Below are 112327 nucleotides of genomic sequence, written 5' to 3' on the forward strand. Positions count from 1 at the left end.
TCCCGTTTTGTACCGGTGGGCTGTTGCCCCCACCTCGCCCCGCTTTTGCCCCCCCCCCCCCCCCCGGGGGGGGCCCCCCCCCGGGGGGGGGGGCCCCCCCCCCCCCCCCGCCGCTCTGTGTCCGGGTCGGGTCCCGGGCGGGTCAGGGCTTCCGCGCCACCACGGCGTAGATCCCGCTGGCCTCGGGCTCGGGCGCGGCCTCGTCACGGAACCACTCGGGTGCCGTGACCAGACCGGGCTCCACCGGCTCCAGGCCCTCCAGGAAGCGAGCTACACCCTCGCGCGTGCGGAAGCCGAGCTTGATGCCGCCCTTCGCGTACTCGGCGGTGACCTGGTCCGACAGCTCGGGGAAGATGTCGGACGAAGCGTGCGAGAGGACCAGGTGACTGCCCGAGGGCAGCGCGGAGACAAGCGTCGAGACGATGTCGTACGGGTCCTGCTCGTCCGCGATGAAGTGCATGAGCGCGATCAGCGACAGCGCGATCGGGCGGTCGAAGTCGAGGATGGTGCGGGCGTGTTCGAGGATCGCCTTCGGGTCGCGGACGTCGGCCTGGATGTAGTCCGTGGCGCCCTCGGGAGTGCTGACGAGGAGGGCCTCCGCGTGCCGCAGCACGATGGGGTCGTTGTCGGTGTAGACGACCTTCGCGGCGGGGACGGTGCGCTGCACGATCTGGTGCAGGTTCGGCGCCGTCGGGATGCCGGTGCCGACGTCCAGGAACTGGTCCATGCCCTGCGTCGCGAGCCAGGCCGCCGCCCGGTGCATGAACTCCCGGTTCTGCCGCGCCGCGTCACGCGCCTCCGGTGGCAGCTTGATACCGACGGCCTCGTCGACGGGGTAGTTGTCCTTGCCGCCGAGCAGCCAGTCGTAGACCCGCGCGGGGTGCGCCTGGCTGGTGTCGATCCGGGGCCGGGGGGCGGATGCCGTCATGGGCGGGCTCCATCGTCGCGAGGGCGGGGCAAGGCGGATGACCTTGGCCTTAGTGTGCCATGTTCAACTACCTGGTTTGATCAGGGCGTTGAGGGCTAACGGCGGGTACGGCTTTGACAGCGGACGGTGGTGTCTGATCCCATGTCCGCGGTGCCGCGTGGCGCCGGCCACAGAGCAGTGGGCCGGCCGGACGCCGGGCGAGCGCCCTTCACTCAGGGATCACGCCATGAGTCTTCACTCCGCGACCTGATGCGCATGCGCCTTCGGCGCACCTCCCCTGTTCTCCGCTGACGTCCGGCGTGCCGCCGCCGCTCAGCGTTCCGTCACGCTCCTGCGCATCGCTCCTGAGGAGACCGCTTCCCCATGCCCTCATCCACTCCCGCTCTTCTTCAGCTCACCACCACCGGCGCCCGCTCGGGCCGCCCGCACACCGTGCCGCTCGGGTACGTCCAGCACGCGGGAGAGCTGCTGGTCGTCGCGTCGAACCTCGGCGCCGACCGGCACCCAGGCTGGTACCACAACCTGCTGGCCAGGCCCGTCGTGACCGTCACGCTCGGCACCGACACGTTCCAGGCCGTGGCGGTGCCCGCACAGGGTGTACGCCGCGACGAACTGTTCGCGGCCGTCGTCCGGGCCGCACCCGGTTACGCCGATCACCAGGCGCGGACCGCCCGCACGCTGCCCGTCATGGTCCTCGACCGGCCCGAGACGGATGCCCCGCAGACCGTGACCACGCTCGCCGGAAAACTGCTGCAGGTACACATCTGGCTGCGTGACCAGCTGCGCCACGTACGGGACGAGACCGAGGCCCACTTCGCCGCGTCGGCCACGGCATCGTCCACGGCGGGGCCGGGCCTCGGCCTGCAGATCCGGCAGCACTGCCTCGCCTTCTGCCAGTCGCTCGCGTTCCATCACGAGAGCGAGGACGGACACCTGTTCCCCGGGATCGCCCGGTGGCATCCGGAGCTCGGCGACGTGTTCGAGCGGCTGCGGGCCGAGCACGCCGAGGTGGGCCGGGTCCAGAACGCCCTGGTGGCGCTGCTCGACGACGTGGCCACGGCCGACCCTGCGGTGTTCCGGGCCGAACTCGAGGACATGACGAAGCAGCTCACGGCGCATCTCGACTACGAGGAGGAACATCTGCTGCCCGTGCTCGCGGATGTGCCGTGGCCGCCGGTGCGCCCGTAGGGTTTCCTGAAGGCCGAGAGGCCACCGACCCACCGACCCACCGACCCATCAATGTGCAGATCCGCAGATCCGCCATGCGCGACTGGCAGGGCGAGCTGGGCCTCGAACGGCACGGCGAGGGCGGCTACTTCCGCCGGATCTACACGAGCCCGCAGGAGATGACGACCGCGCACGGCCCGCGCCCTTCGGCCTCGTCGATCTACTACCCGCTCGACGAGACGCAGCCGAGCGGTCTGCTGCACCGCAACCGCAGCGACATCCCGCACTTCCTTATCGACGGCGGCCCGCTGGAGTACGTCACGGTCGATCCCGCGGGCACGCTGGAGCGCACCGTCCTGGGCGCGGACGCCGAGCGGTTCCTGCTGGCGCCCGGGGCATGGTGGAAGGCGTCGCGGCTCGTCGGCGGCGCCGGCCACGGTCTGGTGGCGGAGGTCGTCACGCCCGGGTTCGACTACGTGGACCACGAGTTCGCCCCGCTGGCCGTACTGGACGAACTCCCGCACCTCACCGAGGAGTTGCGGGCGTTCGTGCGCACGTAGCCGGTCCGGCGGATCAGCCCAGGGTGCGGATCGGGCTGCCCGACAGGTAGGCCTCGATGTCCTCGACGGCGCCCTGGAAGTAACCGTCGTAGTTGCGCCGGGTGACATAGCCGAGGTGAGGCAGGCCGAGAAAGTTCGGTGCCGTGCGCAGCGGGTCGTCCAGGGGCAGGGGCTCGGTCTCGAAGACGTCGCTGCCGGCGCCGGCGATCCACCCCTCCCCCAGGGCCCGCAGCAGCGCGTCCTGGTCGACGATCGCGGCGCGGGACGTGTTGACGAGATAGGCGGTGCGGCGCATCCGTCGCAGTTCCCCGGCGCCGACGAGGCCGCGGGTGCGCTCGCTCAGCACGAGGTGCACGGAGACGAAGTCGCTGCTTTCGAGGAGTTCTTCTTTGGATGCGGCGAGTGTGGCCCCGGCCTCCTCGGCGCGCTCCGCGGTCAGGTTCTGGCTCCAGGCGGCGACGTCCATGCCGAACGCGGCGCCGACACGGGCGACCCGGGCACCGATCTTGCCGAGCCCGAGCAGGCCGAGGCGGCGGCCGTGCAGATCGGCGCCGAGGGTGGACTGCCAGGGACCGCCGGAGCGCAGGTTGTCGTTCTCGGTGACGACGCCGCGGGCGAGCCCGAGGATGAGCGCCCAGGTCAGCTCGGCCGGGGGCTCGGAGCTGCTCGGGGTCCCGCAGACGGTGACGCCGTGCGCGGCCGCGGCGCCCAGGTCGATCGAGGCGTTGCGCAGGCCCGAGGTGATCAGCAGCCGCAGCTTGGGCAGCCGCGCGAACAGCTCTGCCGGGAACGGGGTGCGTTCCCGCATCACGACGACGATCTCGCTGTCGCCGATCTCCTCGACGAGTTCGTCGTGCGCGGTGATGTGGCGGCTGAGGAAGCGGACGTCGACCCGGTTCGCGAGTCGCGCCCAGTCACCCCGCTCACGGGCGACGTCCTGAAAATCGTCGAGTACGGCACAACGCAGCGTGGTCACCAACACTCCCCGGGTCGATCATGTACGAACACCCTAGTACGGGCCCGTTTCGCGGCCGCGGGGCGCCGTGGGACGGGGTCGCTCGCGGGAACTTCCTCTACCGCTCGACGACTTGGTACGGACGAATACCTTGACGCGACTTCCACCCGTCTCTTAAATCAACTCTTGAAGTTAACGCACCACGCACCACCCCCCATGTCTTCACTTTCTGGCGCGCCCGAGACAGGCGCGATCCCCCTACCCGAAGTGACGTGATGCTCCATGCGTATACCCCTCCGCCGCAGGCTGCCCCTGGCCACGGCCGCCCTCCTGTGTCTCGGCGCCGGCCTGATGCCCGCGGCGCAGGCCGCGGACGCCGGTGCCGACGGCACCGCCAAGGCCGCCGCGGTCACCTTCTCCGACGACTTCGACGGGGCCGCGGGCTCGTCGGTCGACGGGTCGAAGTGGCAGACCGAGACCGGCGACAACGTCAACAACCACGAGCGGCAGTACTACACGTCGGGCACCAACAACGCGGCGCTCGACGGCCAGGGCCACCTGGTGATCACCGCTCGCAAGGAGAACCCGGGCAACTACAACTGCTGGTACGGAAGTTGCCAGTACACCTCGGCGCGTCTGAACACCTCGGGCAAGTTCACGACGACGCACGGGCACGTCGAGGCACGGATGAAGATCCCGCGCGGCCAGGGCATCTGGCCGGCGTTCTGGATGCTCGGCTCCGACATCGGGTCGGTCGGCTGGCCCAACTCGGGCGAGATCGACATCATGGAGAACGTCGGCTTCGAGCCCTCGACCGTGCACGGCACGATCCACGGGCCCGGCTACTCCGGCTCGGCCGGTATCGGCGCGGGCTACTCGCTGCCGGGCGGCCAGGCGTTCGCCGACGACTTCCACACGTTCGCGATCGACTGGTCGCAGAACTCCATCAAGTGGTCGGTGGACGGCACGGTCTACCAGACGCGCACGCCCGCCGACGTCGGCGGCAACCAGTGGGTCTTCGAGAAGCCGTTCTTCGTCATCCTGAATCTGGCGGTCGGCGGTTACTGGCCGGGCGACCCGGACGGCAGCACGCAGTTCCCGCAGCAGCTGGTCGTGGACTACGTGAAGGTGTCCAACTAGCCGGTGCACGACGCGAGGCCTTGCCCGGCCGGCCATGGATCACGGCGGTCGGGCAAGGCCTCGCCTCGCTGAAGGACAGACACTCAGGCCGACGCGCGGCACTCCGGGTGGCCCCAGCCGTCGGGGTTCTTGGCGATGTCCTCGCCCGCGGCGTACGAGCGGCCGCAGCGGCAGCGGCCCGGGAACTTCGCCTTGAGCGTGCGCGACGAGGCTCCCGAGGACGCAGTGGACCCCGCCGATCCCGACGTGCGCTTCTTGGCGGTCCCGGCCCGGGTCGAGCCGCCCGACGACTTCGACGATTTCGATGATGGCGGCGAAGGCGGCGGCACGGGCGAGCCGAGGGCGCTGCCCGCGTCCTCCTGCTGGATCGCGGCCTGACTGGCGGCGCGGTCCGCGAAGTCGTTGAGCGGGTCGCCGTCGACCTGGTGCGCGGGCACGTACTTGAACTCGACCTTGCGGCCATCGAGCAGCGAGTCGATGCGGGCGACCAGCTCCTGGTTGGCGACGGGCTTGCCGGAAGCGGTCTTCCAGCCCTTGCGCTTCCAGCCGGGCAGCCAGGTCGTGACCGCCTTCATCGCGTACTGGGAGTCCATCCGGACCTCCAGCGGCACTTCGGGGCCGATGGTGCTCAACAGCCTTTCCAGGGCGGTGAGTTCAGCGACATTGTTCGTCGCCGTGCCCAGCGCGCCGGCCTCCCACTGGACGGGGACCTCGTCGCTGTCGGCGACGACCCACGCCCATCCCGCGGGTCCGGGGTTTCCTTTCGACGCGCCGTCACACGCGGCGATCACACGTTCAGCCATGCCCCGATCATGCCAGGGTCCGCGCCCGATCGAGGATTGCTGACGTGTCTATGCCAAGCGGGAGGGTGCCGAAGGCGACGCCCCAGTCGCGATCGAGCCGGGAAGCGCAGAAGGCGTCGGCTACGGCCGGGTCCCCGTGCCGTACGAGGAGGGAGCCCTGGAGGACGAGCGCCATGGTCTCGACGAGACGGCGGGCACGGAACTGGAGGGCCTCGGGATCGCTGCCGAGACCGCCGAGGTCCTTGCGCAGCCGGCCCGCGGCCTCGTCGAGCCGCCGGTCGGCGCCGGCGGCCCGGTCGACCTCCTCGAAGTACGCGTCCACCGTGGCGGTCTGGCGGCTCATGGCGCGCAGCACGTCGAGCGCGGCTACGTTGCCGGAGCCCTCCCAGATCGACGGCAGGGGTGCCTCGCGGTACAGGCGCGGCATGCCGGACTCCTCGACGTAGCCGTTGCCGCCGAGGCATTCGAGGGCTTCGGCGGCGTGCGCGGGGGCCCGCTTGCACACCCAGTACTTGGTGACGGCGAGCCCGATGCGGCGCAGCAGGTCCTCGGAGTCGTCGCCGCGCGCGGACCGGTCGACGGCGCCCGCGAGGCGCAGGGCCGCGACGGTGGCGGCCTCCGCCTCGACGGCCAGATCGGCGAGGACGTTGGTCATCAGCGGCTGGTCGATGAGGCGGGCGCCGAAGGCGCTGCGGTGGGTGGCGTGGTGGACGGCCTGGACGAGGCCCTGGCGCATGCCGGACGCGGAGCTGACGGCGCAGTCGAGACGCGTCATGTTGACCATCTTGATGATGGTGGCGACGCCCCGCCCCTCCTCGCCCACGAGGGTGGCGAGCGCTCCCTCGTACTCGATCTCGGAGGAGGCGTTGGAGCGGTTGCCCAGTTTGTCCTTGAGGCGCTGGAGGCGGATCGCGTTGCGGGTCCCGTCCGGGAGGACGCGCGGCACCAGGAAGCAGGAGAGGCCGCCGGGGGCTTGGGCGAGGGTGAGGAAGACGTCGGACATGGGCGCGGACGTGAACCACTTGTGCCCGGTCAGCGCGTACTGCCCGGCCTCCCCCGTCGGCACCGCGCGTGTGGTGCCCGCGCGGACGTCGGAGCCGCCCTGCTTCTCCGTCATCGACATGCCGGCGATGAGCCCGCGCTTGCCTGTGGGCTCGCGCAGCCCGAAGTCGTAGACGCCGGAGGTGAGCAACGGCTCGTAGACGGCGGCCAGTTGAGGGGAGGTGCGCAGGGCGGGCACGGCCGCGTAGGTCATGGAGACCGGGCAGAGGTGCCCCGGGTCGGCCTGCCCCCAGACGTATAGCTTGGCGGCGCGGGCGACGTGCGCGCCGGGCCGGTCGTCGGCCCAGGGCGCGGCGTGCAGGCCGCGCTCCACGGCGACGGTCATCAGCTCGTGCCAGTACGGGTGGAACTCGACCTCGTCGACGCGGTGGCCGTAGCGGTCATGGGTGTGCAGGACGGGGTGGTTCTGCTCCGCCACCCTCCCCCACTCCTGGACCTTCTCGGACCCGGCAAGGGTGCCGAGGTCGTGCAGCTCGGGTTCGGCCCAGGCGGCGCCCTCGCGGCGCAGGCCCTCCAGGAGGGCGGGGTCGGCGGCGACGTCGTGCCCGGTCAACGGCGGTACCTGGTTGGTGACTTCATGCGTGGCGTTGTGCGTGACGTCAGGTGTGGGGTTATGCGTGACGTCAGGTGTGGGGTTATGCGTGGTCGGCATCGACGGCTCCCAAGGTTCCGAGGGCTCGCAGGGTGAAGGTGAGGAGGGCGGGGACGGCGTCGGGTCCCCGGTCCGGGTCGGACAGGGGGCCGATGAGCGCCTCGGCGCCCGCGCCGACCAGCGCGGCGGCTGTCAACTGCGCGTCCTGCGGCGGAAGTTGCCCCTTGCTTACGCCATCGGCGATGTGCTCGGCGAATACGTCACGGAACGCGCGCCGGAAGACGAGCCGCTCGGCGTCCACCGCCGGGTCGACCGGTTCGGCGAGCAGCGCGTACGCCAGGCGCGGCGACTTCAGGGCGCGGCGCGCGAACGTCTCGACGACGGCGACGACCCGCTCGGCCGACGCCTCGGCGGGCCGGGCCGCCGCTTCCCGCACGGCGGCCACCTCGCGGGTGACGACGCGCCGGAAGAGCTCGACGGACAGCTCGGCCTTGCTGGGGAAGTGCCGGTACACGCTGCCGGTGGCGATGCCGGCGCGCGCGGCGACGGCGGACATGGAGCAGCCCGCGTAACCGTGCTCGGCGAGCAGTACCACGGCCGCGTCCAGGACAGCGGTGCGCTGAGCGTCGAGGCGGGCCTGCACGGCTGGTGTTCGTCGGTAGGGCACGCAAGAAGTGAAGCACTGATTCAGTGCTTCAACAAGAGGCAGGCGGCGTGGTCGTCCCCGCCGCCGCCGGCACAGAACCGGCCGGTTCAGTCGGTCAGGTCGACCCGGATGGTGAGCAGTTGCGTACCGAAGGCACGGACGGCCGCGCTGTTGTACCGGGGCAGGACCCTGAGGCGGGCACGGGCGTCGTCATCGGGGAGAAGGTGCGCCGTGCCGGTGTGCCAGCGGCCGCGAAGGCGGACGCGGACCTTCGGGTCGGCCTGGATGTTGCGCACGTAGTGCGACGTGAGCCCGAACTCGGAGACGAGCCAGAACGAGTCGTCGACGCGTCGCCCACCGACCGGGGTGCGGCGGGCCAGGCCCGAAGTGCGGCCCGTGGTCTCGATGAGCACCTGGCCGGGCAGCCGCGCCGAAATCGGGTTGGCGACCCGGCGCTGGAACGTCGTGACGATGCGGTGCTTGATCTCCTGGGCGCGCGACATGCCGGAACTGTAACGGGGGATATCCCCCCTGCCGATGGACCGGGTCACCGGATAGTGCGGGGCGGCCCGGCCGACGATCGTTGATCTCCTCGAACGGCCCGCGGCGGAACGCATGCGGGGAACAGCGGGAATTCGGCACATACGGGGAGAAGATGACGGTGCGACAGAGAAATCCCAGGGCAGCGACGGCGCTCGTGGCACTGGCACTCGCGGGTGGGGTCGTGGCGCCCGCGGCGGCGGCCGGACGGCCGGGCGTCGAGGGTGTCTGGCGGGTGACCGGCTACGGCACGGTCCTGTCCGTCACGGACGGGCGGCTGCAGGAGTACCAGACGACGGAGGCCGGTTGTGTGCGGGGCGACTCCGCGCGCCGGACCGCGCCGGGCACGTACACGGACAGCGAGGGAACGGTCTTCACCCTCCGGCCGCGGGGGACCCTGGAACTGGCCGGTTCGCCGGGCCACCGGGAGCTGCGCCGCATCGCGGAGCTTCCGGCGAGCTGCGGGCGCCCCATGCCCACGGGCCCGGTGGCGGCGTTCGACGTCTTCTGGCAGTCCTTCGAGGAGAACTACCCCTTCTTCGCCGCCAAGGACATCGACTGGCACGCCGTACGGGACACCTACCGGCCCAGGGTGCACGCCGGCACGACGCGGGACGAACTCTTCGCGATCTTCAGCGACATGGTGACGCCGCTGTACGACGCCCATGTGGCGGTGCTCGACGGCGACCGCCACTTCGCCCAGGTCCGACCGGGCACCACGATGCCCGGAGAGGAGCTGGACACCAAGGTCAAGGAGTTCGTCGTACGCCGCGACCTCGGCGGCACAGCGCTGCGGGAGTTCGCGGGCGGCCGGATCGGTTACGCGGACCTGCCCGGTGGACAGGGTTATCTGCGCATCTCCGGATTCGCGGGCTACGCCGGGCAGCAGCGCTCGTACGCCGTCCATCAGGCGGAGCTCGACAAGGCGCTGGACGCCGTCCTCGACCCCGAGCGCACCGCCTCCCTCAAGGGGCTGATCATCGATCTGCGGATCAACGGCGGCGGCTACGACTCCCTCGGTCTGCACATCGCCGAGCGCCTCACGGACACCCCGTACGTCGCCTACCGCAAACGCACGCAGGTCACCCGCCCGCAGCCGATCACCGTACGGCCCGCTCCCGGCGTCCCCCGCTACACGGGCCCGGTCGCCCTGCTGACGGGCGGCTCGACGGTCAGTGCGGGCGAGACGTTCACCCAGGCCCTCCTCGACCGGCCCGGCGGGACGGTCCGCGTAGGGGAGGCCACCCAAGGCGTCTTCTCGGACACGATGGACCGCAAGCTCCCCAACGGCATGGAGGTCTGGCTCCCCAACGAGACGTTCCTGACCCGCTCGGGGACGACCTTCGACGGCGCCGGCATCCCGCCGCACCTGCGCACGCCGGTCTTCACCGACCAGGAGTTCGCCGGGAACCGCGACTCGGCCTTCGACACCGCGGTAGCGGTGCTCGCGCGAGAAGGCGGGCGGGAGGGCAAGAGGAAGCCCCGACCGTGACGGGGGATCACGGCCGGGGCGGCTCGGAGGTGGACACGGATGGCGGTCGCCTCTCGGCGGGGGGGCTCCGCAGGGCTTCAGCCGAACGATCTTCCCTGCGGGCAATAGGTGAGGCCCGGGGACACTGTTCCATCCGCGTCCACAGTGGGTTCAACGGGCGAAAGGGCAGGGTTGTTCCCGGCCACGCCGGAGCGGAGCGTGAGGTACGTCACGGTCCGTGAGACCTCGTACACAGCTGTCATGAAAGGACCGTTATTGCCGTGCCCTGTAGTGGTACGTGGGGCCGTAGGGTGCCGTAGTGATCTTCGTCCCGGTTTCCCGTCGGCTGTCCGCCCTGGGCCTCGTCCTGGCCGCCGCCCTGCTGTCCGCCTGCTCGTCGGCCCCGCCCCCCGAGTCGACCCCGTCCTCCGAGGACCGTTCGCCGCACGTCGTGCGGCCCACGGCCGACATGGACTTCGACTACCAGATCGGGGGCGCCTACAAGCCACCCTCCGGAGTACGAGCCGTCTCCCGCGACCGGAGCGCGGCACCGGCCGACGGGCTCTACAACGTCTGTTACGTCAACGCCTTCCAGGCACAGCCCGAGGCGCTGGGCTGGTGGAAGAGGAACCATCCCGACCTGCTGCTGCGTGACGGGGACGGCGACCTGGTGATCGACGAGGACTGGGACGAGGCGCTCCTCGACCTCTCGACGGCGGGCAAGCGGGCGCGGCTCGCGAAGATCGTCGGGCCGTGGATCGACGGCTGCGCGGACGACGGCTACCAGGCCGTGGAACCCGACAATCTCGACTCCTACGAACGCTCCGACGACCTGCTGAAGCCCGCGGACGCGGTCGCCTTCGCCAAGCTGCTCGCCGACCGCGCGCACGACGCGGGGCTCGCCGTCGGCCAGAAGAACACCGCCGAACTGCTGCCGAAGCACGCGGCCATGGGCTTCGACTTCGCGGTGGCGGAGGAGTGCGCCCGCTACGACGAGTGCGGGGACTACGCGTCCGCGTACGGCGACCGGGTCTTCGTCATCGAGTACCGCGCCGCCGACTTCACCCGCGCCTGCCGCGCCTGGGGCAAGCGGCTGTCGATCGTGCTGCGCGACCTGGACGTCCTGCCCGTGAAGGAGAAGGGGTACGTGCGCAAGGCCTGTTGAGCCCTGTCGAGTGGGGACGCCGTCACGGGGTGCGGGAGGCCGTGCCGAGCGCGTCCAGGCGGCGCTGGATCGCCTCCAGCGCCCCGGGGCGCCTGCCAGGGACCCGATGGCGCAGCGCCGTGAGAGCGGTGGCCTGCGCCCGGGCGCGGGCCGGGTCCGCGACCTGCTCCCACTGGTGGTGGGCGCGGTCGACGGCCGCCTCGACATCCTCGTCGGTGCGGGCCTCTTTGCGGGCGAGCCTGGCCTGCGCGACCGCCATCCACAGTTCGCAGCTGCGGGGCGGGTCCTGGGCGAGCCGCGCCAGATCCGCCCGCACCTCCAGCCAGTGGATCGCCTGCGGTGACCCGGCGCCGTGCGTGCGCAGCGCCTCGCTCTCCCACAGCGCCGCGATGGCGGAGGCCTCGCCGTGCCGCCCGGCCTGGGCCGCCGCGAGCAGCGCGGGGTGCGGGTCACCGCCGTCCGCGGGGCGGGCCGCCGGGACCGGCGCGGCCGGAGCGGGCACGGCCTGGGCGGGCACGACGGGGACGGGAGGCACCACCACCCGCGCCGGTGGCACGTCCGGGCGCCGGGTGTCCTGCGCCAGGAACAGCGCGTCCGCGGGACCCGAGCGGGCGGCCGCCGCCTCGTGCAGGTGGGCCCGCGCGGGCCGCTCGCCGCCGCGCCAGATGTCGGCGTACGCCTTGAGGTAGGCGGGGGTCAGGACGGTGCGGCGCGGCGGCGGCGGGCAGACGCGCCCGTACAGGCGCACTCCGTGGCCGAGCCCGAGACCGCCGGCCCGCACGTGCTGCCAGGCGGCCGCGTCGGCGACCAGGTCGACGACGACGGTGGTGGTGTGCGGGCGGCGCAGGGCGAGTTCACCGGTGAGCCAGTGCCAGGGCAGGGCCGTGTAGCGCAGCGTCGACGCGGTGGTGCGGGCCAGCGCGAGGTGGAGCAGGCGCTGGCGCTGGTCGAGGTGCAGCTGACCGGTGACGTACAGATGGAGCGGGCCCGGCAGGGCGGCGGCCGTGCGGATACGGGTGAGGACGACCTGCGGGTCGAGCGGGTCGGCGAGTTCGACGACCGTGGCCGCCGCGGTGCCGGTGAGCGCGCTCGGCGGGACCGCCGCGAGCGACGGCAGCACGGCGGCCGCGTCGATGAGGCACCCCTTGCCCGCGGGGGCGGCCGCGAGCAGCAGCGCCGTCCCCGGCTCGGTGGAGTGTGCCTCGTAGGTGCCTTGCGCGTTGATCACCCCAGCACCGTAACCGCAATACGTCGGGACGCGCGCCCCGGACCAGCACCCCAACTCCTCCGACTACGGCCGGATTTCACCCTATTTTCTGTGTGCCGCCCGGCGCGCCGGGCGGCCGGTTGAGGGTGCGGACTCTTCCCCGTGCCACGAAGCTGAGGGGCATGGACGGACTCGACGGATACCCCTCAGTAGTCGTGCACGCGGCGCAGCCCGGCGGGCGGCGGGTCGCCATCCGCGGGGAGGACGCGGGTCTGGCGACCTCGCTGGCGGACGTGGTGGAGTTCCTGCGCCGCGCCGGCCTCGACGACGCGCCGCTCGACGACCCGGACTTCATCGAGTGGCGCGGCGGCGGCAGTGCGATGTGGCCCGCCGGGATCAACGATCCGGACGACGGGATCTAGGAACCGTACGCGCCGGCCCCTACCGGTAACCGGTGACGTCGGCGGGCTTGCCCGCGTCCTGGACCTCCACGAGGTAGCGCCAGGCGTCGGGCCTGCTGCCGTCGAGGTCGGTGAAGCCGTAGACCTGGGCGAGGCCGCCGCTGGACAGCGAGGTTGCGTTGAAGCGGGAGACGTCCGGGTCTGCGGCGAGGGCGGCCACGGCGCGGCCGACGTAGCGGGGGGTCTCGGAGATGGCGAAGTGCGCCTGGTCCTCGAGGGCGTCGCGCCAGGTCTCCTCGGTGACGCCGAAGGCGTCGAGCATGATCTCCGAACGCATCCAGCCGGGGGTGAGCGCCACGGCGGTCGCGCCGCGCGAGCCGAGTTCGTGGCCGAGGGAGAACGCCATCCGCAGCACGGAGCTCTTGGCCAGGTCGTAGAAGAAGGAGTTGCGGTAGTTCGCGGCGTTGTACTCGGCCGTACCGTCCGTCATCTCGACGACCAGGCCTCCGGGGTTGCGCAGCAGGAGCGGCAGCGCGAAGTGGCTGGTGACGGCGTGCGTCTCGACGGCGAGGCGGAGCAGCCTGAGGCCCTTGTCGAGGTCGTGCTCCCAGACGGGGGCTTCCCAGGCGAAGAGCTGTTCGCCGCCCCAGATGTCGTTGACGAGGATGTCGAGGCGGCCCTGTTCAGTGTCGATGCGCTCGACGAGTGCGCGGACCGCGTCCTTTTCCAGGTGGTCGGTGGGGACGGCGATGCCCTGGCCGCCCGCCGCCGTGACCAGGTCGGCCGTGTCCTCGATGGTCTCGGGACGGTCGTATTCGGAGCGCTGCGTGCGCGTGGTGCGACCGGTGACGTAGACCGTGGCGCCCGCCGCGCCGAGCTCCACGGCGATGCCGCGGCCCGCGCCGCGGGTCGCTCCCGCGACGAGTGCGACCCTGCCGCGGAGCGGCGCCCGGCGCTCCGCGGGGGTGTCCCGGTTGTCCTGGCCGCGCTGCCCCTGTGGGTGTGTCATGTCCTTCTCCTGTGGTGGTTGCCGCGTCGCCCGCCGACGTTTTCGTCTCCTCCGTCGAGCTTCCCCGCCAATCCCGACATCTTCTGTCCGGCTTTCGGGCCGGGATGTGTGCGACCGCTCCCCTGCCATACCCCCAGGGGTATTTTGCTACCTTTGAGGCGTAAGAGTCACCTGTGACATCAGCTGGGAGAACCATGAGCACCACCCTCGCCCCCGCGGAACTGCACGCCCGGCCCGCCGACCGCACCCTCGTCGTGGACGTGCGCGCTCCCGGCGAGTACGCCTCCGGGCATGTGCCCGGCGCGGTCAATGTGCCCGCGGATCTCCTCGACGCGCTCCTGCCCGACCTGCGGGCCGCGGCCGAGCGGCAGGACCTCGTCATGGTGTGCGCGGCCGGTCGGCGCTCGGCCGCCGCCTGCGCGAAGCTCGCCGAAGCGGGCGTCGAGTCCACCGGCCTCGCGGGCGGCACGCAGGCCTGGGCCGCCGACGGGCTGCCGGTCGACACCGGCGCCCGCCCGGACCGCGAGGTGTGGGCCATGGACCGGCAGGTGCGCTTCACCGCCGGATCGCTCGTCCTGCTCGGTCTCGCCCTCGGCCGGCGCGCGCCGAAGGGTCGGCTGCTGGCCGCCGGGATCGCGTCGGGTCTGGTGTACTCCGGGCTGAGCAACACCTGCGGCATGGCGGCGATGCTGGGCAGGCTTCCGTTCAACCGGCCCGCGGCGGGAGCGCTGGACGAGGCTCGCGCGGCGTTGCGCGGATGAGCGGAAATCCCGCGGCGACGGACGCCGTCCTCAAACGGCTGCGCCGCGCCCAGGGGCAGCTGGCCGGGGTGATAGCGATGATCGAGGCGGGCCGCGACTGCAAGGACGTGGTCACGCAACTCGCCGCCGTGTCACGGGCGTTGGACCGGGCCGGCTTCAAGATCATCGCTTCCGGCATGCGGGAGTGCCTGAACGCCGCGGACGGCGAGCAGCCCCCGTTCAGCGAGGAAGAGCTGGAGAAGCTGTTCCTGTCGCTGGCGTGATCAGAGCTTTTCGTCACACCCGGACGTCGTGGCGGGGCCGTTCCCGGACCGCCCCGCCGCGACGCGGATTCGAAGACGGGCTGTCAGGCGGCGCGCCGGGACCGGGAGCCGTGGCGGCGCACGATGTCCGCGTACCGGTGGCCGCTGCCCTTGATGGTGCGCGCTTGCGTCGCGTAGTCGACGTGCACGAGGCCGAACCGCTTGTCGTAGCCGTACGCCCACTCGAAGTTGTCGAGCAGCGACCACGCGAAGTAGCCGGCGAGCGGGGCGCCCTTGCGGGCCGCGCGGGCGCAGGCCGCGATGTGGTTGACGAGGTACTCCTCGCGCTCCGGGTCGTCCACGGTGCCGTCGGGGCGCACGACGTCCGGGAAGGCCGAGCCGTTCTCGGTGACGTACAGCTTGCGGGCGCCGTACTCGTGGGTCAGGCGGAGCAGCAGCGTCTCGATGCCGTTCGCGTCGACCTCCCAGTCCATGCCGGTGCGCGGGACGCCGAGGCGGCGCACGGAGTCCGCGTACGGCGCCGGGCCCGCCGGGTGGTCGGCGATCGCGGACGGGAAGTAGTAGTTGAGGCCCAGCCAGTCGAGCGGCTCGGCGATGGTCGCCAAGTCACCTGCCTTTTCCGGGAGTTCGACGCCGTAGACCTCGACCATGTCGGCGGGGAAGCCGCGGCCGTGCACCGGGTCGAGCCACCAGCGGTTGGCGTGACCGTCCATCCGGCGGGCCGCGGCGATGTCCTCCGGGCGGTCGGTGGCGGGCTCGACCTGGGCGAGGTTGTTGACGATGCCGATCTCGGCGCCGGGCACGGCCGCGCGGATCGCCTGCGTGGCCAGGCCGTGGCCGAGCAGCAGATGGTAGGAGGCCTGGACGGCGGCGGTCAGGTCGGTCCAGCCTGGCGCCATCCGGCCTTCGAGGTGGCCGATCCACGCCGAGCACAGCGGTTCGTTGAGCGGCGTCCAGTGCTTCACGCGGTCACCGAGCCGCTCCGCGACGACGGCGGCGTAGGCGGCGAAGTGTTCGGCGGTCTCGCGGGCCGGCCAGCCGCCCCGGTCCTGGAGCACCTGCGGCAGGTCCCAGTGGTAGAGGGTGACCGACGGGGTGATGCCCTGGGCGAGCAGCGAGTCGATCACCTCGTCGTAGAAGTCGAGGCCCTTGGCGTTGACCACGCCGTCGCCGCCGGGCACGACACGCGGCCAGGCGACGGACAACCGGTAGGCGTTGGTGCCCAGTTGACGCATGAGAGCGATGTCCTCGCGCCACCGGTGGTAGTGGTCGCAGGCGATGTCGCCGTGGTCGTCGTTGTCGATCTTGCCGGGGGTGTGCGAGAAGGTGTCCCAGATCGAGGGCGAGCGGCCGTCCTCGGAGACGGCTCCTTCGATCTGATACGCGGATGTGGCGGTGCCCCACAGGAAGTCGTGCGGGAAGGCGGAAACATCCACGGGAGCGTGGGGGTCGGACACGGTTTTCCTTTCACAAGTACTCACGAGAACGCACGGGAACTCACGAGCACACGGTCACTTGACGGCGCCGGCGGTCAGGCCGGTGACGAGGTAGCGCTGCAGCAGCAGGAAGCCGGCGACGACGGGCACGCTGACCACCAGTGAGGCGGCCATGATCTGGTTCCAGTACACGTCGTTGAGGTTGGCGTAGGCGCCGAGGCCGACCGAGAGCGTGCGGGTCGTCTCGTTCGTCATGACGGAGGCGAACAGCACTTCTCCCCAGGCCGTCATGAACGAGTAGACGGCGACCGCGACGATGCCGGGAATGGCGGCCGGCACGATGATCCGGAACAGGGCGCCGAGCGGGCCGCAGCCGTCGACGAGGGCCGCCTCGTCGAGGTCGCGCGGCACCGATTCGAAGTACCCGATGAGCATCCAGATCGAGAACGGCAGCGTGAAGGTCATGTAGGTGAGGATCAGTCCGCCGCGCGAGCCGAACAGGGCGATCCCGGTGGCGTTGCCGATGTTGACGTAGATGAGGAACAGCGGCAGCAGGAAGAGGATGCCGGGCAGCATCTGCGTCGACAGGACGGTCACCGTGAAGACGCGTTTGCCGCGGAAGCGGTAGCGGCTGACCGCATAGGCGGCGAAGACGGCGATGACGACCGAGCAGACGGTCGCCGTGCCCGCCACGATCACCGAGTTCGTGAAGTACTTGGCCAGCGGAACGGTCGACCAGATGTCGATGTACGGGCGGATCGTCAGCCCGCTCGGGATCCAGCGGAACTCGCCCTGGACGTCCTCGAGGGGTTTGAGCGAGCTGGACACCATGACGAACACGGGCAGCAGGACGAACCCGGCGAGCAGCGTCAGGAAGATCCGCCTGCTCCACAGGAACGACCGGGGCGCGGCCATCGGCGACCTGTGCCGCGAGGTGGCGGCTACCTGGGTGTCAGACATCGGCGGACTTCCTTCCCCGTGAGGTGAGCGCCAGGTACACGCCGGTCACGACGAGCAGGAACAGCAGGAGCAGCACGGACATGGCGGAGCCGGAGCCGAAGTTCCAGGTGACGAACGACGATTGGTAGATGTGGACCGAGACCAGGTCCGCCGCCTTGGGTGCCGCCTTGCCGAACATCACGTACGGCGTGTTGAAGTCGTTGAACGTCCACAGGAACAGGACGAGTACGAGGACCTGGTTGACGGGGCGCAGCGACGGCAGCGTGATGCGGCGCAGCTGCTGCCACAGGCCGGCGCCGTCGAGGTTGGCGGCCTCGTACATCTCCTTGGGGATGTTCTGGAGTCCTGCCATCACGATGAGGAAGGCGAACGGCCAGCCCTTCCACACGGACACGGTGAGCAGCGCGTAGAAGCTGTTGTCGCCGATGAGCCAGAAGGACGGCTTGTCGGTGACGCCGAGCTGGTCGTGCAGGACGTGGTTCACCAGGCCGTTGTCGTGCTGGAACATGAACACCCAGGTGATCACTGCGGCGTAGACGGGCAGCGCGTACGGGATCAGGAACAGGGCGCGCAGGATGCCGCGTCCTTTGAACGTCTCCTGCATGTAGATCGCGGCCGCCGTGCCGATGGCCCAGCACAGGCCGACGGACAGGATCGTGAAGAGGCAGGTGACGAAGAAGGAGTGGAGCAGGGCCTGGCCGACGGGGGCGTCGAAGTCGACGGCCACCTTGAAGTTGTCGAAGCCGGACCACGGGGCGGTGCCCCAGTCGCGGATGTAGAACTGGGTGAGCTCGCGGAAGCTCATCACGATGCCGATGACCATCGGGATCAGATGAACGAGGAGTTCGAGGATCAGGGCGGGCAGGAGCAGCAGATAGGGCAGGCTGATGCGGCGGATCCGCCCGGGGCGGCGGCTCTTGCCGCTCGCCGCCCCGGGGGAGTTCTTGCCGACGGCCCGCCCCTCCCCCGCCTCGGCGGGGGTGGTGGCGGTCGTGGTCATGTGGGTCTCCGCACTCACTTCGTCGGCATCGACTGCTGGGCCTTGGTCAGTGCGGCCTTCACGGATTCCGTGGTGACCGGCTTGCCGGCGGCGGCGTCCGCGAAAAGCTCCTTCACGGCCGTGCCGACGGCGGTCTCGAACTGCGACTCGTCCGCGACCTGGGGCAGCGGGGCCGCGCTCTTGCCGAGGGTCTCCTTGAGGACGCCCGTGGACTGCGCGTTGAACGCCGGGTCCTCCTGCGCGGCCTTGACCGGCGGGATCGAGCCGTAGGTCTTGTTGAGGAGCTTCGACTCCTCGTCGCTGGTCATGAACTTCACGAACTTCGCGGCGCCGTCGAGGTTCTTGGTGTTCTTGAAGACGGCGATGTTGATGCCGGCGACCATGGAGTTGGTGGACTCGCCCTGGCCGGGGGCGCCGGACTGGACGGGCGCGGGCACGACGCCCCACTCGTCGTCCTTCATGCCCTGCGACTTGAAGGTGGACGCGGCAGCCTGCCAGAGCACCATCGCGGTCTTGTTCTTGGAGAAGTCGCTCAGGGACTGGTTCTGCGCGTACTCGGCGTTGCCGGGCGCGATGATCTTGTCCTTGGCCATCAGGTCGACGTACTGCTTCACGCCCGCGACCGCGCCGTCGGAGGTGAAGTCCGGCTTGCCGTCGGCGGTGAACCAGTCGGCGCCGTGCTGCTTGGCGAGGACGAAGACCTGGTGGATGTTGTTGGACAGGTTCGAACCCTCGGCCGCAAGTCCCCACTTGCCGTCCTTGGAGATCTTCTTGCCGTCGGCGACGATCTCGTCCCAGGTCGTCGGGGGCTTGGCTATCCCCGCGTCCTCGAACATCTTCTTGTTGTAGTAGAGCGCGTACGACATCGAGTACAGCGGGACGGCGGCGGGATCCTTGCCGGCGGCGCCGGCCGAGCCGATCGCGGACTCGACGAAGCGGTCCTTGCCTCCGATCTTGTCGAAGTTCTTCGCGTCCCACGGCAGCAGCGCGCCGCTGGCCTGGAGCGAGGCGCTCCAGGTGTTGCCGATGTTCAGGACGTCCGGGCCCTGGCCCGACGTGGTCGCGGTGAGGATCCGGTTGAGGAGGTCGGACCACGGGACGACCTCGAGCTTGACCTTGATCCCGGTCTGCTTCTCGAACTTGTCGAGTTCGGGCTGGAGGACCTTCTTGTCGACCGAGATGCTGGCGCCCTGGTTCGACGCCCAGTAGGTCAGGGTCTTCGGGGAGTCGTTGGACCCGCCCCCCGAGGACGAGCCACCGCCGCAGGCGGTCGCGGCGAGGGCGAGCGAAAGGGTGGCAGCGCCGACGGCTGCGGCTCGGATTCTGCTCATGGCTCCAGGTGTCCCTTATCCGGAGGAACCCCGGCGCGTCCACACGAGCTCAATTTCTGCGAGTTCAAGTAGTGAACGCCCTCAGGGCTTAATTTAGGCTGTGAGTTAAGCCGCACAAGAAGAGGGCGTCAAGGGATCGGACACGGGTATCTTGCGCGGAGCGGGGGTTGTTGGCGTCTTGTCGGCGCAGGGAGAGGGAGATCATGGCCGGGCGGAACGGGCGTACGGTGCACGACCTGCGGCGCGAGAATCGCGCCGCCCTATTGCAACAGTTGTATTTCGATGGTCCGTTGAGCCGGTACGAGCTGGGTCCGGCGACCGGGTTGAGTTCAGGTTCCGTCAGCAATGTGGTGGCGGAGCTGGCCGCCGAGGGGCTGGTGGAGGAGGCGGGCAGTGTCGAGTCGGACGGCGGCCGGCCGCGCACGCTGCTGCGGATCGCGCCGGACTGCGGTCTGCTGATCGGCGTGGACGTCGGCGAGAACCTGGTCCGCGTCGAGCTCTTCGACCTCGTGCTGACCGAACTGGCGCGCGTGGAACGCCGGTTGGCGGTACGTGACCGGTACGACGTCGATCTGGTGGTGGGCCACATCCGCGACGGCATCGCCGACGTCCTCGCGGCGGCGGACGCGGATCCGGGACAGCTGCTCGGAGTGGGCGTCGGAGTGCCCGGCATCGTGGCACGGGACCCGGAGCGCGGGGCGGTGGTGCACGGCCAGACGATCGGCTGGCGAGCGGTGCCGCTGGAGCAGTTGCTGCGCAAAGGCACCCAACTCCCCGACGAGATCCCGTACTTCATCGACAACGGGGCCAAGACGCTCGGGCAGGCGGAGATGTGGTTCGGAGCCGGGCGAGGGGCCGGCAGCGCGGTGGTGGTGCTGTTCGGCTCGGGCGTCGGGGCCTGCGTGGTCGCCGAGGACGGGGTGGAGGGGCGGGCCGTCGAGTGGGGGCATCTGACGGTACGGGTGCGGGGGCGGCGCTGCCGGTGCGGGGCGCTCGGCTGCCTCGAGGCGTACGCGGGGGCGCAGGCCCTCGTCGAACGGTGGCGGGAGGCCGGCGGTGCGCCGAGCGGCGACGGCGGTGAAGAGGCGTCGCTGACCGAGCTGTTGGGGACGGCGTACGGCGAAGGCCCCCAGCCCGAACGGGCGCTGGCGCTCTCGGTCCTGGAGGAGACCGCCGAGTACCTGGGGGCGGGCCTGTCCGACCTGATCAATCTCTTCCAGCCGGAGCGGATCCTGATCGGCGGCTGGGCCGGGCTGCGGCTCGGGCCGCGCTTCCTGGAGTCGGTGCGGCGGCACATCGGGACGTACGCGCTCGACTATCCGGTGGGCCGGGTCGGCGTGGAGCTGGGCCGCCTCGGCCCCGACGCGGTCACGGTCGGCGCGGCCACGCTGCCGCTGGCGGGGTTCTTCGCGCGGGGCGGCCGCCGGGCCGAACCGGCGCCGGCCCAGGAACTCGCGGGGTGGCGGCGGGCGTTGGTGGCACGGCGGGGTGTGCGAGGCGGGCGGGTTCCGGCGGGCGGCCAGAGTGCGGGAGGTCAGTGACCCGGCGGGCGGCCAGAGTTCGCGAGGTCAGTGACCCCGCGGGCGGCCAGAGTGCGCGAGGTCAGTGACCCCGCGGGCGGCCAGAGTGCGCGAGGTCAGTGACCCGGCCGGAGGGGGCATGTCTTTGCCGGGACGTGTTCTTATGGGGCGTGCGAGAGACCAACAGTGCCTCCGAACCGCAGGTCGGGCCGCGCGGGGACGACGACATCGGGGCGTGCGTCGCCGCCCTGGCCGCCGTGCACGCGAAGGACGGCTACCCCATCAACTGGCCGTCCGACCCCGGCCGTTGGCTGGCCGGTGGCCCGGACGCGGCGGCGTGGGTCGCCCAGTGGGGCGGGCGGGTCGTCGGGCACGTGATGCTGGTGCGGCCGGGCGCGGACGATGTGGCACCGACCCTGGTCGGCGCGGGCGCCGAGGTCGCGGTCGTCAGCCGGCTGTTCGTCGACCCCGCGGCCCGCGGGCACCGGATCGGCGCGGCGCTGCTCGACCGGGCCGCGCGTGAGGCCGAGCGGATGGGCGCACGCGCCGTGCTGGACGTCGTCGCCACCGACACGGCCGCCGTCGCCCTGTACGAAAGGCTCGGGTGGGAGTTCCTCGCCTCTGCGCAACAGGAGTGGGGGCCGGGCGAGTTGGTGGACGTACGGTGTTACGCGGCGCCACCGGAGTGATGGCGCCCGCACCGTACTGCTCTGTCCCGCCTTGAAGGAGCCTCCATGACGCAGGTCGCGCCCGCCCGTTCGGCGAAGCAGCGCAAGCAGGACACGCTCGCCCGGCTGGAGCGGGACGCCGACGCGTGGGTGGCGACGGCCGGGGCGGAGGGCGGGCAGCCTCATCTGATGCCGCTGTCGTTCCTGTGGCAGGACGGCCTGCTGTACGTGTCGACCCGCGCGACGAATCCGCTCGCCCGCAACCTCGTGGCGACCGGGAAGGTACAGCTCACCATCGGGGGCACCCGGGACGTCGTACGGATCGAGGGCGAGGCGGAGGTGCTGCCCGACGCCGAGGTCACGGCCGCGTTCGGCGACACGTTCGCGGAGAAGGCCGGGTTCGATCCGCGCGCCGCCGGCGCCCCGTACCCGCACTTCCGGATCCGGCCGCTGCTGATCCAGGCCTGGCGCGAGGTGAACGAGATCGCGGACCGGGACCTGCTGCGCGACGGCGAGTGGCTCGTCACGGACTGACACACGTGTGCCCTCGCCGGGCGAAGCGGCGAGGGCACACGTATGACGGGGTACGACCGGGGCGCCTCAGGCGACCGGGGCCGGCTCCTTCTCCGCGTGCCAGTCGGCGCTGTCGGCGAGCGGCTTCTCCTTCAGGACGAAGGCGAGGACCAGGCCGACCGCGAACACGGGCAGCAGATACAGGAAGATCGGCACGAGCGCTTCCTGGTAGGAGTTGACGACGGTCTCACGCAGGTCCGCCGGGAGTGAGCGGACCAGCGCGGGCGTGAGCGAGTCGCTGTCGCCGATCTTGGCCGCGGCCTCCGCGGGGATGCCGGCGGCGAGCTTGTCGGTGAGGCGGCTGGCGAACACGGCGCCGACGACGGCGACGCCGAGCGTCGCGCCGATCTCCCGGAAGAAGTTGTTCGCGGAGGTGGCGGTGCCGACCTCCGCGGCCGGGAAGTCGTTCTGCACGGCGAGCACCAGAGTCTGCATCATGAGGCCGACACCGGCGCCCGCGAGACCGACGTACACGCACACGAGCCAGACCGGGTCGGACACGTCCAGCGTCGACATCAGGTAGGCGACGAGCATGATGACGGCCGTTCCGGCGATCGGATAGATCTTGTAACGGCCGGTCTTGGACATGATCGCGCCGGACGGCAGGGCGGTGCCCATGATGCCGACGACCATGGGGATCAGCAGCAGCCCGGACTCGGTGGCGGACTTGCCGTAGACCATCTGCAGGTACGTGGGCATGTAGCCGACGATCGCGAACATGCCGAGGCCGATGACGATCATGCCGAGCAGCGTGGCCACGTTGAAGATCGGGCTGCGGAACAGGTGCGGCGGGATCACCGGCTCCGCGACGCGCTTCTCCACGACGAAGAACAGGATCCAGGCGGCCACCGCGCCGACTCCGAGGCCGATGACCAGCGGGTCGGACCAGGCGTACTGGGTGCCGCCCCAGCTCGCGAACAGGACGGTGCAGGTGACGGCCGCGGCCATCAGCGCGGTGCCGAGGTAGTCGAGCGTGACCTTGACCGCCTTGCGCGGCAGCTTGATCGCGACCGCGGCGACGAAGAAGGCGAGGATGCCGAGGGGCAGGTTGACCCAGAACGCCCAGCGCCAGGAGTGCGCGTCGGTGAACCAGCCGCCGAGCAGCGGCCCGACGACGGAGGACAACCCGAAGACGGCGCCCATGGGAGCCATGTACTTGGCGCGCTCACGCGGCGGCACCAGGTCGGCGATGATCGCCTGCGAGGTGATCATGAGACCGCCGCCACCGAGGCCCTGGAGGGCGCGTCCGGCGATCAACGTGCCCATGTTCTGGGCGAGTCCGCAGACCACCGAGCCCACCAGGAACAGGGCTATGCCGGCCAGGAAGATGTTCTTGCGGCCCATGAGGTCGCCGAGCTTGCCGTAGACGGGCATGCCGATGGTGGCGGCGAGGATGTACGCGGTGGTGATCCACGCCATGTGCTCGATGCCGTTGAGCTCGCCGACGATGGTCGGCAGGGCCGTGGACACGATGGTCTGATCGAGGGCGCCGAGCAGCATGGTCAGCATCAGCGCGGCGAAGATCAGTCCGAAGTTGGCCGGCTTGGCCGTGCTCTCGGCGTTCTCGTCGGCACCGCCGTTCTCCGGGCCGGGTCCGGTGTCGATGCCCTCGGCTGCGGGGGCGTGCGTCATTGCGTGGTTCTCCGATGTACGAGTGTGCGGATGGGTCGGCGGACCGTGCGGCGCGGGGGAAGCGGTCACCGCGTACGGGTACTGCGGGGTCTGGGTCTGCGGGGTTTACGGGATCTGCGGGGTTTTCGGGGTTCGGGGAGAGGTGCGTCGGGTGACCGGTCGGGGGTTCCGGTCACGCGGGGGGTGCGGGCCTACTGCACCGCGGCCTGCCCGAGCAGGGCGCGCAGCGCGGCGAAGGAGTCGCGCACGCAGCAGGCGAGGCCGTCGGCGCTGTCCGCCCCGGCCGCGTGTTCGCTCGTCTGCGCCCACCTCTTCAGCGCGCTGCGTACGGTCGCCATGGCGATGCCCGCGAGCAGTTCGGCGCTCTCCCCCTCCGCGGGGGTGCCCGTGCGCCGGGCGATGGTGCCGGCGAGATCCCGCTCCACCGCTTCGCACTGGGCGAGGAACGTGGCAAGGACGGACGGCACACCTTCGGCGATACGCAGCATGTCCTCCAGCTCCTGGGGGCCGGGGGTGGCCTCCTGGAGGTGGTCGGCGAGCACGTCGCCGAGGTCGCGCAGCACGGCGTCCGTGCCCTGTCCGACCCCCCCGGCGAACCGGTCCGCGAGCGCGGTCGGCAGGTTGCCGGGGAGTGCGAACAGCGCGGCTTCCTTGCTGGGGAAGTAGTTGAAGAAGGTACGGGGTGAGACTCCGACCTCATTGCTGATCATCTCGACCGTGACGTGCGCGAAGCCCAGTTCGCGGACGAGCCGCAGGGTGGCGGCGTGCAGCTCGGCCCGTGTGCGGCGGCGCCTGCGGGCACGCAGCCCCTCGGCGGGGGCGCTCTGCGGCGGGTCGGATGTGATCACGGCGAAGATTCTTGCACACCGTGCAAACTTGCGGTCACTGCACCCCCACCCCGTGCCATATACAGAGCCGGCCATCCGGGATAGCCTCTTATGTCTGCATTCATCCTTATTGCGGCAACGAACTGGGGAAACCGATGCGCGCACGAACCGTCACGGCGGCCACCGTCGCCGCACTCGCCCTGACCGCCCTCGCCGTCCCGGCCACGATGCCGGGCGCCCCGTCGGGCGCCTCCGCCGCCGAACTTCCTCGCTGCGCGGAGAAGAATCTGACCGTGCGCGCGGAGCCCTCCGACGACAGTGCCGGCGTGCTCAAGCTGAGCGTGCGCAACGACTCGGCGCGGGCCTGCCTCGTCGACCGCGTCCCGACGGTCACCTACGGGGATCTGGACGGCGCCGCCCTCCCGCTGCCGACCGTGCCGCACGCGGGGCGGACCCTGGCCGCGCACACCACCGTGTACGCGGCCGTCCTCTCCGTGTCGACGGAGCCGAAGGGCGGCGACGAGGAGGCCCGCACCGTGCTGTCCGTGAACGTGGCCGCCGTGCCCGATCACGACGGGCGGACGTTCCAGGCGCTGAAGCTGGGCGCCCCCGCCGGGGTGCGCGTCTGGGAGCCGGTGACGACCCTGTGGCAGACGTCCGCGGACCGGGCCGCACAGGTGCTCCAGGAGCAGACGACCGGCAAGGGCGCCATCGCGGCCTAGGACCTGCCGGGCGTCACCCCTTCTGCTCCACGCGCACCCAGTCCACTTCCGCCTGGACGCCGCCGCGCGCGATCGCGTCCACGCTCGATTGCGGCAGTCCCCAGTAGGGCTGGGTGACCTTGTTCCAGCCGGCCGGGTAGGCGCCGCCGAGCGCGAGGTTGAGGATCAGGTACTGGTTGTGGCCGAACACCCACTGGCCGCGCGTGGATTCCAGCTTGGTGCGGGTGGTGCGCTGAACGACCTGGTCGTCGACGGTGAAGCGCAGTTCGGTCGGCGTCCACTCCACGCCGTAGGTGTGCCACTGATCGGCGCGGCCGCCGCCCGGGTAGTGCTGGAGAGCGCCGATGTTGCCGTCGGCGGAGTACCCGGCGCCGTGCAGCGCGGAGCTGGTCCAGTCCCCGTAGCCGATGTTCTCCATGATGTCGGTCTCGCCGGACGCGGGCCAGGACACCGACGGGTCGTCCACATCGCTGCCGAGCAGCCAGAAAGCGGGCCAGAACCCGTCCCCGACCGGCAGCTTCATGCGCGCGCTGACCTTGCCGTACGTGAAGTCGAGCTTGGTGTGGGTGTCGATGCGGCCGGACGTGAAGTCGTAGGTGCCGCCGCCCGCCTGGGTGCAGCCCTTGCAGTACTTGGCGGCGAGGACCAGATTGCCGGCTTGCGTGCGGATGGTGTCGGTGGAGTCGACGTACGCCTGGGACTCGCCGTTGACCGGGCCCATCTCCTGCCCGGTCCTGACCACGCGCCACTTGGAGCGGTCGAGGGCGGCGCCGGTGAAGTCGTCGAAGAACGTCGTGCGGTAGCTGCCCGACTGCTCGCCGGGCAGCCCGGGGTACGCGGCGGCCGCGCTGCCGCCGGTCCCGTAGACCTCGAACTCGTAGAGCGAGTAGCCGAATTGGGCGGTGGCAGGGGCCGGGTTGTAGAACGACCGGCGTTCCTTGCCGAGCATGCGGACGTAGCGGCCGGTGGCGGGGGTGGGAAGTTGGACCGTGTCGTGGCGGCCGGTCGCGTCCCCGGGTGACTTGATGTCCGCGCGGCGGGCCGCGACGTCGGCCGCGCTCGGGCGGTACACCGTGCGCCAGGTCCTGTTGTCGTCGGAGACCTGGACTTCGTAGTCGACGGCGTAGGCGGCCTCCCAGTACAGGTCGACGCTGTTGATGGTGGAGGTGGCGCCCAGGTCGACCGAGACCCAGCGGTCCGCGTTCCAATCGCTCGACCAGCGGCTCTGGTCGGCCTTGAGGTCGGCGGGTCTGCCGCCGTCGGTGACGAACGCCGGGGAGTTTCCGGCGTGTTGGTAGTAGTTGCTGTAGGCGGGGTGGTGCAGGGCGAGGTTGGTGCGCGTGGTGGAGGCGGCGGCCGGTGCGCCGCCGTACACCTTGAACGCGTAGAGGGAGTATCCGTAGGGCGTGGCGCGCTCGATGCCGCGCATGCGGACGTAGCGGCCCGTCACCTCCTGCGGGTACGTGTGCGCGGTGACACTGCCGCCGGTACCGGCGTCCTCCGTGTAGAAGGGCTGCCAGTCGGTGCCGTTCTTCGAGACTTCCAGGACGTACTGCTTGCCGTAGGCGGCCTCCCAGTCGAGGGTCACGCGGTCGATGCGCAGGGTCGCGCCGAGGTCGACGCGTAACCACGCGGAGTCCGAGAAGTCGCTGGACCAGCGGGAGTTGGCGTCGCCGTCGACGGCGGCGCCGGGGCCTGTCGCGCCGTTCTCGCTGCCGGACGCGGTGACGGACGCGGGGTTCGCGGTGTGCGCCGCGGCAGCCAGGTCGGTGTTCCAGTCGGCTGCCGCGGCGGCGGCAGCGCGGGGTGCGGCGGTGGTCGGAGGCGCGGTGTAGGCGGACCAGGACGTCAGAGCGGCCAGGACCGCGGTGGTGCTGAGCAGCAGGAGGGGGCGTCGCATGTCTCTCCTTCACGGGAACCGTCACAGGCTCGGAAGGGAGAGCGCTCCCGGCGGAAGGTATGAGGCCGTTACCCGAGTGTCAAGCGGGGTGACGGAGACGGATGCCCACGAGCCGAGGCGGGAAGTGCAAGGAGTGAGCCGAAGCGCTTTCCGTCACTTCCTGAAGGTCCAACTCCCGTTTCTGGGCGTTTTGTTGAGACTGCTCCCCCGTAATCCCCGCGAATTTCGGTCACAACTCTTGACGCCCGATTCACACGCCTGAAGCATGCGTCGCCAGGAGAGCGCTCCCACCACCCCCACTCGTTCACTTCATGAACCAGGAGAGCCGCTGTGCCCCACCCCCACCCCCACCTGTCCCTGTCCCGCCGCTCGGTCCTCGGTGCGGCCGCCGCTTCGGCGGCGCTGCCCGTGCTCGGCTCGGCCGTCGCCTCGGCGGCCGAGGCCAAGCCCCGTGAGGCACTCGCCGGCGGCGGCGACCTCGGTCCCAACGTGATCGTGTTCGACCCCTCCACAGCCGGCATCCAGGCCAAGCTCGACGAGATCTTCAAGCAGCAGGAGTCGGCGCAGTTCGACTCCGGCCGCTACGCGCTGCTGTTCAAGCCTGGCACGTACAGCGGGCTCAACGCCCAACTCGGCTTCTACACCTCGATAGCGGGCCTCGGTCTGTCCCCCGACGACACGACCATCAACGGGGACGTCACCGTCGACGCGGGCTGGTTCAACGGCAACGCCACGCAGAACTTCTGGCGCAGCGCGGAGAACCTCGCGCTGGTGCCGGTGAACGGCACGAACCGGTGGGCGGTCGCGCAGGCCGCGCCGTTCCGCCGGATGCACGTGCGCGGCGGCCTCAACCTGGCGCCCGACGGCTACGGCTGGGCCAGCGGCGGCTACATCGCCGACAGCCGGATCGACGGCAGCGTGGCACCGTACTCGCAGCAGCAGTGGTACACCCGGGACTCGTCCGTAGGCGGCTGGGCCAACGCGGTCTGGAACATGGTGTTCTCCGGTGTCGAGGGCGCGCCCCCGCAGGGGTTCCCCGACCCGCCGTACACCACGCTCGACACGACACCCGTCTCCCGCGAGAAGCCGTTCCTGTACCTCGACGGCGCCGACTACAAGGTGTTCCTGCCGGAGAAGCGGACGAACGCGCGCGGCACGAGCTGGGGCAACGGCACACCACGCGGCACCTCGGTCCCGCTGACCCAGTTCTACGTCGCGAAGCCCGGGGACAGCGCGAGCACGCTCAACGCCGCCCTGACCCAGGGCCTGCACCTCCTGCTGACGCCCGGCGTCTACCACGTGGACGCCCCGATCCAGGTGAACCGGGCGGGCACGGTCGTCCTCGGCCTCGGTTACGCCACGCTCGTCCCGGACGGCGGGGCCACCGCGGTCGAGGTGGCCGACGTGAGCGGGGTGCGGCTCGCCGGATTCCTCATCGACGCGGGCACCGTCAACTCCGCGACCCTGCTGGAGGTCGGGCCGACGGGCGCGTCCGCGGACCACTCGGCCGACCCGATCACCGTGCAGGACGTGTTCGTCCGGATCGGCGGCGCGGGCGCCGGCAAGGCCACCACCAGCATGGTGATCAACGCACGGCACACCATCGTCGACCACACCTGGGTGTGGCGCGCCGACCATGGCGCCGGTGTCGGCTGGGAGACCAACCGCGCCGACTACGGCATCGTTGTCAATGGCGACGACGTGCTGGCCACCGGCCTGTTCGTCGAGCACTTCAACAAGTACGACGTGCAGTGGAACGGCGAGCGCGGGCGCACCATCTTCTTCCAGAACGAGAAGGCCTACGACGCCCCGAACCAGGCGTCGATCCAGAACGGCTCGGTGAAGGGCTTCGCCGCGTACAAGGTCGCCGACTCGGTGACCAGTCACGAGGGGTGGGGACTCGGCTCGTACTGCTTCTACAACGTGGACCCGACGATCCAGCAGGGCCACGGTTTCGAGGCACCGAACAACGCGGGTGTGAAGTTCCACGGCCTGCTGGTGGTGTCGCTGGGCGGCAAGGGCCAGTACGACCACGTGATCAACGACATCGGGGCCGCCACCTCGGGCGACACCACCGTGCCGTCGACGGTGGTGTCATACCCCTGACAGCCGCGCGGTCCTGGGCCGGGCCGCACCGATGAGGGAGTCGTCGTGGACGCGGGCGCCGGGCAGCCGGTGCCTGGCCGCGACGAGGGCGGTGTCGATGTCGCGGGTCCCGGTGGCGACGCAGAGCGTGTACGTCACGTCGTCCAGGCGGCGCCGCCCTTCGGCGCCGCCCTCGTCGGCGTCGAGCGCGCTGAGCGTCTCGTACTCACGGACGAGATCGGCCAGCAGAGCGGGGTGGGCCAGCAGCATCGTCGGGGCTCCTTGTCGTCGCGGGGTCCTCGCCCTTGTGCCCTGCCGTCCCACCCGCAAACGGCTCACCGTACGCCGCGTGTTCGGCCGCGGGGCCGCTGGTCAGTGGGGGCGGCGGAGGTGTTCGGTCGCCCAGACGGTGAAGGACCCCGCGGCCAGGACCGCGCCGAGGACGCAGACGCCGGTCCAGCCCGCGGCCGACCGGACGACGGAGGCGAGGGCCGAGCCGACGGCGCCGCCGAGGAAGAAGCACGTCATGAACGCCGAGTTGATACGGCTGCGGGCTTCGGGGCGCAGCGCGTACAGGACGGTCTGGCCGCCGTTGAGGACGGCTTGCTGGCCGATGTTGAGGGCGACGACGCCGAGCGCGAGCCAGGCCGGGGAGCGCTCCCCGGCGAGCAGGACCAGCCAGCCGGCGAGCAGCAGGGCGGTCGCGCCGCCGGTGACCTGCCGCAGGGTGGGGGTACAGCCGTCGTTCCGTACGGACGATCCGGGGGTCGAGAGCCGCACCCTCGTGGTGGACCCGCATGTCGCCGTCGCCCCGCCGGATCACCCGCTGGCGGACACCGGAGGCAGTGCGCCCGTGCCACTGGCGCGGCTGGTGGACGAGGCGTTCGTGGACTTCCCCGCGGGGCTCGCGGCCCGGGCGCAGACCGACGAGGCGTTCGCGGCGGCCGGGTTGCGGCGCGAGGTGGCGTTCGAGGCCAAGGACCTCGATTTCCTTGCCGATCTGGTGCGCGGCGGCCTGGGCATCGCGCTGCTCCCCTCGCGGCTCGTACCGCGCCTGCCCGGGCTTGCCGTGGTACCGGTGCGGGACGGGCCGGTGCGGGAGGAGCGCATGGTGTGGAGTCGGACGCGACGCTCACCGGCGGCCACGGCTTTCCTGGAGATCGTGCCCCTACGTATCGGGGGTGACCGGAGCCGCCTCCACGGCGAGGAGTGAGGCGTCGTCCTGCAAGGTGCCCTGCGCGTAGTGGAGCAGGTCGGCGGCGAGTGCGGCGGTGAAGCCCGCGAGCGGGGCGGCGCTCAGCTCGGCGGCGCGCTCGGCGAGGGGATAGAAAGTGCCGGTGGCATCGCGCGCTTCGGAGGCGCCGTCCGTGTGGAGCAGCATCCGGTCCCAGGCGCTGCGCGGAATGGGCTGGGCCGCGCACCAGCCCTGGGCGAGGTCGAGCAGGCCGAGCGGGGGCGCCGGTGCGGGCACGGCGGCCGCCACCGCGCTGCCGTCGCGCAGCAGTAAGGGCGGCGGGTGTCCGCAGCAGACGAGCTCGGCGGAGCCGTCCGGGTCGACGGAGACCAGAGTGGCGGTGACGAACCGGTCGGGCTCCTCGGAGTGGGCGACCAAGGAGTGCAGACGCACCGCGAGGACCTCCAACGAGCGCTGACGTCCGGCGAGTTGATGCCAGGCGCCGAGTACGGCATCGGCCGTGCGGGACAGCTGGGGGCCCTTCCCCATGACGTCTCCGATGAGCAGCCGGGTGCCGAACGGAGTGTCGACAGCACCGTGCACGTCGCCACCGCTGCCGTCGTGCCCGGCGCCCGCGGTGAGGCGGCGAGCACTGACGCTCAGGGTGCCGACCGTCTCCGGGTGCGAGCTGGTCGTGCGCGGGCGGGTGGTCATGGAAGCCTTCCAAGGGCGGGGCCGGTCGGGCGGCTCCGGCGGACGAAGGGGGCGCGGTCATTGCAATGTTCCGGGGAAGTGTAGTCATCCGGACGCACTGTGTGACGGTTTCCTTTAAGTGTGCACAGAATGTGCCCCAGGCATCCGGATCCTGGCATGGGCGGGGCCGCGGGAAAGGCAGTGTCCCATTTCCGCCACCTGTGTGCGGGGCGATCCGGCGAAGCCGTCAGGATCATGGCCGGGGACTTCTAGCGTGGCGGCACAGGACGCGCGCTGTCCTGCCGTCGCTGCCCGCACCGTACGGAGTCCCATGAACCGCAGTTCCGGCCGTCGCACGCCGGGTGAACTTCCCGCCGAGGCCACCAGTTTCGTCGGACGGCGGTGCGAGCTGGCGCACCTGGCCGACGTGCTGACACGGGCCCGCCTGGTGACGCTGACCGGGCCCGGCGGCGTAGGCAAGACCCGTACCGCGGTGCGCACCGCGTACGAGCTGCGGGACACCTTCGCCGCCGGGGTGCAGCTGGTGGAGCTCTCGGCGCTGAGCGATCCCGAACTGCTGGCGAACACCGTCGCCGCGGCGCTCGACCTGCCCGAGCAGACGGCCCGCCCCGCACTGGACGTGATCGCCGACTTCCTCGAGGACCGGGACCTCCTCCTGCTGCTCGACACGTGCGAGCACCTCGTCGACGCGTGCGCGATACTCTGCGACGAACTGCTGCGCTGCGCACCGGGGTTGCGGATTCTGGCGACGAGCCGCCAGCCGCTCGACGTGGCCGGCGAGCACGTCCTGGCGATCGGCCCCCTGAGCATGCCCGAGCCGGCGGCCGTCGCCTCGGAACAGGGGTGCGACGCGCTGGACCTGTTCGCGGACCGGGCGTCGGCGGCGGCGCCCGGGTTCACGGTGAGTGACGACAACCGGGCCGATGTGCTGGCCCTGTGCCGGCGCCTCGACGGAATCCCGCTCGCCATCGAACTCGCCGTGTCCCGGCTGCGGGTGCTCTCCCTCGACGAGATGCTGAGCCGTCTCGACGACCGGTTCCGGCTCCTGACGGGCGGGCGCCGCACCTCGGTGCCGCGCCATCAGACGCTGCGCACCGCGATCGGCTGGAGCCACGATCTGTCGACCGCACCGGAGCGGCTGCTGTGGGCCCGACTGTCGGTGTTCGCGGGCGAGTTGAGTCTGGAGGCCGCGGAGGCGGTGTGCGCGGACCCGCGGAACCCGGCACTGCGAGAGGGCTCCCCCACCAAGGCCCAACTGATCGCAAGGAACGAACTGACCGTCGAGGACGTACTGACCGCCAAGAACGAACTGACCGTCGAGGACGTGCTGTCCGCGAGAGACATGCTGTCCGCGCGAGAGGTGCTGCCCACCGAGGACGTTCTGACCTCGCTGATCGGTCTGGTCGAGAAGTCGGTCGTGATCAGGGTGGAGACCCCCGAGGGCACCCGTTACCGGATGCTGGACACGATCCGCGAGTTCGGCCGGGAGCAACTCGCGGCGCTCGACGACGAGGAACCGACCCGGCTCCGCCATCTCGCGTACTTCCGGGAAGTGGCCGGCTCCTTCGACGAGGAGTGGACGGGCGACGCGCAGATCCCGCTGTTGCAGGCGCTGGTGCGTGATCAGGCGAACGTCCGTGCCGCCCTGGAGTACTGCGTCGCCCGGCCCCGGCTCCACTGTCAGGGGCTGCGGATGGCGACTGACCTGTGGGGGTACTGGCACGCCACCGGCCTGCTCACCGAAGGCCGCTACTGGTTGCGCCGCACCCTGGACGGCTGCCGCGACGAGACGCCCGTACGCGTCAAGGCGCTCTGGCTGACCAGTTGGTACATGGACCTCCAGGGCGAGCGCGGCAACAACGCGGAGCTGTTGAAGGAGGCCGAGGCGATCGCCACCCGCATCGATGACCCGGTCGGTGCCGCGTGGACGCTCGCCTTCCAGGCGCACCGGCGCTACTTCCTCGGCCTCATGGAGGACTGCGCCGCCGACTTCCAGGAGGCCCGCGCCCGGATGACGGCGCTCGGCGACGACACCGGTCTGCTGATGCTCGGCTTCTACGGCGGGTTCATGCTGATCCTGTCCGGCGACCACGACCGGGGCATCGCGTGGTGCGACGACTCGCTGGCGCGCGGCGCCGCGCACCCCGCCGAGCAGTGGGCGCGGGGCTGGGCTCTGTGGGTCAAGAGCGTCGGACTGTGGCTGCGCGGCGATCACGAGGCCGCCCTCGCGTGTTCGCGGGAAGGCCTGCGCAGCAAAGCGGCACTGCACGACCTGATGGGCCTCGCCCACTTCATGGAGGGGCTCGCCTGGTACGCGGCGCAGCTGCGGCACTTCGAACGCGTTGCCGTCCTCCAGGGCGCGGCGGACGCGCTGTGGCGCCGGTCGGCCAAGGAGGCGAGGTTCGGGATCCCGGTACTGCACGACCTGCACGCCGGGGCCGCGACGCAGGCGCGGTCCGCGCTGGGCGCCGACGGGTACCACGACTCGTTCGTGGAGGGCGGCCTGCTGCCTCTGGACGCGGTGGTGGACCTGGCCCTCGCCGACGGATCCACGGCCGCCCCGGACGTCCCGGCACAGCGCTCGGGCCCCGCCGACGGTCTCACGCCCCGGGAGCGGCAGGTCGCCGCGCTTGTCAGCAAGGGCCTGACGAACCGCGAGGTCGCGGCCGAGCTCGTCGTGTCGAAGCGGACGATCGACTCCCACGTCGAGCACATCCTCACCAAGCTCGGGTTCACCTCCCGTTCCCAGATCGCCGAGCTGCACAGCGCGGCGCCCCCGGACGCTCCCGTTCCACCTCCCGAAGTATGACGAAGCAGGTCATGGCGGCGACCCCAGCCGCTACCGTGAGTACAAGGACGTGTACCCAAAGTCCCGCGGAGGTCGGATGGGCGACGACGCTGTACGGGGGACCGGGCCGCTGCCGAGGTTGCGGCTCGACGAACTGCTGGAAGAACTTCAGGTCCGGATCGACGCCGTGCGCGGCACCCGCAACCGCCTCCAGGGTCTGCTGGAGGCGGTGCTGTCGGTCGGTCAGGAGCTCAACCTCTCGCAGGTACTGCGCCGCATCGTGGAGGCCGCGGTGGTCCTGGTCGACGCGGAGTACGGCGCCCTGGGCGTGATCGGCGAGGACCGGCGCAAGCTGTCGCAGTTCCTGCCGGTCGGCATCAGCAACGACCTGCGGGCCCGGATCGGCGATCTGCCGTCCGGGCACGGGCTGCTCGGCGAGCTGATCCGGCACCCCGAGCCGCTGCGGCTGCCCGAACTGGCCGGCCACCCGGCGTCGTCCGGGTTCCCCGCGCACCATCCGCCGATGCACACGTTCGTGGGGGTCCCCATCCGGGTGCGCGACGACGTGTTCGGGAACCTGTATCTCACCCAGAAGCGGGGTGGCGTTGACTTCGACGACGAAGATGTCGCGGTGCTGCAGACGCTGGGTGCCGCGGCGGGCGTGGCGATCGAGAACGCGCGCCTGTACGAGGAGGTCCAACTGCGGGAGCGGTGGCTCAAGTTGAGTGCGGAGTTCACCGGCAGTCTGCTGTCCGGCACCGAGGAGATACCGGTGCTGCGCCTGATGGTCGAGCGCGCCCGGGAGATCGCCGCCGCGGACCTCGGCATGGTGGCGCTCGTCGTCTCGGGCACCGACGATCTGCACGAGACGCTGGCGCTGGGCCAGCACGCCTCGGCGCACCACAATGTGACGCTGCCACGAAAGGGCACCTTCGCGGGCGCCGCGCTCGCCGCCGGCGAGCTGGTCACGTCGGACGATGTGCGCAAGGACCCGCGGATCACCTACCAGCCCGCGCGCTGGGAGGGGCTCGGCCCCGCCGTGGCCGTGCCCATCGGCACGAGCGACCGCGTGCGCGGGGTGCTGACGCTCGCGCGCCGGGCCGAGCGACAGCCGTTCGCCGCGGCCGAGTTGGTGCCGCTGGTCGGGTTCGCCGGGCAGGCGGCGCTCGCCCTGGAGCTGGCCGACAGGCGCCGCGACGCGGAGCAGATGAGTCTGCTCGAGGACCGCGACCGGATCGCCCGGGACCTGCACGACCTGGCGATCCAGCGACTGTTCGCGACGGGTATGACGTTGCAGAGTGCCCAGCGGTTCGTGCAGCATCCGGAGGCCACCGAGCGGTTGCTGCGGGCCGTGGACGACCTGGACACCACCATCAAGATCATCCGTTCCACGATCTTCGGACTGCGCGAGCAGGAGTCACCGCCGAAGGGCGCCGGGCTGCGGGTGCGCACGGTGCGCGCCGTGGAGGACGCGGCGCGGGTGCTCGGCTTCACGCCGGCGCTGCGCATGGAGGGCCTGATCGATGTCGACGTGCCGCCGCCCGTCGCCGACGATGTCGTGGCGGTGCTCGGCGAGGCCCTGACGAATGTGGCACGGCACGCGCGGGCGTCCTCGGCCGAGGTGGCGCTCCTCGTACGCGGCCGGGCTCTGACGCTGACGGTGGAGGACAACGGCATCGGCATCCCGGACGTGGCGGACGCACACCGCAGCGGCCTGGCGAACATGGCCGCGCGCGCCCGCGGCCGGGGCGGCACGCTCACCGCCACGACCCGGGACCCGGGCGGTACGCGCGTGGAGTGGCACGTGCCGTTGAAGGACGGGAGTTGAAGCACGGGCGAAGCAAGGGAGCGGGACGCATCGACGCCGTCCGCTACTGGGGCCGGGGCGGCAGTCGGCTGGCCATCACCGCCGCCTGGATCCGCCGCTCCACACCCAGCTTGGCCAGCAGCCGGGAGATGTTGTTCTTCACCGTCTTCTCGGACAGGTACAGTCTGAGGCCGATCTGCCGGTTGGTGAGCCCTTCCCCCACGAGCGCCAGGATGTCCCGCTCCCGCTCGGTGAGTTCGGCGAGCTGGCCGACGGCGGACCGGGCACTGTCACCCTGCTCCGCGTCGTATGCCTCCGGCCCCCGCAGGCTCCGCATCAGCCGTGCCGTCGTCGCCGGGTCGAGCATCGACTGCCCGGAGGCGACGGTGCGTACCGCGGAGACCAGGTCGGAACCCTTGATCTGCTTGAGCACATAGCCGGCCGCACCGGCCATGATGGCGTCCAGGAGCGCGTCGTCGTCGTCGAACGAGGTGAGCATCAGGCAACTCAACTCGGGCAGCAGACCACGGAGTTCACGACAGATGGTGATGCCGTCGCCGTCGGGCAGACGGACGTCGAGGACCGCGACGTCGGGACGGAGCGCGGGCCCCCTGGCGAGGGCCTGCGCCGCGGTGGCCGCCTCCCCGACGACCTCCATGTCGGGCTCGGCGCCGAGCAGGTCGCGCAAGCCGCGACGGACCACTTCGTGGTCGTCCAGGAGCAGAATGCGAATGGGACGGTCCACGGAGAAACTGGGTGGCTGAGGCATACGTCCCCCTCGGATGTGGTGTTCCTGCATCCTGGAGCCGTGGGAGGTGATCCGCCAGGGCCGAACGGTACCGATCGGCCGGGCGGGCGGGGCCGTCAGGCCGCCCCGTATCCGTAGGGGGCGTAGAGGTCGAGGAGCCGGGACCGGGTGACGCTCAGCCGGTGGGCGAGGACCCGGCCGACCCACTGGGCGACGAACGAGCCGAGCCCGGGGTCGGACGCGCACATCAGGCGCACGGTGAAGGCGTCGAACTCGTCGGCCCTCACCGGGGTTTCGGTCTGCGCGCCGAGCTGCCACACATAGGGCGGGAAGAGCCAGGACCAGCCGATCAGCTCGCCACGCCCGAGCGACTCGACGATGGGCGCCCGCCGCCCCGGCACCCGTATGTCCAGGGCGACGCTGCCGCTGCGCACGATCCAGAACCGGTCCGCGCGCGAGCCCTCCTCGAACAGCCGGCGGTCCTGCGGGAAGGTCACCTCTCGGGCGATACGCATCAGCCGGCCGCGGTGCTCCTCGGGCAGGGTCTGGCTCATGCGCGGGGCCGTGGTGGTCATGAGCGGCTCCTTTCGGGGGGCCGACGGGGCTCAAGGACGGAGAAGAACAGACTCCGCGCCCGGACTGCCGTCGTGCGCCATATCGACGATCGCCGTCCGGTGCCGCCGCGACCAGGGGCCGAACGGCTCTGGCCAGGGGGCCTCTCGGATCCGGGCCCGCAGGCCGACATTTGTACAAGACCGATGAGCGGCCGGTCCCGCACCATCTGCCGCATGAGTCCGTACGACGCCGCACTCGCGCATGGCATGCATGTGGTTCACGACGGCCCTTCCCAGGCGCCGCCCCTGTTGCTCATCCACGGATCGGGAGCCGCGGGCGGCTCCTGGAGCCCGATGGTCCCGGCGCTCGCCGCCCGCCGTCACGTCATCCGGGTCGACCTGCCGGGTTGCGGCCAGTCGCCGCCCGCGGCCTCGTACGACGTGCCCGCGGTGGCAGGCCGGCCGGCGGCGCTCCTCGACGACCTCGGGCTTCGAAACGTCGCGACGGCCGGACATTCCAGCGGCGGCTACGTCGCCACCGCGCTCGCCGCACACCGTCCCGACCTGGTGAAGTCGCTCGTGCTGATCAGTACGGGCCCGAGCCTCGACGCGCTTTCTCCGCAGCCGCTCGTCCTGCGGGTGCTGCTGGGCCCGCCGCTCGGCCGGCTCATCTGGTCGTTGCGCTCGGACGCGTTGATCCGCAAGGGAGTCGAGGCGACGACCGCTCGCCCGGTGGACGTCCCGGACGACATGGTCGCCGGGATACGAGGCATCACGTACCGCGCCTTCCGGCGCGTGATGCGCGCGAACTCCGCGTACGTCGTCGAGCGGAACGTGCCCGAGCGGCTCGCCGCCCTCGACGTGCCGCTCCTGGTGCTCTTCGGCGCCGCCGACCCCCGCTGGGATCCGGCGTCGGCACACCGGTACGACACGGTGCCGAACGCGCGGGTCGAGCTGCTGCCCGGCGTCGGGCACGTGCCCCCGATCGAGGCGCCCGACGCGGTCGTCGAGCTGTTGCTGGACTTCACGGCAGTGGCCGCTGACACCCCGTCCGCCGACGCCTGGGCTGAACGCATGCTGCCGATCGGCACGGCCCCTCCCGACTGGACGTCGGTGGACATCGCGGTCCCGCGCCCGTCGCACCGGCTGCCGGGCATCAGCATGGCCGGGTTCCGTCAACGGGCGCCCGCGCCCACGGACATCGCCATGGTCGCGCACCCGGGCGTCACCCTGCTCTTCGACCTGAGCGACGACGAAGGCCTCGTCTGCGACGCCGGGCGCCGGGCGCCCGCCCACGGGTCGACCCGGAGGTCACGCACAGCTGGCTGCGGACGCTCACCAGCCGGGGGCGGGTACGGGTGGACCGCCTCGCGGCCGAGGCCGGCTGGAGCCGCAAGCGCCTGTCGGCCCGCTTCCGCTCCCAGCTCGGCATCACCCCCAAGCGCGCCGCCGGTCTGGTGCGGTTCGACCACGCCGCGCACCTCCTCGCGGCGGGCCACGCCGCGGCGGGTGTCGCCATCGAGAGGGGCTATGTCGACCAGTCCCACCTTCACCGCGAGTTCAGGGCATTCACCGGGCTCACGCCCTCGGCCGTGGCCAACGCACCGTGGCTCGCGATCGACGACGTCGCGTGGCCGGCCGCGACCCGGCCCGGAGGTCCCGGGGTCGCACGCCCAGGAAGTGGTGCGGGCCGGCGCCCCTCATCAGAAGGACCTCAGGCAGGAGGGCCTCAGGCCCGGCGGTGACCCCAGTCGGGTCCGACGCGGCTCCATTCGTGTTCCCAGGCGGCGAGGCGGCGGCGGTCCAGGACGCGACGCAGGACGAGGCGGCTGGTGACGGCGAGGCCCGCCGTGGTCGCGGTGACAAGGCAGCCCGCGGCGAGGGTGTGCGACCAGATGTCGCCGTCGCTCCAGGGCGCCGCCACGACGTCACCGTGACTGTCGAGCCAGACGGTGGTGCTGTCGCCCCGCTCGAGGCCGGCCTCGACGGGGGCGAGCGCGGTGATCGTGCGGCCCGCCCGGTCGGTCCAGCGCACTGTCACCGGGTAGGTCAGGTTGGACTGGCCGGCGCTCTCCGAGGCGATGAACTCCGGTGCGTCGTCGAGGAGTCGGGCCCGCTGCGCGTGCCGGGACGCCTGCTGGGCACGGGCGTGGTCCCGGGCGTCCTCGTGGGCCGCCCAGCCGCTCACCGCGCCCGCGACCGGCGCCACCAGGAAGGCGAGTACGCCGAGCAGCAGCGCCGCCCAGGCCTCGATCACGTCCGACCTGCGTCGTAGCGGGTTGCCCCGCGCTGCCCGGCTCGGCCTGCACATCGCCATGTCGGCCTCCTCGCCCCACGCTCGCGCGGCCCGGGGGCGCGGCACAGGGGCCGAACGACCCTTGACCCAGGGCCGGTTCGCCTCTCCCGGCGCGAACGGCGCGGGTGAAAGGGTCCGAAGCGCGCCTGCCCCCCGCAGGTGGCAGCGTGCCCGGCGCACGGGCCGCACCGTGCATCCGGTTCCTGGGACGGACACGCGTGAGCGTTCCCTTGCGTGGAACCCGCGATGGAACACACATCCACTGTCACCGAAAGGTTCCGTCATGACCAGCATGCGCGTCCTGACCGTCGGGACAGACGGTTCGCGCGAGAGCATGAACGCCGCCGACTGGGCGGCCCGTGAGGCTCTGCGGCGCGACGTGCCCTTGCGCCTGCTGCACGCCGACAGCGGTGTGCGACTCGCGCCGCCACCGCCCGACGTCGACCTGCCGGGGCGCGACGTACTCGACCGGGTCGCGCTCCAACTCTCGTACGCGCACCCCGCGTTGGAGATTCTGGCGCGGCGCCGGACGACGCCGCCGGTCACCGCGCTGCTGGAAGCGGTCACGGAGTCCGAGACGCTGGTCCTCGGTTCGCGCGGCTTCACCGGGTATTCCGGGTTCCTCGTCGGCTCGGTGGCGCTCGCCGTGACGGCGCGGGCCGACCGGCCCGTCGTCCTGGTGCGGGCGGGCGGGCTCCCGCAGGACGAGCGGGCCAATGGCGGGCTCGGGTTCCTGCCGGTGGTCGTCGGCCTCGACGTGACCGCCCCGGCCGACGAGGTGCTGTCGTACGCCTTCGAGGCGGCGGCCCTGCGCGGCACCGAGCTGCACGCCCTGCACGCCTGGACGGTGCCGCCGCTGCGCGCGGACGCGCCGGGTGCGACGCCGCCGGGTGACGCGGCGCGCCGCGAGACGCTGCGCCGCCGGGCCCTGGCGGGCGCGCTGCAGGTGTGGCGCGCGAAGTTCCCGGAGGTTCCCGTGGTGGAGCGGCTGGTGTACGGGCAGCCGGGGCACCATCTCCTGAAGGCCTCGACGGCGGCGAGCCTGACGGTGATAGGGCGCGGCCTCGACGCGAACCGGCTGGGCTGCACGGCGCACTCGGTGGTGCATCATGTGACCAGCCCGCTGGCCATCGTCCCGCACACGTGAGGGTTCCATGACCGCATTCCGGCCCGCCCCCGCCTGGCTCCGTGACGCCGTGTTCTACCAGATCTACCCGCAGTCGTTCGCCGACTCGAACGGGGACGGCATCGGGGACCTGGGTGGCATCACCGAGCGGCTCGACCATCTGGCCTGGCTCGGGGTCGACGCTGTCTGGATCAACCCCTGTTTCGTGTCACCGTTTCGCGACGCGGGGTACGACGTCGCGGACTACCTCTCGGTGGCGCCGCGCTACGGCACCGCCGACGATCTCGCCGAGCTGGTGGACCTCGCCGGGCGGCGCGGCATCCGGGTGCTCCTCGATCTGGTCGCCGGGCACACCTCCGATCAGCACCCGTGGTTCCGGGCGGCCGCGCACGATCGCGCGGACCACCGCTACATCTGGAGTGCGGACGGTGTCCCCGAGGGCTTCGTACGCTCCCCCGGCACGCGTCCGGGCGGGTATCTGCCGAACTTCTTCGACTCGCAGCCCGCCCTCAACTTCGGTTACGGGCGCGAGAGTTCGGCAGAGCCGTGGCGGCAGCCGGTCGACGCCGAGGGGCCGCGCGCCAACCGGTCGGCGCTGCGCGAGGTCATGGATCACTGGCTGCGGCTCGGCCTGGCCGGGTTCCGGGTCGACATGGCGGCTTCGCTGGTGAAGGACGACCCGGACAAGCGGGCGACCTCGCTGATCTGGACCGAACTGCGGCACTGGCTCGACCGTGCTCACCCGGAGGCCGTGCTGCTCTCGGAGTGGGGCGACCCGCAAGTGTCCGTGCCGGCCGGTTTCCACGCCGACTTCTTCCTCCAGTTCGGCGGTCCGACGGACGGCCTGGCGATGCGCTCGCTGTGGAACAACGGAACGGGCACGACGAACGACGCGTGGGCTCCCCTGGACTGCTTCTTCGACGCCTCGGGTCTCGGCTCGCCCAGGCAGTTCGTCGATGCCTGGCGCGCGGCGACGACCGCGCTCGGCGACACCGGCTTCGTGTCGCTGCCCACCGCCAACCACGACTTCTCCCGTCTCAACTGCGGTCCGCGCACGGCCGATCAGCTCCCGGCGGCGTTCGCCTTCCAGCTCACCTGGCCGACGCTCCCGGCGATCTACTACGGCGACGAGATCGGCATGCGGTACGTGCCGGGTCTGCCCGACACCGAGGGCAGCGTCCTCGGCCCGCACTACAACCGGGCCGGTTCCCGTACACCGATGCAGTGGGACGACGGCCCCGGCGCGGGGTTCTCGACCGCGCCCGAGGAGCTCTTCTATCTGCCCCTCGATCCCGATCCGCGGCGCCCCTCCGTCGCCGCGCAACGCGCCGACGAGCGTTCTCTGCTGCACCACGTACGCCGTCTCGTCGCGCTACGAAGGTCCACCCCGGCGCTGGGCCACCGCTCCCCCGTCGACGTGCTGCACGAGGGTCATCCTTTCGTGTACATCCGTGGAGGCCGGTTCCTCGTGGTCATCAACCCGGGTTCCCGCGCGCGGAGTTGGACTCCCTCCGAGGCGCCGAGGCTCGCGGGGGCCCGCCCCGTGCAGGTGAACGGGGTCAGTGTGGCGGTGGACGGCACCTCCGTCGAGGCGGACGGATTCGGGTACGGCGTCTTCGCACTGACGAGAGACTGAGACATCTTCGCGACGATGAGCACACACCTCGGCGGGAGTCTTATGGGGTAAGGAACGATCCGCCCGCCCAGGAGGCGCCCCATGTGCTCCCACCAGCCGTCGTGCCCGACCGCCGACCGCCCCGACCACGACGCCGCCCGTATCGTCGCCGCCCACCCCGAGCAGGGCTGGAATCTGCTGTGCAACGGCACGATCGTCTTCGACGACACCGGCGAACTGCTGCCGGGCGGCGATGTCCGCGCACCGGTACGGCAGTTGTGGGCGAGCCCGGCGAAGGTGACGCTCGCGGCCTGAGACGGGCGTGGCGTCCCGTCCGCCCGGCGCGTACGAGCCGTCCGTCACCACGTCACGGGCAGCTCCCGGGGTCCCCGGATGAAACCCTTGCTCTGCCAGGCGATGTCCGCCCGCTCACCCGCGAGACGCAGCTTCGGGAACCGGGCGAGCAGTTCCGCGAGCATCACCTCGGACTCCATCCGGGCCAGCATCGCGCCGATGCAGTGGTGCGGCCCGTGGCCGAAGGAGAGATGTGCCGTGCCGCCGCGGCCGAAGTCGACCGTGTCCGGTTCCGGGAAGACATCGGGGTCCCGGTTGGCCGCGAGGTACGAGGCGTAGACGGCTTCGCCGCGGCGGATCAGGACACCGCCGACCTCGACGTCCTCGGTGGCGATGCGGGGCAGGCCCACTCCGTTGCGGTGCGGGATGTGCCGCAGGAGCTCGTCGACGGCGGCCGGGAGCAGTTCGGGTTCGGCCCGCAGCCGGTCGGCGAGTTCGGGGCGGGTGAGCAGCATGTAGACCATGTTCGCGCTGTTGTTGCGGACCGCGTGGGCGCCGCTGACCAGGACGGCGGTGGCCAGTGAGACGGCTTCCGCGTCGCTGATCTCGCCGGCGTCGCGGGCGCGGGCGAGCACCGAGGCGAGATCCTCGTCGGTGGAGTGCGCCCGCGAGGCGAGCAGGTCGACGATGTACTGCCGCATACGTTCTTTCGCGGCCTCGCTGGACTGGGGGCCGGGTCCGGCCGACAGGATCACGTCGGGCCAGTCGGCGAGCCGCGCGCGGTCCTCGGGCGGGACTCCCAGCAGATCGCTGACGACGGCCAGCGGAAACGGCCCGTGCAGGTGGGCGACGAGGTCGGCGGGCGGTCCCGCCTCCTCCATCGCGTCCAGCAGTTTGGCCGCCGTACGCTCGGCGCGGGGGCGCAGGCCCTTCATGGTGCGGCCGGTGAACGCCTTCGTCATCACCTTCCGCAGCCGGGTGTGCTCGGGCGGGTCGGCGTAGTTGAGGCCGACGGTGGCGGCGACGCGGTGCGCCATCATGCCGTTGACCTCGCGGCCGATGAGCGCGGAGCGGCTGAACCGCGGGTCGGAGGTGACCAGGCGCACGTCCTGATAGCGGGTGACCAGCCAGGCGTCCCGCTCCTGCCCGAACGGCATGCGGACCCGGGCCACGGGTTCCTCGCGCAGCACGTCGGCGAGCAGCGGATCGAAAGTGAGCTCCGGCAGACCCTCCGGGGCCCAGGCGCGTACGGTGACGGTGTCCGCGGGATCGGCGGTGTTGTTGTCCACGCCGCCATGCCTTCCCCGGGCCTGGACCGGAGCACGCGGGACCCGTCGGTCCGCCGCCTGATCGGACGACCGGGGGGCCACCGGAGGCCCGAAACGGATGCCACCATCACGCAAACGAACCGCAAGCTTTGCGCTATTCTTGCGTTCCATGACGCGCAGACTTGCTCAGGTGGCGAAAAAGGTCGGAGTCAGCGAGGCCACGGTCAGCCGGGTGCTGAACAACAAGCCCGGTGTCTCGGAGGCCACGCGACAGTCCGTGCTCACCGCGCTCGACGTGCTCGGCTACGAGCGGCCGACACAACTGCGCGGTGAGCGGGCCCGGCTGGTCGGCCTGGTCCTGCCGGAGCTGCAGAACCCGATCTTCCCGGCGTTCGCGGAAGTGATCGGCGGCGCGCTCGCCCAGCAGGGCCTCACGCCCGTGCTGTGCACGCAGACCAAGGGCGGCGTCTCCGAGGCGGACTATGTGGAGCTGCTGCTCCAGCAGCAGGTGTCCGGCGTGGTCTTCGCCGGCGGCCTGTTCGCGCAGGCGGACGCCGAGCACGGGCACTATCAGCTCCTCGCCGAGCGCAAGGTGCCGGTGGTGCTCGTCAACGCGTCCATCGAGCGGCTCGGTTTCCCGTGCGTGGCGTGCGATGACGCGGTGGCGGTCGAGCAGGCCTGGCGCCACCTCGCCTCGCTCGGGCACGAGCGCATCGGTCTGGTCCTCGGCCCGGACGACCACATGCCCTCGCGGCGCAAGCTCACCGCGGCGCGCGCCGCCGCCCGCGCGGCCGGCGGGAAGCTGCCGGACGAGGCGATCGAGCGGGCGATGTTCTCGCTGGAGGGCGGGCACGCCGCGGCGGCCCGGCTCCTGGAGCGCGGCATCACCGGCATCATCTGCGCCAGCGACCCGCTCGCGCTCGGCGCCGTGCGCGCCGCCCGCAGGGCCGGGCTCTCGGTGCCCCGCGACGTCTCGGTGATCGGCTACGACGACTCGGCGTTCATGAACTGCACCGAGCCGCCGCTGACCACGGTGCGCCAGCCCATCGAGGCGATGGGCAGGGCCGCGGTCGAGCTCCTCGTCGCGAAGATCCAGGGCGGCGCGGTACCGCCCGGCGAGCTGCTCTTCGAACCGGAGCTGGTGGTGCGGGGCTCGACGGCGCCGCCGCCGCCCGCCGCGTAACGGCCGCAAGCGGACGGCAAGAACCGGACGCCACGAGTCCGCCGGAGACAGGCGGCCTCGTGACGCCGACTCCCTCACGACCTCTACCTGTTCATTTTTTGCGGAGTACGCGCGACATCTTGCGGACATCCGTCGACGGTGCTTGAGTGTGGCACGCCCCGGCACGCACCTCCCCGTGCATCCAGTGCCGTGGGCCTCCACGCTCCTGCCTGCACAGGCTCAGGCCCGAAGGGGACCCACCGATGAGAAGCAGCACCTGGTCACGGAGTACCCGGCGAACGTCCGCGGTGGCCATCGCCACCGCCCTCGCCCTGGGCTCGCTCGCGGCCTGCGGCACCAGCAGCAGCTCCGACGACGGCGGATCGGGCGGCGCCGGGTCGAAGGCCGACATCAGCGCTCCGCTCGACCCGAAGACCAAGGTCACGCTGACCATCGACTGCATGCCGCCGAAGGCGAAGGCAGCCGAGCTGAAGGAGTGGAAGGAGGACGTCAAGGAGTTCAACAAGAAGTACCCGAACATCACGATCGACGGAAAGTCGACCGCGGGCCAGTGCGAGGAGCCGGCCCGGTTCACCGCCGCGCTCAAGGCGAAGTCGCAGCCCGACGTCTTCTACACGTACTTCACCGACCTCCAGCAGGTCCTCGACAACAACGGCGCCGAGGACATATCGGCGTACGTGACGCCGAAGACCGTCCCGGCGATCGACTCGATCGACCCGAGCGTGATGAACGCCCTGAAGAAGGACGGCAAGCTCTATGGCGTGCCGACCAGCAACTACACCATGGGCCTGCTCATCAACCGCAAGCTCTTCAAGCAGGCCGGACTTGACCCGGACAAGCCGCCGACGACCTGGGACGAGGTGCGCACCGCCGCGAAGAAGATAGCCGGGCTCGGCAACGGCATCTCCGGGTACGGCGAGTACAGCGCGGAGAACACCGGCGGCTGGCACTTCGCGGCGGCGCAGTACAGCCTGGGCGGCGAGATGGTCACCGCCGACGGCAAGAAGGCCGCGTTCAACGACGCCACCGGCAAGCAGGTCGTCCAGCACCTGCACGACATGCGCTGGACCGACGACAGCATGGGCAAGACACAGCTGCTGAAGTGGGGCGACCTGCAGAAGCAGATCGCGTCCGACAAGCTCGGCATGTTCCTCGCCGCGCCCGACGACGTGACGTACATGGTCCAGCAACTGGGCGCGGACTACGACAACTTCGGGATGGGACCGATCCCCGGCGGCAAGGCGACACTGTTCGGCGGCAACGACTACATGATCAAGAAGGGCTCGTCGCCCGACAAGATCAAGGCGGCCATCGCCTGGCTGAACTTCAAGACGCTCACCCCCGGCAAGGGACAGTTCCAGTGGGAGCGCACCAAGGCGGACAAGCTGCCCGTCGGGCTGCCGCAGCCGAACTTCTTCACCGGCGCCACCAAGGAGCAGGACCTCAAGTCCCGTACGGACAACGCCACGATGCCCGTGGAGAACTTCAAGCAGTTCATGGACAACCCGGTACCCGGCAAGGCTGAGCCGCCGAAGGCGCAGGAGATCTACAAGGTTCTCGACAACGTCATGTCGGGCGTCCTGACCAACAAGAACGCCGACATCGACAAGCTCCTGTCCACCGCCGAGCAGCAGGTCAACCAGGTGCTGGCCAACCAGTAAGCCGCCCCGCCGGTACCTGTGATCCGAGGAGTGACCATGTCGGCCCCGACGCTGCCCGCGAAGCCCCAGCAGGCCGCACCGCCCGTCAAGCGCCAACTCAGCACGTCTGACGGCTCGTTGGCGCGAACCGTGAAACGCAATCTCTCCGCTCACGGCTTTCTGATCGGTGCGGTGCTCTGCTTCTCCTTCTTCTCCTGGTATCCCATGGTCAGGGAGTTCATCCTGGCCTTCCAGAAGACGAAGGACGGCCGCACCACCTGGGCCGGCTGGTCCAACCTCACCTACGTCTTCAACGACCCGGCCTTCTGGCAGGCCTGGCGCAACACCCTGCTGTTCACCGCGCTGGCCCTGGTGCTCGGCTTCGCCGTCCCGTTCCTCATCGCGGTCCTGCTCAACGAATTCCGGCACGGCCAGGGCTACTTGAGGATGCTCGTCTACCTGCCGGTGATGCTCCCGCCGGTCGCCTCCGTCCTGCTGTTCAAGTACTTCTACGACCCCGGGTACGGCCTGTTCAACCGGGTCCTCGGCGTCTTCGGAATCCCCGGACAACAGTGGCTGCAGTCCACCGACACCGCGATGCTGTCCGTCGTCATCGCGGCGACGTGGATGAACATGGGCGGAGCAACTCTCATCTACCTGGCGTCACTTCAGGGCATCCCCGGCGAGCTGTACGAGGCCGCCGACCTGGACGGCGCGGGCCTGTGGCGCAAGATCTGGCACGTGACGATCCCGCAGACGCGGCTGATCCTCTCCCTGATGTTCCTCATGCAGATCATCGCGACGATGCAGGTCTTCACGGAGCCGTTCCTGCTGACGAACGGGGCGGGCCCGGAGGGCTCCACCACGACCGTCGTCTACCTCATCTACCAGTACGCCTTCAACTTCAACAACTACGGTGGCGCGGCGGCCCTCGGCCTCGTCCTGCTCGTCCTGCTCGCGGCCTTCTCCGCGGTGTACGTACGCCTCAGCCGCTCATCGGACGACTGACCGCCAAGGGAGTTGGGATTCACCGACATGGCTACCGACACGATGCGCCCCCGCACCCTGATCTCCCCGGCCCAGCTCGGCCGGCGCCGCGGGAAAATCATCTACTGGACCGTCTTCGGCGTGACCATGGCCCTGTTCACGCTGGTCTTCCTCGGCCCGCTGTACTGGATGGTCACCGGCGGCCTCAAGACCACCGCGGAGATCGTCCAGTCCCCGCCGACCCTCGTGCCGCACAGCACGCACCCGAAGAACTACCAGGACGCCTGGCACGTGATGGACCTCGCCAAGCTCCTGTTCAACACGCTCTACTACGCGTTCGGCGCGCTCGCCTTCCAGCTCGTCCTCGACGTGGCCGCCGCGTACTCCCTCTCCAAGCTGCGGCCGCTGTTCGGCAACGTCATCCTCGGCATGATGCTGGCGACGCTGATGATCCCCGCGACCGTCCTCGTCGTCCCGCAGTACCTGACCGTCCTCGACGTGCCGATCTTCGAACGCAACCTGTTGAACAGCCCCTGGGCGATCTGGCTGCCGTCCGTCACGAACGCGTTCAACATCTTTCTGCTCAAGCGGTTCTTCGACTCGATCCCGCAGGAACTGCTCGACGCGGCCTCCATCGACGGCGCCTCGGCCGTGCGCACCCTGCGCTCCGTGGTCCTGCCGATCTCCCGGCCGATCCTCGGCGTGGTCTCCATCTTCGCGGTCATCGGTGTCTGGAAGGACTTCCTCTGGCCGATGCTGACCCTGCCGGACCCGGCCAAGCAGACCCTGAACGTCGGGATCTACTCGCTGGCCAACGGCGTTCCGCAGAACCAGCTGATCGCCGCCCTCACCATCGCGTCGGTACCGACGCTGCTCCTCTTCCTGCTCTTCCAGCGCAACATCATGAGCGGCCTGACCGCGGGCGGCCTCAAAGGCTGACGTCCCCGGCCTCCTCTCCTCTCTTCTTCTCCGTGCCGCCGCGGTCCGCCGCGGCGTGCCCCGCCCTGCCCGAAAGGACCCTTCGTGGTGGCCGACGACTGGTGGCGTTCCGCAGCCATCTATCAGGTGTACGTCCGCAGCTTCGCCGACGGCGACGGCGACGGGACGGGAGACCTCGCCGGGGTCAGAGCGCGCCTGTCCTACCTGGCGGAGCTCGGCGTCGACGCGATCTGGTTCACGCCCTGGTACCGCTCACCGCTCGCGGACGGCGGCTACGACGTCGCCGACTACCGCGCGATCGACCCGGCGTTCGGTACGCTCGCCGAGGCCGAGAAGCTGATCGCGGAGGCCCGGGACCTCGGTATCCGCACGATCGTCGACGTCGTTCCGAACCACGTCTCCGACCAACACCCGTGGTTTCAGGCCGCGTTGGCAGCCGGCCCCGGCAGCCCCGAACGGGAGTTGTTCCACTTCAGGCCCGGTCGCGGCCCCGACGGGGCGTCGCCACCCAACAACTGGCCGTCGCAGTTCTCCGGCGACACGTGGACGCGGGTGCCCGACGGCGAGTGGTACCTGCACCTGTTCACCGCACAGCAGCCCGACCTCAACTGGGCCCATCCAGCGGTGCGCCAGGAGCACGAGGACGTGCTCAGGTTCTGGTTCCAGCGGGGCGCTTCCGGGGTCCGTATCGACTCCGCCGCGCTGCTCGCGAAGGACCCGCGGCTCGCCGACGCCACCGACGGTGACGAGAGCGGCTACGTCGACCGCGATGAGCTCCACGACATCTACCGTGCCTGGCGCGCCATCGCCGATGAGTACGACGGTGTCCTGATCGGCGAGTTGTGGGTGCCCGACCCGGAGCGCTTCGCCCGTTATCTGCGCCCCGACGAACTGCACACCGCGTTCAACTTCGACTTCATGTCCCGCGCCTGGGACGCGGCCGAACTGCGCGCGTCGATCGAGGGCACCCTCGCCTACCACGCGCCGGTGGGCGCGCCGGCGACCTGGGTGCTCTGCAACCACGACGTGACCCGCACCGTCACCCGCTACGGCCGCGCCGACACCCGCTTCGACTTCGCGGCCAAGCGGTTCGGCACGCCGACCGATCTGCCGCTCGGTCTGCGCCGGGCGCGGGCCGCGGCCCTGCTCTCGCTCGCCCTGCCCGGCGCCGTATACCTGTATCAGGGCGAGGAGTTGGGGCTACCCGAGGTCGAGGTGGCCCGCGACCGCATCGAGGACCCCATGCACTTCCGCTCCGGCGGCGTCGACCCGGGACGGGACGGTTGCCGGGTGCCGCTGCCGTGGACCGCGCACGGAGTGTCGTACGGCTTCGGGAACGGGGGCGAGCCGTGGCTGCCGCAGCCGGCGGACTGGGGCGCCTACGCCGCCGAGGAGCAGGAGGCGGAACCGGACTCGATGCTGTTGCTCTATCGCAGCGCCTTGCAGGAACGCCGCTCCCAACCGGGCTTCGAGGGAAGCGAGTTGACCTGGCTTCCCGCGCCCGACGGCGCGCTGGCGTTCGCCCGTACGGACGGTCTCGTCTGCGTCGTCAACCTCGGCGCCGCCGATGCGGTACAACTACCCGCGCACGAAGCGGTGTTGCTCGTCAGCGACGCACTCGACGACCAGGGCCGCCTGCCACGTGACACAGCGGTGTGGTTGCGGACGGTGCCCGAGACGTAGCGACCCTACGGCGTCCGGCCGGCCGCGACGGCGGCCGGGTGGACACGGCATACGCCGCACCCGGCCGTCCGTTCGACTGCGGCGGCCGGGAAGCGCGTTCCCGAGGACTAGGACATATGCCAGAAGCACCACCGCATCGTGTATGGCGAAATGCCTTACGAGGGCAGGCGGCCTGTGCAACAGTCGTAACCGGTCCTCCCATCCGCCGTGGCCCTCTGCGCCTGCATCGGAGTTCGTCATGCCCTCCCCTCTCTTCGCGGACCGCCCCGCCGGTCAGCCGCCGGAGCCTGGCACGGTCGACGCGCTGATCTCGCAGACGCGCCGACTGCTCGGCGACGTCGACGCGGTCCGTCGGGAGACCACGGGACCCGCGGGCGACGAGGCGGACCCCGAGACCCGGTGGCAGCGCGCGCTGTACGAGCTGGCGGTGCATCAACTCAGCGATCTCGACAAGCACTTGGCCCAACTGCGGGACGGCCCCGCGACCTCCGCCGGGCCCGCGCCCCGGACGGCAGGACCCGAACCTCGGCGCGGATCACTGCTGAGCCGGGTCGGCAGCGCCGAGTGGAATCTGCTGACCGACGAGGCCAGCTGGTCGGAGGAGCTGTACCGGATCCTCGGCCGCGACCCGGCCGCGCCCGCCCTGACCCTCGACGAGCTGCCGGCCCTGGTGCACAGCGACGACCAGCCGAAGCTGACCGCGATGGTCACGGACTGCCTGATCGACGGCAAACCGATCGACGGCGAGTTCCGCGTCATGCGCCCGGACCAGTCCGTGCGCACGGTGCACATGATGGGCGAGCCAGTGCTCGACGCCGACGGCGCGACCACCTCGATGTGGGCAGTGGTGCGCGACGTCAGCGAACTGCGCCGCAGCCAGCGCGCGGTGAGCGAGACCCGTGACTCGCTCCAGCGACAACGGCACATCGCGCAGACCGAGCATCGGCTCGCGGTCGAGCTGCAGGAAGCCGTGCTGCCGCCGCGGCGTGGCTCCCTGTGGCTCCCGCACGGCGGGCCCGACGCACCCGGCGGCCGAAGCGGTCTCGATGTCGCCGCCCGTCGCCTCCCTTCCTCCGTCGGCGGCCCGATCGGCGGCGATTGGTACGACATGCTGGAACTCCCCGACGGCCAGGCGCTGTTGGCGGTCGGGGACCTGATCGGACACGGCATCGCCGTCACCTCGGGCATGGCGATGCTGCTCGGCACCGTCCGCGGCCTCGCCTTCTGCGGCACCGCCCCCGACGAGCTGCTCGGCCGGCTGAATCACCTCCTCGATACCCCCACAGGGCCCTCCCTCGCCAGCGCCCTGTGCTGCCGGTACGACCCGGCGGCCCGCACACTGGCGTGGGCGCAGGCGGGACACCCCGCCCCGCTGCTCTTCCGCGACGGGACAGGGCGTGCGCTCACGCCACCCGAAGGTGTGCTCCTCGGAGCGACCTCCGGTGCCGTCTACGGGCAGGCACAGGAGACGCTGCGCGTCGGCGACGTCCTGCTGCTGCACACCGACGGCCGGGACGCGCGGCACACGACGGGTGACATCGCGGACCGTCTGCTCGCCCTGGCACCGCACCTGGCCGCGGCCCGTGACGCACAGAGTTGCGTACGCATGGTCGTGGACGAGATCGGCGCGGGAGAGCGCGAGGACGACGCCTGTGTTCTCGTCGCCCGGATCGGTGCCTGACGACGTACTGGTGGATGCGCCGACGTGGACGTGGGCGGCTGTACTGAGGGATGCGGCAACCGGTGGCTGGGTCAAGGCCTCCGTCGGTGCTACGCCTGGACGCGCTTCACGGTCGGCCTGGGCAGGGCCAGCTTGATCTCCCTGCGCAGATCCTCGATCTTCGGATAGCCGGCGAACTGCCCGGTGAGCCGGTACATCTCGCGCAGCCGGTCCCAGGTGCGATGGGACGAGTTCGACCCCATCGACGACAGGGCCAACCGCGCGTACCGGTCCGCCTGTTCGGGGTCGTCGGCAATGAAGCAGGCCGACGCCATCGACAGGTGGTCGAAGATCTTCGATCGGTCACGGCCGCCCGCGCGCAGCGCGAGGGCCTGCTTGGCATGGCGCTGCGCGATGATCGCGGCGCCCGGCTCGTGCTCGGCGAGGGTGCGGTAGGCCAGGGCCTGCATGCCGTGCAGATCCGCCTCGTCGAACATCTGCATCCAGCTCGGCGGCGCCACGTCGCCCCGGTCGGAGACGAAGAGATCCTCCGCCTCGCCGAGCGTGCGCCGCATCGCCTGGCCCTTGCCCATCGACGCCTGCGCCCAGGCCTCGATGGTGTAGAGCATGGCTCTGGTCCGGGGCAGCACCTCTTCGCCCGAGCCGGACTTGGCGAGCTTCATCAGGTCGAGCGCCTCGTCGGGCGCGCCCAAGTGGATCTTCTGCCGGGCGGCCCGTGAGAGGGCTTCACCGGCGCGCGGCCGGTCGCCGCCCTCGCGCGCGGCGTGCGCGGCGATGATGAAGTACTTCTGGGCCGTGGGTTCGAGGCCGACGTCGTGGGACATCCAGCCCGCGAGGACGGCGAGATTGGCGGCGACACCCCAGAGGCGCCGCTGCAGATGGTCGGGGTGACGGTAGGAGAGCATCCCACCGACTTCGTTGAGTTGGCCGACGACTGCCTTGCGCTGCAACCCGCCGCCGCGGGAGGCGTCCCAGGCTCGGAACACCTCGACCGAGCGCTCCAGTTCCTCGATCTCCTGCGACCCGATGGGGGCGGCCTCGTAGCGGTCGGACCCAGCAGGGTCGGCGTGCAGGGGATCGTCGGTCCTGGGGGCGTCGGCCGCGAGGGCCGGGTCGGTGTGCAGCCAGTCGTGCATGGCGCTGCTGAGTGCGGATCCCGCGGCGAGCGCGGCACCCGCGCCCACCAAGCCGCGTCGGTTGAGCATGAGGTCCATTCCCGTGAATTCGGTGAGGACCGCAGCTGTCCGCTCGGGCGCCCACGGCACTCCGTCGGGCCCCTGCTGTTCCAGGCCCCCGCCGCCCTGCCGTTTCCCCGTGCGCCCGTGTCGGACGAGACCGAGATCCTCAATGGTCACGACACGGCCGAGTCGCTCGGTGAACAGCGCCGCCAGCACCCGTGGCACCGGATCGCGCGGGATCTCTCCCATGTCGATCCACCGCCGTACCCGCGAGGTGTCCGTCGCCAGTTGGGGGTGGCCCATGGCCGCCGCCTGCCTGTTGACGAGTCGCGCGAGTTCGCCCTTGGACCAGCCGGCCAGGCCGAACAGGTCGTTCAGACGGGTGTTGGGTTGTCCGTTCACGTAAGCCCCCAGGTTCTCGGCTGAAATCGACAGTAGCCCTCTGTCAGTTGCTGAGCGACTATTCGCCAGGGTTCGCCAGGGTGCGCCAGCTGTTGTGCTTCTGCCCCTCGGGTGTCAGGTAGGAATGCGCCACCCCGACCCGGTCGCCGCAGGGCATTCCCCAGGGTGTACCGAATCGGCCGGGCCGGGCGGCGCAGGCAACTCGTCGGCACGCGAAGGGATCTGTTCGCCCATGTACACAGCATCGTCCTCCGTGTCCGCACCGCCCCGGCCGCCCCGTTCCGCCCGTCCGGCGGTGCCCGGCAGCGGCCCGTACCTCGACCCCGTGCGGCCCGCGGCCCCGGCGCTCGGGGGCGTCGGCCGACCGCGTCGAGCGCCGGGGCTCGGCACTCAACCGCTCAGCGGGAGACTCGACTTGTCCGGCCCCCAGGGCGCCCAGCTGCGCACGGCGATCGCGTCGGTGCACCGGATCTGCCCGGAGTTCCATCCGGTGCAGGTGCTGCGCCGCAGCCCGCGCTCCGTGCTGCTCGTCGGAACGACAGGGCGCAGCACCGCCGTCGCGAAGTGTTTACTGGACCACTCCCCCGTGTGGATGGAGCGGGTCCGGCACGAAATAGCCGCATACCGATCGTTCGTCCGACACCGGCCGCCGGTGCGGGTGCCGCGTCTGATCGCGGCGGACCCGGACAACGGCACGCTGGTGATCGAGCGGATGCCCGGCCGGGTGGCGGCCCTGCAGCGCCACCCCGCCGAGGCACCGCCGCGGGCGGACGTGCGCGCCACACTCGGCGCGATCTGCCGGCTCAACCAGTGGCGGCCTCCGGCGGGCACCTTCGACGCGCCACTGGACTACGCGGAGCGGATCAACCGGTTCCACGACCTGGGCCTGCTGACCGACCGCGACATGGGTGACCTGCAGAAGCTGCTGCACGGCATCGCCCACAACGCGGGGCGCGGCGGCATGGGCCAGTTCTGTCACGGCGACGCGCTGCTGTCGAACATCCTGCTGTCGCCCGCGGGTCCGGTGCTCGTGGACTGGGAGCACGCCGGCTGGTACCTGCCGGGGTACGACCTGGCGACGTTGTGGGCCGTCCTGGGCGATGCCCCGGTGGTGCGCCGGCAGATCAGTCAGCTCGCACAGTCCGGGGGCCCGGCGTCGCGCGACGCGTTCCTGGTCAACCTGATGCTCGTACTGACCAGGGAGATCCGTACGTACGAGACGGCCGCGCAGCGTTCGCTGCACGAGCAGACCCCGGCGGCACCGGGTCCGGCCCACCCCGGTGCTGCGCCGTCCGGCGAGGAGCAGCGGTTGTTGCTGCGCCGTCTGCACGACGACTGCAACATGGCCCGCAAGGCGGTCCGTGCGGCGGTCGGTACTCGCTGACGGGGACGAGGATCCGCGGTGCGCCCGGGAGGAACACGGCGCACCGCGGATCTTCGTCGTTCGCGGCCGGACACGGTTGAGGCATCTCCCGTTCCAAGGCCGCACATTGGTCTACGCCACTGACGCGTCGCAGGCGGTCGCACCACCGCACAGGAAACCCCTATACACGCCCGCTGACATGGGCAATCCTGGGGAAATCCGTTGCCCGCAGGATGATTGACGGATGGTCGGCGAGCCGATACCACTGACGCACAACAGGCCCGCACGCCCCGAAGCAGCCATCCGGCCATCAGCGCTCCCAGGAGGCACCGTTGCATCGGTCCACCCGTTCCAACCCCGGCAGACGAACTCGAGCGGGAGTACGGGCGGTGGGCACACTCGCCACAGCGGCCCTGCTGCTGCCGCTGCTCGGCGCCGCCCCTCCCCAAGAGGCGGGGGCGGCCCCGTCGGCGCGGCTGCAGGGCGCGTTCGCCGCAGCCGCCGCCGAGTACCAGGTGCCGCAGAGCGTGCTGCTCGGCGTCTCGTACCTGCAGTCGCGGTGGGACGCGCACGACGGCGCGCCGAGCGTCACCGGCGGCTACGGCCCCATGCACCTCACCGACGCGCGGACGGCGATCGCGAACACCGTGGCGCACAGCCACGCGGAGGGTGACGCCCGCGGCGACGACTCACGCGCTCCGCTCAAGGCCTCGCAGTCCGTCCCGGCCGACAACCAACTCCCGTACCGCCTCAAGACGTTGACCCGCGCGGCGGACCTTTCCGGTATCCCCGCGGAGCAGTTGCGCAGCGATCCCGCGGCCAATGTGCGCGGCGGCGCGGCCCTGCTCGCGGCCGCGCAGAAGCGCCTCGGCAAGCCGCTCAGCGACGCCCCGGCCGACTGGTACGGCGCGGTCGCGACGTTCTCCGGCGCGGATGACACGGCGACCGCGGCGACGTACGCGAACGATGTCTTCGCGGTGATCCGCGACGGCGAGCAGCGGACCACGGACGCCGGTCAGCACGTGACCCTCGCGGCCGAGCCGGACGCGAAGCCGCGGGCGGCGCAACTCGAAAAGATGGGGCTGCGCAAGGCGGACACGTCCGACACCGAGTGCCCGAGGACGGTGTCGTGCGAGTGGATCCCGGCGCCCTACGAGGAGTTCGGCGACGGGGACTACGGCAACCACGACCTGGCGGACCGCCCCAAGGACCAGAGCATCGACTACATCGTCATCCATGACACGGAGGCGACGTGGGAGCAGACGCTGAAACTGGTCCAGGACCCGACGTATCTGGCCTGGCACTACTCGCTGCGCTCGACCGACGGGCACATCGTGCAGTCCATCAAGGCGAAGGACGTCGGCTGGCACGCGGGCAACTGGTACGTGAACGCCAAGTCGGTCGGGCTCGAGCACGAGGGTTTCCTCGCGCAGCCCGACTCCTGGTACACGGAGGAGATGTACCGGTCCTCGGCGCGCCTCGTGACGTACCTCGCGAAGAAGTACGACATTCCGCTGGACCGGCAGCACATCCTGGGCCATGACACGGTGCCGGGGCCGACCACGTCGACAATTCCGTCCATGCACACGGACCCGGGCCCGTACTGGGACTGGTCGCACTACTTCGCGCTGATGGGCCGGCCGTTCCATCCCACAGCGGGAGCGCACGGCGGTGTCGTGACCATCAAGCCCGAATTCGCCACGAACAAGCAGGAGTTCACGGGATGCGACAAGGCGGGTCAGCCGTGCGCGCCGCACGGGTCGAGCGCGGTGCGCGTGTACACGGCGCCGAGTGAGGACGCCCCGCTCGTCAAGGACATCGGGCTGAGGCCGGGCGGCCAGGACTCGACGATCGACGTGAACGACATGGCGTCGCGCGTCTCGACGGGCCAGCAGTACGCGGTCGCCGACCGTAAGGGCGACTGGACGGCGATCTGGTACCTGGGCCAGAAGGCCTGGTTCAAGAACCCGAAGAAGCAGCCGACCGCCGTGGCCGCCAAGGGCTTTGTGGTCACGCCGAAGGCGGGCGCGACCGAGGTTCCGGTGTACGGGCGGGCCTATCCGGAGGCTACGGCCTATCCGGCGGGGATGACGCCGCAGGCGATCTCGCCGCTGCCGTACAAGCTCCTGGCCGGCCAGCGCTATGTGATCGGCGGGCGGACGACGGGCGAGTACTTCTACTCGCCCACGTTCGACACGACGACGCACAAGGTGGTCAAGGGCAAGGACGTGTACTACGAGATCCAGTTCGGGCACCGGATCGAATATGTGCGGGCCGCGGACGTCCGGGTGGTGCCGTCCGCGCTGTCCTGACCGGCCTGTTCCACCGGACGGTGGGGCCCGGGTCCGCGCGGGAGCGGACCCGGGCTCAGCCCTGCTGGAACAGCTCCGCGGGGAGCGGCTTGAGCAGCGCGTACAGGTCGTCGGTGATCGGACGGTCCCAGGACGCGATGGTCACGAGCACGTTGTCACTGCGGTCGAACTGGACACAGGAGATACGTGTCTCGGAGAGCTTCAGGCGGCGCACGATGAGGAGGTTGTCGCCCTGCATCACCGGGACGTCCTCGACGTCGGTGACTGTGACCTCCTCGTCGTTCTCCAGCGCGATGAGCAGCTGGGCGACCTCGAAGGGGATCTCGCCCTCGGCGATGTCCCGGGCCGGGGAACCCTCCGGCAGGTTGCCGATGATCATCGCGGGGCCGCGGCCGCCGAACAGGTCGTAGCGCAGGAACACGCCCTGGCAGCTGCCGTCGGGGGCGGGCAGCAGGCCCGCGCCGAGATTGCCCGGCCAGTCGCCCGGATCCATGGCCAGGACGTCGAAGTCGGGGCCCGCGGGGGTCGCTGCGCGGCGGCGGAGGAAGGACATGCCGACAATGGTACGTCGCCGGAGCAGGCACTTGGCCCCGGGGTTTGGCAGCCCGGCTACTCCCCCAGGGCTGCCGCCAGGCCTGTCCGGTCCGTGCCGACCTTGCGGTAGACCGCCGACAGGAGCCGTACCACCGTCTGCTCGTCGAGGTGCAGCTCCGCCGCGATCTCCGTCGGGCACAGCCCGCGCGCCGCGCACCCGGCGGCCGCCCGTTCCCGTGCGGTCAGGGTGTCCGTCGCCGCGCTGCGCAGCAGCCGGGGCCGCAGTCCCGCGGCGGCGAGCTCGTCGCGGGCCCGCTCCACGAGGCCGTCCGCGCCGCAGGCGACCGCCGCGTCCAGGCCGCGGTACAGCTGATCGGCGGCTTCCTTGGCGCGGCCCGTGCGGCGCAGTTCCGCGCCGAGGGCGACGAGCGAGCAGGCCAGCTCGTAGCCGGCCGGGGAGCGTTCGAGGTGGGTGACGGACTCCTCGAGGAGTTTGCCGCGGGCCGCGCCCGCGGAGACCTCGGCGGCGGCGCGCAGTGCCTGACCGATCGCGGACGGCGCCCCGAAGAGGCGGGCGCGTTCGACGGCGTCGTGGGCGGTGGCGAGCGCCCGCTCGGGGGCGTCATACGCCTCGGCGCGGGCGAGGTGCAGCTGCCAGGGGCACCAGGAGGGGTTGCGCATACCGCGCGGGTCGAGCCTGCGCCCGGCCGCCGCGAGCTCGAGGGCGGCGTCCTTGGTGTGGCCGAGGGCGAGCAGCAGCTCGCCGTACACGGTCTGCGCGTCGGGGAAGACCACGGCGGCGGGGAAGGGGGCCCCGAAGGCGTAGGTGTCCGCCACGGTCTCGGCCTCGGCTACCCGGCCGCGGGCGAGGAGCACCTCGACGAGGGTGCCGACGGCGTACCAGTGGGCGGGCGTGCCGGGTCCGACGCGCTCGGCGAGGCGCAGGCCGGCGCGCGCGAAGTCCTCGGCCTCGGCCAGCCGCCCGCGACGGTAGCGGACGTAGCCGAGCAGGGTGTACGCGAAGGAGAGATGGCCGCCGCGCCAGCCGGCGTGCTCGAAGTCGGCGATTCCCTCGATGAACAGTTCCTCGGTGCGGCCCGGACGGTCGGCGTAGAGGAAGGAGAGGGCGACGAGGACGGGGACCTCGAAGCCGCGGTCCTCGCCGGCGGCCCAGCGCAGCCCGCCGGCCAGGGCGCGGTCGGCGTACTCGATCACGGTGGCAGCGGGTTCGCCGCGCAGGGTGGCGTCCCAGGCGCGCAGCCCGATGATGTAGCGCTCGGTGAGGTCGCGTCCGGTCAGCCGGTCGGCAAGTCTGGCGAGCCGCCGGGAGCGGGCCGGCGACTCGGGTTCATCGGCGCGGAACGCGTCCCACATGAACTGCTCGGCCTGCATGCGCAGGCGGATCCGGGGGTCGGTGGTGCGACGCATCTCGCGGCTGAGGATCTCCGAGGCCTCGACCAACCGATCGCTGTGCGCGAGGACTTGGGAGAGCCGGTAGACGATGCCGTGGCGCAGCGCCGGGTCCGTGATGGGCTCCTCAAGGGCGGCGCGCAGATGGTTGACGGTGGTGGCGGGTTCGGTGAGCAGGGAGGCGCTGCCCAGTTCGTACAGGACGACGGCGCGGCCGTCGAAGGGCGGCGGCTCGCGCAGTGCGCGGGCCAGGTAGCGGCGGGCGGCGTCGGGGGCGCCCGCGCGGACGGTTTCGTGGGCGGCGGAGCGCAGTTGCTGGACGACCCAGGGGTCTCCGTCGGGGTGGGTCTCCAGGAGGTGGCGGGCGGCCGCGGACGAGCCGAGTCCCGCGTTGACGATGGTCCAGGCGGCCTGGCCGTGCAGGGCGACGCGGACGCCGCTGGGGATGGCGCGGTAGACGGCGGTGGCGATCAGCGGGTGGACGAACTCCAGGGTGTCCACGCCGGTGAGGACGCGGCCCGTGCGCAGCCGGTCGGCGGCGTCCGCGGCCTCCTCGGCGCCCACCCCGGCGACGCCCGCCGCGAGTTCGGGGGAGATCTCGGTGCCGAGGACGGCGCAGGCCCAGGCGAAGCGGACGGTAGAGGTACCGAGCCGTTCGAGGCGGGCGATGAGTCCGCTGCCCTTGACGGCCGCGGCGAGATCGCGCAGCAGGTGGGCGCCGTTCTCGGTCGGGGCGAGGCCCCGGTCGTGCACCTTCGCGGTCAACTCGACGGCTTCGAAAGGGTTTCCGGCGGTGACGGCCCAGCACTCGCGGCAGAACGCGTCGTCGGCGTGCGAGCCGAGCGACTCGCGGACCATCCGGGCGATGGCGGGCGCACTGAGCGGTTCGAGGCCGAGCGGCCGGCGGCCCGCGCGGCCGGGCAGACCCCGCAACGCCTGCGCGTGGTCGGGGAGTTCGTCGGGCCGGTAGGCGACGACGAGCAGCAGCGGGAGCTCCTCGGCGCGCGGCGCGAACGCGGCGAGCCAGCTCAGGGACTCCGGGTCGGCCCAGTGGGCGTCGTCGAGGACGAGGACCATGGGGGCGCGCTGCACGGCGAGGTGGGTGAGCACCCAGTCGAGGCCGTCGCGCAGGCCCTGCGGGTCGGGCGGCGCCCCGTCGGCGGCGGCGCACAGGCCGAGGGCGGGGCCGACGATGGCGTACCAACTGCCCAGTCTGGTACGGAGTTCGGCCTCGGGTACTCCGGCGAGCTGGGGCTGGACGAGCTGACGTGCGACATGGAAGGCGACGCCCTGCTCCTGGTCGCCGCCGCGGGCGTAGAGAACGGTGCAGCCCTTGACCGCGGCGCGCCTGCGCACCTCCGCGAGCAGCGACGTCTTGCCGAGCCCTGCGGGTGCGGCGACGGCGAGCAGGGCGCCGTGCGGCCGCTCGGGCGGCTCGACACCGACGGGGCGCAATCCGGCCAGCTCGCCGAGGGCCTCGTCGACGGCGGCGAGTTCGCTCTCGCGCTCGAGCAGTGTCCGCCTGCCCCGGCCTCCGCGCTGCACCATGACCTACCCCCAGCCGCGGTGGTGCGCCCGGCGCGGGGAGCCGGTGCACGCCGCGGGTTCCAGGTGTCTCAGCGTACGCCGATCGGGTCGGCCCGGAGCGTCATGTGGCCTTATGCGTAAGGGAGTTGTGCCGTTCATGGTGACGGGCCACCCGGGCCCGGTTCCCGCAGGACGGCTTGCACCACTCCTGACGCGGGTGCTCCTTGAGGAAGTACCGCACGCAGCGCGGCGCGTGGCAGGCCCGCAGCCGCTGCCGGTCGGCGCCGGCGAGGAAGGCGAGCGCGGCGCGGGCCAGCGCCGCGGTGAGCAGGTCGGCCTCGACCGCGTCGGCCGTGTTCGTCTCCCGCAGGGCCGGGGCGTCGGCGCCCTCCGGCCAGTGCAGGACGGGGACGGTGGGCACGCGCGCGGCCGCCGTGTTCAGGCGGGCCAGTGCGTCGGCGACGGGCAGCAGGCGGCGCGCGTCGGCGGGGCTGGGCTCACCCGGGCGCACGGCGCGCGCGAACAGCGCGCGCACGGCGGCCCGCACCTCCCGGACCTGACGCAGGTTCTCCGCGTCGCCGGTGAACCCCTCCTCCAGGGGGAGCGCGGCGGCGTGGTCGCGCACCCATGCGGTGAGGCTCTCGGGCACGAGAAGGTCGTCGGCGACGCCGCCGCTCCCGTCGTGGCGCAGGGTGAGGGCGAGGTCGAGGACGAGCCGGGTGCCGTCGGGTCCCGCCGTGCTGATGTCACGCATGGCTCTAATGATAGGTTCCGCGTCAACCATTAGCGATCGCCTGCGCGCCGACGCGTCGACGCGTCCCTCGACAGCCGCCAGAGTCGTTGGCCGCGCTGGAACGACGTAAGCGTCGCGCCCGGCCGGCTCGACGAGCCGGCCGGGCGCGGATGCGTCGTGCTGTGCCGAGCGGCCCGCTCACTCAGTCGGGTTCTCCGCCGGGGGTACGACCGCGACCGGGCTCGCCGCGTGCAGCAGTACGGCCTGGGTGACCGAGCCGAGCATCGGAGCGGGGCGAGTGAAGCGGCGGCGGTGCCGGCCGACGACGACCAGATCGGCCGCGCGCGAGTTCTCGACGAGATGACCTGCCGCGTCGCCGGGCGCGACGTAAAGGTCGACCTCTACTTTAGGGTGAGACTTCCGCTGTGCGGCGACGGCCGCGTTGGCCAGATCCAGCGTCTCGCGCTCGGCTGCCTCCTGGTCGACCGTGGTCGGCGTGAAGTCGCCGAACGCGGTCCAGGCGAGTACCGGCCACGGAAAGGCGGCGACCACCTGCAACCGTGCGCCGGTCCGCTCGGCGTGCTCGAAGGCGAAGCCGAGCACAGTCTGGTCCGGGTCGTCGGTCTGCAGGCCGACGACGACGCGCGGTCCGGGCGGTACGGGTGCGTCGCCGTGCACCTCGCGCCCCGGCGGCGGCACCACGACGACGGGGCAGACGGCATCGCGGGCGGCAGCCACCCCGTTCGAGCCGAGCAGCAGGCTGGCGAAGCCGCCGCGACCGCGTGAGCCGAGCACCAGCAGCTGCGCCTCGGCGCTCATCTCGGGCAGCACCGCGGCGGGCATCCCCTCACGGCTGATGAACTCCAGCGGCGGCGGCCCCTCGCGTGCCTCCAGCGCCTTGCGTACGTCCCCGATCACCCGGTCGTCGGCGGGCTCGTCGGGCCCTGCCACGAGCACGGCGGGCTGAAGTCCGGGCGCGTACTGCCGTACATGTACGACGCGCAGGTCCGTGCCGCGCCGGACCGCCTCGGTGAGCGCCCAGGCCAGGGCGCGCTTGCTGTCGTCGGACCCGTCGACCGCGGCGACGACGGGCAGGGGGTGCGGCGTGCTCATGTTTTCTTCGCCTCCGACACCGGGCACATTGGTCGTGCCCTCTTTGACCGGCTGTTCCTGTGGCCAGGCTCGCGCACACAAGAGCCACAGGACAGGTCCGAAGGTCACGTGTCGGAAACCGAGCGGGAAATTCGGTCTACGTATTCGTTTCTACGTCTACGTCAAGGTCTACGTCTCCGTCTACGTCAGGTCGAACTCGCCCTCCCGGGCGCCGAGCACGAAGGCTCCCCACTCGTCCGGCGTGAAGATCAGGGACGGACTCTCGGGGCTCCCGCTGTTGCGCATCGCGATGAATCCCTCCACGAAGGCGATCTGGACATCGCCCACTCCCCTGCTGCTGGAGTGCCAGTCCGCCTTGCTCAGGTCCAGGTCCGGCTTGTCCCACCCCATGAGCGGGTGCTGGTCGATGGTGCTTTCGGCCACGTCCGTGCTCCTCCCGGTTCGTCGTCCGTGCGCCAGCCTAGCGATCGGTTCGTACCCCGGACAGGCCGCGAAGGCGGCGATCGTCCGGCGGGCGCTCATCGGGTACGCGTCGGACGATCATCGCGTCGGCGGTTCGGCGCCGACGAGCCACATGGAGAAGAACTGCGAGCCGCCTCCATAGGCGTGCCCGAGTACTTTGCGGGCGCCGTCGACCTGGTGCTCCCCGGCCTGTTCACGTACTTGCAGGGCGGCTTCGGCGAAGCGGATCATGCCGGAGGCACCGATGGGGTTGGTGGACAGGACGCCACCCGACATGTTCACGGGCAGGTCGCCGTCGAGTTCCGTCACACCCGCCTCGGTGAGTTTCCAGCCCTCGCCCTCGTCGGCGAAGCCGAGGTTCTCCAGCCACATCGGCTCGTACCAGGAGAACGGCACGTACATCTCGACGGCGTCGATCTCGCGGCGCGGGTCGGATATGCCCGCCTGCCGGTACACGTCCGCGGCGCAGTCCTTGCCGGCCTGCGGCGACACGAAGTCCTTGCCGGCGAAGAGGGTGGGCTCGCTGCGCATGGCGCCGCCGAGCAGCCAGGCGGGAGGCCGGGGTGAACGGGCCGCCCCCGCGCGGTCGGTGAGGATCATCGCGCAGGCGCCGTCGGAGGAGGGGCAGGTCTCGGAGTAGCGGATGGGGTCCCACAGCATCGGCGAGGCCTGGACCTTCTCCAGGGTGATGTCGTGTTCGTGGAGGTGGGCGTAGCGGTTCTTCAGCGCGTTGCGCCGGTCCTTGTACGCGACGAGGGAGCCGACGCTGTCGGGCGCGCCCGTGCGCCGCATGTAGGCGCGTACGTGCGGTGCGAAGAAACCGCCGGCCCCGGCCAGCAGCGGCTGCTGGAACGGGATGGGCAGCGACAGCCCCCACATGGCGTTGGATTCCGACTGTTTTTCGAAGGCGAGGGTGAGGACGGTGCCGTGGACGCGGCCCGCGACGAGGTTGGTGGCGACGAGCGCGGTCGAGCCGCCCACGGACCCGGCGGTGTGCACGCGCAGCATCGGTTTGCCCACGGCGCCGAGCGCGTCGGCTAGGTACAGCTCCGGCATCATGACGCCCTCGAAGAAGTCGGGCGCCTTGCCGATGACGACGGCGTCGATGTCGGCCCACGTCAACTCGGCGTCGGCGAGCGCCTCTTGGGCGGCCTCGCGGACCAGCCCGGCGAGGGACACGTCGCGGCGGGCGGCGACGTGCTTGGTCTGCCCGATCCCAACAACGGCCACGGGCTCCTTGGCTGTGCTGTTCATCGCTGGTCCCCTCCTTCTTCTCCTTCGAGTACGGCGACCAGGTTCTGCTGGAGGCAGGGCCCGGAGGTGGCATGGGCGAGTGCCCGGTGGGAGTCGCCGCGGTGGATACGAGCCGCGGCCTCGCCTATGCGGATCAGCCCGGCGGCCATCACCGGGTTGGCGGCGAGCGCGCCGCCGGACGGGTTGACGGCGACGTCATCGCCGAGCCGCAGCGCCTTGCGCAGGACGATTTCCTGCGAGGTGAAGGGGGCGTGCAACTCGGCTGTGTCCACGGGCCGTTCGAAGGCGCCCGCGTTCTCGGCGGCGAGCCGCGCGGAGGGCGAGTCGGTCAGATCGCGGACTCCGAGGCTGTGCGCCTCGATGCGGTGGTCGATGCCGCGGATCCAGGCGGGCCGCTCGCACAGGTCGCGGGCCCGGTCCCCGGCGGCGAGGATCACGGCGGCGGCGCCGTCCCCGATCGGCGGGCAGTCGCCCGTGCGCAGGGGATGGACGACGTAGTCGCCCTGCGCCACCGCGGCGCCGCGCAGTTGGGCGTGCGGGTTGGCCTCTGCGGCCCGGCGACTGCGCGCGGCGACACCGGCCAGGGCGGGTTCGTCGGTGTCGCCCGCGTCGATCAGTGCCTGAGCCTGGAGCGCGGCGAGCGCGACGGAGTCGGGCCACAGGGGGGCGACGTAGTACGGGTCGAGCTGCCGGGTCAGTACGTCACGCACCGAGCCCGGCGACGACTTCCCGTACGCGTAGACGAGCGCGGTGTCGGCCTCGCCGGTCAGCAGTTTGGTCCACGCCTCGTACAGCGCCCACGCGCCGTCCATCTCGACGTGCGACTCGGAGATCGGCGGCCACGCGCCGACACCGTCGAGCGCCATGGTGAAGGAGAAGGCGCGCCCGGCGAGGTAGTCGCTCGACCCCGAGCAGGTGAACCCGATGTCGCTGGTCTTCAGGCGCGTCGCGTCGAGCACCTCGTGCAGCACGGGCATCAGCATCTCGACCTCCGACTGCTCGTCGGTGGTGCGCCGGTGGTCGGTCTGCCCGAAGGCGACGACGGCGATGTCCCGGATCGGCGGCCGCATTCAGATCAGCTCCTTGTACGTGTCGTAGTCGGCGTCCGGTTCGCCGGTCGGCCGGTAGTGGTCGGGGTAGCGCCCGCCCTCGCTCCACACCGGTTCGACGCGCAGGCCCATCCGGACCTGGTCGTACGGGATTCCCGCGATCCGGCCGTGGAGGGCGAGGTCGGCGCCGTCGAGGGCGATGTGCGCGTAGACGTAGGGCAGTTCGATGTCGAGGTTCTTCGCCTTGACGTTGACGATGCAGTACGTGGTGACGGTGCCGGCCGGGCCGACCTCGACCTGGTCGGTGGTGGCGACGCCGCAGGTGGGACAGGCGCCGCGGGGCGGGACGTACACCTTGTGGCAGGAGGGGCAGCGCTCGCCGACGGTGCGGTTGTCCGCGAGAGCGTTGATGTACCGGCTCTGGGCGGCGCCGGGGCCGTAGGTGTAGTCGAGGCGGGCGGGTGCGACGATGCCGGTGACGGGATTCTCGAACTCCCCCGTGTGCGGTGCGACTTGATGGGCCGCGGCACCGGCGTCGTCGTCCGGTTCGAAGCAGGCGATGTCCGTGATGGCGCCGGTCCGTTCGTCGGCCCATCGGATGCGGACGCGCTGACCGGTGCGGACGGCCTCCGGCCCCGGGGCGTCGAGGGCGTGCAGCAGGGCGGTGTCGGCGCCGTCGAGCTTGACCAGGACCCAGGCGAAGGGGGTGTCGAGGGGCTGCCCCCGCCGGGGTTCGGGGTTCCAGGCCCAGGTGGTGACGGTGCCGGCGGCGCCCACCTCGACCAGGTCGCGGATCTCGTCGGCGGTGACGGGGTCGTACTCGACCGGCGGCACGAGGACGCTGCCGCTGGTCGTTCGCACGCCGAGGACCGTCCGGTCGCGCAGCCCGGTCAGGAAAGCGCTCTGGACGGGGCCCAGGGAACGGGTGAAGGGAAACTCCACGACCAACGGTGCGCGGAGAACCTCCGGTTGGGGCGGGGGCGTCATCGGGGCTCCTTTGGGGTGCGGGGGTGTTTTCGTTTGGGGAGTGCGTGTGGGGGCCGGGGTTGTGGATTGCCGGTCTCGTCGTGGTGATCGCGGGGCTGCGTCTGCGTCGCGGATGGGCGTTGCCGAGTGCGGGTCTCGTCGTGGTGATCGCGGGGCTGCGTCTGCGCCGCTGGTGTTCGTTGCCGAGTGCGGGTCTCGTCGTGGTGATCGAGGGGCTGCGTCTGCGTCGCGGATGGGCGTTGCCGAGTGCGGGTCTCGTCGTGGTGATCGAGGGGCTGCGTTTGCGCCGCTGGTGTGGGTTCCCGACCGCGGGTTTCGTCGTGGTGATCGCGGGGCTGCGTCTGCGCCGCTGGTGTTCGTTGCCGAGTGCGGGTCTCGTCGTGGTGATCGCGCCGTTCCCCGCGCCCCTGAAGGCGCGGCTTCGCCGCGGCCTTCATCGATGAGATGCCGCACGCAGTGCGCATCTCAGGGGCGCGGGGAACTGCGCGAGAAGCCCCACCGGCCCGCACCCGGCGACGAACGAGCAACGGGGCAGACGCCGAGCCGAGCGGGGGCTGCGCGGGGCACCACTACTCCCGTCGGAACACCGCGGGCCGCTTCTCCGCAAAGGCCCGCGCCCCCTCCCTCGCATCGGCCGTGTCGAAGATCGGCCACCCACGCTTCAGCTCCGAGGCCAGGCCCTCCGCCTCCGAGACCCCGGCCGTCTCGTACACGGACGCCTTCACCGCCTCCACGGCCAGTGGCCCGCACGCATTGACCCGCTCGGCGATCTCCAGCGCCGCATCCAGAGCCGTACCGTCCGGGACCACCCGCCCCACGAGACCGATCGCGGCCGCTTCCGGAGCCGGATACGGGCGCCCCGTCAGCAGCATCTCCAGGGCGTGCGTACGCGGGATCTGCCGCGGCAGCCGAACCGTCGAGCCGCCGATCGGGAACAGGCCTCGTTTCACCTCGAACAGCCCGAACGTCGCCGACTCCCCCGCCACCCGGATGTCGGTACCCTGAAGGATCTCCGTGCCGCCCGCGACGCAGTACCCCTCCACCGCCGCGATCACCGGCTTGCGCGGGCGGTGGTGGCGCAGCATCGCCTTCCAGTGCAGGTCCGGATCGGCCTTCAGGCGGTCGCGGTACTGCTCGCCCTCCATCCCCTTCCCGGCCAGCGCCTTGAGGTCCATCCCCGCGCAGAACGATCCGCCGGCCCCGGTGAGCACGACCGAGCGGACCGTGTCGTCGGCGTCGGCTTCGAGCCACCCGTCGTACAGGCCGACGAGCATCGGCAGGGAGAGGGCGTTCTTGGCCTCGGGCCGGTTGAGCGTGAGGACGAGCGTCGCGCCCTCGCGCCGCACGTCGAGATGTTCGGTCCCACCCATGACTGCCCTCCAGTCGGCCTGCGGCGCCTCAAGGCTCCTGAGACCAGAACAGGTTGCAGGAGGGGGCGGGCCAGTTCAAGAGTTTTCTGACACTCAGTCAGATTTCTTCTGCGGGGCCCCTTCCGCCTTCCCACCGTCTCTGTTCTGATGACGGCCACATGAGATGGGGCCACGGTCAGGAGGAGCGGTGGAGTACAACCTTGCCGACCTGTTCGAGTCGGTCGTCGACGTGGTCCCGGACCGCGAAGCACTCGTCCACATCGACCACCCCGGCACGGGTGCGGAGCGCAGGCTGACGTACGCGCAACTCGACGCGGCGGCCAACCGCGTCGCCCACCACCTGATCGACAGCGGGCTGCGCCCCGGCGAACACCTGGGCCTGCACCTCTACAACGGCATCGAGTACCTGCAGACGGTGCTCGGCTGCCTCAAGGCGCGGGTGGTCCCGGTCAACGTCAACTACCGTTACGTAGAAGAGGAGTTGATCTACCTCTATCGGGACGCGGATCTGGCCGCCCTGGTCTTCGACGCGGAGTTCACCGAGCGTGTGGCGGCGGCGCTGCCACAGACGGAGAAGCTGCGGCACCTGGTGCGGGTGGGGGCTCCGGCACCGGACGCGCCGCCGCTGAAGGCCGTGGACTTCACCGAGGCCGAGGCCGCGTCGTCGCCCGAGCGCGGGTTCGCACCGCGGTCGGCGGACGACCAGTTCATCATCTACACCGGCGGCACGACAGGCATGCCCAAGGGTGTGATGTGGCGTCAGGAGGACTTGTTCTTTTCGGGGTTGGGTGGAGGAGCGCCGACGGGCGAGCCCGTATCGCGGCCTCAGGAGCTCGCGGAACGGGTGGCGGCCGGCGGCGACGGGATCACCTTCTTCCCCACTCCCCCGCTGATGCACGGCACGTCCACCCTCACGGCGTTCATCGGTTTCAACTTCGGTCAACGCATCGTGATCCACAGCAAGTTCGTGCCGGAGGAGGTACTGCGCACGATCGAGAAGGAGAAGGTGACGAGCATGTCACTGGTGGGCGACGCGATGCTGCGCCCCCTCGTCGACGCGCTCAACGGCCCACTGAAGGGCACGGACTGCTCGTCGATGTTCAGCGTCTCCTCGTCGGGCGCCATCATGTCGGACACGGTGCGCGCCCAGTTCCAGGCGCTGGTCCCGACCGTGATGCTGCTCAACAACTTCGGTTCGTCGGAGTCCGGCTTCAACGGCACCGCGACCGACGACTCGGGTGCGGGCCAGGGCTTCCGGCTCCGCGTCAACTCCCGTACGCAGGTGGTCGATCTCGCGACGCACGAGCCGGTCGCCGTCGGCGAGGTGGGCCGTCTCGCGCAGCGCGGCCATGTCCCGCTCGGCTACTACAACGACCCGAAGAAAACCGCGGAGACGTTCTTCCAGAAGGGCGACGAGCGCTGGGTGTTGCTCGGCGACATGGCCACGGTCGACGAGGAGGGCATCGTCACTGTCCTCGGCCGCGGCTCCCAGTGCATCAACACCGGTGGCGAAAAGGTCTACCCGGAAGAGGTCGAGCAGGCCCTCAAGTCCCACCCGGACGTCTACGACGCGCTGGTCGCCGGGGTCCCCGACGCGAAGTGGGGCAACCACGTGGCCGCCGTGGTCCAGCTCAGACCCGGCGCCCCCGCCCTCACCCTGGACGCCGTCCAGGACCACTGCCGCACGCACCTCGCGGGCTACAAGATCCCCCGCCAGCTGGTCGTGACGGACAGCATCCAGCGGTCACCGAGCGGCAAGGCCGACTATCGGTGGGCGCGGACGGTGGCCGCCGAATCGACCGGCTGACCCGGACCGCGCCGCGCGGTGAGCACCGGCTGGTAGAAGCCGGTGCTCTGCGGTGCGTGCCAGGTGACATCGGTGAAGCCCGCACGCAGCACGAAGCCCGTCAGCTGTTCCTTCGTCAAGGCCCAGTACGTGGTGCGGCGCTCCCGCACGCGCCAGTCGTCGGCCTGCCCGGTCAGCTGGAGGTGCCGCAGGTCGTAGCGTTCGCCGCCGTCGTGCCAGTGCCAGAGCTGGAGAGTGATCGTCTCCCGGCCGTCGGTGTCCGTCGACAGCTGCGGTGGCGGCGCCGTGGGCCGGGTGCGGCGCGCCTCGTCATAGTCGCGGACCGTGAGCAGCAGCAGCCCTTCGTCGCGGAGCACCCGGCGCAGGCCGGTCAGCGCTGCCAGCAGGTCGTCGGGTGTGAGCAGATGCGGGAGGGAGTTGTCGGCGCACACCGCCGCGTCGAACGTCGCGGGACCGAACGGCAGAGCGCGCAGGTCCGCGGCGGCCGTGGGCAGGGACACGCCGCGCGCGGCCGCCTCGGTCCCCGCGCGAGCCGCGGCCCGCGGGCTCAGGTCCGTGCCGACGACCCGGTGACCGCGGCCGGCCAGGCCGATCGCCTGGGTGCCGATACCGCAGGCGGCGTCCAGAATCCGGTGCGGGCCCGCGCCGAGGGCGGCCCCGACGAGCGGGTCGAGGGAGCGCGCCTGGGCCTCCATGCTCGCGTCCCAGTCCTGGAAGATCCGGTGATAGCCGGGGGCGAGGTCGTCGTAGAAACGGCGCACGGAGGACATGGCCGTACCTTAATCCGGTTGCCCGGCGCCCGGGCCGCTGCTGGAGTGGGCGGATGGATCAAGAAGCGGTGCTGGCTCTCTTCGACCGGCAGTTGCGGCGCGAGGCGCGGCCCGACGAGCCGGGGGCGCGGGTCGAGCGGGTCGGCGATGTCGTGCGGCAGGTCGGCCCGGGAGCCGGCTGGAACGGGGTGCTGTGGTCGGGACTCGACGCGGCGAGCGCCGATGCGGCCATCGCCGAACAGGTGCGGTTCTACGCCGAGTTGGGCGTCGAGGCGGAGTGGAAGGCGTACGGACACGACCGGCCCGGTGATCTGGGAGCGCGGTTGATCGCCGCCGGGTTCGTGGCCGAGGAGACGGAGACGCTGCTCGTGGCCGAGACGGCCGGTCTTGCGTTCGACGTCGCGCCGCCGAACGGGATCCGGCTGCTGCCCGTCACCGGGGAGGCGCAGGTCGAGCTGGTCGAGCAGGTGCATGCGCGGGCTTTCGACAGCGGGCGGTCCTCGATCGGCCACCAGGTGCGTCAGCAGCTCGCGGGGGATCCGGCGACCGTGCCCGCCGTGGTCGCGCTGCACGGCGACGAGCCGGTCAGCGCCGCCCGGCTCGAACTGAACGCGGGGACGGACTTCGCGAGCCTGTGGGGCGGCGGCACCGTGCCCGCATGGCGGGGACGCGGCATCTACCGCTCGCTCGTCGCGTTCCGGGCGCGCATCGCGGCCGAGCGAGGGTTCTCGTACGTACACGTCGACGCGTCGCCGTACAGCAGGCCGATCCTGGAGCGGCTGGGGTTCGTGGTGCTGGGGACGACCACGCCGTACGTTCTTGAGGCGAGCGGCCACCTTCACTCGGCCGACAGGAACTCCGCCACCCGCGCCACGAAGAACGCCTCGTCGTCCAGCCAGGGGTAGTGCGCGGCGCCGGGCTGCACCACGACCCGGCCCCGCGAGTAGCTCTGCGCGGCGCGGTGCACGAGTTCGGGGCGCGGGCCGCCGTCCAGCTCACCGGCGAGCAGCAGTACCGGGGCGTCGAGGCGGGTCAGCGCGGCACGCGTCGCGGGCGGATCGTAGGCGCCGTCGGCGGCGTAGAGCACCTCGGCGCGCTCGTTCGTCTGGTCGTCGGTGCGGGCCGCGTGCGCCTGCGCGCGCTCGTCCCAGCGCCCGTAGAAGAACGCGTCGTAGAGGTAGTCCGCGTCGTCCCGCCCGGCGAGCAGCTTCTCGTACTCGGCGTACGCGGCCTCGAACCACGGTTCATGGCGCCGCAGTTGGGCCGCCGCGCGCCGCTCGTCTACGCTCGCCCGCAGGCCGAGGGCCCGCTGTGCGGAGGTGACCAGGACGAGCCGGGCGATCCGCTCCGGATGGCGGGCCGCGTACAGGACGGCGAGGTTGCAGCCCGCCGAGTGGGCCAGGACGTCCATCCGTTCGAGCCCGAGGTGGACGCGGAGCGCCTCGACGTCGCCGATCTGCCGGTCGCAGCGGTACGTCGTCTCGTCGGCCGGCGCCGCCGACTTCCCGGTGCCGCGCAGGTCGGGAGGTACAGGGTCCGGTGGGCGGTGAGGCCGCCCAGGTCCCCGAGGCACTCGGACGCGCGCATCGGACCGCCCGGCAGGCACACCAGCGGCGGGCCCGAGCCGCGGACGTGACAGGCGAGTTCGGTGCCGTCCGGTGCGGTGAACGTGAACATGGCGTGATCATCACAGGCCGGCGGTCCGGGCGGCAACGTCCTTTCCCGCGACGCGGATCAACGCGTGACGTCGCATGTCTTGACGTGGGCGGCTCCGCCTTGAATTACTGACGACCAGCAGGTCAACCGAATGATCGGTCGGCAGTTCGGGAGTGCGGTCGATGACGTCGACGACGACGCAGTGGTGGGACGAGGGCGAGCGCCTGGGCGCGGCGGAGCTGCGGGCGCTCCAGCTGGAGCGGCTGCGCGGGACGCTGAGCCGGGTGTACGAGCGGGTGCCGTTCTACCGCGAGGCCTTCGACAAGGCGGGGGTGCATCCGCAGGACTGCACGTCCCTCGACGATCTGGCGCGGTTCCCGTTCACGACCAAGGCGGACCTGCGGGACAACTACCCCTTCGGGATGTTCGCCGTGGACCAGGCCGAGGTGCGGCGGCTGCACGCCTCCAGCGGGACGACGGGCCTGCCCACGGTCGTCGGGTACACCGAGGACGATCTGTCGATGTGGGCCGACATGGTGGCGCGCGCGATCCGCGCGGCGGGCGGCAGACCCGGGCACAAGGTCCATGTGGCGTACGGATACGGCCTGTTCACGGGCGGACTCGGCGCGCACTACGGCGCGGAGCGGCTCGGCTGCACCGTCATCCCGGCGTCCGGCGGCATGACGGCCCGCCAGGTCCGGCTGATCCTCGACCTGCGGCCCGAGATCATCATGGTGACACCGTCGTACATGCTGACGCTCCTCGACGAGTTCGAGCGGCAGGGTGTCGACCCGCGCTCCACGTCCCTGAAGGTCGGCATCTTCGGTGCGGAGCCGTGGACGGAGGAGATGCGGCGGGAGATCGAGGAGCGGTGCGGGATCGACGCCGTGGACATCTACGGACTCTCCGAGGTCGTCGGTCCGGGCGTCGCCCAGGAGTGCGTGGAGACGAAGGACGGCCTGCACATCTGGGAGGACCACTTCTACCCGGAGGTCGTCGACCCGGTCACGGGCGAGGTACTGCCGGAGGGCGAGCCGGGCGAGCTGGTCTTCACCTCGCTGACGAAGCAGGCGATGCCGGTGATCCGATACCGGACACGAGATCTGACGCGGCTGCTGCCGGGGACGGCGCGGCCGGCGTTCCGCCGGATGGAGAAGATCACCGGCCGCAGCGACGACATGGTGATCCTGCGCGGGGTGAACCTGTTCCCCACGCAGGTCGAGGAGATCGTGCTGCGCACGCCCGGCGTGGCCCCGCACTTCCAGCTCCGGCTGACCCGCGAGGGCCGGATGGACGCGCTGACGGTCCGCGCGGAGGCCAAGGCCGACGCGACACCGGACGAGCGGGCCGCTGCCGTGCGGGCCATCGTGACGGGGATGAAGGACGCCGTCGGGGTGACGGTGGCTGCCGAGATCGTCGACCCGGAGACGCTGGAGCGCTCGGTCGGCAAGATCAAGCGCATCGTGGATCTCCGCACCCCCTAGGGCTTGTCGGAGGAGGCGGCGCTTCGAAGACGGTCCCGCAGTTCTCGCTTGAGGATCTTGCCGCTGGCGTTGCGCGGGAGTTCGTCCACGAAGACGACGCGCTTGGGCGCCTTGAAGTGGGCGAGGCGTTCGCGCGCGTGGGCGAGGAGTTCGGCCTCCGTGACCTCGTGGGCACGGACGACGACGGCTGTCACCGCCTCGATCCACCGCTCGTCGGGAAGCCCGACGACCGCCGTCTCCGCGACGGCCGGATGCGTGTAGAGGGCGTCCTCGACCTGGCGTGAAGCGACCAGTACACCACCGGAGTTGATGACGTCCTTCACCCGGTCGACGACGGTGAAGTAGCCCTCGCTGTCGCGCACGGCGAGGTCGCCGGAGCTGAACCAGCCGTCACGGAAGGCCCGCGCGGTCTCCTCGGGCTTGTCCCAGTAGCCGTCGCAGAGCTGCGGGGAACGGTAGACGACCTCGCCCGGCGTGCCGTCGGGCACGTCCTTGCCGTCCTCGTCGACGACCTTCGCCTCGACGAACAGGACGGGCCGCCCGCACGAGTCCATCCGCCCCTCGTGCTCGTCGGGCCCGAGGACGGTGGCGAGCGGGCCGATCTCGCTCTGTCCGAAGCAGTTGTAGAAGGCGAGCCCCGGTAGCCGCTCGCGCAGCCGTTCAAGGACGGGCACCGGCATGATCGACGCGCCGTAGTACGCCTTGCGCAGTCCGCCGAGGTCGCGGGTCGCGAAGTCGGGGTGCTGGGAGAGGCCGATCCACACGGTCGGCGGCGCGAAGAGGCTGTCGGCCTCGCCCCTCTCGACCAGCTCGAGGATCCGCGCGGCCTCGGGCGCGTCCAGGATCGTGTTCGTGGCGCCGATCGCGAGGTACGGCAGCAGGAACACGTGCATCTGCGCCGAGTGGTACAGCGGCAGCGAGTGGACCGGCCGGTCCGTGGCCTTCAGGTCGAGGGCGTGGATGGCGCTGACGTACTCGTGGACGAGAGCCCGGTGCGACATCCGGGCACCCTTGGGCAGGGCCGTCGTGCCGGAGGTGTAGAGGAGCTGGGCGAGGTCGTCGGGGCCCGGCTGCGGCCCGTCGTAGGGGGCGGAGGCCGCCAGCCGCGCCAGCAAGGAGTCGTCCGCGTCGCGCAGCGTCAGAGTCCGGACGCCGTCGGGCAGTCGGTCCGCGAGGCCCGGGTCGGTGAGCACGAGCGCGCTGCCGGACTGGTGGACGATGTAGGCGAGGTCGTCACCGGTCAGGTTCTGGTTGACGGGGACGTGCACGAGGCCCGCGCGGGCGCAGGCCAGGAACCCGATGAGGTACGCGTCGGAGTTGTGCGCGTAGGCGCCGACCCGCTCGCCGGGAGCGAGCCCCAGGCCGCGCAGGAGGCCGGCCGCGCGCGAGACGGCGTCGTCCAGTTCCGCGTACGTCCATACGCGCGGCCCGTAGCGCAGGGCGATCCGCGCCGGGGTGCGGCGGGCGCTGCGGCGCAGCATCCCGTCGACGGTACTGCCGGTGCTGCCTGCCGCTTCGGCTGCCGGTGACGTCGTCATGGCGTGATCCTGTGCGCCCGCGGACGCCAGGTCAAGACACGTGCGTGCGGCCCGCCGCGGGTCACACCACCCGGGTACGTCCCTCCCAGTACGGGTCCCGCAGGCGCCGCTTGTACAGCTTGCCGTTGGGGTCGCGGGGCATCGTCTCGATGAAGTCGACGCTCTTGGGCCGCTTGTAGCCCGCGAGCCGGGCCTCGCAGTGGGCGAGGATCTCGGCGGCGAGGGCGTCACCGGCCTCGCGGCCCTCGGCGACCTCCACCACGGCCTTGACCTCCTCGCCCCAGTCGTCGTGCGGGATCCCGAACGCGGCCGCGTCGGCGACGGCCGGGTGCATGAGGAGCGCCGACTCGATCTCGGCGGGGTAGATGTTGACGCCACCGGAGATGATCATGTCGATCTTCCGGTCGCGGAGGAAGAGGTAACCGTCCTCGTCGAGGACCCCGAGGTCACCGACGGTGAAGAAGGCGCCGATGCGGTTCTTCTTCGTCTTGGTCTCGTCCTTGTGGTACGAGAATCCGCCGGTCTTCATCTGCATGTAGACAGTTCCGAGTTCACCAGGGAGCAAGCGGTTCCCGTCGTCGTCGAAGACGGCCAACTCACTGATGGGCCAGGCCTTTCCGACCGTGCCCGGCTTCTTCAGCCACTCCTCGGCGGTGGCGAACGAACCGCCGCCCTCGCTCGCCGCGTAGTACTCCTCGACGCACGTGCCCCACCAGTCGATCATGGCGCGCTTGACGTGGTCGGGGCAGGGCGCGGCGCCGTGGATGGCGTGCCGCATGGAGGTCACGTCGTAGCGGTCCTTCACGTCCTGCGGGAGCGCGAGGAGGCGGTGGAACTGGGTCGGCACCATGTGCGTGTGCGTGCACTTGTGGGTGTCGATGACCCGCAGCATCTCCTCGGGTGTCCACTTGTCCATGAGGATGACCGGGTGCCCGATGTTCAGTGCCGCGCCCGCGAACTGGAGCACCGCCGTGTGGTAGAGCGGCGAGCAGACGAGGTGCACATTGCCGTCGAAGGGCTTGATGCCGAAGATCCCGAGGAAACCGCCGAGGTAGGCCTCCTCGGGGAGCTTGTCCTGCAGCGGGCGGCGGATGCCGCGCGGGCGGCCCGTCGTCCCTGACGTGTAGTTCATGACCCAGCCCAGGGTCCGCTCGTCCGGCGCCGACTCCCGCTGCCCGTCGAGGAGTTCGGTGTAGGGCCGGAAGGTGTCGACATCGCCTACGGCGTAGCGGTGGGTCGCGGGCAGGTTCGCCTCGTCGGCGGCGGCCCGGGCCTGCTCGGCGAACCGCTCGTGCGCGATCAGTACCTTCGCCCCGGAGTCGGCGACGATCCAGGCGATCTCCGGGCCGACCAGGTGGTGGTTGACGGGCACGAGGTAGAACCCGGCCTGCGAGGCGGCCAGGTAAGCGGTGAAGAACTCGACGCCGTTGGGGAGGACGACGGCGAAGGCGTCGCCGCGCTTCATCCCGGCCTCGCGCAGGCCGTGCACCAGCTTGTTGACGGCCGCGTGCAGGCGTCCCGCGGTCCAGGTGTCGCCGTCCGGAGCGTGCAGCACGGTGCGGCCGGGGTTTTCGGTGGCCTGGGCCCAGAAACCGTTCGGGGGGTGCTGGTCGGGCATGGGGTGCGTCCTTTCTGACGGGTGGAGGTTTCGTCGCTGGGTGCGGCCCGGTGGGGCCCGGTCGCGCAGTTCCCCGCGCCCCTAGGAGGTTTTGCCACCGCGGGCCGGTGGGGGCTAAGCGCGCCATCTAGAGGCGCGCCCCTAGGGCCGCGCCTCTGGAATGGCGCACGCAGTGCGCATTTCAGGGGCGCGGGGAACTGCGCGAGAAGCCCCACCGGGCCGCGGCCGCGGAACCCGCTCACGCCCCACGGCGAATCGGCGGACCCGGCCCAAGAACCTGTCACCGACCGGCAATCCGATTGACCCGGTCGATCGCCTTCTCGAAACCCCGGGTCAGCTCATCGAAGACCGCCTGGACACTGCGCTCCTCGTTCATGCGGCCCACGATCTGCCCCACGGGAGTGCCGAGCAGCGGCTCCACCTCGTACTTCTGGATCCGGGAGACCGCCTCGGCGACGAGCAGGCCTTGCAGCGGCATGGGCAGGGTGCCGGGACCCGCCGGGTCGTCCCACGCGTCCGTCCACTCCGTGCGCAACTGACGGGCCGGCTTCCCGGTCAGGGCGCGGGAGCGCACCGTGTCGCCGGAGCCCGCGGCGAGCAGTTTGCGGGTGAGGGCGGGCGAGCTCATGTCGGCTTCCGTGGTCGTCAGCCACACCGAGCCGAGCCAGACGCCCTGCGCGCCGAGGGCGAACGCGGCGGCCGCCTGCTGTCCGCTGCCGATACCGCCGGCGGCCAGCACCGGGAGCGGGGCGACGGCCTCGACGGCCTCGGGGGTGAGCACCATCGACGCGATCTCGCCGGTGTGGCCGCCCGCCTCGTAGCCCTGGGCGACGACGATGTCGATGCCCGCGTCGGCGTGCTTGCGGGCGTGCCGGGCGCTGCCCGCGAGCGCGGCGACGAGGACGTCGTGCTCGTGGGCGCGGGCGATGACGTCCGCCGGGGGTGAGCCGAGCGCGTTGGCGAGGAGTTTGATCGGGTAGTCGAAGGCGACGTCGAGCTGGCCGCGGGCGACCTGTTCCATCCAGCCGGTGATGCGCCAGCCGGACGCCTCGCCCGCGGCGAGTTCGGGTACGCCGTGTTTGGCGAGGGTGTCCTGGACGAACCGCCGGTGGCCCTCCGGGATCATCGCTTCGACGTCCGCCTCGCTGACGCCCTCGACTTTCTTGGCGGGCATGACGACGTCCAGACCGTAAGGACGGCCGTCGGCGTGCTCGTGCAGCCAGTCCAGGTCGCGGGTGAGGTCCTCGGGTGCCGTGTAGCGGACCGCGCCGAGCACGCCGAGGCCTCCGGCCCTGCTGATGGCGGCGGCCACCGCGGGGAACGGCGTGAAGCCGAAGACAGCGTGCTCGATCCCCAGTTTCTTGCTCAGCTCCGTCTGCATGGGCGCAGGATGCCGCAGCGGGGCGGACGACGGAAGGGGTTTTCTGATGCAGCGTCAGATTCTTCACCGCTCGCTCACCCGGCCCGGGGTGGTTGACACGACGTAGTACTGACATGAAAGTTTCACCCGTCCAGTGAGATCCCGAAAGATACTTTCAGGAGGCCTGCTCATGAACTCAGGGGACCAGGACAGATCACGCGGCGGCCTCACCCGACGCCAACTGGGCGCCGCAGGACTCGCGTTGGGCGGCGCCGTCGCCCTCACCCCCTTCCCGGCAGGCCCCGCCGCGGCCGCCGAGCGGAAGAAGGAGCGGCGGCGGCCCACCCTGCGCCACGGATCCCCCGAGCGCGCGGGCCTGCTCGCCGGTCACCTGCGTCAACTGGTCGTGGACGCGGAGAAGTTCCTCGCCCCCTCCCCCAAGCACCCCTGGTACGCGGGGGCGGTCCTGCTCGCGGGGCGGGGCGGCACCGTGGCGCTGCACCAGCCGATCGGCAAGGCGGTGCGCTACTCGCACTACGACGACACGACCGACACCGGCGTCGAGTTCCCCGCGGACGAGCAGATCGACATGGCCGATGACACCGTCTTCGACCTGGCCTCCGTGTCGAAACTGTTCACGTCGATCCTCGCCGTGCAGGCGATCGAGCGGGGCGTGCTGGAACTGGAGGCGAAGGTCGCCGCGTACCTCCCGGACTTCGCGGGTGGCGGAAAACAGGACGTGACCATCCGTCAACTGCTCACGCATACCTCAGGGTTCCGCGCCTGGATCCCGCTCTACAAGGAAGCCACGCGCGAGGGGCAGCTCCGCCTGGTCTGGAACGAGGTCCCGCTCAACCCGCCCGGCACCGTCTACCTCTACTCGGACCTCAACCTCATCTCGCTCCAGCTGGTCCTGGAGAAGCTCACCGGCAAGAGCCTCGACGTACTGCTGCGCGAGCGGATCACGGAGCCGCTCGGAATGACGCGCACCCGCTACAACCCGCCCGCCTCATGGAAGCCGAAGATCGCGGCGACGGAGGACGAGCGGGCGCCGTGGTCGGGCCTGGACCGCGGCCTGGTCTGGGGCGAGGTGCACGACGAGAACGCGTTCGGGCTCGGCGGCGTCGCGGGCCACGCCGGTGTCTTCTCGACCGCGTGGGACCTGGCGATCCTCGGCCGGATGCTGCTGAACGGCGGGGTGTACGGCGACGCCCGCATCCTGTCGGAGAAGTCGGTGGAGCTGATGTTCACGGACTTCAACACGGCTTTCCCCGGCGACGAGCACGGTCTTGGCTTCGAGCTCTACCAGCACTGGTACATGGGCGCGATGGCGACGCCGCGCACGGCGGGCCACACGGGCTTCACCGGCACCTCGATCGTCCTCGACCCGACGACCGACTCCTTCCTCATCGTGCTCGGCAACTCCGTTCATCCCGTGCGCAATTGGCGGTCCGGATCCGCTCCCCGGGTCGCCACGGGCAACGACATGGCGCGCGCCGTCGCGGTGCGGCCCGCGCACGGCCGCACCGCCTGGTTCGCCGGCATGGCGAGTGCCACGACCGCCACCCTGACCCTGCCGGACCTGCGCCTCACCGCACCCGGAGCGCGCCTCACGTGCGCCCTGTGGTGGGACACGGAACCGGGCGCCGACTCCCTCGTCATGGAAGTGTCCACGGACGGCGGCTCCACCTGGAAGGCGCTCCCCTTCACCACGGACCACGCCGACGCCCACGCGACGGGCGCGGTGGACGGCTACGCGGACCGCACCTGGCACCGCCTCACCGCCGACCTCAGTGGGTTCAACACGGCTTCTACGCGCGTACGTTGGCGGTACACGACGGACCAGTTGTACGTGGGACGCGGGGCCTACGTGGACGGCGTACGGGTCACCGACGGCCGCCGGGTCGTCTTCGACGAGGCCCGCCCGGCCGACTCGTCGCGCATCGACGCGGTGGGCTGGACGGCCTCCCGGGACTGAACCGTCCCCGGTGGCGGGGTCAGCGGCCGAGCACCGCCATGGCGGCGTTGTGCCCGGGGATGCCGCTGACCCCGCCGCCGCGCACCGCGCCCGCGCCGCACAGCAGCACGTTCGGGTGGGCCGTCTCCACGCCCCAGCGGCCGGTACCGGCCTCGGCGTAGGGGAAGGACAGGGCGCGGTGGAAGATGTTGCCGCCGGGCAGCCGCAGGTCGCGCTCCAGGTCCAGCGGGGTCTTCGCCTCGATGCAGGGGCGGCCTTCGGCGTCCTCGGCGAGACAGTCGGCGAGGGGTTCCGCCAGGTGGGCGTCTAGCTGCGCGAGGGTGGCCTTCAACAGCTCGGCGCGCACCGTGTCGTTGTCCTCGGTGAACAGCCGCGCCGGGGTATGAAGCCCGAACAGGGTGAGGGTCTGGTAGCCGCGTGCGACGAGATCCGGGGCGAGGATCGTCGGGTCGGTCAGGGAGTGGCAGTAGATCTCGGAGGGCGGCGCACTCGGCAGAGCGCCGTCGGCCGCCTCGGCGTACGCGGTCGCCAACTGGCCGTATCCCTCGGCGACATGGAACGTCCCGGCGAACGCCTCCCGCGGGTCGACGGACGTGTCCTTCAGCCGCGGAAGCCGCTTGAGCAGCATGTTGACCTTCAGCTGGGCGCCCTCGGCGGGAGCGGGCGGGATGGTGCCGAGGAGCCGGGCGAGGTCCTGCGGGGAGGCGTTGACGAGGACGTGCCGGGCGGCGACAGTGCCCTCGCCGTCCTTGGTCCTGTACGTCACCTCCGCGCGCTGTCCGTCGGTTTCGATCCGGGTCACCTCGTGCCCGGTGACAAGGTCGGCGCCGGCCGCGCGGGCCGCCGCGGCGAGGGCGTCGGTGAGCGCGCCCATGCCGCCGACAGGCACGTCCCAGTCGCCCGTGCCGTTGCCGATCACGTGGTAGAGGAAGCAGCGGTTCTGGGCCAGCGACGGGTCGTGGGCGTCGGCGAACGTGCCGATCAGTGCGTCGGTGAGGACGACGCCGCGCACCAGGTCGTCCTCGAAGCGCTCCTCGATGCCGACACCGACGGGTTCCTCGAAGAGCAGCCGCCAGGCCGCGTCGTCCCCGACGCGCTCACGCAGCGCTTTACGGCTGGGCAGCGGTTCGGTGAGGGTGGGGAAGATCCGCTCGGCGGCGTGCCGGGTGGTCTCGTAGAACCGGTTCCACGCCTCGTACTCGCGCTCGCCGCCGGTCAGTCGGGCGAAGGCGGCGCGGGTGCGGTCGGGTCCGCCACCGACCAGCAGGCCCGTCGGGCGGCCGTCCCGGACGGTCGGCGTGTACGAGGACACGGTCCGCTGCCGCACGGCGAAGTCGAGTCCCAGCTCGGCCACGATCTTCTTGGGGAGCAGGCTGACCAGGTACGAGTATCGGGAGAGCCGGGCGTCGACGCCGGGGAAGGGCCGGGTGGAGACGGCGGCGCCGCCGGTGGTCCCGAGCCGTTCGAGCACGGTGACGGTGCGGCCGGCCCGGGCGAGGTAGGCGGCGGCGACGAGACCGTTGTGGCCTCCGCCGACGATGACGACGTCGTACTGGTCCATGAAAAGCCCCTCCGGCAAGCGACCGACAAGCCCCTCCGGCGATTGAGGAGCGGGGTCCGGGGCAGAGCCCCGCGACCTCAGCCGCGATTCTCGCCTCCCTGCCGTAACGCGGCAACACGCCGATACAAGCGCACCGCCTCCGTCCCAAGCCCCAGCTGCTCCAGACAGTGAGCCTCGTCATCAAGGCTGGCCAGAGTGTCCGGGTGGTCCTCTCCGAGCACCCGTGCCCTGGCGGCGGCCACCTTCCGGTACTCGACGAGCGCGTCCTGCCACCGCCCCAGCCAGCCGAGCCCGACAGCGACCTCGCGGTGGCTGATGAGGGTGTCGACGTGGTCGGCGCCCAGGATCCGTTCGCGGATCGCGCAGACGTCGCGGGCCTCGGCGAGGGCCTCCTCCCAGCGGGCCATGCGGCCGAGGTTCACGCCGAGGCCGTGCCGGGCGCGCAGGGTCTCGGGGTCGGTGGGGCCGCTGACGCGGGCGCGGTCGTCGATCAGGTCGCGGTAGAGCGTGAGCGCCTCCGCGCTGCGGCCGAGCCGGCCCAGGCTGACGCCCACCTCGTACCGTGCGGCGAGGGTGTCCGGATGGTCGGTGCCCAGCGCCTGCGCCCTGGCCTCGGCGACTTCACGGTAGGCGCGCAGCGCCTCGCTCCAGCGCCCCAACTGGCCGAGCGTGTAGCCGACTTCGCAGCGTGTGACGAGGGTGTCGGGGTGGTCGGGGCCGAGGACGCGGGCCCGTGCGTCCGCGACCTCGCTCGCCATACGGTACGAGTCGTCGAGGCGTCCCAGACGGCTCAGGTTGAAGGCGAGGTTGTGGCGGCAGCGCAGGGTGTCGGGGTGCTCGGGTCCCATGACGCGCTCCCGGGCCGCGAGGACCGCGGTGTACACCTGGTGAGCATCCAGGTGGCGGCCCAACTTGCCCAGCACGTACGCCACTTCCTGATGCGCCCCGAGCGTTTCGGGGTGGTCGGCGCCGAGAGTGCGCTCGCGCCCTTCGACGACGCGCCGGTACTCGCGCAGCGCGTCGGCGGCGCGCCCGGTGCGGCTCAGCGAGAAGGCGACCTCGTAGCGGCTGGCGAGGGTGTCGGGGTGGTCGGGGCCGAGCGCGTGCTCCCGCTCCGTGGCGACCGTGCGGTGCACCTCGCCGGCCTCGGTCCAGCGGCCGAGCCGGCCCAGGCTGAGGCCCGCGTCGTGCCGGGAGGCGATGGTGGTCAGCAACTCCGGTGCGGGTGTGGGCCGTTCAAGGAGTTCGTGCGGTGTCGACGGGGTGCCGGCGGCACCGGGCCGGGGAACCCATGCGCCGGAGAGGCCTGCCGCGGCGTCGGGCGGGGTGACGCGCAGCCCCGCTCCGCCGGTGGCCTTGTGCCCGGTGGTCATGCCGCGCGTCCACGACGGCAGTCGTGGCTCACGCGAGACCGGCTGCTCGGTGGGCACCCGCGTGTTCGTGCCCGGTTCGACCTGCCGGGCGCGCACGGTGGGCACGTACGCCCCGCGCGCGGCGCGTCCGGCGACGATGCGGCGCCCCACCTCCCGTGCGTCGTCCGGCCGTTGCCCGGGGTCCTTGGCGAGCAGGTCGAGGATGATCCGTTCCACGTACGCGGGCAGGTCGGGGCGGTGATTGCGCGGCGGCTCGGGTGGGGTGTCCCGGTGTCCGACGAGTACGGCCCACGCGTCGTCGAGGTCGAACGGCGGCGCTCCGGTGGCGATCTCGTACAGGACGCAGCCCAGCGAGTACAGGTCACTGCGCTGGTCGACTTGGGTGCCGCCGATCTGCTCGGGTGACATGTAGTGCGGGGTGCCCATGGCGATGCCGGTGCCGGTGAGTCGGGCGGTGAAGCCGATGTCGTGGCCGAGCCGGGCGATGCCGAAGTCGCAGATCTTGGCCGTGCCGTCGGCCAGGCGCACGATGTTGGCGGGCTTCAAGTCGCGGTGCACAATGCCCTGTTCGTGCGTGTAGGCCAGTGCCGAGGCGATCTGCTCGGCCATGTCGACGATGTCGTCGACGGCCAGCGGATGGTGCCGGTTGTCCTCCAGGAGCTGGCTGAGATTTCTGCCCTCCAGGAGCTCCATCACCAGATACAGGATGCCGTCGTACTCGCCGAAGTCGTGCACGACGGTGATGCCGCGGTGCTGGAGCGCCGCCGCGACCCGGGCCTCGCGGCGAAATCGTTCCCGCAGCACGCGGGTGAACGACTGGTCGCCCTGTGGCCCGAGCGGTTTGAGGCACTTCACGGCGACCTGCCGCCCGAGCGACTCGTCGCGGGCGCGCCACACCTCGCCCATGCCGCCCCGGCCGATCCGGTCGAGCAGCCGGTACCGTCCGTGGATCAGTCCGGCGCCCCGGGTCTCCCCCCACTCTGGCATGTCCCGCTGTCGCCCCCGTCAGCTCGCTGCGCCCTCCCCGGCCCGTCCAGTATGGCTACCCATCTGCCGACTTTGTACGGTGCCGGTCGAGTGTGGGGGCCGAGCCGTGCCATGGCACGCAGGATGTGTTTGGGGGGCAGTTGCCAGCGCACGCGGGCGGGAACGCAGCGCAACGCGGTGCCCGTGGCACGCAGGCGGCGGGTGACGACGGCAGGGGCGGGGGCGCGACGGCCGTACAGGTCATGGGCGTACGGCGGCAGGGAGGCGTACGCCAGATTGGCTACGCGCCGCCACAGCATCTCGCGCGCCGGGACCAGGAGGGGGTGGGTGGGCGGTCGTTGCAGGAACGCGTCGACGACGCGGGCGTCCGGGCCCGCTGCCAGCTCGGGCCGCACCTTCTCGAAATACGCCGCCAACTCGGCTTGACTGCCCGGCACTTCGGCAGGGTCCAGGCCGACGAGTCGGGCGCTGGTGCGGTGTTCGCTCATGTACCGGTCGGCCTGCGCGTCGGTGAGGCGGAAGCCCGAGCGCCGCGCGACGTGCAAGTAGGAGTCGATCTCGGCGCAGTGCACCCACAGCAGCAGCCCTGGTTCGTCGACGCCGTACCGCTCCCCCGTGTCCGGGTCGGTGGCCGTGAGGCGGCGGTGGATCCCGCGGACCCGGGCGCCCGCCTTCTCGGCCGCCTCACCGGTGCCGTACGTCGTCGTCCCGACGAAGCCCGCTGTGCGCATCAGGCGGCCCCAGGCGTCGCGCCGGAAGTCGGAGTTCTGCATCACTCCGCGCACCGCGCGCGGGTGCAGTGCCTGCAGATAGAGGGCACGTATGCCTGCCACCCACATCATGGGATCGGCGTGCATCTGCCAGGTCACCGAGTCGGGCCCGAACAGCCCCGGATCCGCCGTACGCACCTGTGTCACCCCACGCCTCCCGCCGTCGTCATGGCCGACACGGCCAGCCTACGCACGCGACGAGAGGGGCCCTATCGGCGCACACGCGGCATCCCGAGGCCGATCCACGAGATGATCTCGCGCTGGATCTCGTTGTTGCCGCCGCCGAAGGTGAAGATGACGGCCGAGCGGTAGCCGCGCTCCAGTTCTCCGTGGAGGACGGCACCGGCGCTGCCCTCCTTCAGGGCGCCCGCGGCGGCGACGACCTCCATCAGCCAGGCGTAGGCGTCACGGCGCGCCTCGGAGCCGTAGACCTTGACGGCGGAGGCGTCCTGCGGCGTGAGGGTGCCCTCCTGGACGGCGTTCACCATCTGCCAGTTGAGGAGCTTCATGGCGTCGAGCTTGGTGTGGGTCTGGGCCAGCCGCTTCCTGACCCAGCCGAGGTCGATGACGCGCCGGCCGTCGGTGAGCTTGGTCTCCATGGCCCAGCGCTGGACGTCGTGCAGGGCGCGGATCGCCATGGTGCCGTGCGCGGCGAGGGTGACGCGCTCGTGGTTGAGCTGGTTGGTGATCAGCCGCCAGCCCTTGTTCTCCTCGCCGACGCGGCGCGTGGCGGGGACCCGGATGTTCTCGTAGTAGCTGGCTGTGGTGTCGTGCGAGGCGAGGGTGTTGATGACGGTGCAGGTGTAGCCGGGGTCGGAGGTCGGCACGAGCAGCATCGTGATGCCCTTGTGGGGCGGGGCGGCCGGATCGGTTCGCACGGCGAGCCAGACCCAGTCGGCGGTGTCGCCGTTGGTCGTCCAGATCTTCTGCCCGTTCACGATGTAGTCGTCGCCGTCGCGGACGGCGCGGGTCTTCAGGGCCGCGAGGTCGGTACCGGCGTCGGGTTCGCTGTAGCCGATCGCGAAGTCGAGCTCGCCGGAGAGGATCTTCGGCAGGAAGAACTCCTTCTGTTCGTCCGTGCCGAAGCGCATGATCGTCGGGCCGACGGTGTTGAGCGCCATCAGCGGCAGCGGGACGCCCGCCTGGGCGGCCTCGTCGAAGAAGATGAACTGTTCCATCGGCGTCAGGCCGCGGCCGCCGTACTCCTTCGGCCAGCCGACCCCGAGCCAGCCGTCGGTGCCAAGGCGGCGCACGGTCTCGCGGTAGAAGCGTTTCTGGGCGGTCGGGTCCTCGTAGCGGGCGTACGCGTTGTCGGGTACGAGTTCGGCGAAGTAGGCGCGCAGCTCGGTGCGCAACTGCTGCTGCTCAGGCGTGTATTCGAGGTGCACGGCCCCTCCTGGCGGTCAACTGGGCGGCGTCGGCGCGGGCTTGACGGCGCACACAGTAGAACTCGTTCCAGAAATAGGGAATGCCGGGGACGGATCAGTCGCCGCTCGCGGACCTGGCGTCAGCCGAGGATCGTCAGGAAGTCGGTACAGGCCCGCGCGCCCGCGCGGGCCTGCTCGGCACAGTGCGCGGCGTCCGGCACGCGGTCGCAGGCGTGCGCGCACTCCAGGGCGACGGCGCGGCACCACTCGACCTGGAGCCGCAGCCCGTACTCGTCCTGATGGGCCTCCTCCGACAGCAGCCGGCAGGTCGCGTCGCAGACCTCGACGCACAGCAGCAGGGAGCGCCGCAGGCTGTGCCGCATCCGTTCGCGTTCGGAGTCGCAGGCCGGGGCGGGGCGTACGGGACCGCGCGCGGGGGCGGCGACAGGACCCGGTTCGAGGGCGCCGACACGCAGAGCGGCGGCGCGGGCAGTCTCGGTGCAGGCCTGTGCGCAGGCGAATCGGACCTCCAGGAAGCGGACGAGGTCGTCCTTCGGCGGATCGGTCATCTCTGCGGAGTCAGCAACCTCGGTGGTCTCGGCGCGGAAGGGCGGATGCTTCGCCAGGGGGGTCACCGGCCCGGCTCCTTTCGGGGAACGTCTGCTTCCGACGCGGGTAGCCGCTTCCCTGGCGGCCAAACCGGCGGGGCAGCGAGGAACTGGTCATTTCCCTGACGAAGGAGGGCGCACCGGGTCACTTTCGGCGCACTCCGCACCATCCGCACGCCCCTGCCCCACCTTCAGGGCGCGGAGTAGCAGCCTCCGGGATCAGCCGCCCGGCCAGGGTTCACATACTTGGGCGCGTGGTTTACAGCTTCGGGGCCCCGGTTACTGGTACGCCGAACGTCGGCGAGCGGGCCGCGGCCGCGCCGGTAGCGGCGGCCCTTCCCGCTCGCCGCAGCGGAACCCCGTAATCGCCCCCGATACAATGCGAGTTGACACGTGACCGAGCCCAAGAAGTCCGGCAACGCGGAGGACCGGAAGACCCGGCTGACGGTCCTGGTGGCACTCTCCGCGAATCTGGTCATCGCCGTGGCGAAGGCGATCGGCGGCCTGATCGCCGGATCGCCCGCCCTGCTGTCGGAGGCGGCACACTCGGTGGCCGACAGCCTCAACGAGGTGTTCCTCCTCGCGGCGCTGCACCGCAGCCGCCGCCCCGCGGACCGCCAGCATCCGTTCGGGTACGGCAAGGAGAGGTTCTTCTGGTCGCTGCTCGCCGCGGTCGGCATCTTCGTGATGGGCGGTTGCTTCTCCTTCTTCCAGGGCTTCGAGGCGCTGACGACACCCGCCTCCAAGGAGTCGCACACGGGTTACGTCGTGGGCCTCGTGGTCCTCGGAGTGGCGCTGCTGGCCGAGGGCGCCTCCCTGATCCGCGCCGTCCTCCAGGTCCGGGCACAGCCCGGCAAGGGCATCGGCTCCGACCCGGCGCTGCGCACGGTCCTCGCCGAGGACAGCACGGCGGTGCTCGGCGTGCTGCTCGCCGCGGGCGGCATGGTGCTGCACATGGTGACCGGCAACATCGTGTGGGAGGCCTCTGCGTCCCTGGCGATCGGCGCGCTCCTGGTGTACGTCGCGTTCCGCCTCGGCAAGAGCGCCCGCGCGCAGCTGATCGGCGAGGCCGTCGACCCGGAGCTGCGCCGCGGCATCCTCGAACTCCTGGACTCGCAGCCGGAGATCGACTACGTGGCGTCGCTGTACACGATGGTCCTCGGCATGGACTCGACGCTCGTCGCCGCCCGCGTCGATCTGACCCCCGGCATCGACAGCGAACGGCTGGAACTGGTCAGCGAGCGCATCAAGGAGTCCATCCAGGACGCCTGGCCCGAGGCGGACCAGATCTTCCTGGACGTGGTGGAGGTGCCGCAGCGGGTGCGCGACTGACCGCCGGCGGGCGCCTGATTCGGGGGTTCGAACGCGGGTACTAGCGGAGCCACAGCGACGTCGGCCGCACCGGTCGACAGGGGAGGTGCGATGAGCCACGTCGAAACGGCGGTGCTGGTGCTCGACTGCGCGGAGCCGGAGGAACTCGCCGAGTTCTACCAGGTTCTGCTCGAGGGGAAGATCCAGCCGCCGGACGGCGGCAACCGGATCGAGCTCGTCGGAGCGGGCGGCACCCACATGGCGTTCCGCCGTGACCTCAACGCCGCCCCGGCGAGTTGGCCCCGGCCCGACGACTCCCAACAGGCCCACCTGGACCTGCTGGTGGCGGCGGAGCACCTGGACGAGGTGGAGCGGCAGATCGTCGGACTCGGCGGCCGGCCGCTGGAGACCCGCGGCAGCGGCGGCCGCACCGAGTCGCGCCTGTACGCCGACCCGGCCGGCCATCCGTTCTCGCTGCGCAGCGCGGGCCACCTGGCGAAGCCGAAGTCGCACTGACCGAGCCCAACCAGGCTGCACCGAAAGCCACTTGACGCATTCGACACATCTGCGATCGCTCATGAAACGCGATGGGAGTAATAGAACGCATAAGACCGTCTGCATAGCTGTCTACAAGCCGAATCGGCCCGCATCTGTCCGAGGAGAGGTCCGTTCATGAACGTACGTCAGCACGCACCGCACCCCGCGGAGACCAACCACGAGGTCAGGGGCCGCGTCCGCACCTGCCGCCCGGCTCGTCGCGACGGGCGCGATGCCCCCGAACCCGAAGCCCAGCGCGATCCTGACTGGAATCTGGTGCGCGGGGAGGACTGAGAGCACCCTTCCGCCGCCCCCGTTCCGGCATATGCTGTCGGTGCCGACGAGGGGAGGTGTACGGCGATGCCCATCGTTGCACGGCCCAAGATCCTTGTCGTCGACGACCGGGAGGACACGCTCTTCGCGATGGAGAGCGCTCTCGCTCCGCTCGGCTACCCGCTGGACCGCGCGAGCACCGGGGACGACGCCCTCAAGACCGTCCTGCGGGGCGGCATAGCAGTGGTTCTCCTGGACGTGCTGATGCCCGACGTCAGCGGCTTCGAGGTGGCCCACTACATGGCGCGCCTGGAGCAGACCCACGACATACCGATCATGATGATCACCGGCGCCGGCCAGGACCCCGCGCTCGCCCTCAAGGCCTTCGAGCTCGGTGTCGCCGACTATGTCGTCAAGCCCATCGAGCCGTGGGTGATGCGGACGAAGGTCCGCTATCTGTACGAGACGAGCATGCGCCTGCGTGCCCTGCGCGAGCGCCTGCACAGGTACGAGAGCGAGAACGAGGAGCGCTCCGCGCCCGGCTTCGAGAAGCACCCGCTGCCACGGCCCGCCTGACCCCTCCCCCACCTCGGGTGTCGATGGTCACACCCGATCGGAAGTCGCCCCCTCCCCATGTGGTTGTACAGTACAACTTGGTTAAGAGTTGTATAAGCCAACCTATGGAGGTCCTGCCCATGCCCGCCGACCACAGAGCTCATCGGCCCGAGAGCACCGGCGCCGTGCGCGGGGTGGTACGCGGTGCGGCGAACGGCGCGCACAATCCGGCGCTGCGCCACGTCCTGACGCATCTGCTCACCCCGCTCCTGATGTGCGTGGGCATGGGCCTCGCCTACCTGGGCGCCTTCGCCGCACCCGAGCCGCACCATCTGCCGGTGGCCGTCGTCGGCTCGGGGGCCGAGGCGAAGGTCTTCGCGCAGACCGTGAAGGACAAGGCGGGCGACGCCCTCGACGTGCGGACGGTCGACACGCGCGCCACGGCGATCGACCAGCTCAAGACACGCAAGATCGACGGGGCCTACGTACTCGGAGACAGGGCCCCCGAGCTGATCGTGGCCTCGGCAGGCTCCGACACCACGGTCTCCGTCGTCGAGAAGATCTTCACGCCGGTCGCCGCACAGCAGGGCGAGCCGCTCAAGGTCACGGACGTGGCGCCGCCGGTCTCCGACGACCCGACGGGACAGGGCCTGTTCTTCCTGCTTGTCGCGGTGAGCATCGGTTCGTACGCCTCGGTGGCGGTTTTGGGCGGCGCGGGTGCCGCGCTGCGGACGCGGACGCGGGCGCTCCTCGTGGCCGGCGTCTCCGGAGTGGTCGGCCTGATCGGCGCGGCCTTCGCGGGCCCGGTCTTCCACCTCGCGCACACCGGGCTGTGGGGGCTGTGGGGCATGGCCTGGGTGTACTCCGCGGGGATCCTGCTGATCGGCGTAGGGCTGCACACGTTCCTGAAGCGGTGGACGACGCTCGCCGTGATGGTGCTGTTCGTGATGCTCAACTTCACCAGCTCCGGCGGCGTCTTCCGCCCCGAGCTGCAGAACGGGTTCTTCGGCAGCCTGCACGCCTTCTGGAACGGCGCGGGCTTCGTCGAGGGAGCCCGCAGCCTCCTGTACTTCGAGCACTACGACCTGGGCCGCTATGTGTGGACGCTGGTGGCCTGGCTCGCGGTGGGCGCGGTCGTGTTCGCGGTCGCGGCAGTGGCCGGACACCGGCAGGAGCGGGCGCTCGCCGCGGCCGCACCGGTCGAGGACATGGGCGTGAAAGACGTAGAAGACGAAGAGGAAGTGGAGGAGGAGCTGGAGGAGGCGGTCGGCGTCTGACGCGCCGCTCCCCCGGACCTACCTGACTGTGCCCCGCGCTCTCGTCGAGCGCGGGGCACAGTCGCGTACCGCGTCAGACTCCGCGGGGCAGATTCTTGGCCCGGCCACGCAGCATGAACGCCTCGACGATCTCCACCACGCCCATCGCCACCAGCCAGCAGCCGCCGACGAGGGTGAGGACGGCGACCGACTCGAACGGCGAGACGATGAGCACGATGCCGGCCATGGCGCTGACGATCCCGAGGAAGATCTGCCAGCCGCGCGCGGGCGTTCCCGGGTCGGAGGCTGCCGCGGCGGTCTGGGTGATGCCGCGGAACAGCCAGCCGATGCCGATCCACAGGGCGAGCAGCAGGATCGACTGCATCGAGCCGCGGAAGCAGAACAGACCGAGCAGGATCGAGACGGTGCCGCTGATGAACGCCATCACGCGCAGCCCCGTCGTCACATGCGTGCCGAAGGCCGTGACGAGCTGGAAGGCGCCGCTGACCACGAGGTAGACGCCGAACAGGATGCCGGCCGCCCACAGTGAGGCGCCCGGCCAGGCAAGGACCAGTACACCGAGGATCAGCGCGGCGACGCCTGCGAGCAGGACCGCCTGCCACGCGGCATGAGCGAGTCTGCCGAGCGGCCCCTCGGGACGGCGCGGCGGCTCGTCCTGCTCGGTGCTCCGGTGCCGGCTCTGCGGGTCGTACGGTGCGTGCGTCATGTTCGACTGTTAGCACCGCGCTCCGGCGCCCGCCAGCGGGACCGGGACGAACGGATGACGCCCTCACCGGGATGGAAACCGGCCGGCTCCGCGCACCGTGCGCCGGGGCCACACCACGCCCGGGGCGCGCACCAGGGGAAAACAGCAGAATGGATTCATGACCGCAATTCCGGCGCCCGGCCCGTTCCCTGCCCGCCGCGTCTACGATCCGCCCGCTTCCTCCGACGGCAGCCGCCTCCTGGTCGACCGGCTGTGGCCGCGCGGGATCTCCAAGGAGCGGGCCGCCGTCGACGAGTGGCTCAAGGACATCGCGCCGTCCAGGGAACTGCGCTCCTGGTACCACGAGGACCGTGCCGGGCGGTACGAGGCGTTCGTCGAGCGGTACGGCGCGGAGCTGGCCGAGCCGGCCCGCGCCGAACTGGTCGAGCACGTCCGCGCGCTGGCCCGGCAGGGCTCCGTCACGCTGCTGACATCGGTGAAGGACGTCGAGCACAGCCATGTGCCCGTGCTCGTACGCCACCTCGAAGAGGCCTGAGAGCCTGCCTTTGAGGCTTCTCAGGCGGCGAGGCACACCGTGCCGCGGCCCTGCGCACCGTTCGCGCCCGCCCCGAGCACGCTGACGGCGGTGACGGAGACCGGCCTGCGGAACTGGGCGGACCGCGCCAACTCGCCCTGCGCGAGCGACAGTACGTCGACGAGCCCGAGGCCGAGCGCGCCGGCCGCGGCGGCGAGCATCTCCGAGGACGCCTCCTTGCGGCCGCGCTCCACCTCGGAGAGGTAGGGCATGGAGATCCCCGCGACGTCGGCCACGTCCTGCAAGGTCCGTCCCTGGGCCCGTCGTCGGCGGCGCAGCACGTCCCCGACGACATGCCGCCACAGCGGCTCCTGAGCGACGGCGGGGCGGGGCCTGCGGGTCTCATGGGTCATCGGATCAGCCTACGGTCGCGTCGCCGAGCCGGGGCCCGGCTTCGCCCAGGGCGATAATCGGCGGGGCCGAAGCGCAAGGTCGCAGCAGGGGAGGCCAGAATGCGATCATGCGCAAAACAGGACAGAGCAGCGCGGGGCTGCCATGGAAGTGACTCTGATCGCCGTCGTCGGCGTCGCGAGCGTCGTGGCGGTCGCCGCGTTCTCCCAACGCCTGGGCCTGGCCGCGCCGCTGAGCCTCGTCGTGGTGGGGATCGCGCTGAGTTTCGTGCCGGGCGTGCCGGTGGTGGAGATCGAACCGGAGTGGGTCCTGGCCGGAGTGCTGCCGCCGCTGCTGTATTCGTCGGCCGTCAACATGCCCGCGCAGGACTTCCGGCGCGACATCAAGGCCATCACGGGCCTCGCCGTGCTGCTCGTCGCCGTGTCGACCCTGGGCGCGGGCTGGCTGGTACATCTGCTGATGCCGGATCTCGGCTGGCCCGCCGCGCTCGCGCTCGGCGCGGTCGTCAGCCCCACGGACGCCGTCGCCGCGACCTCGGTGGGCCGCAAACTCGGCCTGCCCTCACGGCTGTTGACCCTGCTGGAGGGCGAGGGCCTGGTCAACGACGCATCGGCCCTGGTGCTGCTGCGCTCGGCGGTCGCCGCGCTGGCGGGGGCGGTGTCGCTGTGGGGCGTGGCCGGGAAGTTCGTGTTCTCGGTGGTGGTCGCCGTGGCGGTCGGTCTCGTCGTCGGTTACGTCAACGTGCGCGTACGGGCGCTCCTCAACGACTCCGTCCTCAATACGGCGATCTCCTTCGTCGTGCCGTTCGTCGCCTACGTACCCGCCGAGGAGTTCGACGCCTCGGGGGTGCTGGCGGTCGTCGTCACGGGCGTGGTGACGGGACATTTGAGCCCGCGGCTGCTGCGGGCGCAGGACCGGCTCGGCGAGGCCACGAACTGGCGCACCCTCGCCTTCCTCCTGGAGAGCGCGATCTTCCTCCTGATGGGGCTCGGCCTGAAGACGCTCCTCGACGAGGCGCACGCCCACGAGAACGGCCTTGGCGCGGGCCGGGTCGTGTTGTACGGTCTCGCCGTCACCGGGCTCGTCATCGTCGTACGGGTCGTGTTCGTGGCGCCTCTGGTGGCGATGCTGCGCCGCGACGAGCGCCGGGCCGCCGCGGCCAAGCCGATGATGGAGCGGTGGCAGGAGCGGATGGCCGGCTTCGACATGAGCGAGCGGTTCGGGCCGCGCAGGAAGGCGCAGTTCGAGCGCCGGGTGAGCCGGGTGAGCGCCGACATCGACTTCCGTCTCACGGAGACGCTCGGCTGGCAGGGCGGCACCGTGCTCGCCTGGTCCGGGATGCGCGGCGCGATCACGGTGGCCGCGGCGCAGACCCTGCCGGAGGACACCCCGTACCGGCCGCAGTTGATCCTCATCGCGTTCGTCGTGGCCGCGACGACGCTGCTGCTGCAAGGGCTGACGCTGCCGTCCGTGATCCGCGTCGTGGGTATCCCCGGCGACGATCCGCAGCGCCTTCGCGCGGAGTACGGGCAGCTGATCACCGAGGTGTCCCGGGCCGCGACGGACGCCCTGGACGCGGAGGCGGCGGACGGCGGCGTCGCCCCGGAGATCCTCGACCGGGTCCGCGCCGACAGCCTGATCCGCCCCACCGACGACGAGGGGCGGGAGATGCCCCCGCCCGAGGGCCCCGACGACGCGGGGATCACGTACATGCGACTGCGGCTGCGCGTCGTCACCGCCGAGCGGGACGCGCTGCTCGCCGCGCGCACACGGGGAACGTACAGCTCACGCGCGCTGACCGGCGCGACCCATGTGCTCGACCTGGAGGAGGCACGACTGCAACAGCTCTGGGACCGCTTCGACGACGAGGACCAGTAGACGATCCGGCGTCATGACGCGCGCGGGCGTTCCCAGTCGCACGGTGGTGAGGGGCAGGCGTGCGCGTCGTGTTCCTTGAGGGCGACGCTCACCAGGCTCAGCAGCAGCTGCACGTCCGTGTCGCATTCGAGGAGCACGGTGATCCACGAGGCGCCCGGATGGACGCGGATGGCGCTGTTGTGCCGCAGTTGGGGAAGGAGCCGCTGCACCACCGTCGCGGTGAGGTACAGATCGGCGCAGTCGTCGGCGTGGAAATGGACGAGTTCATGGCCCGCCGCGCCGAACGCGTGCCCCACCGAGCACCGGGGCGGGCCGATTACCAGGTTCGGCCATGTCCCGAGTTCGGTCATGGCGCGCTGGGCCGCGGTCATGCCTCCATCCTCGCGCACGCTTCACCTGAAGGACCACCCCCGGCAACCCCCGCTTCCCTACACGTGTTGACGCGGCGCGGCACCCCGCGTCACAGCGGCCCCGAACCGATGAGCTGGCCCCCGTCGACGACAAGCGTCTCGCCGGTGATCCACCGGGCGCCGTCCCCGGCGAGGAACGCGACGGCCTCGCCGATGTCCTCCGGTTCGCCGATGCGCCCCAGCGGGGTCGCGCCGGCGAGCCGCTCCTCGCCGTCCCGCCAGAGGGCCTCGGCGAGCCGGGTCCGCACGACGCCGGGCGCGATGGCGTTGACCCGGACCTTGGGGCCGAGTTCCAGCGCGAGCTGCTTTGTGAGGTGGATGAGGGCGGCCTTCGACACGTGGTAGATGCCGACGTCGTGGGCGACCGTATAACCGCCGATGGACGCGGTGTTGACGACGGCGCCGCCGTGCTCGCCCATCCACGCCCGCACGGCGAGCGAGGTCCACAGGATCGGCGCCCACAGGTTCACGTCCATCGTCTTGGTGAACCGGGCGTGGTCCTGGTCGAGGACGGGGCCGTACGCGGGGTTGGTACCGGCGTTGTTGACGAGGATGTCGAGTCGCCCGTACGTGGCGACGGTGTAGTCGACGCAGGCGCGCGCGGCGGCCTCGTCGGTGGCGTGGGCGGCGAACCCGGCGGCGCCGGCCCCCAGCCGACGTGCCGCCTCCTTCGCCCGGTCGCCGTCGCGGGAGGTGACCACGACCTGGGCGCCGCGGTCGCGCAGAGCGCCGGCGGCCGCGAGGCCGATGCCGCGCGACGCTCCGGTCACCACGGCGACCTTCCCGTCCAGCGGGCCCGCCGGGGAGCCCCCGGACGGGCCTTGGGCAGCGGTCACCGTTCGCCGCGCTCGATCTCGCGGCGACGCAGCTCGCGCCGGGCGATGGTCCGCTTGTGCACCTCGTCGGGGCCGTCCGCGAGGCGCAGGGTGCGCAGGTGCGCGTACATGCTCGCGAGCGGGAAGTCGTCGCTGACGCCCGCGCCGCCGTGCACCTGGATGGCCCGGTCGACGACCTTCAGGGCGACCTCCGGGGCGGCCACCTTGATGGCGGCGATCTCGGTGCGGGCCTGCTTGTTGCCGACGGTGTCCATCAGGTACGCGGCCTTGAGCGTGAGCAGTCGCGCCATGTCGATCTCGATGCGGGCCTCGGCGATCCAGTCCTGGATGTTGGCGCGCTCGGCGACCGGCGCCCCGAACGTCGTCCGCGACTGCGCCCGGTCGATCATCAGGTCCAGGGCACGCTCGGCCATGCCGACGGAGCGCATGCAGTGGTGGATGCGGCCGGGACCGAGCCGCGCCTGGCTGATCATGAATCCGTCGCCCTCGCCCGCGAGGAGGGCGGTGCGCGGGACCCGTACGTTCTCGAAGAGCACCTCGGCGTGGCCCTCGCGGTCCTGGTAGCCGAAGACGGGCAGGCCGCGCAGGACGGTGACGCCGGGGGTGTCGAGCGGCACGACCATCATCGACTGCTGGCGGAAGGCGGGCCCTTCGGGGTCGGTCTTGCCCATGACGATCAGGACCTTGCAGTGCGCGTGCAGGGCGTTCGACGTCCACCACTTGCGGCCGTTGAGGACGTAGGTGTCGCCGTCGCGCTCCATCCTCATCTGGATGTTGCTCGCGTCCGAACTGGCCACCGCGGGTTCGGTCATGGCGAACGCGGAGGCGATCTCCCCGTCGAGAAGCGGCTTCAGCCACTTCTCCTTGTGCTCCTCGGTGCCGAACAGCGTGAGCACTTCCATGTTGCCCGTGTCGGGCGCGTTGCAGTTGGTGGCCTCGGGTGCCAAGTGGGCGCTGCGGCCCATGATTTCGGCGAGCGGAGCGTATTCGAGGTTGGTGAGGCCCGGACCCCATTGCGGGTGCGGGTGGAAGAGGTTCCAGAGGCCGCGCTTCTTCGCCTCGGTCTTCAGCTCCTCGATGACCGGCGGGTGGAAGTGCGGGTCGCCGGACTCGGCCATCTGCGCGGCGTACACCGGCTCGGCCGGGTAGATGTGCTCGTCCATGAAGGCGAGCAGCTTGTCCTGGTACTTCTCGGCCTTGGCCGACAGTTCGTACACGGGTCCTCCAACAAGGGTGTCGTGCGGTGTCAGTGAGGGTCCGGCGGGCTGAGCAGGCGGGCGAGTTCGGCCGCGGTGGTCGGGGCGTCGCGGTGTACGACACCGGCGATGCCGAGCCGGGCCGCGGCCGTGATGTTCTGCTCGAGGTCATCGACCATGACGGTCTCCTCAGGCAGCGAGCCGAGCCGCTCGCAGGCGATGGCATACGCCCGCCGCGAGGGTTTGCGCACCCCGATCTCGCCGGACACGGTGACCGCGTCGAACAGGGCCGGCAGGTCGAAGCCCGCATAGCAGTCGTCGCCCAGGGAGTTGGACAGCATCCCCACCCGGTGCCCGTCGGCCCGTACCTTCGCCACGAGCGCGACCATGTCGGCGTCGGGCCGCAGCCGCTCCTGCAGCCGGATCAGGAGACGAGGTCCGGCGGCGCCGCTGTCGACGGTGACGCCGTGCGCACGCAGCCGCTCCGCGAAGCCGTCCTCGAACTCCCGCTCCCCGATGCGCCCTTCCTCGTGCGCCACGAGCAGCGCGCTGCTCGGCGCGTCCTTGGACAGCAGGCGGAGCAACAGGCGCGGTTCGGCCCCGAGTTCGCGCCCCAAGTCCTCGAAGGCGGCGACGACGCTGGTGGTGAGCACGCCGCCGAAGTCGAAGAGGACCGCGCGACGTGCGGGGGTGCCGGTCATCGCACCGCCTTCTGGTAGCGGCGCATGCCACGCAGCCACCGGTCGTAGTCGCTGCCCTTGTGGCGGAAGTAGTCGAGCACCTGCGGGTGCGGCAGGACGAGGAACCGCTCGTCGGCGACGGCCTCCACCACGCGGTCGGCGACGTCGAGTGGCTTGAGCAGGTCACCGGAGTCCAACACGGCGCGCGCGGCGGCCCGTTCGGACGGATCTTCGGAGCGGGTGCCCGCCATGAGCAGCTCGGTCTCGACTCCCTGCGGACACAGGCAGCTCACGCTCACCCCTTGGTCGCCGTACGTCACCGAGAGCCATTCGGCGAAGGCGACGGCGGCGTGCTTGCTCACGGCGTACGTCGCGGAGCCGATCTGGGTGAGCAGGCCCGCGGCCGACGCGGTGCTGAAGAAGTAGCCCCGGCCGCGCTCCACCCAGCCGGGGACGAGCAGCTTCGCGGCGCGCACGTGCGCCATGACGTTCACGTCGAGGGCGCGGCTCCACTCCGCCTCGCTCGCGTCGAGGCCGGCGCCGCCGCCGATCCCGGCGTTGGCGAAGTACAGGTCGACGGGTCCGAACCGCTCCTGTGCCGTGTCGATCAGCGCGCGCAGATCGCCGGCGTCCGCCGCGTCGCCCGCCTGTCCCGCCACGCGCTCCCCGTGCTCTTCGGCCAGGCGCCGTACGGTCGCGTCGAGGCGCGCGGCGTCGAGGTCGGTGAGCAGGACTCCGCGGGCCCCGGCTTCCAGGAGGCGCTGCGCGACGGCGGCGCCGATGCCGCCCGCGGCTCCGGTGACGACGGCCACCCTGTCGTTGATCAGCATCCGCTTCTCCCCTTGTCCCTTCGACCGCCCGGCCTTCGGCACCGTACTTGAATCCGGGTTCAGGTTCAATGGATGTGGACCGGGCGGCCGGTCTGTAGAGTTGAACCCAACGTCGAGTTCAGAAACGTTCAGGAAAGTTCAGAACCTGAGATTCCGAGGAGTGCGCACATGACCGCAGATCTGTCGATCGACGCGTGGGAGCGGGTCACGTCGCGGTCCGTCGCGACCGGCGACATCACGTTGCGCGTCTTCGAGCACGGGCCGCAGGGCCCGCAGAACTCTGACAAGCCCGTGGTCGTGCTCTGTCACGGCTTCCCGGAGCTGGCGTTCTCATGGCGGCACCAGGTCCTGGCGCTCGCCCGGGCCGGGTACCGGGTCCTGGCCCCCGACATGCCGGGCTACGGCGGGAGTTCACGGCCCGCGGACGTCAAGGCGTACGACGCGCTGACGCTCTGCGCCGATCTCGCCGGGCTGCTCGACGACATCGGCGCGGACGACGCCGTGTTCGTGGGACACGACTGGGGCGCGTCGGTGGTGTGGCACATGGCGTGGGCGTATCCGGAGCGGGTGCGGGCCGTGGTGGGCATGAGTGTGCCGGTGACGCCGCGCTCCCCCGTGCCGCCGCTGCCGGTCATGCGGGGGCGCCTCGGTGACGACTTCTACATGGTGTGGTTCCAGGAGCCGGGCGTCGCGGACCGGGCCCTGGCGCAGAACGTGCGCAGGACGCTCGTGACGCGGGAGATCTGGTCCGCCGCGTGGGCCGCACGCCCGGACGAGGAGTTCCCGCCCCCGCCGTGGCTGACCGAGGAGGAACTCGCCTACTACGTCGAGGAGTTCGAGCGGACCGGGTTCACCGGAGGTCTCAACTACTACCGGAACCTGGACCGTACCTGGGAGCTGACCGAGCACTTGGCGGGGCGCACCATCGACTGCCCGTCGCTGTTCGTCACCGGGTCCAAGGACCCGGTCGGCCGCTTCATGCCGGACGACAAACTGGAGCGGGTGCTGACCGATCTGCGCGGTCGCGTCGTCCTCGACGGGGCGGGACACTGGATCCAACAGGAACGGGCCGAGGAAGTGAACGCGGCTCTGCTGGAGTTCCTCGCCGAGCTCGGCTGACCCCGGCCCACACCCCATCTCCCCGTACTTCTCGAACTTCTCGAACTTCTCGAACTTCTCGAACTTCTCGAACTTCTCGAACGACATCGAATGGATTGCCTTGGCTGCTCAGGCCCCGGCCGCCGACGGCGGCCAGAAGCAACCGATCACCCCCCGCAGCGCACGCGGCATCAGGACGCGGACCGCCCTGGTCGCCGCGGCCCGTGAGGTCTTCGAGCGCGACGGCTATCTCGACGCCCGGATCACGGACATCTCGGCGGCCGCACACGTGGCCTCCGGCTCCTTCTACACATACTTCAACAGCAAGGAAGAGATCTTCCAGGCGCTGGTCGAGCAGGTGCAGGAGGAGATGCTCCATCCGCATCTGCGCGAGCGCACCGGCATCACCGATCCGCGGGAGCTCATCGACGCCTCCAACCGCGAGTACCTGCGCGCGTACAAGAAGAACGCGCGGCTGATGGCGCTGTTCGAGCAAGTGGCCCAGATCGACGAGCAGTTCATGAAGCTGCGCATCGAGCGGGGCAACGCGTTCGCGCGGCGCAACGCCAAGCTGATCCGGTCGCTGCAGGAGAGCGGCGCGGCGGACGCGAGTCTGGACCCGCTGGTGACGGCGCACGCCCTGTCCGTGATGGTCAGCCGCATGGCGTACATGGTGTTCGTGCTCGGACAGCGCATCCCGTACGAGCGGCTGGTGACGACGCTCAACAAGATCTGGGAGAACGGACTTCAGCTCGCGGAACCCGGGGCCTGACCCGGGGCGCGGGAGGCACGGGCGGCGCGGCGCTCCAGGACGTCCAGGACGCGCCGCCCCCAGCGCAGGTACTCCTCTTCCAGGGCGATGCCGCCCAGCAGCGTCAGGTACGGGCCGACGCGCTCGCCCCCGGCCAGGAACTCGTCCTCGCCGAGGTCGCCGAGCAGATGCCGGCGCACCCGCTCGTAGCGGGCCAGCTTGCCGTGCGCCCAGGCCATGCGCTCCTCGACGTGCTCGCGTACGGCGCCGAGGTCGCCGACGTCGACGGCCTGCACCTTCACCATCAGTTCGTCGCGCATAGCCATCGGCTTCGGCTGCTTCGCCGTGAACGCGGCGAGGTCGGCGCGGCCGGCCCCGGACAGCGTGAACATCCGCTTGTTCGGCCTGCGCTCCTGCGGCACGACCCGGGCGTCGACCAGCCCCTCGGCGGCGAGCCGGTCCAGCTCGCGGTAGAGCTGCTGCGGCGTCGCGGCCCAGAAGTTCGACACCGAGACGTCGAAGATCTTCGCCAGGTCGTATCCGGACGCCTCGCCCTCCAACAGGGCGGCCAGTACGGCGTACTTGAGAGACATATGGACACCATACAGCGAGGCGATTATTCTCTCCCGCACCTATTCAAATAATTGCCTATAGTGGCCTGGAGAACAGAGGTGGCGCCCATGCATCCCTTCCGCGCGGCAGTGGAGAAGGGCGACCTGGCGGCGGTCGAGGCCACGCTGGCCGAGAACGTGCTCTTCACCAGCCCGGTCGTGTTCAAGCCGTACCCCGGCAAGGCGATCACCGCGGCGATCCTGCGCGCCGTCACCCGGGTCTTCGAGGACTTCCGCTACGTACGCGAGATCGAGAGCGCCGACGGGCGCGATCACGCGCTGGTCTTCGAGGCGCGGGTCGGCGAGCGGCAGATCACCGGCTGCGACTTCCTGCACGTCGACGAGGACGGGCTGATCGACGACTTCATGGTGATGGTCCGCCCGCTGTCGGCGGCGCAGGCTCTGGCCGCCGCGATGGGCGCGCAGTTCGACCTGATCGCGCGGGAGGCGGCCGGCGAGGAGCCCACCGCTCAGCGGGCGGCCAGCCGCTGCACCTCGGCGTAGGACGGAGTTTCCAGGTCGGCAGGGGGCCGCCCGTCCCGGATCGCCGTCGCGGTGTCCACGGCCGCCGCCAGGGCCCTGCGGTAGAGCAGCGAGCCGAGGCTGACCCGGCGTACACCCAACGCGGCCAGTTCGGCGAGGGTGGGGCCGGTCGGCGAGTACAGCAGGTTCAGCGGCGTCACCAGGCCCGCCGTCAGTTCGGCGACTTCGACCGGGTCCGAGAGGCCCGGCACGAACACCCCGTCCGCACCGGCCTGTTCGTAGCTCGCGAGGCGCGTCGAGGTCTCTTCCGCCTGGCGGCCCAGCCAGTGGGTGTCGGTGCGCGCGTTGACGAACAGCGCGGGCACGGCGGCCTTCACGGCGGCGATCTTCGCGGCGTGCAGCTCCACGGGAGCGAGTGTTCCGTCGGGCCGGCCGTCTTCGAGGTTGATCCCCGCCGCGCCCGCCTCGTACAGCTTCCGGGCCAGCTCGGCCACTTCCGCCACGTCATCGCTGAAGCCGCCCTCGGCATCGACGGTGAACAAGAAGGAGCCCTGTCCGAGGCTGCGGGCCAGCGCAATGGTCGCGCCGACGGTGGCCGCGGCCCCGTCCGGCAAACCGGTCGCGGCGGCCACGCCCAGGCTGGTCGTACCGATGGCCGGAAAGCCCTGTGCGGCAAGGACTGCTGCGGAGGCGTGGTCCCAGGCGTTGGGCAGCAGCAGCGGAGCGGCCTGGTGGTGCAGGCGGGCGAAAGGGGTCAGCGGGCGCCCACGCAGGCCGTCGGCCAGGGCGAGAGCGTGGGCACGGCCGGGGCAGACGCGGGGCGGCGCGCCGAAGGTGAGGGGCACCGGGTGGGTGCGGTTGGCGGCCGAAAGATCGAGGAGTACCGCGTCGCCTTCGGCGATCCTCCGGCCCGCGACGTGGGTGACCCTGGCGGCGACGCGCCGCATGGTCCGCACCGGAGGGTTCTCCCGGAGCGCCCGGGCCTGCGGTACGTCGCCGCTGTCGGCCGCGACGAGGGCGGCTGTCGCGTCGCAGGCCTGGACGAGCAACCCGATGCGGTTGGCCACCGTCTCCAGAGCCGCTGCGTCGGCCGGGTCCTGCACCAGGTGCGCGACCAACCGGGCCACCGCCTCGTCCGCCGCCGCGTCGCCGCCCTCGAAGTAGGCGCCGGCCACCACGGTCACGGCCTCCGCCACCGCTGCGGGCTCGTGCATCCCCAGTGCTTCGGCGAGCGTCCGCACCACCCGCGTGGGGACGTCGCCCCCGGCGCCGGCGATCACTGCTTCCCGTAGCGCGAGGGGATCGAGGAGCGCGAGTTCGGCTTCGACGAGGGCCCGCCGACGCCGGTGCGACTCGCCGGAATCGAACCGGGCCACCGAGGCACGCAACCACGCCACGCTCGCGCCTGCCGGGCCGCCGTCCGGGGCCGGAAGTTCCGGAACGAGTGCCGGGTCGGCGAGCGCCGACCGCACGTCCGCGTAACGGTCGAATCGATGCGTAGTGTGCGTCATGACCCTGACGTTAGGTCCGGGACACTTCGGCGCGGCCCGAACTGTCCCGGCCCGCGCTTCGGGCCCGAAGCGGCGGATCCACCTTGGGAGAACCACGTATGTCGAAGATCCTTTTCGTACTGACCGGCGCCGACCACTGGACGCTCGCCGACGGCACCGAGCACCCCACCGGCTTCTGGGCCGAGGAGGTCGTCGCCCCGTACCAGGCCGTCAAGGCGGCGGGCCACGAGGTCGTCGTCGCCACCCCCGGCGGCGTCGTACCGCCCGTCGACCACGGCAGCCTCGCGCCCGAGTTCAACGGCGGCCCCGAGGGCGCCGAGCGGACCGCGAGCGCGCTCGCCGCGATGAGCGAGCTGCAGTCCCCCATCAAGATCGAGGACGTGGATCTCGACGAGTACGCCGCCGTCTTCTACCCCGGCGGGCACGGCCCGATGGAGGACCTCGCGGTGAACGCGGCGTCCGGCAGGGTGCTCACGCTGGCCCTGGCGAGCGGCAAGCCGCTGGGCGTGGTCTGCCACGGCCCGGCCGCGCTGCTCGCCGCGACGGGGGCCGACGGCGCGAACTCCTTCAAGGGCTACGACGTGGCCGCGTTCACGAACGCGGAGGAGATCCAGGGCGGCCTCGCCGAGCAGGCGAAGTGGCTGCTGCAGGACCGCCTCACCGAGGCCGGGATCACCGTACGGGTCGGTGAGCCGTGGGCGCCGCACGTGATCGTCGACCGGAACCTGGTCACCGGCCAGAACCCGGCCTCGTCCGCGCCGCTCGCCGCCGAGCTGCTCAAGAAGCTGGGCTGACGACGCCGGGGACGGCGACGGCTCAGCGCAGCCCGTCGTCCCCGGACGGGTCGTACAGCTCGAAGACGACTTCCCCGGAGTCGGCACGGGCGGAGTCGGCGTGGGCGCCTCGCGCGGGGCGCACAGCGGCCCCCACCCACACCATGTGCGGGGCGGTGCCGACGATCCGGCAGGGCACGACGAAGTCCTCGGGGAAACGGACCAGCGACTCGTTGCGTGACACCCCGGTGCCGCGGTTGACGACACGGGACTGCACCACGATGCCCGGTCCCGCGCTGCGCTCCGTCGTCAGGTCGCTCGACGCGCAGACCGGACAGAGCAGCCGCCGGAACGACGCGGTTCCGCACCAGCGACACCTTTGGTGGGTGAATCCCGTGTCGGCTTCCGCCGTCGGCGCCATGACACCGATACCGCCCCTGAACATCCCGGATAGCTCTGACATCTCTCGGCCTCCCCGCGTTCGCCCGCCGCGCGCCGGGCTGCGGCCGCGGCGCCTCCTCAGCGTATGGCACTCAGTGCCGCGCGGTAAAGACACCGAGTACCCCTCAAGTCCGGTTCAGTCGTTTCTCAGCGCCGATTCGACCTGCTGGATGACGCGCCACATGGGAGCGCCCTTCGCGGCGACCATGACGACGACCTCCTTCTGCGCCGCCCCCGCGGGGGCCGGCGGCACGGCCGCCCCGCCCCACACCTGCCGTACGAGGTCGAGGGCGTGGTCCACGGCCTCCTCGGCGTCCCCCTCGCCGTCCGACCGCAGCCAGGAGCGCAATGCGTTGTTGTGCGCCGCGACCACGGACGCCGCCACGACCTCGGCGCGCAGCGCCCCGTCCGCGGCACCGTCCCAGCGCCCGCGCAGATATCCGGCGAGGGTGCGCTCGTAGCGCCGCACGACGGAGAGTTCGTAGGTCCGAAGGCCCGGCACCTCGCGGGTCAACCGGTAGCGCTGGAAGGAGAATTCGGGGTTCGCGGCGTACATCCGCAGGACGAGCAGCGCCGCGCCGCACACCACGTCGACGGCGTCCCGCTCGTCACTCGCGGCGTCGAGGAACGCGGTCATGTCGGCCAGGCAGCTCTCGTGGTCCGGGAAGACGGCGTCCTCCTTCGACGGGAAGTACCGGAAGAACGAGCGCCGCCCCACTCCGGCCCGCGCCACGATGTCGTCCACGGTCGTCCGCTCGAACCCGCGCTCCAGGAACAGTTGGAACGCCGCCTCGGCCAGCACCTCCCGCATGGGCGGCTTCTTCTGTGACTCGTTGACCTCGCGTGCCTCGCTCATGCCGGGAACGTAACACCGCGCGGGCCGCCTTGGCACTACGTACCTTTGGTCAGGGAACTGAGTGCCATGCGGCGGCCTTCATCCCCGAGCGACCAGGGCTGTCATGTCTCCTGGGTGCGCCGGCGTACGTAGACGCCCGCCGCCCCCACCGAACCGGCGATCAGCATGCCGCCCAGGACGAGCTGCACCGTGCTGAAACCGTCCAGCGAGCCGCCGTCACCGGCGTGCACGCCGTGGAGTCCGGTACTGCCGCTGCCCGACACCGTGAGGGTCTGCCGCACCACGGTGCCGCTTTCGCAGCTCACCGAGATCGGGAACGTTCCCGGGCGTGCCCCGGACGGCACGTCGAAGCGGCCCACCACGTCGCCCTGCTGGGTGCTCGTCTCCAGTGGGAAGTCACCGGCGCCGAGGCTGTTGGCGTCGCCGGTGGCCCTGCGGTCCTTGCCGCACGCGGAGGTGTTCGCCGTGACGGTCGTACCGGGGCGGGCTTCGGCGGGGTCGAGTTCGAGCGCGCCGGGCTCCGCCGGGGCGGAGCTGTCCGCCTCCCAGGTGTCGGGCGGGGAGTCCTCCCACGAGGTGCTGTCCCACGTCGTGTCGTCCCCGTCGGCCCAGGCGTGGGCGCACACCGGCGGGGCGAGGGCGAGGACGGCTGCGGCGACGGCGGAGGTCGACCAGGACGTGGTGCGACGCATGCGGGGCCTTTCCGGACGGGCCGCCGGCGCTGCCACCGACGGCGTTCCCGGCCGAGCCAACCCCGCGGGACGGCGCGCCGCCTGTCGAGGCGGCGAGGTGGGTGACGAACGGGGCACACGCGGGTGACCCGGGGCGTACCGATGCCCCGGGACACGGCACCATCGAGCCAGGCTTCAGAGGTGGTGACCGTGTGCCCGGTGGGCCTCGACGAGCTTCACACGCGCCGATTCCAGCCGGTGCGCCATCACCTCGGCCACACCGTGCAGCAAGGTCATACCCAGGGCCGGCTCCAGATCGCAGAGGCCGCGCACCGCACCCGCGTCGAACTCGTAGGCGCGCACCGGGCTGAACGCCTCGGCGCCGAAGTCCCATGCGTACGGCGGGAACAGCCAGGACCAGCCGAGCAGATCGCCCGGCCCGAGCGGGTCGATGGGCAGCCTGGTGCGGTCGGAGACACGCATGTCGAGGGTGACCATGCCGGTCCTGACGATCCAGAACCGGTCGGCCCGGTCACCTTCGTCGAAGATCCGGGTGTCCTGGGGGAACGAGACTTCCTCGGCCAGGACCATCAGCCGGTCGCGATAGGCACGCGGCAGCCGGTTCAGCAGTCGTGTCTGGGCCGTCATGGCGCAACACCTCCACCGTCGTGTCATTCCAGCGTACGTACGCCGCGGCCGGTACCGAGTGGGCGAACCATCGCCCGAAAAGGGTAGATCCTTCCCGTTCTCCGCGCACCTCGACCACATGGCGTAAGCGGATCGCGGAGTCGACGATCATGCCCCTACGTTTCCGGCATGGCCACATTCATCGGCTTTCACGCTGGTATTACCAAGGCGGCTGTGGCGTCGGGGCTGTGTGCGGTGATCGCCCTCGGAGCCGTCGCCGGACCCGCCGGCGCCGCGGCCCCCGCTCCGGCCCCGCCCGCCGCGCCGTCCCTGTCCGCGCTGTCCTGGGAGGTCATGGACGCCCGCACCGGGCAGGTACTCGCCGCGAAGGCGCCGCACCGCAGGCTGCCGCCCGCGAGCACGCTCAAGACGCTCTTCGCGGTCACGCTCCTGCCCCGGCTGCGGCAGGACGTCGTGCACAAGGCCACCTCCGCGGACCTGGCCGAGGTCGCCGAGGGCAGCAGTCTGGTCGGGGTCGACGAGGGGAGCCGGTACACGGTCGCCGACCTGTGGCGCGGGGTGTTCCTGAGCTCCGGCAACGACGCCGTGCACACCCTGGCGCAGATGAACGGCGGGCTGTCGCGCACGCTCGCCCAGATGCAGGCCACGGCCCGCCGGATCGGTGCCCGCGACACCCAGGTGCGCTCGCCGGACGGCTTCGACACGTCCGGCCAGTTCTCCTCCGCGCACGATCTGGCCCTCATCGCCAGAGAGGGTTTCAAGAATCCCGACTTCCGGCGCTACATGGGCACCAGGTGGGCCCGCTTCCCGGCTTCCGGGGGCCCGGACGCGTACGAGATCCAGAACACCAACCGACTCCTCGTGGGTTCCCACGGCGTGGCGCCCTATCCCGGGATCATCGGCGTCAAGAACGGCTATACGTCGCAGGCCGGCAGCACGCTCGTGACCGCCGCCACCCAGAAGGGCCGCACCATCCTGGTCACGGTGATGAATCCGCAGGAGGAGTCGTTCAACGCGGTCTACGAAGAGAGCCGCGCCCTGCTCGACTGGGGTTTCGTCGCCGCGCCGCTGCGCCTGGTGCACGGCGCGGGCCCCCAACGCCTCTCCAGAGCACGTAAGTCGGCAGCCGCCGCGGCGGCCGTTCCAGCCGCCCCAGCGGCGTCCGCGGACACCGGTACCGGCCTCTCCCGGCACCTCGGTGCCGCGGCCGCGCTCCTCGTCCTGTCCTTCGTTCCCCTCCTCGTCCGCAAGCACCTGCGCAAGCGGCGTCCGCTCCGCTGACAGGACCGGCCGTCACCCGTCGACGGGTGACGGCCGGGCGCTCCCCGGGGCCGGGGACGGTCAGCGGTGCACGTTGACGTGGAGCACCGGGGAGACGGCGCCGCCGCCGGCGATGCGCAGCGAGTTGCGCCCGACGAGGCCGAGCTTGACGCGCAGGTTGTAGCCGCCGGTGCGGTTGGTGGCCATGTGGACGGGCAGGGAGACGTAGCGCTTGCCCTGCAACTGCTGCAGGGTCACGGGGGTGCCCGCTCGCAGGTGCTGGGTCTTTCCGTAGATCCGGAACTGCTGCCACGCCCGTACGCTGCCGACCGTCGCCTTCGCGCTGATCGACGGGCGCACGGCCTGGACCGCCGCGGTCGCCGGGGAGGCCGCCTCGGCCACGGGTCCGGCCAGCACCGCCAGCGCGGAGAGGGCGGCGGCGGACGCGTACTTCATGCGATGCATATGCAACTCGCTGTTCTTTTGCGGGAGTTGTATGCGCTTGATTGCGCGCCCCAAAGATAGGCAAATCATTAAGTCGGGCCGGTGAACAACACGCTTCCCCGGAAAAGGCTTTTCACATTTTCGTGCGGCGTCCCCCATTCGGCCCTATTGAATGGTCGGCAGGGGTACGCCCAAATAACGTCACAGGAGTCGCCCATTCCCCGGAGGACTCGTATGCGTTCCATATCCGTGCTCTCGTCCGCGCTGGTCTCCCTCGCCGCGATCGGCCTGGCCACCCCGGCCGCCGTGGCGAACGACGGGGGCACGCAGCCCGATGTCACGTCCTTCGGTTTCACGGTCTCGCCGACCACGGTCGCGGCCGGTGGCACGGTCACTCTCAGCTCCAGCGAATGCGAAGTTCCCACGGTGCACGTGACGGCGCCGGTCTTCGACAATGTCGAGCTCAATGAGGGGCAGACCGCCTCGGCGCAGGTCTATCCGGACGCCAAGCCGGGTGCGCAGTACGACGTCACTTTCGACTGCGACGGCGAAAAGGGCACGACGAGCCTCACCATCGCGTCGGGCACCGGTCACGGCACCACCGTCGATCACGGCGTGAAGGCCGGGCTCGGCGGAAGCGCGGGCGGCACCGACCCCGCCCTGATGGCGGCGGGCGGCGCGTTGATCGCGGGCACGCTCGGGGTGGGATACCTGCGGCTGCGCAAGCGCCGCGACGACAGCTGACGGACCTGGCACGCGTCCGTGTCCTCGCCCGCTCCCCCGGCCGCGCCGAAGGCCCGCCGTCCCTCCTGGTCGCTGCTCGCCGTGATCCTGCTGGCGGGCGTGCTGCTCGTGCACCACGGTGTGTCCCGTGCCGACGGCCCGCCGCAGCCCGACCCCGGAGCGGCGAAGCTCGGTACCACCACGCCGCCCGCCGATCCTCTCCCCGCCGCCGTACCCGTGCGGGTGCGCATCCCGCAGATCGGGGTGGACGCGCCGCTGACCCGGGTCGGCCGGGACAAGGAAGGGTGGCTGGAGGCTCCGCCGCCCGAGGACGCCGATCTGGCGGGCTGGTTCACCGGGGCGGTCAGTCCCGGCGAGCGCGGGACCGCCGTCATCGACGGCCATGTCGACAACGCGGACGGCCCCGCCGTCTTCTACGGGCTCGGCTCCCTGAAAAAGGGCCAGCACATCGAGATCGACCGCGCCGACGGCAGGACCGCCGTGTTCGAGATCCACGGCATCGACGTCGTCGACAAGACCGACTTCCCCGACCGCCGTGTCTACGGTGGCACGGGCCTGCCCGAACTGCGGGTCATCACCTGCGGCGGCTCGTACAGCAAGCGCACCGGCTACACGGGCAACGTCGTCCTGTACGGGCTGCTGACCGCGGTCCACGACCGGAGCTGATCCCACGTCAATGTCCGTGGCGTAAGCGCAGGGTGCAGGATGCCTGGCATGGGACTTCGCGATCACTACGGGCTGACGCACGTCATCAACGCCAGGGGGCCGTTCACGCCGCTGGGCGTCTCGCGCAGTGAGCCGAGGGTCGCCGCGGCCACGGCCGAGGCCCTGGGTGAGTTCTTCGTCATGGAGGAGGTGCAGGACCTCGCGAGCCGCGTTCTGGCCGAGGCCACCGGAGCGCAGGCCGCGACCGTCGTGCACTGCACGTCCTCGGCGATCACTCTGGCGGTCGCCGCGTCGATGACCGGGCCGTCGCCGGAGCGCATCGCGGCGCTGCCTGACAGCAGCGGCATGCCCACGCGCGTGGTGCTGCCCGCGGGGCACGCGGTCCACTACGGTCATCCGCTCGTGCAGGACATCCGCCTGGCGGGAGCCACGCCCGTGCTCGCCGGGACGCAGGACGACTGCGTCATCGACGATCTGGAACGGGAGCTCGCCCACCCGGACACGGCGTGCCTGCTGCTCGTGTCGTCGCGTCTGGTGCGCGGCGCCCATGTGCCGCTCGCGGAGGCCGTGGCAGCGGCCCACCGGCGCGGGGTCCCGGCCGTCGTCGACGGAGCCGCGCAGGACTTCCGGATAGCCGAACTCCTCGCCACAGGCGCAGACTTGGTGCTGGTGAGCGGCCAGAAATACCTGGGCTCCCCCACGGCGGGCGTGGTGCTCGGCGGCGCGGGTCCTGTGAGCGCGGTGCGGGCGCAGGAGAAGGGCATCGGCCGGGCGATGAAGGCGAGCAAGGAGGCCGTTCTCGGGGTGCTCGCCGCCTTTCAGGTGCGGCAGGACACCGACCTCGGCGCGTGGCAGCGCGCCCAGACGGAGAAGGTCACGCGCTTCATCGAACGGGCCGGTGCGCTGCCGGGGGTCCGCGCGGCGCTCGCGGCCGATCCGACCGGGCTGCCCTTCCCGCGTGCGAGCCTGCGCATGGATGCGGCCGACGCGGTGGCCCTGGCACAGGCGCTGCGGGCGGGCAGCCCCGCGATCTGGGTCATGGACCACCGCCAGGACGACGGCGAACTGCTCCTGGAACTCGTCCCGCTCACCGACGAGGAGATCGACACCGTCCTGGACAGGCTCGGAAAGCTTCTGGCCGGTTGAGCCGGCTCCCCCGGGGAGGGTTCGAAGACAGGCGCTGAATGCGCCACGCCGAGATCCGCCTCCAGCGCTTGGCGGACGGCAGGTCCCCGGCGGGGCCGGGGACCTGACCCGGCGTCATCGCTGAGCCGCCCGGTCAGACCCGGCCGCCGGTCAGCCGGGTCAGCGGGCCCTGGTTGCCGCGTTCGGCGCGGCGTCCGGCCGCGAAGGACGCCGCGGTCAGGGCGGTCGCCCCGACCGTGGCCCCGGCCGCGATCATCTTGCGGTTCTTCAGCACGGTCCAGGCGGTGGTGGCCACCGTGGCCACCTGCCCCGCCGCGGCCGTCACGCCCTCGCGCGCGCTGTTCAGAGCGGCGCCCGTGGTCTGCGCGGCGCGGCCCGCGGCCTGGCCGGCGCCGGTCGCCGCGCGGGCGGTCTCGGAACCGGCCGACTCGGCGGCGTGGCCTGCCTTTTGGCCCGCGGCCTCCGCCTTCGCGGCCGTACCGGCCGCTGCGCCGGTCGTCGTCTTCCGTGCGGTCTTCGTCCTGTTCTCATTGTCTCGTTGAGTAGCCATGGTGTGCGGTTAGCCGTTCTCGGCCCGCACAAACAAGCGAACTCTCACCGTGCGGCTCTCACTCCCCCGCGAGGAGCTGCAACGTGTCGATCACCCGGTTCGAGAAGCCCCACTCGTTGTCGTACCAGGCGACCACCTTGATGTGGCGGCCGTCGACGCGGGTGAGCTCCGAGTCGAAGATCGCCGACGCCGGGTTGCCGGTGATGTCGGACGACACGAGCGCGTCCTCGGAGTACTCGAGGATTCCGGCCATCGGCCCCTGCGCCGCGGCGCGGTAGGCCGCCAGCACGTCGTCGCGCGTCACATCCCGCGCGACGGCCGTGTTGAGCTCGACGATCGAGCCCACCGGAACGGGCACCCGGATCGAGTCGCCCGACAGCTTCCCGTCGAGGTTCGGCAGCACGCGGCCGATGGCCTTGGCGGCGCCCGTCGTGGTCGGGGCGATGTTGACGGCGGCCGCGCGGGCCCGGCGGGCGTCGCGGTGCGGGCCGTCCTGGAGGTTCTGCTCCTGCGTGTAGGCGTGCACCGTCGTCATGAACCCGTGCTCGATCCCGGCGAGTTCGTCGAGGACGGCGGCCAGCGGGGCAAGGGCATTGGTCGTGCAGGAGGCGTTCGAGACGATCGTGTGCAGGGACGCGTCGTACGCGTCGGTGTTGACGCCGTAGGCGAGCGTGACGTCGGCACCGTCGGACGGCGCGGAGACGAGCACCTTCTTGGCGCCCGCGTCGAGATGCACCCGGGCGGCCTTGGCCGACGTGAAGCGGCCGGTCGACTCCAGGACGAGGTCGACGCCGAGGTCGGCCCAGGGCAGTTGGGCCGGATCCCGCTCGGCGAGCACGGTGATGCGGCGGCCGTCGACGACCAGGGTGTTGCCGTCGACGCTCACCGGGCGGCCGAGCCGGCCGGCCGTCGAGTCGAAGGCGAGCAGCCGCGCGAGAGCGGTGGGCTCCGTGAGGTCGTTGACGGCGACGACCTCGAGCTCGCTGTCCCGTTCGAGCAGGGCGCGCAGCACGTTGCGTCCGATGCGGCCGAACCCATTAATGGCGATACGAGTCATGAGAAATGTCCCTTCCCTCTTCTTCACCTCAAGACTCGCGCGCGGCATTCGCCGGTGACAGCGGCACGATCGCCATGGTCCGCAAGGATCCCGCCAACGGGTCCCGGCGACCGAGCAGCGGGTTCTACTCGCCCCGGGAGAACGTGCGCCGGTACTCGCTCGGTGTGGTGCCGAGGATGCGCTGGAAATGCAGGCGCAGGTTCGCGCCGGTACCGAGGCCGACGTCGGCGGCGATCTGCTCGACGCCGCGCTGCGAACGCTCCAGCAGTTCGCGGGCCACGTCGATCCTGGCCCGCATCACCCACTGCATGGGCGTGTAGCCGGTGTCGTCGACGAAGCGCCGCGAGAACGTGCGCGGCGACACCGCCGCGTGCTCGGCGAGCGCCTCCAGGGTGAGCGGTTCGCCGAGGCGGTGCAGAGCCCACTCGCGGGTGGCGGCGAACCGTTCGCCGAGCGGCTCGGGCACGCTGCGCGGCACGTACTGGGCCTGCCCGCCGCTGCGGTAAGGGGCCGCGACCAGGCGCCTGGCCGCGTGGTTCGCCGCCGCTACGCCGAGGTCGCCGCGCAGGATGTGCAGGCACAGGTCGATGCCGGAGGCGGCGCCGGCCGAGGTCAGCACGCTGCCCTCGTCGACGAACAGCACGTTCTCGTCGAGCCGCACCCGCGGATGCTTCGCGGCGAGGGCCCGTGTGTAGTGCCAGTGGGTCGTGGCGCGTTTGCCGTCGAGCAGTCCGGTGGCGGCGAGCGCGAAGGCTCCCGTCGAGATGGCGGCGAGCCGGGCGCCCCGCTCGTGGGCGGCGGTCAGCGCGTC

General features: G+C 71.3%; 105 protein-coding genes and 3 pseudogenes (1 of these 108 running past the window's edge). 49 read left to right on the forward strand and 59 right to left on the reverse strand.

Annotated features, from left to right (window positions below):
* Window positions 1-142: 142 nt before the first annotated feature.
* The gene (locus ACIREE_RS03875) at window positions 143-928 is read right to left on the reverse strand and encodes an SAM-dependent methyltransferase (protein WP_404145764.1); all 786 of its coding nucleotides are present in this window, start codon (window positions 926-928) and stop codon (window positions 143-145) included.
* A gap of 363 nt (window positions 929-1291) precedes the next feature.
* On the opposite strand from ACIREE_RS03875, the gene ACIREE_RS03880 reads away from it, so the two are divergent.
* Together ACIREE_RS03880 and ACIREE_RS03885 are read left to right on the forward strand one after the other, a co-directional pair.
* Window positions 1292-2116: a nitroreductase/quinone reductase family protein gene (locus ACIREE_RS03880; protein WP_404145767.1), complete on the forward strand. Its 825-nt coding sequence runs from the start codon at window positions 1292-1294 to the stop codon at window positions 2114-2116.
* Between the two features lie 74 nt (window positions 2117-2190).
* Window positions 2191-2655, forward strand: coding sequence for a cupin domain-containing protein (locus tag ACIREE_RS03885; protein ID WP_404145770.1), 465 nt, complete (start codon window positions 2191-2193; stop codon window positions 2653-2655).
* 13 nt (window positions 2656-2668) lie between these two features.
* On the opposite strand, the gene ACIREE_RS03890 is transcribed toward ACIREE_RS03885, so the two are convergent.
* Window positions 2669-3631, reverse strand: a complete 963-nt coding sequence (locus ACIREE_RS03890) for a D-2-hydroxyacid dehydrogenase family protein (RefSeq protein WP_404145773.1) — start codon at window positions 3629-3631, stop codon at window positions 2669-2671.
* Window positions 3632-3892: 261 nt separating this feature from the next.
* On the opposite strand from ACIREE_RS03890, the pseudogene ACIREE_RS03895 reads away from it, so the two are divergent.
* Window positions 3893-4747: pseudogene (locus ACIREE_RS03895) on the forward strand (family 16 glycosylhydrolase); the annotation flags it as partial.
* A gap of 86 nt (window positions 4748-4833) precedes the next feature.
* Here ACIREE_RS03895 and ACIREE_RS03900 read toward each other — a convergent pair.
* The 4 genes from ACIREE_RS03900 to ACIREE_RS03915 form a co-directional block, all read right to left on the reverse strand.
* Entirely contained in the window at window positions 4834-5553 is a 720-nt protein-coding gene (locus ACIREE_RS03900; protein ID WP_404145776.1) for a ribonuclease H, read from the reverse strand.
* Between the two features lie 7 nt (window positions 5554-5560).
* On the reverse strand, window positions 5561-7267 hold the full coding sequence (locus ACIREE_RS03905) for an acyl-CoA dehydrogenase family protein (RefSeq protein ID WP_404145779.1): 1707 nt from the start codon (window positions 7265-7267) through the stop codon (window positions 5561-5563).
* Window positions 7251-7874, reverse strand: coding sequence for a TetR/AcrR family transcriptional regulator (locus ACIREE_RS03910; protein WP_404145782.1), 624 nt, complete (start codon window positions 7872-7874; stop codon window positions 7251-7253). The genes ACIREE_RS03905 and ACIREE_RS03910 overlap by 17 nt, the downstream gene beginning before the upstream one ends.
* A gap of 86 nt (window positions 7875-7960) precedes the next feature.
* Window positions 7961-8356 (reverse strand): nitroreductase/quinone reductase family protein, encoded by a 396-nt coding sequence (locus ACIREE_RS03915; RefSeq protein WP_404145784.1) that lies wholly within the window; start codon window positions 8354-8356, stop codon window positions 7961-7963.
* Between the two features lie 152 nt (window positions 8357-8508).
* Between ACIREE_RS03915 and ACIREE_RS03920 the strand changes: the two genes are divergently transcribed.
* Both ACIREE_RS03920 and ACIREE_RS03925 read left to right on the forward strand, forming a co-directional pair.
* Entirely contained in the window at window positions 8509-9885 is a 1377-nt protein-coding gene (locus ACIREE_RS03920) for a S41 family peptidase (protein ID WP_404145786.1), read from the forward strand.
* Between the two features lie 298 nt (window positions 9886-10183).
* On the forward strand, window positions 10184-11029 hold the full coding sequence (locus ACIREE_RS03925; protein ID WP_404145788.1) for an endo alpha-1,4 polygalactosaminidase: 846 nt from the start codon (window positions 10184-10186) through the stop codon (window positions 11027-11029).
* 22 nt (window positions 11030-11051) lie between these two features.
* Here the strand turns inward: ACIREE_RS03925 and ACIREE_RS03930 are convergent, their stop codons facing one another.
* The gene (locus ACIREE_RS03930) at window positions 11052-12257 is read right to left on the reverse strand and encodes a hypothetical protein (protein ID WP_404145791.1); all 1206 of its coding nucleotides are present in this window, start codon (window positions 12255-12257) and stop codon (window positions 11052-11054) included.
* A gap of 161 nt (window positions 12258-12418) precedes the next feature.
* On the opposite strand from ACIREE_RS03930, the gene ACIREE_RS03935 reads away from it, so the two are divergent.
* Window positions 12419-12658 (forward strand): hypothetical protein, encoded by a 240-nt coding sequence (locus tag ACIREE_RS03935; RefSeq protein WP_404145793.1) that lies wholly within the window; start codon window positions 12419-12421, stop codon window positions 12656-12658.
* Between the two features lie 19 nt (window positions 12659-12677).
* Here ACIREE_RS03935 and ACIREE_RS03940 read toward each other — a convergent pair whose 3' ends face one another.
* Window positions 12678-13646: an SDR family oxidoreductase gene (locus ACIREE_RS03940; protein WP_404145796.1), complete on the reverse strand. Its 969-nt coding sequence runs from the start codon at window positions 13644-13646 to the stop codon at window positions 12678-12680.
* A 194-nt stretch (window positions 13647-13840) separates the two neighbouring features.
* Between ACIREE_RS03940 and ACIREE_RS03945 the strand changes: the two genes are divergently transcribed.
* Window positions 13841-14407 carry a rhodanese-like domain-containing protein gene (locus ACIREE_RS03945; RefSeq protein WP_404145799.1) on the forward strand — a complete coding sequence of 189 codons (567 nt, stop codon included), beginning with the start codon at window positions 13841-13843 and terminating at the stop codon, window positions 14405-14407.
* Window positions 14404-14670: a metal-sensitive transcriptional regulator gene (locus tag ACIREE_RS03950; protein WP_404145802.1), complete on the forward strand. Its 267-nt coding sequence runs from the start codon at window positions 14404-14406 to the stop codon at window positions 14668-14670. Before ACIREE_RS03945 ends, ACIREE_RS03950 begins: the two co-directional genes overlap by 4 nt.
* An 83-nt stretch (window positions 14671-14753) precedes the next feature.
* Here ACIREE_RS03950 and ACIREE_RS03955 read toward each other — a convergent pair whose 3' ends face one another.
* Genes ACIREE_RS03955 through ACIREE_RS03970 form a run of 4 tightly spaced genes read right to left on the reverse strand, consistent with a single transcriptional unit; the run spans window position 14754 to window position 19397 of the window.
* Window positions 14754-16127 (reverse strand): GH1 family beta-glucosidase, encoded by a 1374-nt coding sequence (locus tag ACIREE_RS03955; protein ID WP_404145804.1) that lies wholly within the window; start codon window positions 16125-16127, stop codon window positions 14754-14756.
* A gap of 54 nt (window positions 16128-16181) precedes the next feature.
* A complete protein-coding gene (locus ACIREE_RS03960; protein ID WP_404145806.1) occupies window positions 16182-17066 on the reverse strand; it encodes a carbohydrate ABC transporter permease in 885 nt (294 codons plus the stop codon).
* Complete coding sequence (locus ACIREE_RS03965; RefSeq protein WP_404145809.1) at window positions 17059-18066, reverse strand: carbohydrate ABC transporter permease; 1008 nt, start codon at window positions 18064-18066, stop codon at window positions 17059-17061. Before ACIREE_RS03965 ends, ACIREE_RS03960 begins: the two co-directional genes overlap by 8 nt.
* A gap of 14 nt (window positions 18067-18080) precedes the next feature.
* Window positions 18081-19397 (reverse strand): ABC transporter substrate-binding protein, encoded by a 1317-nt coding sequence (locus ACIREE_RS03970; protein WP_404145812.1) that lies wholly within the window; start codon window positions 19395-19397, stop codon window positions 18081-18083.
* A 203-nt stretch (window positions 19398-19600) separates the two neighbouring features.
* Here ACIREE_RS03970 and ACIREE_RS03975 point away from each other — a divergent pair, with 203 nt between their 5' ends.
* The 3 genes from ACIREE_RS03975 to ACIREE_RS03985 all read left to right on the forward strand — a co-directional run bounded on the left by ACIREE_RS03975 (window position 19601) and on the right by ACIREE_RS03985 (window position 22119).
* Window positions 19601-20938, forward strand: coding sequence for an ROK family protein (locus ACIREE_RS03975; protein ID WP_404145814.1), 1338 nt, complete (start codon window positions 19601-19603; stop codon window positions 20936-20938).
* 149 nt (window positions 20939-21087) lie between these two features.
* Window positions 21088-21606 carry a GNAT family N-acetyltransferase gene (locus tag ACIREE_RS03980; protein WP_404145817.1) on the forward strand — a complete coding sequence of 173 codons (519 nt, stop codon included), beginning with the start codon at window positions 21088-21090 and terminating at the stop codon, window positions 21604-21606.
* Between the two features lie 45 nt (window positions 21607-21651).
* Window positions 21652-22119: a pyridoxamine 5'-phosphate oxidase family protein gene (locus ACIREE_RS03985; RefSeq protein ID WP_404145820.1), complete on the forward strand. Its 468-nt coding sequence runs from the start codon at window positions 21652-21654 to the stop codon at window positions 22117-22119.
* A gap of 66 nt (window positions 22120-22185) precedes the next feature.
* On the opposite strand, the gene ACIREE_RS03990 is transcribed toward ACIREE_RS03985, so the two are convergent.
* Together ACIREE_RS03990 and ACIREE_RS03995 are read right to left on the reverse strand one after the other, a co-directional pair.
* On the reverse strand, window positions 22186-23790 hold the full coding sequence (locus tag ACIREE_RS03990) for an MDR family MFS transporter (RefSeq protein WP_404145823.1): 1605 nt from the start codon (window positions 23788-23790) through the stop codon (window positions 22186-22188).
* Window positions 23791-23981: 191 nt separating this feature from the next.
* Window positions 23982-24638: a TetR/AcrR family transcriptional regulator gene (locus ACIREE_RS03995; protein ID WP_404145826.1), complete on the reverse strand. Its 657-nt coding sequence runs from the start codon at window positions 24636-24638 to the stop codon at window positions 23982-23984.
* 134 nt (window positions 24639-24772) lie between these two features.
* On the opposite strand from ACIREE_RS03995, the gene ACIREE_RS04000 reads away from it, so the two are divergent.
* Window positions 24773-25339, forward strand: a complete 567-nt coding sequence (locus ACIREE_RS04000; RefSeq protein ID WP_404145829.1) for a DUF4232 domain-containing protein — start codon at window positions 24773-24775, stop codon at window positions 25337-25339.
* 13 nt (window positions 25340-25352) lie between these two features.
* On the opposite strand, the gene ACIREE_RS04005 is transcribed toward ACIREE_RS04000, so the two are convergent.
* Window positions 25353-27239, reverse strand: a complete 1887-nt coding sequence (locus ACIREE_RS04005; protein ID WP_404145832.1) for a discoidin domain-containing protein — start codon at window positions 27237-27239, stop codon at window positions 25353-25355.
* A gap of 330 nt (window positions 27240-27569) precedes the next feature.
* Here ACIREE_RS04005 and ACIREE_RS04010 point away from each other — a divergent pair, with 330 nt between their 5' ends.
* A complete protein-coding gene (locus tag ACIREE_RS04010) occupies window positions 27570-29345 on the forward strand; it encodes a coagulation factor 5/8 type domain-containing protein (protein WP_404145835.1) in 1776 nt (591 codons plus the stop codon).
* On the opposite strand, the gene ACIREE_RS04015 is transcribed toward ACIREE_RS04010, so the two are convergent.
* Both ACIREE_RS04015 and ACIREE_RS04020 read right to left on the reverse strand, forming a co-directional pair.
* Complete coding sequence (locus ACIREE_RS04015) at window positions 29334-29594, reverse strand: DUF5133 domain-containing protein (protein ID WP_404145838.1); 261 nt, start codon at window positions 29592-29594, stop codon at window positions 29334-29336. The genes ACIREE_RS04010 and ACIREE_RS04015 overlap by 12 nt on opposite strands.
* A 102-nt stretch (window positions 29595-29696) precedes the next feature.
* Entirely contained in the window at window positions 29697-30104 is a 408-nt protein-coding gene (locus ACIREE_RS04020; protein WP_404145841.1) for a hypothetical protein, read from the reverse strand.
* Between the two features lie 4 nt (window positions 30105-30108).
* On the opposite strand from ACIREE_RS04020, the gene ACIREE_RS04025 reads away from it, so the two are divergent.
* Complete coding sequence (locus ACIREE_RS04025) at window positions 30109-30537, forward strand: LysR substrate-binding domain-containing protein (RefSeq protein ID WP_404145844.1); 429 nt, start codon at window positions 30109-30111, stop codon at window positions 30535-30537.
* On the opposite strand, the gene ACIREE_RS04030 is transcribed toward ACIREE_RS04025, so the two are convergent.
* Window positions 30493-31212, reverse strand: a complete 720-nt coding sequence (locus tag ACIREE_RS04030) for a PP2C family protein-serine/threonine phosphatase (RefSeq protein ID WP_404145847.1) — start codon at window positions 31210-31212, stop codon at window positions 30493-30495. The two genes, ACIREE_RS04025 and ACIREE_RS04030, sit on opposite strands and share 45 nt — an antisense overlap.
* A gap of 310 nt (window positions 31213-31522) precedes the next feature.
* Between ACIREE_RS04030 and ACIREE_RS04035 the strand changes: the two genes are divergently transcribed.
* Together ACIREE_RS04035 and ACIREE_RS04040 are read left to right on the forward strand one after the other, a co-directional pair.
* A complete protein-coding gene (locus ACIREE_RS04035; RefSeq protein ID WP_404145850.1) occupies window positions 31523-34021 on the forward strand; it encodes a LuxR C-terminal-related transcriptional regulator in 2499 nt (832 codons plus the stop codon).
* Between the two features lie 76 nt (window positions 34022-34097).
* Window positions 34098-35828: a GAF domain-containing protein gene (locus ACIREE_RS04040; RefSeq protein WP_404145853.1), complete on the forward strand. Its 1731-nt coding sequence runs from the start codon at window positions 34098-34100 to the stop codon at window positions 35826-35828.
* A gap of 43 nt (window positions 35829-35871) precedes the next feature.
* On the opposite strand, the gene ACIREE_RS04045 is transcribed toward ACIREE_RS04040, so the two are convergent.
* Together ACIREE_RS04045 and ACIREE_RS04050 are read right to left on the reverse strand one after the other, a co-directional pair.
* Window positions 35872-36576 carry a response regulator gene (locus tag ACIREE_RS04045; protein WP_404145856.1) on the reverse strand — a complete coding sequence of 235 codons (705 nt, stop codon included), beginning with the start codon at window positions 36574-36576 and terminating at the stop codon, window positions 35872-35874.
* A 95-nt stretch (window positions 36577-36671) separates the two neighbouring features.
* The gene (locus ACIREE_RS04050) at window positions 36672-37130 is read right to left on the reverse strand and encodes a Crp/Fnr family transcriptional regulator (RefSeq protein WP_404145859.1); all 459 of its coding nucleotides are present in this window, start codon (window positions 37128-37130) and stop codon (window positions 36672-36674) included.
* 333 nt (window positions 37131-37463) lie between these two features.
* Here ACIREE_RS04050 and ACIREE_RS04055 point away from each other — a divergent pair.
* Together ACIREE_RS04055 and ACIREE_RS04060 are read left to right on the forward strand one after the other, a co-directional pair.
* Window positions 37464-38060 (forward strand): annotated as a pseudogene (locus tag ACIREE_RS04055) (alpha/beta hydrolase); the annotation flags it as partial.
* 407 nt (window positions 38061-38467) lie between these two features.
* On the forward strand, window positions 38468-38854 hold the full coding sequence (locus tag ACIREE_RS04060; RefSeq protein ID WP_404146798.1) for a helix-turn-helix domain-containing protein: 387 nt from the start codon (window positions 38468-38470) through the stop codon (window positions 38852-38854).
* Here the strand turns inward: ACIREE_RS04060 and ACIREE_RS04065 are convergent.
* Window positions 38839-39426 (reverse strand): hypothetical protein, encoded by a 588-nt coding sequence (locus ACIREE_RS04065; protein ID WP_404145862.1) that lies wholly within the window; start codon window positions 39424-39426, stop codon window positions 38839-38841. The genes ACIREE_RS04060 and ACIREE_RS04065 overlap by 16 nt on opposite strands.
* 262 nt (window positions 39427-39688) lie before the next feature.
* Between ACIREE_RS04065 and ACIREE_RS04070 the strand changes: the two genes are divergently transcribed.
* From ACIREE_RS04070 to ACIREE_RS04080, 3 genes are all read left to right on the forward strand, one after another.
* On the forward strand, window positions 39689-40552 hold the full coding sequence (locus tag ACIREE_RS04070) for a universal stress protein (RefSeq protein WP_404145865.1): 864 nt from the start codon (window positions 39689-39691) through the stop codon (window positions 40550-40552).
* A 7-nt stretch (window positions 40553-40559) separates the two neighbouring features.
* Window positions 40560-42167 (forward strand): alpha-amylase family glycosyl hydrolase, encoded by a 1608-nt coding sequence (locus tag ACIREE_RS04075; protein ID WP_404145868.1) that lies wholly within the window; start codon window positions 40560-40562, stop codon window positions 42165-42167.
* Window positions 42168-42248: 81 nt separating this feature from the next.
* The gene (locus ACIREE_RS04080) at window positions 42249-42461 is read left to right on the forward strand and encodes a DUF5999 family protein (RefSeq protein WP_404145870.1); all 213 of its coding nucleotides are present in this window, start codon (window positions 42249-42251) and stop codon (window positions 42459-42461) included.
* A gap of 44 nt (window positions 42462-42505) precedes the next feature.
* Here ACIREE_RS04080 and ACIREE_RS04085 read toward each other — a convergent pair whose 3' ends face one another.
* Window positions 42506-43729, reverse strand: coding sequence for a cytochrome P450 (locus ACIREE_RS04085; protein WP_404145873.1), 1224 nt, complete (start codon window positions 43727-43729; stop codon window positions 42506-42508).
* Window positions 43730-43877: 148 nt separating this feature from the next.
* Between ACIREE_RS04085 and ACIREE_RS04090 the strand changes: the two genes are divergently transcribed.
* The 6 genes from ACIREE_RS04090 to ACIREE_RS04115 all read left to right on the forward strand — a co-directional run bounded on the left by ACIREE_RS04090 (window position 43878) and on the right by ACIREE_RS04115 (window position 51821).
* Window positions 43878-44891 (forward strand): LacI family DNA-binding transcriptional regulator, encoded by a 1014-nt coding sequence (locus tag ACIREE_RS04090; protein WP_404145876.1) that lies wholly within the window; start codon window positions 43878-43880, stop codon window positions 44889-44891.
* A gap of 242 nt (window positions 44892-45133) precedes the next feature.
* Entirely contained in the window at window positions 45134-46552 is a 1419-nt protein-coding gene (locus ACIREE_RS04095) for an extracellular solute-binding protein (RefSeq protein ID WP_404145879.1), read from the forward strand.
* A 36-nt stretch (window positions 46553-46588) separates the two neighbouring features.
* A complete protein-coding gene (locus ACIREE_RS04100) occupies window positions 46589-47539 on the forward strand; it encodes a carbohydrate ABC transporter permease (protein WP_404145882.1) in 951 nt (316 codons plus the stop codon).
* Window positions 47540-47581: 42 nt separating this feature from the next.
* Window positions 47582-48457: a carbohydrate ABC transporter permease gene (locus tag ACIREE_RS04105; RefSeq protein WP_404146801.1), complete on the forward strand. Its 876-nt coding sequence runs from the start codon at window positions 47582-47584 to the stop codon at window positions 48455-48457.
* Between the two features lie 84 nt (window positions 48458-48541).
* Window positions 48542-50140, forward strand: coding sequence for a glycoside hydrolase family 13 protein (locus ACIREE_RS04110; RefSeq protein ID WP_404145886.1), 1599 nt, complete (start codon window positions 48542-48544; stop codon window positions 50138-50140).
* A gap of 238 nt (window positions 50141-50378) precedes the next feature.
* Complete coding sequence (locus ACIREE_RS04115; protein ID WP_404145888.1) at window positions 50379-51821, forward strand: PP2C family protein-serine/threonine phosphatase; 1443 nt, start codon at window positions 50379-50381, stop codon at window positions 51819-51821.
* An 89-nt stretch (window positions 51822-51910) separates the two neighbouring features.
* Here the strand turns inward: ACIREE_RS04115 and ACIREE_RS04120 are convergent, their stop codons facing one another.
* Window positions 51911-53401 (reverse strand): hypothetical protein, encoded by a 1491-nt coding sequence (locus ACIREE_RS04120; protein ID WP_404145891.1) that lies wholly within the window; start codon window positions 53399-53401, stop codon window positions 51911-51913.
* 232 nt (window positions 53402-53633) lie between these two features.
* Between ACIREE_RS04120 and ACIREE_RS04125 the strand changes: the two genes are divergently transcribed.
* Both ACIREE_RS04125 and ACIREE_RS04130 read left to right on the forward strand, forming a co-directional pair.
* Window positions 53634-54785, forward strand: a complete 1152-nt coding sequence (locus ACIREE_RS04125) for an aminoglycoside phosphotransferase family protein (protein WP_404145893.1) — start codon at window positions 53634-53636, stop codon at window positions 54783-54785.
* 368 nt (window positions 54786-55153) lie between these two features.
* Complete coding sequence (locus ACIREE_RS04130; RefSeq protein ID WP_404145896.1) at window positions 55154-57076, forward strand: N-acetylmuramoyl-L-alanine amidase; 1923 nt, start codon at window positions 55154-55156, stop codon at window positions 57074-57076.
* Window positions 57077-57131: 55 nt separating this feature from the next.
* On the opposite strand, the gene ACIREE_RS04135 is transcribed toward ACIREE_RS04130, so the two are convergent.
* From ACIREE_RS04135 to ACIREE_RS04170, 8 genes are all read right to left on the reverse strand, one after another.
* Window positions 57132-57629: a hypothetical protein gene (locus ACIREE_RS04135; protein WP_404145899.1), complete on the reverse strand. Its 498-nt coding sequence runs from the start codon at window positions 57627-57629 to the stop codon at window positions 57132-57134.
* Between the two features lie 56 nt (window positions 57630-57685).
* On the reverse strand, window positions 57686-60568 hold the full coding sequence (locus ACIREE_RS04140) for an ATP-binding protein (protein ID WP_404145902.1): 2883 nt from the start codon (window positions 60566-60568) through the stop codon (window positions 57686-57688).
* Between the two features lie 100 nt (window positions 60569-60668).
* Entirely contained in the window at window positions 60669-61301 is a 633-nt protein-coding gene (locus ACIREE_RS04145) for a CGNR zinc finger domain-containing protein (protein WP_404145904.1), read from the reverse strand.
* A gap of 177 nt (window positions 61302-61478) precedes the next feature.
* A complete protein-coding gene (locus tag ACIREE_RS04150) occupies window positions 61479-62393 on the reverse strand; it encodes a universal stress protein (protein WP_404145907.1) in 915 nt (304 codons plus the stop codon).
* A gap of 180 nt (window positions 62394-62573) precedes the next feature.
* A complete protein-coding gene (locus ACIREE_RS04155; RefSeq protein ID WP_404145909.1) occupies window positions 62574-62816 on the reverse strand; it encodes a DUF397 domain-containing protein in 243 nt (80 codons plus the stop codon).
* Window positions 62817-62933: 117 nt separating this feature from the next.
* Complete coding sequence (locus ACIREE_RS04160; RefSeq protein WP_404145912.1) at window positions 62934-64109, reverse strand: thiolase domain-containing protein; 1176 nt, start codon at window positions 64107-64109, stop codon at window positions 62934-62936.
* Window positions 64106-65179 (reverse strand): thiolase domain-containing protein, encoded by a 1074-nt coding sequence (locus ACIREE_RS04165; RefSeq protein ID WP_404145914.1) that lies wholly within the window; start codon window positions 65177-65179, stop codon window positions 64106-64108. The genes ACIREE_RS04160 and ACIREE_RS04165 overlap by 4 nt, the downstream gene beginning before the upstream one ends.
* A complete protein-coding gene (locus ACIREE_RS04170) occupies window positions 65180-66145 on the reverse strand; it encodes a Zn-ribbon domain-containing OB-fold protein (RefSeq protein ID WP_404145917.1) in 966 nt (321 codons plus the stop codon).
* An 80-nt stretch (window positions 66146-66225) separates the two neighbouring features.
* Between ACIREE_RS04170 and ACIREE_RS04175 the strand changes: the two genes are divergently transcribed.
* Window positions 66226-66588, forward strand: coding sequence for a hypothetical protein (locus tag ACIREE_RS04175; protein WP_404145920.1), 363 nt, complete (start codon window positions 66226-66228; stop codon window positions 66586-66588).
* A gap of 126 nt (window positions 66589-66714) precedes the next feature.
* On the opposite strand, the gene ACIREE_RS04180 is transcribed toward ACIREE_RS04175, so the two are convergent.
* Entirely contained in the window at window positions 66715-67515 is an 801-nt protein-coding gene (locus tag ACIREE_RS04180; protein ID WP_404145923.1) for a crotonase/enoyl-CoA hydratase family protein, read from the reverse strand.
* 187 nt (window positions 67516-67702) lie between these two features.
* Here ACIREE_RS04180 and ACIREE_RS04185 point away from each other — a divergent pair, with 187 nt between their 5' ends.
* A complete protein-coding gene (locus ACIREE_RS04185) occupies window positions 67703-69322 on the forward strand; it encodes an acyl-CoA synthetase (RefSeq protein ID WP_404145926.1) in 1620 nt (539 codons plus the stop codon).
* Here the strand turns inward: ACIREE_RS04185 and ACIREE_RS04190 are convergent.
* The gene (locus ACIREE_RS04190; protein ID WP_404145929.1) at window positions 69280-70092 is read right to left on the reverse strand and encodes a class I SAM-dependent methyltransferase; all 813 of its coding nucleotides are present in this window, start codon (window positions 70090-70092) and stop codon (window positions 69280-69282) included. The genes ACIREE_RS04185 and ACIREE_RS04190 overlap by 43 nt on opposite strands.
* 53 nt (window positions 70093-70145) lie before the next feature.
* Here ACIREE_RS04190 and ACIREE_RS04195 point away from each other — a divergent pair, with 53 nt between their 5' ends.
* Entirely contained in the window at window positions 70146-70997 is an 852-nt protein-coding gene (locus ACIREE_RS04195) for a GNAT family N-acetyltransferase (RefSeq protein ID WP_404145932.1), read from the forward strand.
* Here the strand turns inward: ACIREE_RS04195 and ACIREE_RS04200 are convergent.
* A pseudogene (locus ACIREE_RS04200) lies at window positions 70931-71769 on the reverse strand (alpha/beta fold hydrolase). The gene ACIREE_RS04195 and the pseudogene ACIREE_RS04200 overlap by 67 nt on opposite strands.
* 161 nt (window positions 71770-71930) lie before the next feature.
* Between ACIREE_RS04200 and paaK the strand changes: the two are divergent.
* Window positions 71931-73232 carry a phenylacetate--CoA ligase PaaK gene (gene paaK / locus ACIREE_RS04205; RefSeq protein WP_404145934.1) on the forward strand — a complete coding sequence of 434 codons (1302 nt, stop codon included), beginning with the start codon at window positions 71931-71933 and terminating at the stop codon, window positions 73230-73232.
* Here the strand turns inward: paaK and ACIREE_RS04210 are convergent.
* From ACIREE_RS04210 to ACIREE_RS04220, 3 genes are all read right to left on the reverse strand, one after another.
* Window positions 73229-74770, reverse strand: a complete 1542-nt coding sequence (locus tag ACIREE_RS04210) for an acyl-CoA synthetase (protein ID WP_404145937.1) — start codon at window positions 74768-74770, stop codon at window positions 73229-73231. The genes paaK and ACIREE_RS04210 overlap by 4 nt on opposite strands.
* 61 nt (window positions 74771-74831) lie before the next feature.
* Window positions 74832-76388, reverse strand: a complete 1557-nt coding sequence (locus tag ACIREE_RS04215) for an acyl-CoA synthetase (protein ID WP_404145940.1) — start codon at window positions 76386-76388, stop codon at window positions 74832-74834.
* Between the two features lie 280 nt (window positions 76389-76668).
* Window positions 76669-77769 carry an NAD(P)H-dependent flavin oxidoreductase gene (locus tag ACIREE_RS04220; RefSeq protein ID WP_404145942.1) on the reverse strand — a complete coding sequence of 367 codons (1101 nt, stop codon included), beginning with the start codon at window positions 77767-77769 and terminating at the stop codon, window positions 76669-76671.
* A 169-nt stretch (window positions 77770-77938) separates the two neighbouring features.
* On the opposite strand from ACIREE_RS04220, the gene ACIREE_RS04225 reads away from it, so the two are divergent.
* Window positions 77939-79726, forward strand: a complete 1788-nt coding sequence (locus ACIREE_RS04225; protein WP_404145945.1) for a serine hydrolase — start codon at window positions 77939-77941, stop codon at window positions 79724-79726.
* A gap of 19 nt (window positions 79727-79745) precedes the next feature.
* Here ACIREE_RS04225 and ACIREE_RS04230 read toward each other — a convergent pair whose 3' ends face one another.
* The 5 genes from ACIREE_RS04230 to ACIREE_RS04250 form a co-directional block, all read right to left on the reverse strand.
* Window positions 79746-81287 (reverse strand): phytoene desaturase family protein, encoded by a 1542-nt coding sequence (locus tag ACIREE_RS04230; RefSeq protein ID WP_404145948.1) that lies wholly within the window; start codon window positions 81285-81287, stop codon window positions 79746-79748.
* Window positions 81288-81364: 77 nt separating this feature from the next.
* Entirely contained in the window at window positions 81365-83647 is a 2283-nt protein-coding gene (locus ACIREE_RS04235) for a tetratricopeptide repeat protein (RefSeq protein WP_404145951.1), read from the reverse strand.
* On the reverse strand, window positions 83611-84504 hold the full coding sequence (locus tag ACIREE_RS04240; RefSeq protein WP_404146804.1) for an oxygenase MpaB family protein: 894 nt from the start codon (window positions 84502-84504) through the stop codon (window positions 83611-83613). Before ACIREE_RS04240 ends, ACIREE_RS04235 begins: the two co-directional genes overlap by 37 nt.
* Window positions 84505-84626: 122 nt before the next feature.
* Window positions 84627-85805, reverse strand: coding sequence for an acyl-CoA dehydrogenase family protein (locus ACIREE_RS04245; protein ID WP_404145953.1), 1179 nt, complete (start codon window positions 85803-85805; stop codon window positions 84627-84629).
* Window positions 85806-85924: 119 nt separating this feature from the next.
* Window positions 85925-86353, reverse strand: coding sequence for a ferredoxin (locus tag ACIREE_RS04250; RefSeq protein WP_404146807.1), 429 nt, complete (start codon window positions 86351-86353; stop codon window positions 85925-85927).
* 432 nt (window positions 86354-86785) lie between these two features.
* Here ACIREE_RS04250 and ACIREE_RS04255 point away from each other — a divergent pair, with 432 nt between their 5' ends.
* From ACIREE_RS04255 to ACIREE_RS04275, 5 genes are all read left to right on the forward strand, one after another.
* A complete protein-coding gene (locus tag ACIREE_RS04255) occupies window positions 86786-87724 on the forward strand; it encodes a cation diffusion facilitator family transporter (RefSeq protein WP_404145956.1) in 939 nt (312 codons plus the stop codon).
* Between the two features lie 90 nt (window positions 87725-87814).
* Window positions 87815-88219, forward strand: a complete 405-nt coding sequence (locus ACIREE_RS04260; protein WP_404145959.1) for a VOC family protein — start codon at window positions 87815-87817, stop codon at window positions 88217-88219.
* A 156-nt stretch (window positions 88220-88375) separates the two neighbouring features.
* Window positions 88376-88534 carry a hypothetical protein gene (locus tag ACIREE_RS04265; protein WP_404145962.1) on the forward strand — a complete coding sequence of 53 codons (159 nt, stop codon included), beginning with the start codon at window positions 88376-88378 and terminating at the stop codon, window positions 88532-88534.
* Window positions 88535-88600: 66 nt separating this feature from the next.
* Window positions 88601-89089, forward strand: a complete 489-nt coding sequence (locus ACIREE_RS04270; RefSeq protein ID WP_404145964.1) for a two-component system response regulator — start codon at window positions 88601-88603, stop codon at window positions 89087-89089.
* Window positions 89090-89340: 251 nt separating this feature from the next.
* Window positions 89341-90345 (forward strand): hypothetical protein, encoded by a 1005-nt coding sequence (locus ACIREE_RS04275; RefSeq protein ID WP_404146810.1) that lies wholly within the window; start codon window positions 89341-89343, stop codon window positions 90343-90345.
* Window positions 90346-90418: 73 nt separating this feature from the next.
* On the opposite strand, the gene ACIREE_RS04280 is transcribed toward ACIREE_RS04275, so the two are convergent.
* On the reverse strand, window positions 90419-91051 hold the full coding sequence (locus tag ACIREE_RS04280) for an HdeD family acid-resistance protein (protein ID WP_404145967.1): 633 nt from the start codon (window positions 91049-91051) through the stop codon (window positions 90419-90421).
* Between the two features lie 157 nt (window positions 91052-91208).
* Here ACIREE_RS04280 and ACIREE_RS04285 point away from each other — a divergent pair, with 157 nt between their 5' ends.
* Window positions 91209-91586 (forward strand): DUF488 domain-containing protein, encoded by a 378-nt coding sequence (locus ACIREE_RS04285; RefSeq protein ID WP_404145970.1) that lies wholly within the window; start codon window positions 91209-91211, stop codon window positions 91584-91586.
* Between the two features lie 20 nt (window positions 91587-91606).
* Here ACIREE_RS04285 and ACIREE_RS04290 read toward each other — a convergent pair whose 3' ends face one another.
* The gene (locus ACIREE_RS04290) at window positions 91607-91978 is read right to left on the reverse strand and encodes a helix-turn-helix domain-containing protein (protein WP_404145972.1); all 372 of its coding nucleotides are present in this window, start codon (window positions 91976-91978) and stop codon (window positions 91607-91609) included.
* A 142-nt stretch (window positions 91979-92120) separates the two neighbouring features.
* Here ACIREE_RS04290 and ACIREE_RS04295 point away from each other — a divergent pair, with 142 nt between their 5' ends.
* Window positions 92121-93854, forward strand: coding sequence for a cation:proton antiporter (locus ACIREE_RS04295; protein WP_404145975.1), 1734 nt, complete (start codon window positions 92121-92123; stop codon window positions 93852-93854).
* A gap of 11 nt (window positions 93855-93865) precedes the next feature.
* On the opposite strand, the gene ACIREE_RS04300 is transcribed toward ACIREE_RS04295, so the two are convergent.
* From ACIREE_RS04300 to ACIREE_RS04320, 5 genes are all read right to left on the reverse strand, one after another.
* On the reverse strand, window positions 93866-94225 hold the full coding sequence (locus ACIREE_RS04300; protein WP_404145979.1) for a luciferase family protein: 360 nt from the start codon (window positions 94223-94225) through the stop codon (window positions 93866-93868).
* 89 nt (window positions 94226-94314) lie between these two features.
* Entirely contained in the window at window positions 94315-95100 is a 786-nt protein-coding gene (locus ACIREE_RS04305) for an SDR family oxidoreductase (protein WP_404145982.1), read from the reverse strand.
* Entirely contained in the window at window positions 95097-96317 is a 1221-nt protein-coding gene (locus ACIREE_RS04310; protein ID WP_404145984.1) for an acyl-CoA dehydrogenase family protein, read from the reverse strand. The genes ACIREE_RS04305 and ACIREE_RS04310 overlap by 4 nt, the downstream gene beginning before the upstream one ends.
* 29 nt (window positions 96318-96346) lie before the next feature.
* On the reverse strand, window positions 96347-96997 hold the full coding sequence (locus ACIREE_RS04315; protein ID WP_404145987.1) for an HAD family hydrolase: 651 nt from the start codon (window positions 96995-96997) through the stop codon (window positions 96347-96349).
* Complete coding sequence (locus ACIREE_RS04320; RefSeq protein WP_404145990.1) at window positions 96994-97806, reverse strand: SDR family oxidoreductase; 813 nt, start codon at window positions 97804-97806, stop codon at window positions 96994-96996. The genes ACIREE_RS04315 and ACIREE_RS04320 overlap by 4 nt, the downstream gene beginning before the upstream one ends.
* 168 nt (window positions 97807-97974) lie before the next feature.
* Between ACIREE_RS04320 and ACIREE_RS04325 the strand changes: the two genes are divergently transcribed.
* Window positions 97975-98925 carry an alpha/beta fold hydrolase gene (locus ACIREE_RS04325; RefSeq protein ID WP_404145993.1) on the forward strand — a complete coding sequence of 317 codons (951 nt, stop codon included), beginning with the start codon at window positions 97975-97977 and terminating at the stop codon, window positions 98923-98925.
* A 100-nt stretch (window positions 98926-99025) separates the two neighbouring features.
* A complete protein-coding gene (locus tag ACIREE_RS04330; protein ID WP_404145996.1) occupies window positions 99026-99676 on the forward strand; it encodes a TetR/AcrR family transcriptional regulator in 651 nt (216 codons plus the stop codon).
* Here the strand turns inward: ACIREE_RS04330 and ACIREE_RS04335 are convergent.
* Entirely contained in the window at window positions 99652-100248 is a 597-nt protein-coding gene (locus ACIREE_RS04335; protein ID WP_404145998.1) for a PadR family transcriptional regulator, read from the reverse strand. The two genes, ACIREE_RS04330 and ACIREE_RS04335, sit on opposite strands and share 25 nt — an antisense overlap.
* 87 nt (window positions 100249-100335) lie before the next feature.
* On the opposite strand from ACIREE_RS04335, the gene ACIREE_RS04340 reads away from it, so the two are divergent.
* On the forward strand, window positions 100336-100770 hold the full coding sequence (locus tag ACIREE_RS04340; RefSeq protein WP_404146000.1) for a nuclear transport factor 2 family protein: 435 nt from the start codon (window positions 100336-100338) through the stop codon (window positions 100768-100770).
* Here ACIREE_RS04340 and ACIREE_RS04345 read toward each other — a convergent pair.
* Window positions 100737-102260, reverse strand: a complete 1524-nt coding sequence (locus ACIREE_RS04345) for an isocitrate lyase/phosphoenolpyruvate mutase family protein (RefSeq protein ID WP_404146003.1) — start codon at window positions 102258-102260, stop codon at window positions 100737-100739. The two genes, ACIREE_RS04340 and ACIREE_RS04345, sit on opposite strands and share 34 nt — an antisense overlap.
* Before the next feature lie 98 nt (window positions 102261-102358).
* Here ACIREE_RS04345 and ACIREE_RS04350 point away from each other — a divergent pair, with 98 nt between their 5' ends.
* On the forward strand, window positions 102359-103054 hold the full coding sequence (locus ACIREE_RS04350) for a type 1 glutamine amidotransferase domain-containing protein (protein ID WP_404146006.1): 696 nt from the start codon (window positions 102359-102361) through the stop codon (window positions 103052-103054).
* A 22-nt stretch (window positions 103055-103076) separates the two neighbouring features.
* Here ACIREE_RS04350 and ACIREE_RS04355 read toward each other — a convergent pair whose 3' ends face one another.
* The 4 genes from ACIREE_RS04355 to ACIREE_RS04370 all read right to left on the reverse strand — a co-directional run bounded on the left by ACIREE_RS04355 (window position 103077) and on the right by ACIREE_RS04370 (window position 105649).
* Window positions 103077-103478 carry a Zn-ribbon domain-containing OB-fold protein gene (locus ACIREE_RS04355; RefSeq protein ID WP_404146813.1) on the reverse strand — a complete coding sequence of 134 codons (402 nt, stop codon included), beginning with the start codon at window positions 103476-103478 and terminating at the stop codon, window positions 103077-103079.
* A 132-nt stretch (window positions 103479-103610) separates the two neighbouring features.
* A complete protein-coding gene (locus ACIREE_RS04360; protein ID WP_404146816.1) occupies window positions 103611-104285 on the reverse strand; it encodes a TetR family transcriptional regulator in 675 nt (224 codons plus the stop codon).
* Window positions 104286-104431: 146 nt separating this feature from the next.
* Entirely contained in the window at window positions 104432-105022 is a 591-nt protein-coding gene (locus ACIREE_RS04365; protein WP_404146009.1) for a hypothetical protein, read from the reverse strand.
* A 174-nt stretch (window positions 105023-105196) separates the two neighbouring features.
* Window positions 105197-105649: a cyclic nucleotide-binding domain-containing protein gene (locus ACIREE_RS04370; protein ID WP_404146012.1), complete on the reverse strand. Its 453-nt coding sequence runs from the start codon at window positions 105647-105649 to the stop codon at window positions 105197-105199.
* A 168-nt stretch (window positions 105650-105817) separates the two neighbouring features.
* Here ACIREE_RS04370 and ACIREE_RS04375 point away from each other — a divergent pair, with 168 nt between their 5' ends.
* Window positions 105818-106930 carry a D-alanyl-D-alanine carboxypeptidase family protein gene (locus ACIREE_RS04375; RefSeq protein WP_404146015.1) on the forward strand — a complete coding sequence of 371 codons (1113 nt, stop codon included), beginning with the start codon at window positions 105818-105820 and terminating at the stop codon, window positions 106928-106930.
* Between the two features lie 60 nt (window positions 106931-106990).
* On the opposite strand, the gene ACIREE_RS04380 is transcribed toward ACIREE_RS04375, so the two are convergent.
* Window positions 106991-107374 (reverse strand): hypothetical protein, encoded by a 384-nt coding sequence (locus ACIREE_RS04380; RefSeq protein WP_404146017.1) that lies wholly within the window; start codon window positions 107372-107374, stop codon window positions 106991-106993.
* A 213-nt stretch (window positions 107375-107587) separates the two neighbouring features.
* Here ACIREE_RS04380 and ACIREE_RS04385 point away from each other — a divergent pair, with 213 nt between their 5' ends.
* Genes ACIREE_RS04385 through ACIREE_RS04395 form a run of 3 tightly spaced genes read left to right on the forward strand, consistent with a single transcriptional unit; the run spans window position 107588 to window position 109909 of the window.
* Window positions 107588-108097, forward strand: coding sequence for a hypothetical protein (locus tag ACIREE_RS04385; RefSeq protein WP_404146020.1), 510 nt, complete (start codon window positions 107588-107590; stop codon window positions 108095-108097).
* 18 nt (window positions 108098-108115) lie between these two features.
* Window positions 108116-108763: a class F sortase gene (locus ACIREE_RS04390; protein ID WP_404146023.1), complete on the forward strand. Its 648-nt coding sequence runs from the start codon at window positions 108116-108118 to the stop codon at window positions 108761-108763.
* 48 nt (window positions 108764-108811) lie between these two features.
* On the forward strand, window positions 108812-109909 hold the full coding sequence (locus ACIREE_RS04395; RefSeq protein WP_404146026.1) for an aminotransferase class V-fold PLP-dependent enzyme: 1098 nt from the start codon (window positions 108812-108814) through the stop codon (window positions 109907-109909).
* A gap of 133 nt (window positions 109910-110042) precedes the next feature.
* On the opposite strand, the gene ACIREE_RS04400 is transcribed toward ACIREE_RS04395, so the two are convergent.
* The 3 genes from ACIREE_RS04400 to ACIREE_RS04410 all read right to left on the reverse strand — a co-directional run.
* Window positions 110043-110459: a hypothetical protein gene (locus tag ACIREE_RS04400; protein ID WP_404146029.1), complete on the reverse strand. Its 417-nt coding sequence runs from the start codon at window positions 110457-110459 to the stop codon at window positions 110043-110045.
* A 58-nt stretch (window positions 110460-110517) separates the two neighbouring features.
* Window positions 110518-111516, reverse strand: a complete 999-nt coding sequence (gap, locus tag ACIREE_RS04405; protein WP_404146032.1) for a type I glyceraldehyde-3-phosphate dehydrogenase — start codon at window positions 111514-111516, stop codon at window positions 110518-110520.
* A gap of 124 nt (window positions 111517-111640) precedes the next feature.
* Window positions 111641-112327, reverse strand: partial view of a GlxA family transcriptional regulator gene (locus ACIREE_RS04410; protein ID WP_404146036.1) — the 3' portion only. It continues 270 nt past the right edge of the window; 687 of the gene's 957 nt are visible here — the last part of the coding sequence; its start codon lies beyond the right edge, outside the window; its stop codon occupies window positions 111641-111643.

The organism is Streptomyces sp. NPDC102467 (genome assembly GCF_044765445.1).
In the GTDB taxonomy this organism is placed as follows: Bacteria; Actinomycetota; Actinomycetes; order Streptomycetales; family Streptomycetaceae; genus Streptomyces.

Coding starts and splice junctions, on each gene's coding strand:
- ACIREE_RS03875 (WP_404145764.1), bottom strand. CDS start 928: ATGACGGCATCCGCCCCCCGGCCCCGGATCGACACCAGCCAGGCGCAC.
- ACIREE_RS03880 (WP_404145767.1), top strand. CDS start 1,292: ATGCCCTCATCCACTCCCGCTCTTCTTCAGCTCACCACCACCGGCGCC.
- ACIREE_RS03885 (WP_404145770.1), top strand. CDS start 2,191: ATGCGCGACTGGCAGGGCGAGCTGGGCCTCGAACGGCACGGCGAGGGC.
- ACIREE_RS03900 (WP_404145776.1), bottom strand. CDS start 5,553: ATGGCTGAACGTGTGATCGCCGCGTGTGACGGCGCGTCGAAAGGAAAC.
- ACIREE_RS03905 (WP_404145779.1), bottom strand. CDS start 7,267: ATGCCGACCACGCATAACCCCACACCTGACGTCACGCATAACCCCACA.
- ACIREE_RS03915 (WP_404145784.1), bottom strand. CDS start 8,356: ATGTCGCGCGCCCAGGAGATCAAGCACCGCATCGTCACGACGTTCCAG.
- ACIREE_RS03920 (WP_404145786.1), top strand. CDS start 8,509: ATGACGGTGCGACAGAGAAATCCCAGGGCAGCGACGGCGCTCGTGGCA.
- ACIREE_RS03935 (WP_404145793.1), top strand. CDS start 12,419: ATGGACGGACTCGACGGATACCCCTCAGTAGTCGTGCACGCGGCGCAG.
- ACIREE_RS03940 (WP_404145796.1), bottom strand. CDS start 13,646: ATGACACACCCACAGGGGCAGCGCGGCCAGGACAACCGGGACACCCCC.
- ACIREE_RS03945 (WP_404145799.1), top strand. CDS start 13,841: ATGAGCACCACCCTCGCCCCCGCGGAACTGCACGCCCGGCCCGCCGAC.
- ACIREE_RS03950 (WP_404145802.1), top strand. CDS start 14,404: ATGAGCGGAAATCCCGCGGCGACGGACGCCGTCCTCAAACGGCTGCGC.
- ACIREE_RS03960 (WP_404145806.1), bottom strand. CDS start 17,066: ATGTCTGACACCCAGGTAGCCGCCACCTCGCGGCACAGGTCGCCGATG.
- ACIREE_RS03965 (WP_404145809.1), bottom strand. CDS start 18,066: ATGACCACGACCGCCACCACCCCCGCCGAGGCGGGGGAGGGGCGGGCC.
- ACIREE_RS03970 (WP_404145812.1), bottom strand. CDS start 19,397: ATGAGCAGAATCCGAGCCGCAGCCGTCGGCGCTGCCACCCTTTCGCTC.
- ACIREE_RS03975 (WP_404145814.1), top strand. CDS start 19,601: ATGGCCGGGCGGAACGGGCGTACGGTGCACGACCTGCGGCGCGAGAAT.
- ACIREE_RS03985 (WP_404145820.1), top strand. CDS start 21,652: ATGACGCAGGTCGCGCCCGCCCGTTCGGCGAAGCAGCGCAAGCAGGAC.
- ACIREE_RS03990 (WP_404145823.1), bottom strand. CDS start 23,790: ATGACGCACGCCCCCGCAGCCGAGGGCATCGACACCGGACCCGGCCCG.
- ACIREE_RS04000 (WP_404145829.1), top strand. CDS start 24,773: ATGCGCGCACGAACCGTCACGGCGGCCACCGTCGCCGCACTCGCCCTG.
- ACIREE_RS04005 (WP_404145832.1), bottom strand. CDS start 27,239: ATGCGACGCCCCCTCCTGCTGCTCAGCACCACCGCGGTCCTGGCCGCT.
- ACIREE_RS04015 (WP_404145838.1), bottom strand. CDS start 29,594: ATGCTGCTGGCCCACCCCGCTCTGCTGGCCGATCTCGTCCGTGAGTAC.
- ACIREE_RS04030 (WP_404145847.1), bottom strand. CDS start 31,212: ATGACCACCCGCCCGCGCACGACCAGCTCGCACCCGGAGACGGTCGGC.
- ACIREE_RS04035 (WP_404145850.1), top strand. CDS start 31,523: ATGAACCGCAGTTCCGGCCGTCGCACGCCGGGTGAACTTCCCGCCGAG.
- ACIREE_RS04040 (WP_404145853.1), top strand. CDS start 34,098: ATGGGCGACGACGCTGTACGGGGGACCGGGCCGCTGCCGAGGTTGCGG.
- ACIREE_RS04045 (WP_404145856.1), bottom strand. CDS start 36,576: ATGCCTCAGCCACCCAGTTTCTCCGTGGACCGTCCCATTCGCATTCTG.
- ACIREE_RS04050 (WP_404145859.1), bottom strand. CDS start 37,130: ATGACCACCACGGCCCCGCGCATGAGCCAGACCCTGCCCGAGGAGCAC.
- ACIREE_RS04065 (WP_404145862.1), bottom strand. CDS start 39,426: ATGGCGATGTGCAGGCCGAGCCGGGCAGCGCGGGGCAACCCGCTACGA.
- ACIREE_RS04070 (WP_404145865.1), top strand. CDS start 39,689: ATGACCAGCATGCGCGTCCTGACCGTCGGGACAGACGGTTCGCGCGAG.
- ACIREE_RS04075 (WP_404145868.1), top strand. CDS start 40,560: ATGACCGCATTCCGGCCCGCCCCCGCCTGGCTCCGTGACGCCGTGTTC.
- ACIREE_RS04080 (WP_404145870.1), top strand. CDS start 42,249: ATGTGCTCCCACCAGCCGTCGTGCCCGACCGCCGACCGCCCCGACCAC.
- ACIREE_RS04090 (WP_404145876.1), top strand. CDS start 43,878: ATGACGCGCAGACTTGCTCAGGTGGCGAAAAAGGTCGGAGTCAGCGAG.
- ACIREE_RS04095 (WP_404145879.1), top strand. CDS start 45,134: ATGAGAAGCAGCACCTGGTCACGGAGTACCCGGCGAACGTCCGCGGTG.
- ACIREE_RS04100 (WP_404145882.1), top strand. CDS start 46,589: ATGTCGGCCCCGACGCTGCCCGCGAAGCCCCAGCAGGCCGCACCGCCC.
- ACIREE_RS04105 (WP_404146801.1), top strand. CDS start 47,582: ATGCGCCCCCGCACCCTGATCTCCCCGGCCCAGCTCGGCCGGCGCCGC.
- ACIREE_RS04115 (WP_404145888.1), top strand. CDS start 50,379: ATGCCCTCCCCTCTCTTCGCGGACCGCCCCGCCGGTCAGCCGCCGGAG.
- ACIREE_RS04125 (WP_404145893.1), top strand. CDS start 53,634: ATGTACACAGCATCGTCCTCCGTGTCCGCACCGCCCCGGCCGCCCCGT.
- ACIREE_RS04135 (WP_404145899.1), bottom strand. CDS start 57,629: ATGTCCTTCCTCCGCCGCCGCGCAGCGACCCCCGCGGGCCCCGACTTC.
- ACIREE_RS04140 (WP_404145902.1), bottom strand. CDS start 60,568: ATGGTGCAGCGCGGAGGCCGGGGCAGGCGGACACTGCTCGAGCGCGAG.
- ACIREE_RS04145 (WP_404145904.1), bottom strand. CDS start 61,301: ATGCGTGACATCAGCACGGCGGGACCCGACGGCACCCGGCTCGTCCTC.
- ACIREE_RS04150 (WP_404145907.1), bottom strand. CDS start 62,393: ATGAGCACGCCGCACCCCCTGCCCGTCGTCGCCGCGGTCGACGGGTCC.
- ACIREE_RS04160 (WP_404145912.1), bottom strand. CDS start 64,109: ATGAACAGCACAGCCAAGGAGCCCGTGGCCGTTGTTGGGATCGGGCAG.
- ACIREE_RS04165 (WP_404145914.1), bottom strand. CDS start 65,179: ATGCGGCCGCCGATCCGGGACATCGCCGTCGTCGCCTTCGGGCAGACC.
- ACIREE_RS04170 (WP_404145917.1), bottom strand. CDS start 66,145: ATGACGCCCCCGCCCCAACCGGAGGTTCTCCGCGCACCGTTGGTCGTG.
- ACIREE_RS04180 (WP_404145923.1), bottom strand. CDS start 67,515: ATGGGTGGGACCGAACATCTCGACGTGCGGCGCGAGGGCGCGACGCTC.
- ACIREE_RS04190 (WP_404145929.1), bottom strand. CDS start 70,092: ATGTCCTCCGTGCGCCGTTTCTACGACGACCTCGCCCCCGGCTATCAC.
- ACIREE_RS04195 (WP_404145932.1), top strand. CDS start 70,146: ATGGATCAAGAAGCGGTGCTGGCTCTCTTCGACCGGCAGTTGCGGCGC.
- paaK (WP_404145934.1), top strand. CDS start 71,931: ATGACGTCGACGACGACGCAGTGGTGGGACGAGGGCGAGCGCCTGGGC.
- ACIREE_RS04210 (WP_404145937.1), bottom strand. CDS start 74,770: ATGACGACGTCACCGGCAGCCGAAGCGGCAGGCAGCACCGGCAGTACC.
- ACIREE_RS04215 (WP_404145940.1), bottom strand. CDS start 76,388: ATGCCCGACCAGCACCCCCCGAACGGTTTCTGGGCCCAGGCCACCGAA.
- ACIREE_RS04220 (WP_404145942.1), bottom strand. CDS start 77,769: ATGCAGACGGAGCTGAGCAAGAAACTGGGGATCGAGCACGCTGTCTTC.
- ACIREE_RS04225 (WP_404145945.1), top strand. CDS start 77,939: ATGAACTCAGGGGACCAGGACAGATCACGCGGCGGCCTCACCCGACGC.
- ACIREE_RS04230 (WP_404145948.1), bottom strand. CDS start 81,287: ATGGACCAGTACGACGTCGTCATCGTCGGCGGAGGCCACAACGGTCTC.
- ACIREE_RS04235 (WP_404145951.1), bottom strand. CDS start 83,647: ATGCCAGAGTGGGGGGAGACCCGGGGCGCCGGACTGATCCACGGACGG.
- ACIREE_RS04240 (WP_404146804.1), bottom strand. CDS start 84,504: ATGCACGCCGATCCCATGATGTGGGTGGCAGGCATACGTGCCCTCTAT.
- ACIREE_RS04250 (WP_404146807.1), bottom strand. CDS start 86,353: ATGACCGATCCGCCGAAGGACGACCTCGTCCGCTTCCTGGAGGTCCGA.
- ACIREE_RS04260 (WP_404145959.1), top strand. CDS start 87,815: ATGAGCCACGTCGAAACGGCGGTGCTGGTGCTCGACTGCGCGGAGCCG.
- ACIREE_RS04265 (WP_404145962.1), top strand. CDS start 88,376: ATGAACGTACGTCAGCACGCACCGCACCCCGCGGAGACCAACCACGAG.
- ACIREE_RS04270 (WP_404145964.1), top strand. CDS start 88,601: ATGCCCATCGTTGCACGGCCCAAGATCCTTGTCGTCGACGACCGGGAG.
- ACIREE_RS04275 (WP_404146810.1), top strand. CDS start 89,341: ATGTGCGTGGGCATGGGCCTCGCCTACCTGGGCGCCTTCGCCGCACCC.
- ACIREE_RS04280 (WP_404145967.1), bottom strand. CDS start 91,051: ATGACGCACGCACCGTACGACCCGCAGAGCCGGCACCGGAGCACCGAG.
- ACIREE_RS04285 (WP_404145970.1), top strand. CDS start 91,209: ATGACCGCAATTCCGGCGCCCGGCCCGTTCCCTGCCCGCCGCGTCTAC.
- ACIREE_RS04290 (WP_404145972.1), bottom strand. CDS start 91,978: ATGACCCATGAGACCCGCAGGCCCCGCCCCGCCGTCGCTCAGGAGCCG.
- ACIREE_RS04295 (WP_404145975.1), top strand. CDS start 92,121: ATGGAAGTGACTCTGATCGCCGTCGTCGGCGTCGCGAGCGTCGTGGCG.
- ACIREE_RS04300 (WP_404145979.1), bottom strand. CDS start 94,225: ATGACCGCGGCCCAGCGCGCCATGACCGAACTCGGGACATGGCCGAAC.
- ACIREE_RS04315 (WP_404145987.1), bottom strand. CDS start 96,997: ATGACCGGCACCCCCGCACGTCGCGCGGTCCTCTTCGACTTCGGCGGC.
- ACIREE_RS04320 (WP_404145990.1), bottom strand. CDS start 97,806: ATGCTGATCAACGACAGGGTGGCCGTCGTCACCGGAGCCGCGGGCGGC.
- ACIREE_RS04325 (WP_404145993.1), top strand. CDS start 97,975: ATGACCGCAGATCTGTCGATCGACGCGTGGGAGCGGGTCACGTCGCGG.
- ACIREE_RS04335 (WP_404145998.1), bottom strand. CDS start 100,248: ATGTCTCTCAAGTACGCCGTACTGGCCGCCCTGTTGGAGGGCGAGGCG.
- ACIREE_RS04340 (WP_404146000.1), top strand. CDS start 100,336: ATGCATCCCTTCCGCGCGGCAGTGGAGAAGGGCGACCTGGCGGCGGTC.
- ACIREE_RS04345 (WP_404146003.1), bottom strand. CDS start 102,260: ATGACGCACACTACGCATCGATTCGACCGTTACGCGGACGTGCGGTCG.
- ACIREE_RS04350 (WP_404146006.1), top strand. CDS start 102,359: ATGTCGAAGATCCTTTTCGTACTGACCGGCGCCGACCACTGGACGCTC.
- ACIREE_RS04355 (WP_404146813.1), bottom strand. CDS start 103,478: ATGTTCAGGGGCGGTATCGGTGTCATGGCGCCGACGGCGGAAGCCGAC.
- ACIREE_RS04360 (WP_404146816.1), bottom strand. CDS start 104,285: ATGCGGGAGGTGCTGGCCGAGGCGGCGTTCCAACTGTTCCTGGAGCGC.
- ACIREE_RS04365 (WP_404146009.1), bottom strand. CDS start 105,022: ATGCGTCGCACCACGTCCTGGTCGACCTCCGCCGTCGCCGCAGCCGTC.
- ACIREE_RS04370 (WP_404146012.1), bottom strand. CDS start 105,649: ATGACGGCCCAGACACGACTGCTGAACCGGCTGCCGCGTGCCTATCGC.
- ACIREE_RS04375 (WP_404146015.1), top strand. CDS start 105,818: ATGGCCACATTCATCGGCTTTCACGCTGGTATTACCAAGGCGGCTGTG.
- ACIREE_RS04380 (WP_404146017.1), bottom strand. CDS start 107,374: ATGCATCGCATGAAGTACGCGTCCGCCGCCGCCCTCTCCGCGCTGGCG.
- ACIREE_RS04385 (WP_404146020.1), top strand. CDS start 107,588: ATGCGTTCCATATCCGTGCTCTCGTCCGCGCTGGTCTCCCTCGCCGCG.
- ACIREE_RS04395 (WP_404146026.1), top strand. CDS start 108,812: ATGGGACTTCGCGATCACTACGGGCTGACGCACGTCATCAACGCCAGG.
- ACIREE_RS04400 (WP_404146029.1), bottom strand. CDS start 110,459: ATGGCTACTCAACGAGACAATGAGAACAGGACGAAGACCGCACGGAAG.
- gap (WP_404146032.1), bottom strand. CDS start 111,516: ATGACTCGTATCGCCATTAATGGGTTCGGCCGCATCGGACGCAACGTG.